We start from the raw sequence: 115,343 nt of genomic DNA, 5'->3' as shown, positions 1-115,343 counted from the left end.
TACATACGTAACAATATTAATTATAGCTTCTTGCAAATTTTTCTTCAACACATTTTTCCAAACAAGCACAAAAAAGACGCCCCTTCAATTGACGTCTTTTTATTCAGCATCGGAAATCACACCGACAATATTTTTTTCTCTGATCGGGCCAAAATGCCGGCTGTCGAAGCTGTATATGCGATTATCTCCCACGACAAAATATTGCCCTTTCGGCACCTTGCTTGTTCCTGTCACATCTTTCAAGGTAAAATCACCTGTTACATGGCTCCCGGCAGAAACAGACTTCAAATGCTTCAAAAATGGTTCCGCAACCCGCTTTCCGTTCACATACAGCTGATCATCTTTATATTTGATTGATTCACCGGGCAACCCGATTACCCGCTTAATCAGCACTTTTTGATCAGGGCCTTTAAAAAGGACAATATCAAAGCGATGGATGGTTTTAAATCGATGAGAAAATTTATTGACTAACAGTTCGTTCCCTTCCTGAAAGGTCGGGTTCATACTGACGCCTTCCACCTTGTAATCAATGAAGACGGCATTTTTAACCTGAATGACGAGAACGACGGACACTACACCGGCAAGAAACCAAAACCGTTTTTTCATGCTACTGTCTCCCTCCATCATGCTCATGCTGACTGGCTCTCACATGCAAATACCGCTCTACCTTTTTTCCGACATACCATAAGACAGTGATCACCAATACAGCAATGACCGTTCGAATCGGCTGTGTAATCAGTGCGTGCAGATCATATCCGATGAAGCTGATCATAAAAATCATGACAAGCTTTCCCGAGGCTGCCGCCAAAATAAACTGCCGCGTTCCGATCCTTGACAAACCCGCAACAACATTCACCGCCGCTGACGGTGTAAACGGAAAACAAAGCAGAAGAAACAAAGGACCAAAGCCGTGTCTTTCCACCCATACCATCAGCTTTCTGACCGACGGATGACTGCGGATAAATCCAAGCAATCTTCTCTGACCGTATTGACGGACGATCAAAAATACAAGAATAGATCCAGCAGTTGATCCCGCCCAAGACAGAATGAACCCTTCCCACAAGCCAAACGAATTCGTATTCGCCACCACAAACACAATCAGCGGCAAAAACGGGAGAAATGCTTCAATTAAAGGCAGCAGCACAGCAATAAGAGGACCGAAAGCCCTATAGCTTTGAAATAATTCAGTTACATGCTCTTGCGTGAAATAAGATAAAAAATGCTCCAACATTTATACTCCTTACCGGGTTTGTCTATCCTTATTCTACACATTATCAGCAGAAAACTAAAAAGTTTTGGTGATTTTTTCTGTCTTGAATCATTTCACCAGCCGATATAGAATATAAACAGAACAAACGTTCCCGAAAGAAGGAGTCAGCATGCCGCATCTGCAGGAGGAAATCTACAATTTAATTGAACGGGCGCTTTTTTTGCCCATGGCTATTACGATTTTTAACCGTGATCTCGCCGGAATTGAGGAGAGCACTTTAAAATTGAAACATCCCTATAAAAAGCTTATCAGCGAATCATTAAAAATAGCACAAAAGGATTTGATCGAGGTCAGAAAAGAGCTGCGAAAAAGAAAAATTGCGATTCACGAGGCGGAGCGCGATGAGGCCTTTACACTTTATGTATTTGTGATCGATCGTTATGAAGAAAAGCACCGCTATTTTAATCCGCGGATCCGAGAGCAGGTCAGTGAATTATTAACATACTACCTATTCGCCCCGGACAGGATCTGAGTCTTTTGAATTATACTGCCCGTTCCATCTTCGGGCGATTCTGTAAAAAATTCAGACAATTCACACTATACAATTAAAATAAATTTATTTATAATTCGTACCACAGCCTTTCACCCCAAAAAATGACATGTGCTGTCATCTCGACGACAACATTTTCAGTACGGTCGGGCTTGTATACCCCACCCTAATTCGAAGGAGGATTTTATGAAACTGATTCACATTCTCGCCGCCTTGCCCTTTATCGGAATCTTACTCGGCACCCCTTTTGCAAATAAAGTGACCCCCTACGTGTTCGGCATGCCGTTTATCCTGGCCTATATTGTGATATGGGCTCTTTTGACCTCTGCGCTGATGGCAATTGTGTATGTCCTCGACAACGAAAATAAAAAGGAGGAAGCAGAATGAACGCAGCGCTCATCATCATTTTCGGCGTCCTGCTCTTAAGCATTTTTCTCGGCATACGCGCCCAAAAAGGAAAAGACATGAACCTTGAGCAGTGGACCGTTGGAGGCCGCGGCTTCGGAACCGTATTTGTTTTCTTATTAATGGCAGGCGAAATTTACACTACGTTTACGTTTCTCGGCGGCAGCGGCTGGGCTTACGGGAAAGGCGGGCCGGCCTTTTACATCATCGCCTACGGCTGTCTGGCCTATATCCTTTCTTATTGGCTCCTGCCGGCGGTTTGGACATACGCGAAACAGCATAAGCTGATGTCGCAGTCTGATTTTTTCACCAGAAAATATAACAGTCCGCTGCTTGGCGTTCTCGTCTCATTGGTAGGTATCGCCGCTCTTATTCCATATCTTGTGCTGCAGCTGAAAGGCCTTGGACTGATTGTATCGGAAACGTCATACGGCAAAATCTCTCCGGCCGCCGCCATCTGGATCGGCGCTGTTTCCATCACGGTTTATGTTATGGTTTCCGGCATTCACGGATCCGCTTGGATATCGGTTGTAAAAGACATCATGATTTTGGCTGTCGTTCTGTTTTTAGGTGTGTATTTGCCGATTCATTATTACGGCGGATTCCAAGACATGTTTCAGCAGATTGAAACGGCAAAGCCGGGCTTTCTGACGCTTCCGGAAACGGGGCAAAGTGCGGCGTGGTTCAGCTCCACCGTGCTCTTGACAGCGCTTGGGTTTTACATGTGGCCTCATACGTTTTCCGCTTCGTATTCAGCCGAAAACCCAAAAGTGTTTCGCAAAAATGCCATCATCATGCCTTTATACCAGCTGGTCCTGCTCTTCGTCCTTTTCGTCGGCTTTGCCGCTATTCTGCAAGTTCCGGGGTTGAAAGACGCAGACGGGGATCTATCGCTTTTGAGGCTGTCTCTGCAAACATTTGACCCTTGGTTTGTCGGGATTATCGGTGCTGCCGGATTGCTGACCGCGCTTGTGCCGGGGTCTATGATCTTAATGTCCGCCTCCACGCTGTTTGCAAAAAATGTGTACAAAGTGTTCGCACCCCGCACGACAGAACAGCAAGTCTCAATGCTTGCCAAATGTTTAGTTCCAGTGATCGCGCTGATTTCGGTGTACTTTACCTTCAGGGGAGGAAATACCATCGTTACGCTGCTATTAATGGGCTACAGCCTTGTCACACAATTATTCCCGGCTCTATTGTTCAGTCTGTTCAGGCATAATATGGTGACGAAGCAAGGAGCTTTCTGCGGCATCATTACAGGTGTCGGAGCGGTTTCTTATATTACATTGACGGAAACGACGATTGGCACTTTAATTCCGGCGCTGCCGCAAGCAGCAAAAGACTTGAATGTCGGCATAGTCGCTCTGCTTTTGAACATGACGGTCATGGCGGCAGTAAGCTTGGCGACAAGAAAAACGAAAAGCGCCGCGGCTGATCAAGCGGCATAAATGAAAAAGCAATCTGAAATCAGATTGCTTTTTCTTCTTTAACGTTCGCAGGCGATTAAATCTTTATCGCGGTCTTTATTTTTATTGGCATCATAAAGCGTCTTAGAGACGTAAGGCTTGTACTTCGTTTTTCCGCCTTTATTTTTCACCTTCGACGTGCGGGCCACCCCGCCTTTATATACTTTGTTTAACTCCTTGCAGTTCTTATAAACCTTCACCTTTGTTTTAGCTTCCGCCACATGATCTGCTCCGTATGAAAAACCGAAAACGAGACCGAGTGACAGCAAAACCGCCGCCGTTTTCTTCATGACGATATACCCATCTCCCATCCAATATTTAGTTGTTTTATAGCTGGATTTATCATAATTCATACAGTCATATTTGACAAGATAAATATAGAAGTAAGTCTGTTTTTTTGTCTTTCAGCAGTCAAACTGCCAAAACATGTTTTTCTCTATATGCTGCGGGGGTACACGTACGAATATACACCAAACAGAAAAGGAGCGTTGATGATGTCTGATTCAAACCTTAGCAATCCTTTAACAGCATTTTTTCACGATGAATTCCCTGAACAATATCAAGAACCGCCCGGCCTGCAAAAGAACATGAAGCCGGTGCCGGATTGCGGGGAAAAAAGCTATAAAGGAGCGGATAAACTGATTGGCCGAAAAGCGCTCGTCACCGGCGGCGATTCCGGTATTGGCCGCGCTGCCGCAATTGCTTACGCCCGGGAAGGCGCCGATGTGGCCATTAACTATTTGCCTGCGGAGCAACCTGATGCCGAACAGGTAAAAGAACTGATAGAAGCAGAAGGACGAAAAGCAGTGCTCATCCCCGGAGACTTGAGCGACGAGTCCTTTTGCCGGGATTTGGTCAAACAGGCCCATCAGGAACTTGGCGGATTGGATGTACTGGCGCTGGTTGCCGGTAAACAGCAAGCGGTCCAAAACATTGAAGACCTGCCCACTGAACAAATCTATAAAACATTTGAAGTGAACGTCTTTTCCCTTTACTGGGTTGTAAAAGCGGCACTTCCGTATTTGCCGGAGGGAGCTTCAATTATCACTACGACCTCAGTTGAAGGCTACAACCCAAGCCCGATGCTGTTAGATTACGCAGCAACGAAAAACGCCATTATCGGTTTTACTGTCGGACTGGGAAAACAGCTGGCTTCCAAAGGCATCAGAGTGAATTCAGTTGCGCCCGGGCCAATTTGGACGCCGCTGCAGATTTCCGGAGGCCAGCCGACGGAAAACATACCGACATTCGGTCAAAGCACACCGCCATCACCGCTAAACCGAGCTGGACAGCCGGCAGAATTAGCAGATGTTTATGTATTTCTAGCTTCAGAGAATTCAAGCTATGTGACCTCTCAGGTATATGGCATCACCGGCGGAATTCCGACGGCCTAAAGCAAAGGAGCTGTCCTGTTCGGTCAGCTCCTTTCTATTTTCTAATATCGCTCCCCGAGCTCTCGCAAAATAAAATCATAAATCATCTTCGTCCGCTCTTCCTTCGGGTACAGCATAAATTCCTGCCGTTTCGGCACGCGGTGTTCGATTCGATCTTGGAATTTGGTTCTGAGCCACGCTGTCCGGTAAACCTGGTTTTCAAACGAATTGCAGGAGATCGGCAGCTCCATCGTTTTGCCGTTCGAAAAGGTCACTTCTGTATCGTCGAATTCAGTCGGTTTGAATTCTTTCACATGCACATGGGAAATCCAGCCGCATTGGGGTCTTGTCGAAGAAAGTGTAGGGAATAAAAAGATTTGGTTCGAAGGGTCCACCATAATCGGCGGTTTGTGGGAAATTTTTGTCACTTCATAAGTTCCCGCTTTTCTTCCCGCATAGCTTGATCCGAAAAACCGGCAGCTTCTGTCGACAATTTGCAGCGGCTTCATGCTGACGTAAAACACGCAGTCTTTTTCAATAATTTTGGAACAGATTTTGCCATCGATTTCTTCTGGCAGCACGGCGATTGTGGCGCCGTTTACTTCATACGATTCTAAGGGTGCGTCTGTTTTTTGACTCATATTATGGCCTCCATCCTTTTTCTGCAAAATTTATACTAATAATCTATCATCTGTTTTTATAAAACGACAGTTTTTTTTACCGAATAAGCTAAAATCATCTTTTAATGATATTTATTAGCTCTAAATTACTAGTAATAAACCGATTTTACATTCATAGGATCGGCTGGTTTACGGCATTTTGCAGGATATGTCGATAGATTGCCAAGTATTAGTTGTCTAAAGATTATAAAAATTTATTGATTTTTTCGATTGTTATCCATATACTATAAAAAAGGCATTGGGGGGATTCTTTATGAAAGAGAAAAAATCGTACACTGAGCTCATGAAGTCCCGCAACACGCAACAAACAAAAGAATTTGATGTCACAATGACGGATGTCTACATTCAAATGGTGCTCGATGAATCCTTGTATAAGCGCCGTCTGACCATGCTGACGGACCAAATCAACAAAGCCTTGGACGAAAAAGATAAAGATGCGTTTTTGACGCTCTCTAAAGAATATGCAACGCTCAAACAGAGCGAATAAGCCAATCCTTAAGGATTGGCTTTTTATTACCCATTCACAATCGTGCCGCCATTGACGTGAATCGTCTGTCCTGTAACATATGAGGAATCATCGCTGGCAAGGTATAAATAGCTTGGCGCCACTTCCACCGGCTGCCCCGGGCGTTCCATTGGCACGTCTGAACCAAACACTTCCACATCCTTTGCCGCAAAGGTGGCTGGGATAAGCGGTGTCCAAATGGGACCCGGCGCTACTGCATTGACCCTAATGCCCTGTTGAACAAGTGACTGGGAAAGGGACCTTGTAAATGTGACGATGGCTCCTTTTGTCGCTGAGTAATCGATCAGCGTTTTACTCCCTTTATAAGCCGTAATTGAAGCGGTATTAATGATGGAGCTGCCTTTTTTTAAATGAGGCAGCACTGCCTTTGTTAAGTAAAACATGGAGAAAATGTTCGTTTGAAAGGTTCTGATCAGCTGATGGCTTGTGATTTTTTCAATGCCTGGCTGGACATGCTGCTCAGCTGCGTTGTTGACCAATATATCAATGGACGGAAACGCTTGGCTTGCCTGCCTGACCACATCATTGCAAAACGCTTCATCTCCGACATCTCCCGCAATCAGCAGGCATGTTCTCCCTTCCCTTTCTACGTACTGCTTTGTTTCCTCGGCGTCCTGATGCTCATTCAAATACACAATGACCACATTAGCCCCTTCTTTTGCGAATAACACCGATACAGCGCGTCCAATTCCGCTGTCTCCTCCAGTAATAATTGCGGTTTTGCCCTCTAATTTTTTCGCTTTCTTCGGCTTATCAAAAACCGGACGGGGATCCATGAGATATTCAAAACCCGGCTGCTGGTTCTGGTGCTGAGGCGGCAATGTTTTCTTTTTTTGATTCGCCAATGAACTCACTCCTTTTCAACCTTATTAGGTTATGAACAATGCCTGCTTCCTATGTATGAAAAGATAGAATATGGAAAAATTAAGGGATAAATCTGATTGGAGGTATAATGGCTTGGCTAATCCATATTTTGCAAAGGAAGCACCTGAAACATACTGGAGAACATCAACCGACCTGCCTTCTTTTCCGGCCCTTGAAGAGGATACCGAATGTGATGTCACCATTATCGGGGGCGGAATTACGGGAATCACAACAGCGTACGAACTCACAAAGAGAGGCTTTCGTGTCGTATTGATTGAAGCAAATCAGATTCTCAATGGCACTACTGCCCATACAACCGCTAAAATCACCGCACAGCATGACATGATTTACGATGAGTTTATCCGCCATTTCGGATTGAATCACGCGAGGCTTTATTATGAAGCAAATCAAAACGCAATTGATTACATAAAAGGAATTGTGGATGAACATCAAATTGATTGCGAATGGATCGAACAAGATGCTTATCTTTACACGGCAGATGAAAATGCTGTGCAAAAAATCCGCACTGAGCACGAGGCATACACAAAGCTTGGCATTGAAAGAGACCTTATCAAGGAACTTCCGATTCCTGTTGGTTCTAAGCTGGCGCTTGTCATGAAGAATCAAGCCCAATTTCATCCGCTGCAATACTTAAAAGCGCTTCTCGGGCAGATTGTTCAAAAAGGCGGACGGGTTTTAGAAAACACAGTTGCGCTTGATATCAAAAAAGGAGAAAGGCCTGAAGTCATCACAAAAAACCGGCACGCCGTTAAGAGCCGCTTTATCATATGCTGCTCCCACTTCCCTTTTTATGATGGCGGCGGATTATATGCAACGAGAATGTACGCTGACAGATCCTATGTCCTTGCCATCAAGCCGAAAATTGAATATCCCGAGGGCATGTATTTGAGTATCGATAAGCCGTCAGTGGCGCTCCGCTATACCATCGCCAATGGAGAAAAACTGATTCTCTTTAGCGGAGAAAGCCATAAAACCGGCCAGGGAAAAGACATGTCGACACATTACGAAACACTGAGAAAAGCGGCAGAAAGCACCATCGGCATCGAAAACATCCCGTATTATTGGTCCACCCAGGACCTTGTGTCAATTGACAAAATTCCGTTTATCGGACCGATGTCGGAAAACGAGGACAATATTCTTGTCGCGACCGGTTTCAAAAAATGGGGCATGACGTCATCAGCTGTCGCGGCCACTCTTTTGTCAGACCTTGTGGAGAAAAAAGACAATCCATACGAAAGCATTTTTACGCCGTCCCGTTTCCATCTAAATCCCGGATTGCAGAAAGTGATTTCCTACAATGCCGATGTCGCCAAGCATTTGATTAAAGGAAAGCTCGAAAAGCCTGATGTCCAATTTGACGAGATTGCGCCAGGAGAAGGGAAAGCTGTCACCATAAACGGCAGGCGAGCGGGGGCTTTTCGGGATGAAACAGGCTGCCTCCATCTCGTCGATACGACGTGCACCCATTTGGGCTGTGAGGTCGAGTGGAACGACGGCGAGCACACGTGGGATTGCCCATGCCACGGATCACGCTTTAAACCAACCGGCGAGGTTGTAGAGGGTCCGGCGATTAAACCTTTAAAACAAATAAACCTTGATTAAACCGTTCATTTTAATGAACGGTTTTTACAAATATTTTTAATTTACAGCTTCATTCGTGCTCCTCTTGACCGATAAAAAAGAAAAAGGCTTAAAAAGCCAAAAACTAAACATTATTTTTCCCAAGGGGGATCACTGGATTGTTATTTAAAAAAGATAGAAAACAAGAAACAGCCTATTTTTCTGATGCAAACGGACAGCAAAAAAACCGCATCCAGCTCACAAACAAACATGCGGATGTCAAAAAACAGCTCAAAATGGTCAGATTAGGAGATGCCGAGCTTTACGTGTTAGAGCAGCTTCAGCCACTCATACAAGACAACATCGTATCCATCGTCGATGCGTTTTATAAAAACCTTGACCACGAAAGCTCACTGATGGATATCATTCATGACCACAGCTCAGTTGACCGCTTAAAACAAACGCTAAAACGGCATATTCAGGAAATGTTTGCAGGCGTGATTGATGATGAATTCATTGAAAAACGAAACCGAATCGCCTCCATTCATTTAAGAATCGGCCTTCTGCCAAAATGGTATATGGGCGCATTCCAAGAATTACTTCTGTCAATGATTGACATTTACGAAGCCTCTATTACAAATCAGCAAGAACTGCTGAAAGCTATTAAAGCGACAACTAAAATCTTGAATCTAGAACAGCAGCTTGTACTTGAAGCGTTTCAAAGCGAATACAGCCAAACCCGTGATGAACAGGAGGAAAAGAAACACCTTCTTCATCAGAAGATTCAAGACACCTCTGGATCGATTGCCAATCTGTTTTCAGAAACGAGCAGATCTGTCCAAGAGCTTGTGGACAAATCTGAAGGCATTTCCGAAGCATCCAAAGCCGGCACAGTGACATCCAGCACAGTTGAAGAAAAGTCAATCGGCGGGAAAAAAGAGCTTGAAATCCAGCAAAAACAGATGAACAAAATTGACACAAGCCTTGTCCAAATCGAAAAAGAGATGGTCAAGCTGGATGAGATCGCACAACAGATTGAAAAAATCTTCGGCATTGTTACAGGTATTGCTGAACAAACAAACCTTCTCTCACTCAATGCTTCTATTGAATCTGCCCGCGCTGGCGAACACGGCAAAGGCTTCGCCGTAGTGGCAAATGAAGTGCGGAAGCTTTCTGAAGACACGAAAAAAACCGTCTCTACCGTGTCTGAGCTTGTAAACAATACGAATATGCAAATCAACATCGTATCTAAACATATCAAAGATGTGAATGGACTAGTCAGCGATAGCAAAGAAAAAATGGCTCAAATTAACCGCTTATTCGATGAAATTGTCCACAGCATGAAAATCAGCAAAGAGCAGTCAGGCAAAATCGACGTCGATTTGCAGGCCTTTCTCGGAGGGCTTCAGGAAGTCAGCCGAGCCGTTTCTCACGTGGCCGCTTCTGTTGATTCGCTTGTCATACTGACAGAAGAATAAACATTAAAAACCGGTCTGCCATGCAGCCGGTTTTTTCATATCTATTATGTTAACCTGTATAAATAAAACGTTGACATAATAATTGTCTGCCTTTATTGTATAACCATATTTTATTATGGTTTGGAGGATTTCATATGCTTAGATTAATAGACATGATGCATATTGCCATTTTTACCGCGCTGATGGCCGTGCTTGGCTTTATGCCCCCTCTCTTCTTATCTTTTACACCCGTTCCGATTACATTACAAACGCTTGGTGTCATGCTGGCAGGCAGCATCCTCAAGCCTAAATCTGCTTTCTTGAGCCAGCTTGTCTTTTTGCTGCTTGTCACGTTCGGAGCGCCGCTTTTGCCGGGCGGACGAGGCGGCTTTGGTGTTTTTTTCGGACCGAGCGCAGGCTTTTTGATCGCCTATCCTTTCGCTTCATGGCTGATCAGTTTAGCCGTTTCCAAATTGCGAAGGGCGACTGTATTGCGGCTCTTTTTCACACATATCCTATTCGGCATCATCTTCATTTATTTGCTCGGTATACCTGTGCAAGCTTTTATGATGCATATTGATTTTTCACAGGCCGCCTTCATGAGTCTTGCATATGTGCCTGGTGATTTGATAAAAGCGGCTGTATCCGCGTTTCTGGCAATTAAAATCACCCAAGCCTTGTCTCTTTCCGATCCGATGTTTACGAAAGGAGGCTGACATTTCATGACAATTACTCATCCCTATTCAGCTATTGCCGAAACATCGCCAGGTCGTGTGGCCATACATACTGAATCAGAGCAAATCACGTACCGGGATTGGGCCCATCTTGTCTCTCAAACCGCAAATTGGCTGCGGTCGCTACCGAAGATACCGAACCGTGTGGCGATTTTGCTCCCAAACAGTCTTGCGTTTTTACAGTTGTTTGCCGGAGCCGCAGCGGCGGGATGCATCGCAATTCCTATCGACATACGCTGGAGCGCGGCAGAATGTAAGGATCGTCTGGCCATAGGCCATGCGGATCTTGTGGTTACTTCAGCCTTTTTCAAAAATAAACTGATAGAAAGCAAAACGCCTGTTGTTTTGCTAGATCACTGTATGGCAGCGATATCAGAAACATCCGCTGTATCCCTGCCTATGATTGACCCTGAACATCCCTTTTACATGGGATTTACGTCAGGTTCGACAGGAAAACCGAAGGCCTTCACACGATCTCACCGCTCATGGATAGAGAGCTTTGCCTGTACGGAAACAGATTTTTCAATTTCAGCAGATGATACGGTATTGATTCCCGGAACGTTAATGTCCTCACACTTCCTATATGGGGCTGTCAGCACTTTGTTTCTCGGAGGAACCGTTTGTTTGCTGAAAAAGTTCTCCCCCGCTCAAACGAAGGAATGGCTGAACCGTGAATCAATCAGCGTTCTCTATACCGTACCGACGATGACAGATGCCCTCACCCGGATTGGGGCCTTTCCAGACTGCCCCGTCAAAATCATTTCATCGGGTGCAGACTGGCCGGCTGAAGCTAAGAAGAAGCTGGCCGATACATGGCCGCAGCTCAAGCTATACGATTTTTACGGCACATCAGAGCTTAGCTTTGTGACATATTCCTCACCTGAAGACAGCAAACGGAAGCCCCATTCAGCCGGCCGCCCGTTTCACAACGTCCAGATTGAAATCCGTAACGCTGCCGGGGAACACTGTCAGCCTGGGGAAATCGGAAAAATATTCGTTAAAAGCCCGATGCGTTTTTCCGGCTATGTCAATGGCAGCGCACCGGATGAATCCGGCTGGATGACAGTTGATGATATGGGCTGTGTCGATGAGGAGGGCTTTCTATACATATCAGGAAGAGAAAACGGGATGATCGTGTACGGAGGATTAAATATTTTCCCAGAAGAAGTTGAACGTGTGCTTCTCTCCTGTCCAGAAGTTGAAAAAGCCGCTGTCGTTGGAATTCCGGACGAGTATTGGGGAGAAATCGCCGCGGCCGTCATTCTCGGAAATACGAATGCCAGAAAGCTGAAAGCCTGCTGCAAACAGAAACTGGCTTCCTATAAAATACCGAAAAAATGGGTGTTTACAGACAGCTTGCCGGAAACGAGCAGCGGAAAAATCGCCCGTTCCAGCGTGAAGAAATGGCTAAAAGAGGGTGCAGTGTAACTTGAATGCGGTTATTGTTAATGCAAAACGAACGATCTTTGGTAAACAGAACGGGCTGCTGAAGCCATTTCTTCCGGAAGATTTGGCAGCCCCCATCATCAGCTGTCTCAGCCGAAAGCTGGAGGATCAAATCGATGAGGTCATTTTCGGGAACGCGACCGGCAGAGGCGGGAACCTCGCCAGGCTGTCAGCACTGCAAGCCGGACTGCCTTTTTCGGTTCCCGGGATGACGATAGACAGACAGTGCGGCTCCGGCCTTGAAGCTGTGCGCTTTGCCTGCACGCTCATTCAAGCGGGAGCCGGTACGATGTATATCGCGGGCGGCTCAGAGAGCAGCAGCCAATCGCCTTTTTCAGAGCGGGCCCGCTTTTCTCCAGAGTCTATCGGCGATCCCGGCATGGGCATCGCGGCAGAATATACGGCGTCACGCTATTCCATCAGCAGAAGCATGCAGGATGAATATGCGCTTCTCAGCCATCAACGCAGCAGAAGCGCGCATGATGAAGGATGTTACCGAGAAGAAATTGTTCCTCTCGGAGAATTGGAGACGGATGAAGCATTTCTGAAAAAGCGGCCGATAGAAGCGATAATCTCCCGTGCGAAACCGGTTTTCGACACCGGCTCCGGAACAGTCACGGCAGCCAACAGCAGCGGCATATCAGACGGAGCGGCCGCTCTCCTTGTAATGGAAGAAGAAAAAGCGGCAGCGCTGGGGCTCAAACCTATGCTCCGGTTTATCGGCAGCGCCGTCAGCGGGATTCACCCAAACTATCCGCCCGCAGCACCGGTTGATGCGATCCGGAAGCTCTTAGCTGCACACAATGTAACACCTGACGATATCGATTTATTTGAAATCAATGAAGCCTTTGCCGTCAAAATTTGTGTCTGCTCGCGAGAACTCGGTATCCCCTTTTCAAAAATCAATGTGCGCGGCGGCGCGTTAGCTTTGGGTCATCCGTATGGCGCATCGGGTGCAGCTCTGGTCACAAGATTGTTTTATGAGGCGCAAAGACGGACAGACTGTCAATATGCCGTTGCGGCCATCGGAAGCGGCGGCGGAATCGGACTGGCTTTATTATTTGAAATTCTTCCCTAGGCTTTTTCATAGGATGCGTTGCTTTGATTTAGTATAATAGCGGTATGACCAAAGTCAGGAAGGGGATTATATGACAGCCGTTTGTTTAGTAAGACACGGAGAAACCGATTGGAACCGGCAGCAAAAATGCCAAGGCAAAACTGATATCCCGCTAAACGCGACAGGTGAACGCCAAGCAAGAGAAACCGGAAAATACGTAAAGGATTTTTCTTGGGATGTCATTGTAACGAGCCCGCTGAAAAGAGCGAAAAGAACTGCGGAAATCATTAATGAATTTCTGCATCTTCCGATTGTCGAAATGGATGATTTTAAGGAACGCGATTACGGCGATGCGGAGGGCATGCTGCTGGAAGAACGGACAAAGCGCTATCCGGATAAAGTCTATCCGAATATGGAAACGCTGGAAGAGCTCACTGACAGGCTGATGGGCGGTTTGGTAAAAGTGAATCAGGCGTATCCAAACCAGAAGGTGCTGCTCGTCGCGCACGGCGCAGCCATTCACGCACTGCTGACGGAAATCTCCGGCGGTGATCCAGAGCTTCAAAGCACACGCCTTGTCAACGCCTGTCTCAGCAACATTGAATTTGCAGAAGAGAAATGGCGGATTAAAGACTATAATATCAACAGCCACTTATCCGGCTTTATCAAATAAGAAAAGACAGGCGTCCGCCTGTCTTTTCTTTTATTTTTTATTAGCTGGCATCTCTTTCTGAAGCTCATTCAAAATGGCGTCCGCCCCGTCCACACTGCGGCGCAGAGACCATGCTGCGCGGTCCACGCGGTACACGTGTCCGTTTTTCACTGCCTTCAGCTTCTTCCAAAGCACATTCTCTTCGATGGGGCGTTTGCCGTCCGCATTGATATCATCTGTTTTTCCTGTCATCAGGATGATCACATCCGGATCGGTTTTCAACAGCTTCTCCAGCGTCATTTTCACGTTCACTGAGTCGCCGCCATTGCTTAATTCGCTGTTGCTTGACGTGCTGATCGCATATCGGTAGCCAACCTGTGTTAAAAGTCTTGATGTGAAGAAATTCTCATCTCTGGCCATAATCGTGTCATTTGTGCTTCCGATCAAAAGTACGGATTGGCTGTTCGCGCTGATTTTCTGCTTTGTCTCGCTCATCTTTTCTTCATGCGCCGTCAGCTTTTTCTCCATTTCCTTCTCCTTGCCGACTGCTTTTGCAATCGTAAGTGAAGCGTCAATTGTATCCTGGTAATCAGCATTTAAATTATGGAGCGCGATCGTCGGCGCGATTTTTTTCAGCTGATCGTACACCTTCTTATGACGGGTTGTGTCAGCAATAATGAAATCGGGTTTTAATGAAGCGATTTTTTCCATGTTTGGCTGTGAGCGGGTGCCGACAGATGTGTAGCCGTCCATTTTCTTCAGCACATCTTTGTTGATCAGCTGCTTTGCTTTATTGTCATCGGCAACCCCGACAGGCGTAATGCCGAGATCAAGCAGCGTGTCGATAAAACCAAGCTCAAGAACAACAACCCGCTTCGGATTCTCAGGCACATTTGTCTTCCCTAAATCATGTGTGATTGCGACTTTATTTTCTTTGCTGTTTTGACTGCCGCTCGAAGAGGAGCACGCAGCCGTTAAGACAGAAAGAAGTAAAACTGTAAGAATAATCAGTGTTTTTTTCATACGTTCCAGTCTCTCCTGTATATAGTTTCTGCGATAAAGATGTCCAAGAAATAGTATAACACGGAATGATAATCATTATCACAAATTATTTTTCAAAAGTTCAGCTTATAAGAAAAACTCGTTTCTCACATAATGAAGTGGATGGATCAAAACAAATGAAAGCGTAACATGATGTACACAAAAAGGCTTGCAGAAAACCCAGCCTTCTCTGCAAGCCGAACCTGTTAAAGCTTTACAAGCACTCTTCCTTGAATGCGATTTTGCAAAATATCTTTTAACGCTGCCGGCGCTTCTGCCAATGATACTTCTCTGTCCACGACAGCCTCCAGCTGATCAGGCTTGAGATCAGAAGACATGCGGTCCCAAACGGCTGCCCTGACCTCCATCGGACAGTACACTGAATCAATTCCGAGCAGGCTGACCCCGCGAAGAATAAATGGATACACCGTTGCGGGAACCTCTCCCCCGCCCGTTAAGCCGCTCACCGCGACAGCTCCGCCATATTGAATGTTGCTTAACAGCGAGGCAAGCTGTTTTCCGCCGACAGGATCGACCGCTCCCTGCCATAGCTGCTTGGACAGCGCCTTAAGCGTTCCGTCATAGACATCTTCCCTGCTGATCACTTCGCTTGCACCGAGACGCTTCAAATAATCAGCCGCCTCCCGGTTTCCGGTGCTTGCCGCCACTTCATAGCCCCGCTTGTTCAGCATCGACACCGCAATTCCGCCGACACCGCCGGTTGCTCCTGTGACAAGCACGCTCCCTTTTTCCGGAGACAGGCCGTTCTGTTCAAGCCGATGCACCGATAACGCCGCGGTAAATCCAGCTGTTCCGTACATCATCGCTTCTTTTAATGAAAGATTCTCCGGCAAAGGCACCAGCCAGTCACCAGGGACTGAAGCATATTCACTTAATCCGCCATCGCGGGAGACACCGAGCTCATAGCTTGTCGCAATCACCTCATCCCCTTCGGTAAAGCGCGGATCATTGGAAGAGACGACCGTACCCGCAGCATCAATGCCCAAAATAAGCGGATACTCTCTGACGACATTGCCGCCTGCTTTTCCAGCCAGACCATCTTTATAATTGATACCGGAATAAGCAATTTTAATGAGGACACCGTCTTTCGGCAAATCCTCTGTTGACATGGTTTTCACATGGACTGAAACATCATCGGCATTTTTCTCTGCCCGCAATGCTTGAAATAACGTTGACATTCGGCACACTCCTTTTCATTTCTATCGTAACCGAAGAACGTCCAAAAAACCAAATCATCAAGCTCCCATTTTTCACTTAGCCGGCACATTGAGATGATAGTGAACAAATGCTGTTTCCTCTTTGTAACCGCTTTGCTCATACAAACTTCTTGCCGTCCGATTGTGGTGTTCCGTTTTAAGCGATAAACAGCTTGCCCCATTTTCTGCAGCAAAATCCTTTGCGGCAGACAGCAGCCGTCCGCCGGCTCCCTTTGTTCGCGCATGAGGTGCAACAAATAAGTCATTTAATATGTAGATTCTTTTCATTGACACAGAAGAAAACGTTGGGTAGAGCTGGGTAAAACCTATGAATTCTCCACTTTCTTCCGCGATCAAAATAATAGACTCGTCATGTTCCAGACGCGCTTTCAAAAAAGCCTTTGCCCCCTCCAGATCAGACGCCTGCTTATAAAATCCCCGGTACTGGTTAAACAGCGGCGCGATGGACGCTGCATCTGATGTGTTTGCTTGGCGAATGTTCATTGTATTTCCTCCCTCTCTATAATCGTTTCATTTTATATTCAATAGAATTTTCTGTAAAGTTCATTTTCAGAATACTTTTATCAGCATGCATTGAAAAAATATCACAATAGTATTCGTTAAACCCACGGAAACATATGCAGGCCATTTGAAGTGTTTTTTTCGACACGAGTTTGCCGGGGCGCAGGAGCATTTAACCTGAAAAAGTCTGGAGACTCAGCGTAATGAACATTTACACATGCCTATTTTCGTTCTTTTCTGTATGAAAATAGTTATTTCGAGTCTCTACAGAAATAGCGAGAGATGATATACCTAAATAGAAATAAAATCATCGCGAAAAAATAGGTCTACTAAAATATTATTCCATCTATTACAATAAATTTACAGAATAGTCCCTCAAATGAGGCTAATCTGAATATTTTTTAAAAGGGAGAGGGTAAAGAGTGAGAAGCAAAAAATTGTGGGTCAGCTTGTTGTTTGCGTTAACGTTAATCTTTACGATGGCATTCAGCAACATGTCTGCGCAGGCTGTCGGAAAAAGCGGTACAGAAAAAAAGTACATTGTCGGATTTAAACAGACAATGAGTGCTATGAGTTCCGCAAAGAAAAAGGATGTTATTTCTGAAAAAGGCGGCAATGTCCAAAAGCAATTTAAATATGTTAACGCAGCCGCAGCAACATTGGATGAAAAAGCTGTAAAAGAACTAAAACAAGATCCGAGCGTTGCATATGTGGAAGAAGATCATATTGCACATGAATATGCGCAGTCTGTTCCTTACGGCATTTCTCAAATTAAAGCGCCGGCTCTTCACTCTCAAGGCTACACAGGCTCTAACGTAAAAGTCGCTGTTATCGACAGCGGAATTGATTCTTCTCATCCTGACTTAAACGTCAAAGGCGGAGCAAGCTTCGTACCTTCTGAAACAAACCCATACCAGGACGGCAGTTCTCACGGCACACATGTAGCCGGTACGATTGCCGCTCTTAATAACACAATCGGTGTTCTGGGCGTAGCGCCAAACGCATCGTTATATGCAGTAAAAGTTCTTAACTCATCAGGAAGCGGCCAATACAGCTGGATTATTAACGGCATTGAGTGGGCCATTTCCAACAATATGGACGTGATCAACATGAGCCTTGGCGGACCTTCTGGTTCTACAGCGCTAAAAACAGTCGTTGATAAAGCCGTTGCCAGCGGTATCGTCGTTGCGGTTGCAGCCGGAAACGAAGGCACAAACGGAAGCTCAAGCACAGTCGGCTATCCTGCGAAATATCCTTCTACCATCGCGGTAGGTGCGGTAGACAGCAGCAACCAAAGAGCTTCATTCTCAAGCGTAGGTTCTGAGCTTGATGTGATGGCTCCTGGCGTATCCATCCAAAGCACACTTCCTGGAGGCAAATACGGTTCTTACAATGGAACGTCTATGGCGACTCCGCACGTAGCCGGAGCAGCAGCGTTAATTCTTTCTAAGCACCCAAATTGGACAAACACGCAGGTCCGTGATCGTTTAGAAAGCACTGCAACAAACCTTGGAAACTCTTTCTACTATGGAAAAGGCTTAATCAATGTACAAGCAGCAGCACAATAATAATAAAAAGAAGCAGGTTCCATACCTGCTTCTTTTTATTGATCAGCGTCCTGTTCTGAGGCAGGATGCTCTGATGCATTCTCTTGTTCGGCGTGTTGAATCCGTTCCATAATGGAAGGGTGGCTGCCTCTGAAAATCTTTACAAGCACGGGAGGATCAACCTGACTCAGTCCCGTCACAGCCAAATCCTGAAACGTTTTGACAGCGGCTTCTCTATTCTCCGTCAGCTCAATCCCATATTGGTCAGCCTGATTCTCCTCATAGCGCGAGACAGCATTAGAAAAAGGCGTAACCGCAAAGCTCAAAATGGAAAACAAAAGCATTAGCAGCGGCAGTGCTGCAAGATCATGCCGTCCCTCCAAATGAAACATGCGGCGGGTAAAGCGAACCGTCCGCTTGAAAAGCTTATCAACGATATAAAATCCGGCTAGCGACACGAGCAAATAGCCAGCCAGCCCGATATAAACATGCTTCATGACATAATGGCCCATTTCGTGGCCCATAATAAAGAGAATTTCTGAATCGTCAAGTTTGTTCAGCGTCGTATCCCACAATACAATCCGTTTGTTAGCCCCAATTCCAGTGACATAGGCATTAAGCGCATTTGTTTTTTCAGACATGTTCACTTCATACACATGGTCTGCCGGAATATTAGCTTCTTCTGCCAGCTCTAAAATTTTGGTTTCAAGCTCTTTGTTTTTTAACGGATAGAAATCATTGTATAAAGGATCGATAATGACCGGCTGAATAAAAAACAGAAACAGCGAAAATGGCACTGTTAACAGCCAGGCGTATAACCACCATTTTTTTTCATGTCTTTTGATCAGCCAATAAAACACGAGAACGCAAAGCGTAAAGATCGGGAAGCTGATCCAAAAGCTGATAACCTGATCCTTAGCCCAGCTCGCTGCTGTCTGTGTGGAAATGTTGTAGTCAAGCGATACTTGATAGCCTATCCAATCTAAAGGCAGCGTCACCAACGCTGTGATCAGCGAAAGCACAAACACAAAACCACTGATCTGCAAAAACCGAAAAGGCACGGCTGCTTCCATCCACTTCTTGATTTTCTTTGACGCGCCGCTGACAAGCAATACAAAGAACAAGAACCAATCAAGAGGAATCCCGATAAAAAATAAAAAATTCTTTACATTCGAATACTGCTCGGCCACTGCCAATTCAGACGGCTTCATGAAAGAAGCCGGGTCAGCCTGCGTCCCTTTCACAGCCTCCGGTACTGCGGAATCACCGGACAGAAAAAAATACCAATAAAAAAACAGCCCGTACAGCACGTAAGCAAGCCCTGCTGCCGCAATCCACTTGCGCATAACACCTCACTCCTCACATCAACCCGTTACTTCTATTGTAATCATAAATTGAAATTCTTAGAACCAAGCTATGTGTCCGTACTTTTCCTTCCTTTTAGGCATGGAAACCCGGATCACTGGGAAAACTAACAATGTTTGGAGTGATGCAAATGAAAAAAATAGTGGCAGCCATCGTGGTAATCGGTCTCGTGTTTATTGCATTTTTCTATCTTTACAGCCGGTCAGGTGATGTGTATCAATCGGTAGACGCGGATTTGATCACACTGTCTTCAAGCGGCCGGGAAGATATCAAGATTGAAAAAAGGCAGCATGTCAAAGATATGCTGGACATTATGAATCAGGGAAAACAGCTGAAAACAGAAAAAACAGCAGCTCCTGATTACGAAGGGACAATCAAGTTCCATAAAGACCGGTACGACTCATTCAGACTGTGGATTGACGGGAGCCGGCAAGCCGTTTTTTTGAAGGACGGCACATATTACAAATTAAGCAAAAATGATACAAAGGCGCTGCTAAACATTATTAAAAAAGAAGCAAAGGATTGAAAATGAAAAAGCGAAGCTCGCCGCTTCGCTTTTTTCGTATTATTGAGGCAAAATATCTCTCAGCGCCCGTCTGAGCAGCTTCCCCGTCGCATTTTTCGGAATGTCGTCAAGAAACGTAATCTCGGCAGGCCGTTTGTATTTCACCAGATGTTTTTCACAGTGCTCCATGACATCCGCTTCTGTTACGCCAGAGTGTTTCGGCACAACATATCCCTTTACCGCTTCCCCGCTTTGAGGGTCCGGCACGCCGATGACAACCGCCTCTTTGACATCCGGGTGGCTGTACAGCACCTCCTCCACCTCACGTGGATACACATTGTATCCTCCTACAATAATCATGTCTTTTTTCCGGTCAACAATGTAAAAATAACCGTCCTCATCCCGTCTTGCCAAGTCCCCAGTATAAAGCCACCCATCTTTTAATGCATGCTTTGTTTCCATCGGCATTTTATAATAGCCTTTCATCACATTGGGGCCTTTTACGATCAATTCGCCGACCTTGTGAGCAGGAAGCTCGCGTCCGAGCGGATCTACGACCTTGTTTTCGACATGTAATATACTTGTCCCGATCGAGCCCGGCTTTCTGCCCCTGTCAAATGGGTTAAAGCACGTCACGGGTGATGCTTCTGAAAGCCCGTAGCCTTCCAAAATGGTCACGCCGAATTTTTCTTCAAATGCCGTCAGCAGTGCGACTGGCATGGCCGCACCTCCAGAAATGCACAGACGGATGGAAGAAAAGTCATCTTTTCTCCCCTTTTCATGCTGAAACAAGTAATTATACATCGTCGGCACGCCGGCAAAAATGGTGGCCTGCTTTTCTTTAACAAGCTTAAAAACAGATGCCGGACTGAATTGAGGTTCAATCAAGATCGTTGCGCCGCTCATCAGAGGGGCATTCATGCAGACGGTTAAACAAAACACGTGAAACATGGGAAGAGCGCAGACCACATTGTCCGTCTCATCCATTCCCAAATAGCCGGCGACATCGTTGGCATTGCTGTACAAATTCTGATGGGTCAGCATGGCGCCTTTCGGTTTTCCGGTCGTTCCTGACGTATATAGGATGACCGCGGTATCATCAGGGACAAGCTCCGGGCTTTGTTTAGAGACAGATGCCGGACGCAGCATTTTTGCAAACGTTGTCATTTTCATTTTGACCTCTGGATCGGAAGCTTCAGGCTCGGCGTCTCCCGTCGGACACAAAATGACGAGTTCAACCTTTGGCAGTGATTCATGCATGCTTTCATAAAGCGGCAAAAGCTGATCAGCGCCTACGATCGCCTTTACATCCCCGTTTGTCAGCATATAACCTATTTCTGTCGGCGTATACATCGGATTGATAGGCACGGCCACAACCCCAGCCTTTAACGCACCAAAAAACGCGATGATAAAATCAGGCGAATTGCCAAGCAGCAAAGCAAGATGGTCCCCTTTCTCCATACCGGCTTCCTGAAGGCTGTCCGCAAATCGCTGAATGTGTGCATTCAGCTCCTGATACGTCATCATGTGATCCTTAAACCTGCATGCGGTGCTGTCGGGCTTCTCAGATGCTGTCTCTTCCAATTTCGAAACGAGATTCATTCTCCCACCCCTTAAAGTGAATGAATAGTCATTCATTATTGAAGATAAGCTTTCTCATTCATTATAGGGAAACAGAAAAAAACACTCAAGAGCAAAAAGCCCCGAGTGTCAGTACTGTTATAGTTTCTTTAATGCTTCGGCAATCGGTGTATCTCCTTCTGTCAGGTCAAAGGCCCGATTTTCCGTATTGGTTTCATCCAAAGAGGCAATGACCGTTTTCGCAACGTCCTCACGGGAAATGAATCCCCGCTCCAAATCGGCGGCTGCTGAAACAGTTCCCGTCCCAGGCTCATTGCGAAGGCCTCCCGGGCGGATAATCGTATAGGTTAAACCGCTTGCTTCCAAAATTTTATCAGCATAATGCTTGGCCACATAATATGGTTTAAGCGACTCATTCCAATTTTCACGGTTGTGAGCTTGCAGGGCGCTGACCATAATAAACCGTTTGATTCCTGCGATGTCCGCGGCTTCAATGGCTTTTGCCGCTCCATCTAGATCAACCAGCAGCGTTTTATCATAACCTGTGCTGCCGCCGGAACCCGCTGTGAAAATCATCGCGTCGCAGCCTTTTGCCGCGGCGGCGATTTCTTTCGGGCTGCCTTCAAGATTGGCAAGCACGGCTTCTGCACCGGCAGCTTCGAGAGGCGCTTTCTGTTCTTCTTTTCTGACCATCGCTCTGACGGAATGATCAGGATTGTCTTGGAATAAAGAAACAAGTTTTTGTCCGATTTGTCCGTTCGCTCCGATTAAAAACACCTTCATGTGAATCCCTCCTGTCTCCATTATTTCAAAAACACAGCCGCTCATTCAAACAATGTGTTTTGCCTTAATAAATCAGATCAAGGAAATCCTCTTTCGTAATGTTCCCAAAGTAATGCTTGAGATTTACACCTTCCAGCACATCAGCGATGACGCTGCGTTCGTATTGTTTTCCGACCAGCAGGTTTTCAACTTCAGATACATCGCCGGCACCGAAGAAATCTCCGAAGATTTTGCAGTCCTCAATTTTGCCTTTCTTGACTTCCAAGCGCAGATCAATCGACCCAATCGGGTAACGTTTCGAATGATTGAGGTTAAACTTCGGTGAGCGGCCGTAGTTCCAATCCCAATTCTGATAGCGCTCTTTCGAAATTTGATGAATGACCTCCCAATCTTTCTCCGTCAGCTTATACTCTGGAACATTTTGAATGTCATTTGTGTTAAAGATATGGCGAAGCAAATGGCTGCGGAATTCTTCCGTCGTCATTTTATCATCGAGAAATTCACTGATGTTAGCCACGCGGCTTCTGATCGACTTGATGCCCTTTGATTCAATTTTATCCTTTTTCACCTTTAGTGCTGACACAACATGATCAATGGCAGAATCAAACATGAGGGTGCCATGGCTGAAAATGCGCCCTTTTGTCGCAAACTGGGCGTTTCCGGATATTTTCCGGCCACCCGCTACAATATCGTTGCGGCCGCTTAACTCCGCTTCAACGCCAAGCTGGCGTAATGCCTGAATTACAGGTTCAGTGAACTTTTTAAAATTATGAAAGCTGTCTCCCTCATCCTTTGTGATAAAGCTGAAGTTCAAGTTCCCCAGATCATGATATACAGCGCCTCCGCCTGATAAACGGCGGACGACGATAATCCCGTTTTCCTCTACATATTTTGTATTAATTTCTTCTATTGTATTTTGGTTTTTCCCAATAATAATAGACGGTTGATTCACATAAAAGAGCAAATACGGCTGATTAGGATCTAAATGCTTTACACAGTACTCCTCGATAGCAAGATTGATCCGCGGATCATTAATATGTTGATTGTCTATAAATAACATGGTGTTCCCCCTTTATCCTTCCCACACAAAACCTGATGCCGCAATATTCACTTCGCCGTTAAAAACGGTTTTCGCTTCTTTGCGAAGATGGTCATGCACGCCGAAATGCGGCAAATGCGTCAGCATCAGCTCTCCCGCTCCCGCTTCTTTGGCAATTCGCCCGGCCTCCAAGCTGTTCATATGCCCTGCGCTTGTCCCATCTTGATCGGCATAAAAATTGCATTCTGAGATTAGCAAATCGGCATTTTCCGAAAACGGAATAAATGAATCCTGATAGCTCGAATCAGCGGTATATACGACAGTGTGGCTGCCGTCGGTAATTCTCATAGCATAGCACGTCACCGGGTGAATCGTTTTTAAAAAGGTAATTGTAAACGGACCGATAGTCAGCGGCTGATCCGGCTGATAGGCAATCCCTTTCGTATGTGTTTTATATGTAAGCTTTTGAAACTGTTCTATATCAGCATCATGCCCGTAAATCGGAAGCGTATCGTCTCCTTTGCCGAGAAATGAACCGACTTGTTTGGCAAACTGGAGCGGCCCGATGTCAGCAATATGGTCATGATGATAATGAGACAGAATGACCGCATCCAGCTTTTCCGCCGGTACATATGCGAGCAGCTTAGATAATACGGCACTGCCGCAGTCGACAAGCAAAGAATAATCACCCGATTGAAACAAATAGCCTGACGTCGCTTCATTTGCGGCTGGAAAACCGCCATAGCATCCGATAACTGTAACTTTCATAATGTCCTCCTATCTTTTCAAAAAAGTTGATCCCCTTCAATATACCCATTTTTCTTAAAAAAAGCATGTTTTAAACATTGTATCAAAACAGTTATTGATTTTTAAAATCTGTTATATTACAATAAAATGACTACAAATGGAAAAGAGGGATTGGTTATGCTGGGAAAAATCACAGAATTTTTTAGAAACCTGCCTTCGAAAAAGTGCGCGGAATGCGGAAAAAAGATTGAAGAGCAACATGAGTGTTATGGTAATATCTGCAATGACTGTATAAAAGTAAACGATTTGTAATGAGCGAAAATCCCGCGCCTTACGCGCGGGATTTTCTTATTTTTTCTCGTGTTTCTTCATTTGAAATGATAGTCAGGTTAGGTCAAAGTTCACCAGTTTTTAGATAATTCTGGTGATTTTCATAATACCATTGAATATTCTTTATTTTCGAAATATAATTTACTATAGACGAATTCATTTCTTATCTATTATAATTTGATCTAATAGTGAGATTAAATATATGTCTATTCATGATATATGTTGATACTTTGTTTTTCGGGAGGTAATCTATGAAAAGAATTAGGTTTGGATTAGCCACACAAATATTCGTTGGACTTATTTTAGGTGTCATTGTTGGCGTTATTTGGTATGGTAACCCAGCATTGCCAACTTACCTGCAGCCAATCGGGGATCTCTTTTTACGCTTAATCAAAATGATAGTGATTCCTATTGTTGTCTCAAGCTTAATCATCGGTGTAGCCGGTGCAGGAAATGGAAAGCAAGTCGGTAAATTAGGCTTCAGAACGATTCTGTACTTCGAGATCATCACAACATTTGCCATTATTCTCGGACTAGCCCTTGCAAACATCTTCCATCCGGGTACAGGAGTTAATATACACGAAGCTCAAAAATCGGACATCAGTCAATATGTTGAAACCGAAAAAGAACAAAGCAATAAATCAGTGGCGGAAACGTTCCTGCACATTGTGCCGACAAACTTCTTCCAGTCCTTGGTTGAAGGGGATCTTCTTGCCATCATCTGCTTTACAGTGCTATTTGCATTGGGAATTTCCGCGATCGGTGAAAGAGGCAAGCCTGTATTAGCCTTTTTCGAAGGCGTCTCCCATGCCATGTTCCACGTTGTAAACCTTGTGATGAAAGTAGCGCCATTTGGCGTTTTCGCGCTAATCGGAGTGACTGTGTCTAAATTCGGGATCGGTTCTCTTCTCTCTCTCGGAAAGCTCGTTGGATTGGTGTATGTCGCGCTTGCTTTCTTCTTAATTGTCATATTTGGAATTGTCGGAAAAATCGCCGGCATCAGCATCTTTAAATTCCTTGCATACATGAAGGATGAAATCTTACTGGCGTTCAGTACGTCCAGTTCTGAAACAGTTCTTCCGCGCATCATGGAAAAAATGGAGAAAATCGGCTGTCCGAAAGGCATTGTTTCATTTGTGATTCCGATCGGATATACGTTTAACTTAGACGGTTCTGTTCTCTATCAATCTATTGCCGCGCTGTTTTTGGCGCAGGTATACGGCATTGACTTGACGATTTGGCACCAAATTACGCTTGTGCTCGTCCTAATGGTGACATCTAAAGGGATGGCCGCTGTTCCAGGAACTTCTTTTGTTGTCCTGCTTGCAACCCTTGGCACCATCGGCGTTCCGGCTGAAGGACTTGCCTTTATTGCCGGCGTAGACCGTATCATGGATATGGCACGTACAGTTGTCAACCTGACTGGAAACGCGCTTGCGGCCGTTGTGATGTCCAAGTGGGAAGGCAAATTTAATCCTGCAAAAGCAGCAACTGTTATGTCCCAATCGAAACCAAATCAAAACGCAACCATTTCCGGTTAATAAAAAGCCAGCGGGGTTCTTGCCCCGCTGGCTTTTTTAGTCTTTCACAAGCTCAAACAACTCTGTAATCAAAACCGTATCTTCATTCAGCTCCAGGTCACCATTTTGGATCAGCTCCTCCCATGCGGTCCGATGGTCTTCCTGAAATTCCTCAATTCGCTCGCCATTGCCCTCTCCTTTGACTAACCTTATATCAGGCGCTCCAAAGGTCGTTTCAAACACATCTGTCACTTTTATATTGCATCTCGGTTTGTCATGCTTATCATAAACGGTAACAAGCTGCCCCGCTGTTTGATACACTTCACTCAATTCATCTTTTGAATATAAAGATTTCGGTGCGCACGTGGCTGTTTTTTCCCCCGCGAGGATTTGCTGAATCAGCTGTTCCCCTAAGCCGTCATCCCCCTCCCAGCCGAATGTGCTTTTCAGCTCATAAATTTTCATTTTAACTCCCCCCTATACCATTGGTGACTGTATATAATAGTACAGAAGCTTAGCCGTATGGCGAAGAGAGGATTTATGGGTGCGTTCAAACGCATGCGACGCGTCAATTCCCGGCCCGATGAGGCCATGCACAATATCATGCCCGGATTTGATTGCTGCCGATGCATCCGACCCATAGTACGGATAAATATCAAGCTTATAGTCGATATGATACTTCTCAGCTAAATGGACTAAATGCTTTCTGAGCTGATAATGATACGGCCCGCTCGCATCCTTTACACAGATTGATACTGAATATTCATCCGTCGCCTGCCCATCACCGATAGCCCCCATGTCAACCGCCAAATATTCGACCGTTTCAGGAGGAATATTCGAATTTCCGCCGTATCCGATCTCTTCATTATTGGAAATGAGAAAATGAGTTGTATACGGCAGTTCAATGTCTTCTGTTTGAATTTGATGGATTAAGCGGAGCAATAAAGCGACGCTTGCTTTGTCATCCAAATGGCGCGATTTAATAAATCCGCTTGATGTGATCTCGACGCGGGGATCAAACGACACAAAGTCACCGACGCCAATGCCGAGCTCCTCCGTATCTTTCCGGCAGTGAACAGGCTCATCAAGGCGGATCTCCATATTTTCTTGATTCCGTTCAGCTTTTCCCGCGTCCTTGTACACATGAACAGACGTTTGATGCATTAAAATGGTGCCTGTATACGTCTTCCCAGAGGCGGTTTCAATTTGGCAATACTCGCCCTCAATCGAGTTGTAGCGGAAGCCGCCGATCAAATCGATTTTCAGCCGGCCGTCAGCTTTAATTTCTTTTACCATAGCGCCGAGGGTGTCTACGTGCGCCGTCAGCATGCGGTGCCGGGATGTATCATGTCCGGGAAGCGTTGCAATTAAGCCGCCCTTATGATTCCGAACCGTTTCTACCTTCCATTCTTTTAAAAGGCTTTCAATATAGTTGATCACCTCATATGTATTTCCTGTCGGGCTTGGAATCGATACAAGCTCTTTAATGAGCTCCATCGTTTTACGTACGGACGTCACAGGACATTCCTCCTTTTATTTTTCTATTTAAAATATACTCTTTTCTCGAGGAACTCGTCCAATCTTTTCCTATCAATCTCTCATATGCTGTAGAGAGCATGGGAAGAGGAGGGGTATCTATGTGCTGTCGTCATTCACATGAACGGAAACATCATTGTCACGATTGGTTTGATGATTTTTGGTTCTTTGACGAGTGGTTCGATGAAGATTTCCACGACCATTGCGAGAAAAAGAAAGAACGCCATGACCCTTGCGAGAAAAAGAAGAAAAAGAAACACCATTGTTTCTCTTGTAAAAAACACAGACACTCTTGCTGTCATTGGTAAAGACTGAGTCAGACATATTCTGATAACCCATGCTTAATGAATATTTTCATTCACATGTTTCCAAGCGGGCTGTGCTGCTGCTTGGACCTTTTATTGAAACAGCCCTTTTGCTTTTACAATCCAATAAACTGATACGGCCGCTAGCAGAACAACAATGATCTCAACAGCAGCAGCCTGTTCTATTATTCTTTTTTGGTATAAAACCGCCGGCACATTAAAGAGCGCATGTAAAAGAATTGAATACAGCAAAAACAGCAGCCGGCGGCTTTTAACCGCATACAGGACAACTAGCGACAAGCCGATCTGGACAGCAATCGCACTCATTCTTTCTATTCCGCCCAGCAGCCATTCATACGAAGGAGTATGCAGCAGCTGCTCCCGAATGGGCAAAAGCGCCTGTTTCATGTCATCATTAATCAAAAGCTGTTCAAATGTTCCGCTATTAATCGCAAACGCATATACAATAAGCGAGATAGAGGACAAGCCTGTAATCATGACAGCCTCAAGCCCTCCATGGCCCGTTCCGAACGCCAACCCGTCCGACCAGGCTTGATGGCGCTTCAAAAAAAATCTCATCATGATATACCTTCCGCACTCCTCAAAAATCCCGGCCATCAAGCAGCCGTAAATGCCATACCACAATGGATTTCGCATGGCTTCTTTCGTCATTTCATTCATTTGAAGTACATAAACATGAACGCCGCCCTCCAACAGCTGGGCAAAGACAAAAAATGTGAGAGCGCCAATAAAAAATACTTTAAGCGCAGCGCCATACTTTCGCTTAAACCATACAATCAGCCCGATCGGCAACAAAAACGCAATAGCCCCTGATATCGCCATAAAGACTATTGCTCCTTGACTGACCATCTTTCAGCCTCCTTTTCTATTTCATAGATTCTCTATTTCATCATTTCTCTTTTTTTATGAAAAAACCTTCTTTTTAGTACCAGATACTAATATCTAGTGTTATAATCTGACCATAAGGAGTGATTCATATGTCAAAAGCAAAAATCACGGCTATCGGGACCTATGCGCCGAGCAGACGCTTAACCAATGCCGATTTAGAAAAAATCGTTGATACATCTGATGAATGGATCGTTCAGCGCACAGGCATGAAAGAACGCCGGATAGCTGATGAACACCAATTCACCTCTGATTTATGCATCGAAGCAGTGAAGGATCTTAAGAGCCGTTATGAAGGGACACTTGATGACGTGGATATGATCCTTGTCGCCACAACAACATCCGATTACGCCTTTCCAAGTACGGCATGCCGTGTGCAGGACTATTTCGGCTGGGAAAACACCGGCGCGCTGGATATTAATGCGACGTGCGCCGGACTGACATACGGCCTTCATTTGGCAAACGGATTGATCACATCCGGGCTTCACCGAAAAATTCTCGTCATCGCCGGAGAGACACTCTCAAAAGTAACGGATTATACTGATCGAACGACATGCGTTCTGTTTGGCGACGCTGCGGGTGCGCTGTTAGTGGAACGAGATGAAGAGATACCTGGATTCCTTGCGTTTGTCCAAGGAACAAGCGGAAACGGCGGAGATATTCTGTACCGTGCCGGACTTCGTAATGAACTAAACGGAGTGCAGCTTGCCGGTTCCGGTAAAATGGTCCAAAACGGACGCGAAGTGTATAAATGGGCAGCGAGAACCATCCCCCGCGAATTTGAACGCCTTTTACAGCAGGCAGGATTGACAAGTGGCGAGCTCGATTGGTTTGTCCCTCACAGCGCGAACTTGCGCATGATCGAATCGATTTGTGAAAAAACACCGTTCCCGATTGAAAAAACGCTCACCAGTGTCGAATACTACGGAAACACGTCCTCTGTTTCGATTGTATTGGCCCTGGATCTTGCAGTGAAAGCCGGGAAGCTGAAAAAAGATCAAACTGTGATGCTTTTTGGATTTGGCGGCGGTTTAACCTATACAGGATTGCTTATCAAATGGGGTATGTAATAAAAAAAGAACTTGTTTCCAAGGAAACAAGTTCTTTTTCATTATGAAGCCGGCTGTTCTTCTGAAGTTTCTTCCTTCCGGCTTAAAATCGTAAAGTAAGTGATCGTCAGCGCGATCATGACGAGGGCAATGCCGATGAGTACACCGGCCATTTGCCACATGTAGCCAAAATCACCGTTTGAAATGACCGCTCTGAATCCGTTAATGCTGTAGGTCATCGGCAATGCGCCGTGGATGACTTGATAGAAATTCGGAAGCAATTCAAGCGGGAAGGTTCCTCCGCTCGCTCCCAGCTGCAGCACTAAAATAATGACTGCGATAAATCGTCCCGGGTTGCCCATCGTTGTCGCCAAAAATTGAATCAGCGCCAGGAAAGCGAGACTCGTAATCATCGTAAACACGTAAAATCTCCACGCGCTCTCAACCTCGAGACCAAGTCCCAGAAGCAGAACCGTCACCACAATCAGCGACTGAATGATTCCAACGAGCATCATGACATTGAATTTGCTGAAGAACCACTCAAAGCCGTTTCTAGGACGTCCTGACGCTTCCTTCAGCGGGAAGACTACCGTCAGCATGATGCCGCCGACATACAAGCCCATTGACAGAATATAAGGTGTCAGCCCTGTACCGTAGTTAGGCACCGAATGAATGGCGTCATCATTGGTTTTAACCGGATCGGCAATCATGCCGTATGTTTGATCGTCAGCATCGACATCTCCTGTTTGATCAGCTGCACCTTTTAGCTTACTGGACAGCTGTCCTGTGCCGTCCAATAGCTTGCCTAAGCCTGTATCAAGTGATTCAGATCCGTCTGCAAGTTTTGATGATCCGTTTTGGACTTGTTTAGAACCATCTAACAGCTTCAGCAAGCCGCCGGATACTTTGCTGCTGCCTGTTACCAATTGCTCTGAGCCCGCTTTTGCTTTGGCAAACTGCTTATTATATTCATCAATTCCGGCTGTCAGTTTATTTTGGTTTTCTGTCAGGTTCTGTGAGCCGTTGTATATCTTTTCGGCTCCAGCCGTTAATTTGTCAATTGCATCTTGAACCGATTTTGTGCCGTTGTAAAGTTCCGAAGTAGCTGCCGGCAGAGCCTTTACCTGTGCAACCTGAGCTTTCACTTCTTCCAGAGAGCTTTTTATCTCTGAAATGTCAGGCAGTTGATCAGCTGTAGGAAGCTGGCCTACTATTTGATCAAAATCAGGCACATCAACTTGCGGAAGCTGCTTTTCAGCAGAAGCGATCAGCTGGCTTTTTTGCTCCGCTGTTAAGAAATCACTCGAGTTGATGAGATTTTTAAATGCCTGATCTCGGTTTTTCAAGCTGTTTTCAAAGTCAGTCAGCTGCTTTTGGAATTCCTTCATCGCAGTCTCTGACTTTTCCAGATTGTTCACAGCTGTTTCAAGCTGTGTTAAATCAAGCGCATTAATGAGCTTTTCCGCTTTTGCTGCTTTCTCGGCTCCTGCTTGTGCTTTACTGTTGAGCTGATCCAGCCCGTTTGTAATTTTAGGCAAGCCCTGCTGCGTTTTTTGCAGGCCGGCGAGAAGCTCATTCAGCTTGCCTGTCAGCTGCCCTGAACCTGCAGCAAGCTTACTTGAATTATCATAAATTTGGTTACTGCTGGCCTGGAATTTTCCGAGCGAGCTGTCAAGCGATTGGATGCCGCTTGTCACCTGTGCCGCTCCATCTGCAAGCTGCGCCGTTTTGTCACTGATGGTGGCTGTGCTTTCCTTCAGCTTATCCAGATTTTCTTTCAGCTGGGTGCTTCCGTTTTTCGCATCCTTTGTGCCGTCATCAATTTTTTTCGCGCCGCTGCTCGCGTCGCTCAAACCTTTTGCGATATCCTTAAACTTATCAAAAATAACTTTCGTATATTGCTCGGTCACTTCTTTAGAAACAGAGGCTTTGAGTTTATCAATCGCTTTTTCACCGATCGTTGCCCCCACATAGTTGGAACCAGCATTTGTATGGTATTTCAAATCCAATTTTTTCGGATTTTTGTCCAGCACAGTGCTGGCATTCTTTGAAAAATCCTCAGGAATCTCGACAACCAAATAATATTTTTGATTTAATAAGTCCTTTAACGATTGGTCGAGATCACTGGAAAAATGCCAATCAAAGTTTTTATTATCCTTTAATTCTTTAACCAGATCATCACCGATTTGAAGTTTTTCTCCTTCATACGTTGCCCCTTTGTCTTGGTTGACAACAACGACCGGCAGCTGGTCAACTGTACCATACGGATCCCAATAAGCCTTTAAGAACACGCCGCTGTAAATAAGCGGGACAAACAAAATGGCAATGATGGGAATTAATAATTTTTTACTCGTTACGATGTCTTTCCACTGACTTCGTATTGTGTTCATCCTGATGCCTCCATTCTAAAACTGACTCACCATGAAAAATGGTCATTTTCTTGCAAAAACAAAGGATTATCTAGTTGGCTGACAATCCTTTGACTACATACAATTCAAGCAGTTCCGCAATCGTCTCTTTATCGAGCGGGGGATGCTGTTTTTCCCAATCAAAAATGAGCGCAATATAAAGCTTCAGCATCACAAAAGCTGTCAGTTCAGGGTCGCACGGCTTGATTGCACCGCTTTCGATCCCGTCTTCAATCTTATTATTGATATAAGACAGAATGCCTTGCTCCATTTTTTGGATCACATCCTGAACTGCCATTGTACCAATCTCGGCATTTTCTTGGAAAATTTTAATCGTCAGCTGATGTGTTTTCCTGAATTCCAGGATGGCAAACAGCGCCCTGTGCACATTTTCGTGGAACGGGAGGTTCGGCTCCATCGCTTCGTCTGCTTTTTGTTTCATTTCCTTCAATAATGTAGTGAAAATCTCGTCAAACAGCTCTTCTTTGTTTTTGAAAAAAGTATAGATGGTTCCCTTCCCCACGTTCGCAAGCTTTGCCACAAGATCCATTGTCGTCGCTTTATATCCGAACTGTGTGAAAGACTTTGTGGCCGCCTCCAAAATCAGCTTTTTTCGATCTATTGACATTATATTCACCTCAAAACTGACCATTTGAACATTTCAGTCATTAAGTACATATGCAAATGTATCACAACCAACTGCTCAAATCAATCATTTTTTTTCACAATATTGCCATCGCACAACAAAAAAACCTCCGCTATGACGGAGGTTTTTAGCTGAATAAATAGGTAAGCGCGTCAGACACGGCAGCTTTCCCCTGATCGATGCAATCGGGAATTCCGACACCTTCAAAAGAAGCGCCTGTCATATAGACACCCGGATACGCGGAAGCCAGTGCTTCGCGCAGCTCTTTGACGCGCTGCTTATGGCCGACATGGTACTGCGGCATGCTCTCATGCCAGCGGGTGACACATGTCATTTCCGGCTCCCCGTTTATGTTCATGACTTTCTTTAAGTCTTCTAACACAATGTTGATAATGTCGTTATCTGAGAGATCGACAATGGATTCGTCTCCGGCTTTTCCGACATATGCCCGAAGCAGCGTTTTGCCTTCCGGCGCTGCGTGCGGCCATTTTTTGTTCGTCCACGTACAAGCTGTGATTGCGAAATCACTGTTTCTTGAGATAACAAAGCCCGTGCCCTCATGTTCCATTTGGACGGCGCCTTCTGGGAATCCCAGGGCGACATTTGCCACTGATGTGGAGTGCATATTTTTCAAATGGGAAATGGCCGGAAGCTCAGAAAGCATTCCTGCAGCCGCTTTATGCGGAGCGGTCACTATTACTGAATCAGCATCAAGTGTGACGCCGTTATCCAGCTCAAGGGAATAGCCAGTATCGCTCCGGCTGATCTTGGTCACTTTTGTGCCTTTGTATACCTTCGTCAGCTTTAATTGCTTTTCAATCTCTTCTACAAGGGTCTGCAAACCGGTTGACAGAGTTTGAAACTGCCCTTGCTTTTTTGCCGTCAGCTGTTGGCCGGAGCCTTGAGGTCTTGTTTTTTTCATGCCGAGAATCAGGCTTCGGTGCTTTTGTTCTGTCTGGTAAAATTGCGGGAATGTCGACATCAGGCTGAGCTTGTCAATGTCGCCCGCGTAAATGCCTGACAGGAGCGGCTCGATTAAATTCTCAACCACTTCATCTCCGACACGTCTGCGGAAAAATTCTCCCAATGACTGGTCGTCTTTTGATTTGCTTGCAGGCAGAATGAAATCCATAGCGGCTCTCGCCTTACCGGACAAGGAAAACAGACCCGTAGAAACAAACGGCGCAATTTTTGTCGGTATCCCCATCACGGCGCCCTTTGGCATTGGATGCAGGGTCCCGTTTACCAGCACATAGGATTGTCCTGTCGCATTGTTGACAAGCAGATGCTCAAGTCCTAAGTCTTTGACGAGCTGCGGAGCGCTTTTCTTCCGTTCCAGAAATGAATCCGGCCCTCTTTCGATGATATAACCGTCTTTCTTGATTGTCTGGATTTTTCCTCCGACTCTCGGACTTGCCTCAATAAGCGTCAGCTCAAGCGGCAGATTTTTTTCTTTGATTTCTTTTTCCATATAGAAGGCGGCGGCTAAACCGGTAATGCCGCCGCCGATGATGACTACATTTTTTTTGCCGTCACTCATATTCATCGCCTTCTTTAACGTCCTATTTTTTTTAATACAACTGTTGCTAATGCATCAATAAATTCCGGCTTGGCATTCGGCATTTCCGGGCGGTAGTAGCTTGCGCCGATATCGTCAGTGACCACTTTGCATTCATAATCATTATCATAAAGCACTTCTAAATGGTCCGCGACAAATCCGACAGGGACGTATACAAATGCCTGATAGCCTTTTTGTTCGAATAAATCACGTGTTAAATCCTGTACATCAGGACCAAGCCAAGGATCAGGCGTGTTCCCTTCGCTTTGCCAGCCGACAGCATATTCAGAAACGCCTGCGCCTTCAGCAATCAATTTCGCAGATTCATGAAGCTGATCCGGATACGGGTCTCCAAATTCTTTGATTTTTTCCGGCAGACTGTGTGCGGATACGATAAGCATCGCGTTTTCTCTTTCATTCTCAGACATTGACGCATATGTGTCCTTCACTCGGTCAACCCAATATTTCACGAACTTTGGTTCATCGTACCAGCTTTCAACAGACGTAATCGTTAAGCCGCCTAGTTCCTCAGCCTCTTCTTTGGCACGTTTGTTGTAGGACTGCACGCTGAACGTGGAGAAATGCGGTGCCAGCACAATGCTGACCGCTTCTGTAATGCCGTCCTTATGCATCTCTGCCACAGCGTCTTCAATAAACGGCTCAATATGCTTCAGACCGATATATGCTTTAAATGCAATCTCGTCCTGAATCTCATTTAGGTGCTGTTCAAGCTTGTGCGCTTGCTCTTCTGTGATTCTCGCAAGAGGTGAAATGCCGCCAATTGCTTCATATCTGTCTTTCAAATCTTGAAGCATTTCAGGCTCAGGCTTTCTGCCTCTTCTGATATGTGTATAATAACGTTCGATATCTTCTTCTTTATAAGGCGTGCCGTACGCCATCACGAGAAGCCCCATTTTCTTTCTACTCACTGTTTACACCCTCTTTAATGATCTGATACAAACATTTTGACAGGATATCACCATGATACCAAAAGATATGCTTAGGAATATTGACCCATTTTCTTGTTTTGTGAATATTTATGGACAAATGCTGTCAGTTTTTTCAAAACCTCAGGACTGACGTCAGGAAATACCCCGTGTCCAAGGTTAAAAATGAAGTTGTCCGATTTCATGCCTTGATCAAGTATTTCAGTCGTTTTCTTCTCAATGACTTCCCAAGGCGCAAGCAAAATAGATGGATCCAGGTTGCCTTGCACTGTTTTGGTAATGCCTTTTGATCTGGCTTCATCAATGCTGAGTCTCCAATCAAGCCCGACAACATCGAGAGGAAGGTCATGCCAATCATTTGCCAGATGGCTTGCGCCGACGCCAAACATGATCAGCGGCACATTCTCCTGTGCAAGCTCTGAAAAGATTCGGTTCATCACCGGTTTGATATATGTTCTGTAATCTGCTTGGTTCAGCGCGCCGACCCACGAATCAAAGATTTGAATCGCTTTTGCGCCTGCCTTAATCTGCGCTTTCACATACATGATGATCATGTCGGCAAGCTTGGACATCAGCAGATTCCATGCATCCGGCATGCTGTACATGAAAGCTTTTGTTTTATTGTAGTTTTTCGACGGGCCGCCTTCGATCATGTAGCTTGCCAGCGTAAAAGGCGCACCTGAGAAACCGATGAGCGGGACGTTCAGCTGCTCATTGACAAGCAGTTTAATCGTCTCAAGCACGTAGGGCACGTCCTGTTCCGGATCAATCTGGCCGAGTTTTTCAATGTCCGCCATAGACCGGATCGGCTGATCAATCACAGGTCCGATCCCGTTTTTAATTTCAACATCGACACCGATTGCCGGAAGCGGAGTCATGATATCTTTATATAGGATTGCAGCATCGACTCCGTATTGCTCAACCGGCAGTCTTGTGACATACGCACAAAGTTCGGGCTGATGCGTGATCTCAAACAATCCGTATTTTTCCTTCAGCTTACGGTATTCCGGCTGTGAGCGCCCTGCTTGTCTCATATACCATACAGGCGTGTGATCCGCTTTCTCTCCCCGTGCAGCTTTTAAGAACGTCTCGTTAAACGTTTCTCGTTTACTCATCTGATTTCCACCTTTCATACTGCAACCATACGTTCGTATTTCTTGACTTATTACACTATACCTTGTTTTAGGCAAATGGTATAGAAATGAAGCTCAAAGTTCAAAAAATCGCCGAATTCCATTATGAGGAAAACAACTTAGGCTGAACGTAATCGGTTCCTTCCCCTTCTCTTTTTGTCTGTGTATTATAAGGCACGACTTTATAAGAAGCGCCTGAAAACAAGTTGGCATAAGGGATTTCATAGCTTCCCTTTCCTTCGACTGAATCAAGAAGTGTCTCCTTGCCGTCCTTGTTTACATAAATTCTGTATACAGCCCGGTCATCCTCTTGAGCGTTCCAATTTAATTCAATGGTAAAGAGCCCCGCAGCTTTAAATGTGTAATCCGCTTTCAGCGTTTTGACCGGATCCAGCTCAATCGGGCTTTCCAGTTCTTTGACGTTTTTAGGCTTCGTAAACACATCACCGGTTTCTCCAGCCTGTGTCAAAATATCCTTAAACAGTCTTGTTGAATACGCGCTTCCGCCTTTTAAGTAATGGCTTTGATCTGTTTTGTCATAGCCCATCCAGACAGCCCCGGTGATTTTTGGCGTATAGCCTGCAAACCAGGCGTCCTTTGTCGCTCCGGAAACGCCTGTATAAGTCGTAGAACCGGTTTTCCCAGCCAAATCGCCGTGATAGGTGCCGGACGTTGCCGTTCCCTTTTTGACCACCTGCTGCAGCATTCTCGTCATATTCCAGGACGTCTGCTTGCTGAATACCCGATTTCCTTCTTCCTTATGATCGGCTATTGCTTCTCCGTCTTCATCTATTATGCTGGAAATAAAGTACGGCTCAGTATACAATCCATTCGCGGCGAACGTATGAAACGCGCCGGCAAGCTGAAGGGGGGAAACACCTTTTTCCAGGCCGCCGAGAGCGAGCGCAAGGCCTTCGTCAGGGATATCAATGCCGTTTGCTTTCAAATATGATTTTCCTGTTTCGACGCCAATCTCATTCAGCGTCCATACAGCCGGCGCGTTTTTGCTGTACGTAATGGCGTCAGACATGGTCACTTCGCCCTCATACCGGCTGTCATAGTTTTTTGGAGTATAATCTCCGTAGGATTGCAGCTCATCCTTTAATAGAGAATATGGTTTGAATTTCTTTTCCTGCATCGCCGGTCCGTATACGGCAAGCGGCTTAAATGTGGAACCCGGCTGGCGGACAGCCGTGACGCGGTTATATCCTTTGGCTGTGTAATCTCTTCCACCGATCGCCGCTTCCACACCGCCTGTCTTATTATTGATAAAGACCGCGCTTCCTTCAGCATGCTGATCTGTTCCCGGATAATAGCTTCCCTGCTTCATCACTTGATAAGCCGTCTTTTGCAGCTTCGAATCGAGCGGCACCTTGATCGTGTATCCGCCTTGAAGCAGCTGCTCTCCGGAAATTGAATACTTATCCTCGGCCTCTTTAATCACAAGGTCGATATAGCTGTCAAACCATGGTGTTTCCGACTGTTTCTTCACGTTCAGCCCGAGCGTCCTTCCCTGCGCGCTGACAGCCTCTTTCGCACTGATGTAGCCTTGGTCATTCATCATGCCAAGAATCGTATCACGCCGCTCCTTGCTTTTATCAGGGTGCAAAACAGGAGAATACATGGAAGGCGCCTTCGGAATAGCAGCCAATACCGCGCCTTCGGAAACGGTTAAGTCTTTTACTTCTTTATTAAAGTAATAATGGGATGCGGCTTGGATGCCGTAGACCCCATGTCCGAAGTAAAGCTGGTTCAAATACATTTCCAGCAGCTTGTCCTTGCTGTAATCCCGTTCAAGGTTGATCGCAATAATGACTTCTTTCGTTTTTCTTAAAAACGTTTTGTCGTGTGTCAGAAAAATATTTTTGGCAAGCTGCTGGGTGATCGTGCTTCCGCCCTCCACCTTTCCGCCAGCTAAAATATCGCGGTACACCGCCCTTCCGACAGATTTTGTATCAATGCCGTGATGCTCATAGAACCTTTTATCCTCAACAGCGATAAACGCTTCTCTAACCTGCTTCGGAATCTCATTGATCGAGACTGGCTCGCGATTTTCTGTATACAGGCTCGCAACCTCATCCCCGTTTTGATCAACGATTTTTGAAGAGGCATGAAGGATCAGTTTTTTTTCATCTATCACATAATGGCCGAGAAAAATAATTGAAATATATCCTATTAAAGCGAGAAAAGCAGTTAGCACTAAAATAATAATAGGTATAAAAAGTTTCTTTTTCTTTATCTTAAACATGAACTCACCTCGCCTTTCTAAAGGTAGTATGGGAAAAATTGTTTTGAATTATGTTCGAAGCACTCGCCAATAGAAACTTATACCATTGTTTTGATATACTAGCAAGCAGGAGGTGGCTGATATGAAGGTTTATATTACATATGGAACAGCCGATTTTTTAAAAACGATCGTAGAGAAGCATCCCTCAGAACATATCCTTTTGATGCAGGGGCAGGAAAACGCGATTTTAATCCACGAAACCAGCGGAGAGACGGTTTTCCAGGCACCACATGCTTATGAAGTCATTGATCAAGCCGGAGAGATGAAGCATCCCGGTTTTGCAGTGTTGAACAATATTGCTGTCACTCAGGAAGGCCGTCCGCTGTTTGAAAACAGATTTAAAAACAGAGCGGGAAAAGTCGAAAATGAGCCTGGTTTTGAAGCGATTCGTGTGCTCCGTCCTCTTGACAGTGACACCTATGTCATTCTGACCTTGTGGGAAACTGAAAGAGCCTTTCAAGACTGGCAGCAATCAGCGTCATACAAAGAAGCCCATAAAAAACGAGGCACGTCTGCCGGAATTGACACAACGTCGATCTTCTCCCGTCCTTCTTACGTCACCACGTTTTTCGCTGTCGAATAGCTGCCGGCATGTCCGGCAGCTTATTTATTTGGAGGCATGCAAAATGAAGCATACTTGCCAAGGCTGCGGGTTTAAGGGATTGACGGAACCGCCATATGATCATGAAATCTGCCCGTGCTGCGATTTCCAGTTCGGATTTGATGATTACGAGATGCATCGCCAGGATGGTTCATATTTAGATCCTTCGGAAAACCTCGTCCCTATAGAAAACACATGCTTGCTGACAGTGCTGTTATTTTTTTCTCCTGATTGCTATGCGGCACATCTTCCATTATAACCCTTCCTTCTGTCCCGGCACCTTCCGCCCGCCTATGAATAATCTGTAGGAAGCGGAAGGAGTGATCAATGATGGAAGCCGGGATTTTGCCTATCCATATTCTGTACGTGTTATTTATCGGGGCGATTATCCTATTTATGCTGCTGCGGAAAGACACAACCTTTATCTCCTTATTTGGTATTTTCACCCTATCGTTATGGGCGAGTCATTCACTTGCAGCTTCTGTCAGCAGTTTATTCCGCAGCTTTATCTACGCGGCGGGCGAGCTGCTGCCTACAATTTTCATCATTTGTTTTATCGTTTCGATGAGTGATTTGTTAACTAAAACAGGGATAAATGAAGCAATGATTTCTCCCTTTGCAAGCCTTATGAAAGGTCCTGTGACTGCCTATTGGCTGATTGGCGGCCTGATGTTTGCCATTTCTCTCTTCTTCTGGCCTTCACCTGGTGTCGCTTTGATCGGCGCCGTGCTGCTTCCGGCAGCTGCCCGCGCCGGTTTTCCGCCTATTGCCGCCGCCATGGCCATGAGCTTATTTGGACATGGTTTCGCCCTGTCAGGAGACTTTGTCATTCAGGCTGCGCCAAAGCTGACAGCCGATGCGGCCGGTATTCCAGTCGGCGATGTCATTTCGGCCAGCATTCCTCTTGTGCTGATTATGGGCGCGACCACAACAGCCGCCGCCTTTCTCATGATTCAGCGCGAGCGCAAAAAACAGCTGGCTCCAGCTTCTTTTCCCCCCTTACATGCTGGTGAGCAAGACACCTCGCTGTACTTGCCGAAACGTCTGCGGTCCATACTGGCTTTGTTGATTTTGCTTATCTTTCTTGCGGATATCGCCTGCATGCTGTTGTTTAACCTGCAGGGAAATGATGCGACCGCGTTAATTGGCGGGTCTGCGATCAGTATCCTTCTGACCGTTCATTTTCTCGTGTATAAACACAAAGGACTTGAAAAAATCACTGGTTATTTTATTGATGGATTCCAATTCGGCTTTAAGGTTTTCGGACCCGTCATCCCGATTGCCGCTTTCTTTTATCTTGGCGACTCAGGCTATGAAAGTATCATGGGCGCTTCACTCCCTGAAGGTTCTCACGGAATTGTCAATGACCTTGGCATTGCATTATCCCATATGATGCCTATGTCAAAGGAGTTTGCCGCGGTGGCTTTAACTGCCGCCGGAGCCATAACCGGCCTCGACGGATCAGGTTTTTCAGGCATTTCCCTCGCCGGCTCTATCGCCAAGCTCTTTTCGTCAGCTCTTCATACTGACCCCGCCGTTCTGACCGCGCTCGGACAAATATCTGCCATCTGGGTAGGCGGCGGAACACTGGTTCCATGGGCGCTGATTCCCGCCGCTGCCATTTGCAAGGTTGATCCTTTTGAATTAGCCAGAAAAAACTTCATCCCCGTCGCAATTGGCCTTTCAGTCACAACCATCGCAGCCATGTTTTTCATGTAAATCACGATGAGTTGAAATATTCAGACTTTTTATATACAATATGGAAAACCATAGAAAAGGGGGAAGCGGCTTTGTCCATATCCACACTCCAGAAAGAGATAAACAAACAGCTCGACAGCTGTTTTGAAGAAATGGTCGAGATCAGGCGCCATTTTCACATGTATCCCGAGCTCTCGTACCAAGAAGAAAAAACTGCCGCGTTTATTGCTTCCTATTATGAATCGTTAGGCGTTCCGATCCGCACGAACGTCGGCGGCAAAGGGGTTTTAGCATATATAGAAGGAAGCGAACCCGGCCCTGCCGTCGCTTTGCGGGCCGACTTTGACGCTCTCCCCATTCAAGATGAAAAAGATGTTCCTTATGCCTCCAAAGTGCCCGGTGTCATGCATGCATGCGGCCATGACGGCCATACGGCAGCTCTTCTCGCAGTGGGGAAGGTCCTTCACCAAAACAGACATGAGCTGAAGGGAACATTTGTAATGATCCACCAGCATGCGGAAGAGTATTATCCGGGAGGCGCAAAGCCAATGATTGATGATGGCTGTCTTGAAAACGCGGATGTGATATTCGGCACGCACCTTTGGGCAACCGAGCCGACTGGAACCATTCTCTGCCGATCTGGCGCCGTAATGGCGGCGGCGGACCGATTCACGATCAAAATCCTCGGGAAGGGCGGCCACGGCGCCCACCCGCATGATACTAAAGACGCCGTCCTGATCGGCTCGCAAATCGTTTCCTCTTTGCAGCATATTGTCAGCCGCAAAGTCAATCCGATTCATTCCGCCGTCATCTCGACAGGCTCTTTCATCGCAGACAATCCGTTTAATGTCATCGCAGACCAAGCAGTACTCACCGGCACAGCACGTTCTTTTGACGAAAATGTCCAGAGCATTCTGGAAAAAGAAATCGAAGCCGTTGTAAAAGGAGTGTGCAGCATGCACGGCGCATCCTACGAGTACGACTATGAACGGGGCTATCCGGCAGTTGTGAACCATCCTGCAGAAACGAACCATTTGGTGAGCATCGCAAAGAATACGGAGGGCGTTCAGCAGGTCATTGACGGCGAACCGCAAATGGGCGGCGAGGATTTTGCTTACTACTTACAAAACGTCAAAGGCACCTTTTTCTTTACAGGTGCCGCTCCTGAACAACCGGAGCGAGTCTATTCCCACCACCATCCTAAATTTGATATCAATGAAAAAGCGATGCTGACAGCGGCAAAAGTGCTTGCGGGCGCCGCGATCACCTATCATACGCTATAAAAAACAGCCGGAGTGTTTATTCTCCGGCTGTTTCCTTTCCTATTCTCAAATGAAAAACGTGCCTCGCCGTCTCGCCAAGCTGAGCGAGCAGCTTATAATTAGCAATGCCGCCGACTGCGGCTCCTACTCCCGGCAACAGCTGAAACAGCTTCATGACGTCGATATAATCGCGATATTCCTGCTGGAACACTCTCCAGTCGATGCTCTTTTTCTCCGTCTCCCAATTGTCAATGACAGAAAAAAGCGATTTACGGCCATCATCACTTGAAAACGCAAGCTGAAATACAAGCAGTAAAAACATTCTTTCTTCTGAATCCTTCACATCAAAGCCATAAATTGAGGATAAGGTAAATAAACATTTCATCTTAATCGAAAGCAGCAGCGGGAAATCGGCAATGCCTAAAAATATGCCGCCCGCTCCGGTGCCGACTCCCTCAGCAGCCGCCACCTTCTGATAAGATGCAATCGTTTTTTTCGCCAGTTCGTTTTTTTCACTGAGCGAAAGTGCGCTTGTATCCTTCTTATAGGTAATGATATTGGAGCCCGCCATCGTCGCTTCCACCATCTTTTTCACACTTTCGGTGACGACCGAATGGATTTTTTCAGGAATCCGCTCATTCACCTTCGTTTGCACACGCTTCGAAAAGCGTTCAAACATGGAATCTTTTCGCAAAAAATGCATTTTCCATTGAAGGGCTTCCTGCATCAGCAGCTGATTGTCTGTCATTTGACCTACCCCTTTTCAGCTCACAGCTTGCCATGTTTTTTCAGTCTGGTTGTCATATAAGACGGCAGAACAGCAAAAATCAAAACGGCAGAACCGAGCAGCGCGTACAGAAGACCTGTCATGCCGGCAGCATAGGCAGATGCAGCAGACATCAGCAGCGCTTGAACGCTAAGTGCAGTTTTTAATAAAGAGAAATAGCTTTTCAGCTTCATTTCTTTTTTGACAGGGTAAAGCTCTTGAAGCGCCAGGTGATCAAAGTGCCCAAACAGCGGCAGAAGCTGAATCCCCGTAATGAAAATGGTAAACACAGTCAAAACCCCTGCAATGAGCGGGCTTGCCGACACATACATAATAATCAGCGCGAAAATAATCGTTAATCTGACGAGAATGCCTAAATAATCACTTGAACGCAAAAAGGCGCGAGTGAACATGTAGGCAAACGTTTTCCGCTGCTCAAACGGCACAAGCCGCAGCAAAAAGTCGAGATACGCCCTGCGTTTCGCTTGCTTTCGTAAATGGGGCACATCAGTGAACAGGTTGGCAATCCGATAGAAACGCTGCTTTCGTCTCAATTCGGACTCAATATGGCTTTCCCATTTAAATGTTTTCCGCTTTGCTGAGGAAGACATATACAGATAAAAAGCAGCCATAATGGCATAGACAACAAGCGCATACATATAAACAGATTGCAAAACAAAATAGAGAACGAGCGTATTCGCCACGAAGCGAATGATAAGATCCATCCGTTTCATGCTTCGGTCATTCTGAAAGGTCGTGCGCCATTCCAGCACCTGATTCCACGCTTTCAAAAGCAAAAGCTGGATGAAGACCGCCGCATACGATATGAGCGAAGCCCCCGGTGAGACAGCGAAATACAGCGGCATTGCGACAAGACTCAGTGCAATCAGCGGAAACAGCTGAGACACAAAGCTGTAGACAAACGCCTGCTTCAAGTAAGGCTCCATTTTTGCCTCAAGCGGCAATAAGAAAACAAGGTCAGCCTCCTTCAAAAGCGTCCGCACATAAGAGCTTGTCAGCACGAGCGAAAACAGTACGGCCATCACCCAAAAGGACGGAAAATGAGCGGGAATGTCCCGTATCCATTTGCTGTACCAGCTTGCAGCGCCCGCGAGAAAAAAGATCAAAACAATGACGAGGTGATCGTTGAGCATGTATTTCATGTAAGTTCTTGTTTCTTTGATATGCTCCTGCAGCCGCGACTGCCAAATATCAAGCATATTATTCATGGCCAGCGTCTTCCTTTGTAAGCTCAAGATACAAATCGTCCAGCGCCGCGTCTTTCATTCCAAACTGCTCTCTGAGCTCGGACAGCGTGCCGCGCGCCCGCACCTCGCCGTTATGTAAAATAATAAACGAATCACAATAGCGTTCTGCCGTTGCCAAAATATGCGTTGACATCAGCACGCTCGCCCCGCCCTTTTTCGCTTCATTCATTCGCTCAAGCAGCGCGTTAATCGCAAGCGGATCAAGCCCCAGAAAAGGCTCATCAATAATATAGAGCGAGGGCTCAGCCAAAAACGCGCACATGATCATCACCTTCTGTTTCATTCCTTTAGAAAAATGAGCCGGGAACCACTTCAGCCTCTTTTCCATTCGGAATTCCTTTAACAGCGGCGGCAGCCTTTTCTCCATCGTTTCTTTTGACAGGCCGTATGCCATGGCTGTTAATTCAAGATGCTCCATCAGTGTCAGCTCTTCATATAAAACAGGCGTTTCAGGTATATAGGTGAATTGTGAACGGTAGCCTTCCGGATCCTCAGCAAAGGTTTTTCCATTTAATTCGATCGATCCTTTATGCGGGTCCATCAGCCCGATGATATGTCTGATTGTTGTACTTTTACCAGCACCATTCAGCCCGATTAAGCCGACAATTTGATTCGGTTCAAGGGTGAATGACACGTTTTTCAAAACCGGATTTCTTGTATACCCGCCGGTTACATCATTTACTGATAGCAGAGACATAGTTTCTCCCCTTATATTGTTTTTCTTCATAGTACCAAAAACGAAGCCTGATTTGAAACAATTCCCTTTTAACAAATAATCAATTTGCTGTCATAAAGAAACAGGGTTCTGGACATGATAATAGTCGTAGAGGAAAAGCATATCAACTGAAAAATGAGGTGTTTGTCAAAGACGTCTTAGATACAGTTGGATAGAAAATCAACATGTCCAATGCTGAAACCATTTCTCTTCACTGAATTGATGAATTCTTCATCTATGAAGCAAATTGTCAAATGAGGTGTTTATCGCAGGAATCGTTAGGCATTAAACAAGTCTTCATTTTATTAACAAATGAGGTGCTTACCAAAGGCATATCACATTTTCTTCATATAAGCTCTTCCTCTGCATTCAGGGTGAACGCTCGCCGTTCATCCTGTTTTCTATTTCCTGCATTTCTGTGGTACGATGAGTGTATACATACTAAACAATTTCATAAGGAGGAACCCCTCATGCATTGTGCAGAGAATTGTATCTTTTGTAAAATTATCGCCGGCGACATCCCGTCAGCAAAAGTGTATGAAGATGAACATGTGCTGGCCTTCCTTGATATCAGCCAAGTGACAAAGGGTCATACGCTTGTCATTCCGAAAACGCATATCGAAAATGTGTATGAATTTACGGATGAATTAGCAAAACAATATTTTCACGCCGTTCCGAAAATCGCCCGCGCCATCCGGGATGAATTTGAACCGATCGGCTTAAATACGCTGAACAATAACGGCGAAAAAGCAGGACAATCCGTTTTTCATTACCATATGCATATCATCCCGCGCTACGGAAAAGGAGACGGATTCGGAGCGGTTTGGAAAACGCATGCTGACGATTACAAACCGGAGGATCTGCAGAAGATTTCTTCCTCTATCGCAAAACGCCTGACCTCATCATAAGATGAGGTTTTTTGTTTGTGAACATTTCACAAACATTCGTCAATTTCTTTTGATTATTCTAATTTTTTTATCAAAAAACTGAATTTTTGTGATAGGATAATTGTATTATTTTATACATAATCGTGGAAAACAGGGAGAGATCATGATGGAACGTACAACGAATTTTAACGCAGGTCCTGCAGCGCTGCCATTGGAAGTTCTGCAAAAGGCACAGAAAGAATTTATTGATTTTAACGAATCCGGCATGTCTGTTATGGAGCTTTCTCACCGCAGCAAAGAATATGAAGCGGTGCACCAAAAAGCGAAAAGCCTTTTAATTGAACTGATGGGCATCCCGGAAGATTACGAAATTTTGTTTCTTCAAGGCGGGGCAAGCCTCCAATTCTCCATGCTTCCGATGAACTTTTTAACACCTGAAAAAACCGCGCATTTTGTGATGACAGGAGCTTGGTCTGAAAAAGCCCTCGCTGAAGCAAAGCTGTTCGGGAACACCTCTGTGACAGCCACTAGTGAAGCGGATCATTACAGCTACATTCCGGAGGTTGACCTTACGAAGGCAAAAGACGGCGCGTATTTGCATATCACGTCCAACAATACGATTTTCGGCACACAGTGGCAGGAGTTTCCGAATTCCCCTATTCCGCTCGTCGCTGACATGTCCAGCGATATTTTAAGCAGAAAAATCGATGTGTCCAAGTTTGACGTGATCTACGGAGGCGCTCAAAAGAACCTCGGCCCTTCCGGTGTAACAGTAGTTATCATGAAAAAAACGTGGCTGCAAAATGAAAATGCGAACGTTCCAAAAATCCTGAAATATTCAACGCATGTCAAAGCGGATTCACTCTACAACACGCCGCCGACATTTGCGATTTATATGCTGAGCCTTGTTCTTGAATGGCTGAAGGAAAACGGCGGTGTTGAAGCTGCCGAACAGCGCAATGAACAAAAAGCGCAGGTTCTCTACAGCTGTATCGATGAAAGCAGCGGATTCTATAAAGGACATGCCAGAACCGACAGCCGCTCCCGCATGAATGTGACCTTCACGCTTCGTGATGACGAATTAACAAAAGCATTCGTTCAAGAAGCAAAAGAAGCCAAAATGGTCGGCCTTGGCGGACACCGCTCAGTGGGTGGCTGCCGCGCTTCTATTTATAACGCAGTGTCTCTCGAAGACTGTGAAAAATTAGCTGCGTTCATGGTGAAATTCCAGCAGAAAAATGAGTAAAAAGTCTGGCTATGCAAACCGTTCGTTTGGTATACTGTTTGCATATCACATTCTTTAAGCCTTCGCAATAAATGATGAGCATATTATTGGAGGGCAAGAAGCTTAGCAGAGGAGAGCATAGATATGAAAACAAAAGAGTTAGTTATTATGGCTCTGTTTGCCGCAATCGGCGCAGCGCTCCATTCCATTATTCCGCCCTTTTTAGGCGGCATGAAACCAGATATGATGCTAATCATGATGTTCATGGGCATCCTCCTGTTCCCAAGAGTGCAAAATGTACTCGTCATCGGAATTGTGACCGGAATTATTTCCGCGCTTACAACCGCATTTCCGGCGGGACAGATTCCCAACATCATTGATAAACCCGTGTCAGCGTTTCTGTTCTTCTTCCTGTTCCTCATGTTCAGAAAGAGCCGGAAAACAAGCGCAGCCGCTGTACTGACAGCGATCGGGACTATTATATCGGGGATTGTCTTTTTATCATCAGCTTTATTGATCGTCGGTTTGCCTGGCGGTTTCGCCGCATTGTTCGCAGCTGTTGTTCTGCCTGCCGCTGTACTGAATACAATCGCAATGATCATTATTTTTCCGATTGTGCAAACCATTTTAAGGCGTTCGAGCATTATGGAAGCTGTTAAATAATTACCATCCAAAACCTCTTCCGCTTCCGGGAGAGGTTTTTTCGGACAGAGAGCCCGCAGCATGTCTGCATGTTTTAAGCGAAGAGTTTTGTGAAAAAGATAAGACATAGTGTAAAGGCAGTTCCGGTTGAACAAACAAACGCTTTCTGCCGGATAACCTTCTTGGGCGGATAAGAAGCAGCCTGGCTGAGAAGTCTGATATAGTAAACAGCCCCTGAAGCGAAGGCGAGGGTGATACAGGACAATACAATCATAAAGACAGACAACCTTCTCCCTCCTTTTCACTTAAAAAATATGCTAAAATAAAGCAAGCTATGTATAGAAGTTCAGGGCTTTCAACAAAAATTGAAACATGCTGAATGAATCCTATTTTCAAGAAAAAGACGGGGTGATTGTAATGGCAAGCGGACGTTCTCTATTAACAGGACTATTCGTAGGCGGCATCATCGGAGGAGCAGCGGTTCTTCTTACCGCACCTTCCTCAGGAAAGCAGCTGCGTGAAAAAATGAAAACCAATTATGATTCTTTCGAAGAAACGATCAAACGCTTAAAATCAGACGGGCTTGCGTTAAAAGACCAGCTGATCAAAGCGGCCAAAGAAAGCACAGATGTGATTAAAGACGTGAGCGGCGAGCTCCAAACGTCAATTAAAAAATGGCGGGAAGAGATCAAGCCTCATCAGCAGGATTTGCAAAAAGAAATTGCTGATATTGAAGAGAAAATCAGACAGCTGGAGAAAACCTTACAAAACTAATATCCTATTCTAAACAAAAAAATGCGGCCCCAATGGGAACCCGCATTTTTTGTTGCCGAAAAAGCCTCTCACCGCAACGGATTTTGAATTTATTAAAAAATTCTTACACTTTCATCTTTATTAATCTTTATTTTATTGGCATAATAGAGAAAAAGAAAAAGAGAAGCAGGTGACGTAATGAATCGAGTGGAACCGCCTTATGATGTGAAAGAGGCTCTTGTCTTCACCCAGAAAATGGCTCAGCTTAGCAAGGCTCTTTGGAAATCGATAGAGAAGGATTGGCAGCAATGGCTCAAACCGTATGACTTGAATATTAATGAACATCATATTTTATGGATTGCGTATCAGCTGAATGGAGCATCCATTTCTGAGATCGCGAAATTCGGGGTCATGCATGTATCAACGGCATTCAACTTTTCAAAAAAGCTGGAAGAACGGGGATATTTAAGGTTCTCCAAACGGCTGAATGATAAACGGAACACATACGTCCAATTAACCGAGGAAGGCACTGAGGTTTTCTGGAGCTTGCTTGAGGAATTTGATCCGACTCGCAATGCGGTTTTTAAAGGGTCACAGCCTCTGTATCATTTATTCGGAAAATTCCCTGAAGTGGCAGAAATGATGTGTATGATACGCCATATATATGGCGATGATTTTATGGAAATTTTTGAAACGTCTCTGACCAATATTGACAATGACTTTGAAAGCGTAAACGGAAAACTGAAGAAAAAAGCTAAGGACAGTGCGGCGGATGAACTGGCAGAAGAGCTAGAACCTGTAAACAGTTAATCAAAGTGCTTCATAATGTCGATAAAGACTTCCATCAGCTCTTGATAAAGCCCCTGTTCATACAGGGCAAAAATCGTTTCATGAACATCTAATTTTTCATTCAGCTGTCCGGCAAAAAGCGCAAGGAGCTTATCGAAGGTTACAAATCCTTGCGCTTTTTGTGCTGCCAGCTCTTCTGACAATTCAACGCATATCCTCATAACCTCTTCCCCTTCTTCCTTGCTCAGCCCTTTATCAATGAGAAGCGCATAGAAAGGGTACCTGTCCATATCTACTGTTTTCACTAATAATTGTATGTAATATTCCAATCGCTCAATGCGATGATCCATCGAATCCATCCACACCACTTCTTTCTATCTTTAATCTTATTTTAGCTGATAATTGACTGAGAAGAAAGTTCTAAACCCATATTTCGCAGTTTGTTTGCCCGCTTCAAAAAAATACCTGCCTTATGATATTTTTTTCTCAAAAAAGCATTGATTTTTTCTCTTGGGAGGAGTAAATTATTTTGAGATTCTATTCAAGATGTATGGAAGGATGACTTTGATGAATTGCTGGAAGACCATAAATCTCATGAAGGATTATGGCGCCATTCGCATAATATTAACTGCTGTATGTTTTATGATTTCGGTTTTTATATCTACTTTTTTAGCATTTGAGCTGCTGCGGCCTGGCACAAGCTTAAGCGATGAATATGTACCTTTATTCGGCGGTTTGCTCGTCGTTATTTTATTTGTACATAAAGTCATTCATGTCCTGCCAATCATCTGCAAAAAAAGAAAAATAGAAAAAAAGTTTTACATCTTGCGTATGCGCACATGGAAACGAATACCAAAAACAACAATGCTGATTTCACTCGTAAGCCCGTTCTTGCTGATTACGCCTGTATTATTTTACGCCGCGCTGGCATTTCCAAATCACGCTCATTATTTCTGCATGATTTCAGGCATTCATGCAGGCTACTGTCTTCCTGACTTTTTGCTGGCTCTCAAGCTGATACAAGCGCCAAAAGCCTGTTTTATTGATCAGGAAGCGGACGGCTTGGATATTCTTGTTGAAAAGTAGCACAACCTTGGCGCTATTGGCGATTTTTCAATTTGCATTCTATCTTTTTTAATAAATATTTGGTAATGTAATATGGGACAGTTCAGAGAGAGGGGGAATCTCCCATCATTTTATTCTATTTTATCGTGGCTGCCGTGTTTATTTTATATTTTATAAACAGGCTCACCAATACATTATGCCTTGTCAGAGAGATTCCTGAAGAGCGGCAGGATAAGGTATTTCGATTTATTAATGTTTCTATATTAATTTTACTGATCTCTTCGTTTGTGGAGATCTCCTTTACAGTGTAAATACGAAAGAAAGCATAGCTGCGATTTAGCAGCTATGCTTTTTATTTTGATTAGCACAGCCAAGAAGCGCCGATGATAATCAATAAAATAAATAACACAACCAATAAAGCGAATCCGCCTGCAAATACCTCACCCATCTTAAAAAGCACCTCCTGTAAAAAGCTTTATTTACCAATTACATCTTATGCAATTCATGATTGAAACGATTAGGCGCTAGTGAAAATAAAGGATCGCTTATCTTGCAAGCGATCCCCGGGCTGCTTAGTAGATGTAAGCTGCACCTACGATGATAAGCAAAATGAACAGTACTACGAGCAACGCGAATCCGTTAGAGTATCCTCCGCTCATGTTACATACCTCCTTTTCTTGATCAATATATAAGTATGTCATCAGCAAAAATTTGACTAGACGAATGCCCTTTATTTAAAATCTTTTTACAGAAAGCCACAATATGTTATGATACGCATAGGTAATTTAATTTGGAATGATTAGGAGTGTTTGAAAACTATGAAGAAAATCGCAATAGCAGCTATCACTGCAACAAGCATCCTCGCTCTCAGTGCTTGCAGCAGCGGCGACAAAGAAGTGATCGCAAAAACAGACGCAGGCGATGTAACAAAAGGCGAGCTTTACACAAACATGAAGAAAACAGCCGGCGCGAGCGTCCTGACACAGCTCGTGCAAGAAAAAGTATTAGACAAAAAATACAAAGTGACGGATAAAGAAATTGACAACAAGCTGAAAGAATACAAATCACAGCTTGGTGATCAATATTCAGCCCTCGAAAAGCAATATGGAAAGGATTACCTGAAAGAGCAAGTGAAATATGAATTGCTCACACAAAAAGCGGCTAAAGATAACATTAAAGTTACAGATGCTGATACTAAAGAGTACTGGGAAGGCTTAAAAGGCAAAATCCGCGCAAGCCACATCCTTGTCGCTGATAAAAAGACTGCTGATGAAATAGAGAAAAAGCTGAAAAAAGGCGAGAAATTTGAGGACCTTGCGAAAGAATACTCTACAGATGCACGTTCAGCATCACAAGGCGGGGACCTTGGCTGGTTCGCCAAAGATGGTATGGTTGCTGATTTCAGTAAAGCTGCATTCAACTTAAAAACAGGTGAAGTCAGTGATCCTGTCAAAACACAATACGGCTACCACATCATTAAAAAGACAGAAGAACGCGGCAAATATGATGATATGAAAAAAGAACTGAAATCCGACGCGCTTGAACAAAAACTAGGTGACAATGCAGCTGTTCAGGAAGCTGTTCAAAAAGTCATGAAAAAAGCTGACATCGACGTAAAAGATAAAGACCTGAAAGACACGTTTAATACGGAAAGCAGCAACTCTTCTTCCTCTTCAAACGGTTCTAAATAATAAAAAAACTGTGCAGGCTCATTGAGCCGCACAGTTTTTTTTATGCGATGGAATGGTTTTGATTTTCTTCATCATGCTGTTGAGAACTGCGGCGTTCTCTCTCCTTTTCCATCCTCTCTATATAAATCTGCCCTTCTTTTTCAATAAACGATTGATCTACTTTTTCTTCCTCTTTGGCTGCCGCCACAAGTTTATATGCACTGAAAATGATGCCTACAATACAAAGATACACCCACCATGGAAAAAACAACACGGGCTCCTCCCCCTTTTTGCATAGATTCTTTATTGTTAACCATATGCGGGAATGAGACGAGTTATGAGCGTCAAAAGCGCATAAAAAAGGACTGACCTGAATGATCAGCGTCAGTCCTTTTTTGATTATTTGTGAAAAGTCGGTTTATAAAAGGAACGGTTTTCCAGCGCAAATACACGTTCAGTATATTCGCCCGGCTTCACGCGCTCAAGCGCTCTGTCCATCATGTTCATTTTGGCATCCAGATTATCGATATAGTGTAAAATTTCCGCTTCCTTCACCATCGGCGGTTTCGGGCTTCCCCATTCTGCTTTGCCGTGGTGACTCAAAATCAAGTGCTGAAGAATTAACACCTCTTCACAATCGATTTGAAGCTCCTCAGCCGCTTTTGACAGCTCCGTCACCATAATCGAAATATGGCCGAGCAAATTGCCTTCGACCGTATACGAAGTGGAAACAGGGCCAGACAGCTCTTTCACTTTTCCAAGGTCATGCAGGATAACACCGGCATACAGCAGATCGCGGTCAAGAGACGGATATAAATCCGCAATGGATTTTGCCAGATTCAGCATCGAAACGACATGGTACGCTAAGCCTGAGACAAACTCATGGTGGTTTTTCGTAGCCGCCGGATAATCCATAAATTCAGCTTCGTGTTTTTTGACTAAAAACCTTGTGATCCGCTGGATATACGGGTTTTTCATTTCAAATATATATTGAGTGATGGTATCCATCATTTCATTTTTCGGAATCGGCGCGGTTTCTAAAAAATCATCAATATTGACGTTTTCATGCTCGCTTACTGGTCTGATATTTCTCAGCTTCAGCTGGGTGCGCCCGCGATAATGGTGAACATCCCCCACGACTTTCACAATCGTCTGCGGCGCATAGGTCACTTCATCACTTTGCTTGGCATCCCACAGCTTTGCTTCAATATCACCTGACTGGTCTTGCAGCATCAGTGTTAAAAACGGTTTCCCATTGCTGGCAATCCCTTTCGTCGAGGATTTAATCAATAGATATTGGTCCACCTGTTCGCCAACTTCATGTAGCATAATCCCTTTAGCCATTCTATTAAAGCTCCCTCCGTATCTTACATAATACCAGTATATCACATACCGATTTACAGCTATAGAACCTCTTTTATGACACCAAATGGATGACTTGGCTGCTTTGAAATGCATCTTTGACATGGTCATGGCATGTAAAATACAAAATCTGTCTTCCGCCTTCAGATAAATCATAAAGAACGTCTAATACACGTTTCAGCCTTTCCTGATCAAAATGAACAAAGCTGTCGTCAAGCTGGAACGGAAGCCCTGCCCCATCCTGGCGCGTAACAGCCAAGGCAAACCGGATCGCTGTATACAGCTGCTCGCACGTCCCTTGTGACAGCTCTTCCGCATGATAGACAGTTCCGTCATCACGCATAACGATAATGGAGTCATCCGTTTCAGAAAAATAAATCGCCTTGTAGTTTCCGTCAGTCAGCGGGCGGAAAAATTCTCCGGCTGTCTCCAGAAGGCGCGGAAGCTCGACTTTTTTATGACGTTCCAATTTATTTGTGATTACCTGTTTAATCATTTGGATCGAGGCCCATTTTTTAGCTGACTCTTTCACACGCTCTTTTTGCATTTCGATTTGCAGCTTGAGGTCCGAGACCAAACCTGAAGCCTCTAATTGTTCCTGTTTGACAAAGTGCAATGCGATTTGACTGCGAAGCTGCCGGATCTCCTCAGTCAGCCGCTCTTTTCTATCATTCTCACTGAATTGCTTGTTTTCCAATTCAGAAAGCGTATTGGAATCCGCCAGTTCAAGCTCCTCCGGATGCCCGCCTTGAAGCTGTGCGTTTATGCGATGCAGCTTGCTCTCTGTCTCCTTCAATTGCCTGCTGATGTCTGCGATGGTGCAATACTCATTTCTGTCTTTTGCACCCGCCGCAGCAAATAACTGTTCGATCTGCGCTTGGAAATACTTTATTTCTTGTTCCAGCTCCAGCATCTGTTCCTTTGTATAATGAATATCTGTTTCAATTCCCTTTTTTTGCTTCTCAATTTCTTTTTCACGTTCAACGTTTTTTTGCAAGGTGTGAAGGGCGTCCGAAATAGAGATGTTCTGACTATGATTCTCAGACATGAGCATGCTGACTCGTTCTTCGAATGTGCGCCGGTGTTTTTTCAGCCGCCCTGCTTCAATTGTCAGCTCATGTTTTTTCTTCACTTCTTTTTTGACATCCTTCATTAAGCTGTATGCATCAAGCAAAAAAGACGGATCTTCCTTAAACCCAAGCTCATTCATAAAACGCTCGGCTTGAGTAAAGGACGGGGCCATATCGGCCTCCCACTGTTCAAACTGCTGGATGACCCTTTCATACGCCGCCTCCTTTTGCTGGAGCACTGCACGCTGTGTGATGAGATGCTGTTTATTGCGGTCATCCTCCCATAACGCTTCTCGAAGCGCTTCAGCTTCTGCCGGCGAAATGTCCGTCATCGGCTGTCTCATCTCCCGGCTGTTTCGAGAAGGCGGTGTTTTTTTTCCTGATGCAAGCCCATACACAATAAGTGCAGCGCCGATACTTATGGCGGGAATCCATTGCTGCAGCAGCAGAAAGAGGACAATGAACAACATACCAGCTGCAATGACCGTCTTTTTCTGTTTCGCCTGCTGCCGTTCAAAAAAGTTCAGCTGTTCTCTCAGCTCCGCTTGTTCCTGATATTGCCCCTGTGCTTCATCATATGCTTTAAGAGCGGCTTCTTTATCTTTTCTCTGACTGTTTTCAAGGATGGCGGACGAAGCGGCTTGGACGGCCTTTTCTGCGGCTTCCAGCTCCTGCCGGGCAAGTTCAAACGTCTCATCAAGCTGCCGTTTTCGATCTCTTGCTTGTACGTATTGCTGCACCGCCTGCTGAAGCTGCCATTCATAGTCATATGACGTGTTCATCGTCAGGAGCTCATTTTCATCCGTTTTATTGAGCTGTTCCAGCCCTGCCGCTGCCTGTGCAGACGACTGGCGCAGCTGTGCCTGAATCGCGGCGAGCTGTTCACCGCAGGACTGGTACATATGAAACGCTGCCGAAAGCTCTTGTATGAGCGTTTCCTTCGCCAACAGTTCTTTATCTGGGGTAAGCCTTTGCCTTTGTTTGTCCAGCTCCGCCATTTTCACCCGAAGCGCCTCCAGCTGTGCGGATTTCGGGTGAAGATGAGATTCATATTTTTCCAGCTGATGAAGTCCGTCAGCTGGAAATTGTCCCGCCTGTTCCGGATATTGTGCCATCTCCTGTTCAAGTGCCGCTTTTTCATGCAGCAGCGGATTCAGCTCAATGGCTCCCTCAATCGTTCGGATATATCCTGCGGTCTCTTTCAATTCAGTTTCTGCTTCTGCAAGACGGGCTTCAAGCGTTCTTTTTTCCTCGAGAATCTGGTGATAGCCCGCTTCTTCTGCTTCAGCCTGTTTTAGCTTTATTGCCAGCTGCTTAAGCGTTTCCAGCTCCTGATTCAATTGGGGATTTCGCCCGTTTGGTTTATAGAGCCTTTCGCTTTCCTTCGTCAGCCGCGAATCAAGCTTAGAAACTGCCTCAGCGCCAAACAAGCTGGAAAACAGCAGAAACTCCCCAATCTTGTCCCGATTAAAGGCGTGAATTTCCTGCAGCCCGAATACGTCAAAAGAATAGATGGCTTTATACAGCGACCTGTCCGTTCCATGGAACAGCTGCTTTAAAACATCTCCCTGCATCACTTCGCCCTTTTCTGTGTACACTCTCAGCTTTTCGGCAGTCCCTTTCGTGCGTTCGATCTTCATGACCCCGTACTCAGGATGTTCAGCTTCAAGAATACCGCCGTAAACACCGCCTGTTTTCGGTTCATATTTTTTCGTTTTCGGAAAACCGAACAGCATGCTTTCAATAAATGACATCATCGTCGTTTTTCCTGCCTCATTTAATCCGTAGATTACTTGGACAGGCGAGGCGGAAAAGTGAAAGGCCTGATTGGAAAATTTCCCGTAATTATATATATGTAAAGATTTAATTCGCAAAGCCTTCACCGCCTCATGTTTCAAGCACCTTAAGCTGCCGTTTCAGTAACATCTGTGCCTGCGCTTTTATTTCCTGTAATTCCTCTTGGCTAAACCGGTCCGCGTGCCTTCTATACACAGGATGCCGCTCAAGCCCTTCCAGCACCTCTGTCAGATCGCCGCGCTCAATGTCTGCAAATAAACCGCCAAAAAAAGGATCAAGGTTTGTAACGTTTGCTTCATTTTCTGTCTCATCATCCAATGCAAGCGGCCAAACGAAATGTTCCTCCTCCGCTTCTTGCTCCCGAAAGGCTTCAAGAAGCTCATCCAAAGTGCCTTTCGGCGCCTTCAGCAGCCATTCCGGAGCCGTTCCTTGTAATACGAGTCTTATACAAACAGGGCTCTCCTTTATCCGCAGCTTCGAAAACGTGTCCTCAATCATTTGGAAAAGGGCGGTCATATTCTTTGCCTCCGTCACATCAACAGCCGCTTTTTCCCACAGAACATCATGCGCTTTCTGAAATTCATAAGAGATGTCTCCATTTGTCACTCGAACGAGATAATAGCCTTTTTCTCCCGTCTCCTTCATATGGCGCGCTTGCGTGTTTCCCGGATAAATGACTGCCGGGTGCTCAGCAGAAAGAACCTGGCGTTTATGTATATGGCCAAGCGCCCAATAATCCATCCCGCTTTTCACAAGATCGTCATGTGTGAACGGGCAATACGGATCGTGTCCTTCAGATCCTGATAGCGTGCCGTGCAGCATACCGATATGAAACGGCGCGTCTGTTGTTTTCCGGTAATGGGCGGCTGGGTTTTCCGTTACGGCTCTGGCCTGATAACTGAAGCCGTAAATGCTTGCCGCGCGTCTCTCTTCCTTATAAAATGATTTTTCTTCAGGAAAAGCGGACGAAAAAATGTGAACATTCTCAGGCCATTCAATCGGCGTCCACTCCCCGCCCAGATGATCGTGGTTTCCAAAGATTACATAAACTGAAATCCCGCACTCTCTCAGTCTTTCAAACTGCTTTTTTAAAAAGAGCTGGGCCTTTAAGCTTCGATTGGCTTCGTCAAACAGATCCCCCGCAAGCAAAATGAAATCAATGTTTTCTCTTATTGCTGCATCTATCATGTGTCTCACGCTTGCAAACGTGCTTTCTTTAATCCGGGCAAAAATCGGTTCCGGCAGATGCGATATCCCGTAAAACGGGCTGTCGAGATGCAGATCTGCCGCATGAATAAAGGTTAGATCAGTCAACATTCTGCTCCTTTCAAGAATGAAGTACCCTTATTTTAGCACCGAATTCTTGCGAATGCACGTTCTGTGTATAAAGAAACAGCCTGAGGATTCCCAGGCTGTTTTCAATCAGTTTTTCGCCAAACGAAGCGCTTGTTTGATCGCTTTGAACGCGCTTGAATTTCCGTAAATTAACACGCCGCCTTTGTAAATTCTGGCGCCGATGACGGCCAGTATGACAATGGTGAGCAGTGTGATTCCGATTCCTGTGGCCGCCTGCCAGAACGGAATATCAAGCATGCCGACACGCAAGAACATAATCATTGGTGTAAAGAATGGAATAAACGAGGTTACCGTAATAAATCCTGCATCAGGTGCATTCAAGCCGAACATCGCGATCATAAAACCAGCGACAACCAAAAGCGTCATCGGCGTGATCGTTTGCTGCACGTCCTCTATTCTTGAGACGACACTGCCGAGAAACGCGGCGAGTGTCGCGTATAAAAAGTAACCGAGCAAAAAGAAAATAACAGCATAAACGACAGTTGTTGCTGAGACATCGGTCAAATTGAAGAATCCGCCGACAGATGAAGCTGTTTCGCCCGTTTTGTTCAGCTTAAGCGACAGAGCGCCGGCTGTTATGATGACAGCAAGCTGCGTGATCCCGACAAGCCCGATGCCAACCAGCTTTGCAAACATCTGCTGGATCGGCGGCATGCTTGAGATCAGAATTTCCATGACGCGCGAAGATTTTTCGGTTGCGACCTCCATCGCAATCATGCTGGCATACATAATGACTGAGAAATAAATGACAAATAGCATAATGTAAACAAGCCCTACCGTCTGTCCAAGCTCTTCCTCAGACTTCGCTCCCTCTTTCAGCGCCTTTTGCCCGACAGTAACGGGCGCGTAAAGACTGCTGATCGTTTCCTGCGAAACACCAAGCTCGGCCGTTCCGACAGCCGTTTTGGTTTGCGTCAGGGCCTGCTGCAGCGTTTGGTACGTGCTGTCATCAGAAATCGTTAACGCTTTATATGTACCTGAAATGGTTCCTTTTCCATCTCGTTTGATGATGAGCATGCCATCGAGCGTTTCATCTTTGACTTGCTTTGTGACCTCATCCTCCGATTGCTTCGACTGCTTTACATCAAGCTCGCCGTCAGTATCCACCGCTTTCAGCTGCTTCGAGAATATCGGATACAGTTCGTTTGTTTCATCAACAACGGCGATTTTTTCTTTCGCATCATCACCTTGAAACAGAGAAATGATCGACTCCAGATTCGTAACGACTAATACAAGCAGTACCGTGATGGCTGTCGAGATCATAAAGGATTTTGCCATAATTTTATTTTTGTATGTATGAGAGAGCATGATCCAAAATTTATTCATAGACGGCCCCCACCTTTTCTATAAAAATATCATGCAGTGACGGCTCTTCAAGCTCAAACTTTCTGATAAACCCTTTTCCTTGGAGCATGGCAAATATCTCCTGAGAAATGTCTTCATTAGCGATCTGCAGCTTGACGCCGCCGGCCGTTTCCTTCCATTTGAGAATGCCTTCATGAGACTGTAAAAACCGCAGGTCGTCATCAGAATGGATGGTGACATTCTTTTTGCCGAAGGAACGTTTTATTTCCTTCAGCCTGCCTTGCACAACCGGCTTTCCTTTCTGCAATATGCAAAGGTGTTCACAAAGCTCCTCCACATGCTCCATCCGATGGCTTGAAAATAAAATAGAAACGCCGCTGTTTTTCAGAGAGACCACAGCCTCTTTTAACAGCTCAACATTGACAGGGTCGAGCCCGCTGAATGGTTCATCTAGGATCAGCAGCTCCGGCTTATGCAAAACAGCCGAAATGAATTGGATTTTCTGCTGGTTTCCCTTCGAAAGCTCTTCCACCTTCTTATTCTCGTAATCTGTAATGTTGAAGCGTTCAAGCCATGTACCGAGCTCTTTTTGAGCCTCCCGCTTCTCCATCCCTTTTAATCTGGCAAGATAGACAAGCTGATCCTTTACCTTCATTTTCGGATAAAGGCCCCGTTCTTCCGGCAAATAACCGATTTTGTTGCTGATACTGTAATTCACAGGCTGGCCCTTCCAGCTGATTGAGCCCTCCGTAATGCTTAATAAGCCTAGGATCATGCGAAACGTTGTCGTTTTTCCCGCTCCGTTTGCGCCTAATAGACCGAACATTTGCTGCTCGGGAATGTCTAAGTCCAATCCGTCAACGGCTTTATCGTCTCCAAATGTCTTTGTTACGTGATCAATCTTAAGCACCGAATCTCCTCCTTCCCTGACCCATTATATACTAATTTTGGATGGATCATAATAAAGGATTTTGATTTTCTTTTTAGAATATAAATGAAGAAAGACTGATAAACCTTGAAAATGGAGGAGAAATCTGATGGCTGATTATTTCCTTACAGCTTTTGATCCTTCGGGGAAACCACTGGTAAACGAGCGATTCGAGGCGGAAACTGAGGAAGCGGCAAAAGAGCATGGGGAAGCTCTGTTACAAGCAAAAGAGCTCCACAGTCATACCCATCGTTTAGTCAATGGAGCCGGAAAGCTGATTTTGTTTCACAGATGATCAGCTTTCCGGCAGATCTGTTACGCTTGAAACTTCGGCTCTCGTTTTTCTAAAAAGGCACGGATTCCTTCTTGATGATCCTTCGTCTTTCTCATTTTCTCTTGGGCGCTGCGCTCAAGAGAAAGCACCTTTTTCAGTTCTTCAAGCTGGAGGCTTTGAAAGATGCCTTTCGTTTCGATCATCGCCAAAAGAGGCGAGGCCAAAAGGGTTTCGATAAAGGGTCTTGCGCCTTCTGCAGGATCTCCGGCAAATGTCCCATCCAGAAGGCCCATATCAGCGGCTTCCGCGGAGGATAGTTTTTTCCCGCTCCAAATCAGCTTTTTCGCCTTCGCTTCCCCTATTCTTTTCTTCAGCAAATAATGCCCTCCGCCGTCTGGAACAAGCCCAATGCCGATAAAGTTCATTGCGAGAACGGCGTTTTTTTCCGCGAGCACAATGTCAGCGCAAAGCGCCAAACTCAGGCCCAATCCCGCGGCGGCGCCGTGAATAGCAGCAATTGTCACTTTCTTCATCTGATATAACGCCAGAGTGACAGCCTCAATCGTATCCATCAGCCGCTTAAATTGATCAGGGTCATGCTCTGACGTCATCATCCGGATATCCCCGCCGGCCGAAAAGCCTTTCCCGGTTCCTCTCAGGAGAACGATGAGCGCCTCGCTTGCAGCCGCCTTTTCAACCGCTTCCTTCAGTTCAGACAGCATCTGTTCATTCAGGGCGTGATGGGCATCGGGACGATTCAGGATAATCTCCGCAACAGCTCCATGACATTCATATTGAATAAACTCCATATAATACACCTCCATGTATGCGCTTGCTTTTTTCTTTCTCCTATACATTCCCCGCCACCCTCACATAAACCTTTTTATTTTTCAAGGTCAATAGATACTGAAAAATGCATATTGTTTGAATGGGAACATAAAGTTTTATATAGTGAAAAAGAAGGGATATTAGGATGAGAAAGGAGGAAAGGAAACATGGATAAATGGCTGATTAGTTTTCTGTTAAGTTTATTTATGGTGTACTTTCCGCCTTCGGATGTGGTTCTGCCTTCCCAGCTTGAAGCAAGCACTGACAGCTATGTACCCATGTCCTCCTATCCGCAGGAAACACAATCGGCCAAAACGCCGTCGCCCGGCAGCCTGTACCCGGCAGAGCTGAACAAAGAGTACAGTCCGCTGGCGCAGTCTGTCAGGCAGCTGTCTGTCAAGCCCCTTGACGAACCGCTGATGAACAGGCTGGAAAAGGTTTGTGCCGTGCCTGTCAAATACCAGTCTAATTACCTCCGAATCTAAATCTCCAACTTTATTTGCAACTCACCCCGCTTGGCCAACACTACATTCGGAGGGATTTCATTGAATATTAAAGAAAACGATCTGCCGGGCATCGGCAAAAAATTTGAAATTGAAACGAGAAGTCACGAAAAAATGACGATTATCATTCATGATGACGGAAGAAGAGAAATTTACAGGTTTAATGACCGGGACCCGGATGAGCTTCTTTCCAACATCTCATTGGATGATTCTGAAGCAAGGCAAATAGCCGCTATTCTAGGAGGCATGGTCTATAAACCGCAAGCGCTGGAGTCCATCGAAATGGCTTTCAGCGACCTCATCATTGAATGGTTTAAGGTTGAAAAAGGCGCCAAATCGATCGGGAGCACGCTCGGGGAGCTTGATGTCCGCCAAAACTACGATGTCACTGTAATCGCCATCATCAAACACAGTCAGGAAAAGCTTCTAAATCCCGGAGCTGATTCGGTTATTGAAGAAAATGACACACTTGTCCTCTCAGGTGAGAGAAAGCATCTGAAGAAACTGATTCACGATTTCCTTTCTGGAGAGGGCGTGTAGCCGCCGATGGATCATCTTGTATTTGAAGTCGGAACTGCGCTTGTGCTTGTGGCGTTTGCCAGTGTGATCGCCAATAAAATTAAGTTTTCGATTATTCCGTTTCTGATTGTGCTGGGAATGCTGGTTGGGCCGCACGCGCCGAAAATGGGGATTATTGACCTTACATTTATAGAAAGCAGTGAAATCATCGAGTTCTTCGGGCGGATGGGCGTACTGTTCCTCCTCTTCTATCTCGGACTCGAATTCTCCGTCGGAAAGTTAATCAAATCCGGAAAATCAATCGCGGTCGGCGGAACGATTTATATCTTGATTAACTTCAGCCTCGGAATGCTTTACGGGTTTATCACAGGTTTTTCCTTTCTGGAAGTCCTCGTCCTCGCAGGCGTCATCACCATCTCGTCAAGTGCGATTGTCGCAAAAGTCCTTGTTGATTTAAAAAGAACGGCCAATCCGGAAACCGAGCTGATTCTCGGCATTATTATGTTCGAAGATATTTTCCTTGCCGTATATTTGTCCGTTGTTTCCGGCCTTGTGCTGGGTGATGCGACATCCGCAGGGAGTGCGCTCTTGTCCATTTTGATCGCCTTCGGCTATATGCTGCTGTTTTTTATCGCAGCCAGAAAACTTCCGCCGCTGTTGAATAAACTGTTAGACATTCGCTCAAATGAAGTGTTTATTATCGTCATTTTCGCAGCGCTCTTTTTTATCGCCGGGTTTTCAGAGACAATCCATGTAGCGGAAGCAATCGGCGCGCTGCTGCTCGGTTTGGTCTTTTCAGAAACAGCACATTCCGATAGGATTGAACACCTTGTCGTTCCGTTTCGTGACTTCTTCGGTGCCATGTTCTTTTTCAGCTTCGGCCTCAGCATCGATCCATTTTCGCTTGGTGAAGCGGTTTGGCTTGCGTTGGGAGCGGTGATGTTGACCATTTTCGGAAACTTTATCGCCGGAATGGTTGCCGGACGGCGCGCAGGGCTCTCCCATAAGGCTTCATCGAATATCGGGCTGACGATCGTCTCTCGGGGAGAGTTTTCGATTATCGTTGCAAACCTCGGGATCGCCGGCGGACTGTCCGCCACATTAAAGCCGTTTGCCGCATTATATGTCCTCATTCTGGCGATTTTGGGACCGCTTTTAACAAAGGAATCAAAACGAATTTATCGCTTGCTGAATAAGGTTTTCAAATGGAAGCCTAATGTTCAGCCAGCAAAAAAACAAGGATAAAAAAAGCAGCACTGTGATCAGTGCTGCTTTGTCGTTTTCTCAAAAATCTGCTCTAAATATTTGATTTTTTCGTCCGTGTAGTGCTCGAAGCGCTCATTATACGATTTTGGATCTTTCGGATTGGCAAAGTGAGTGATTTTCCCTGTATCCCGGTCAATAAATTTACTTGCCGCGCCGCAGCCGATGCCGATAATCGTCTGAACCTCTTCCATAATCATAATGTTATAGATGCTTTCTTGTCCCGGCAAAGAGTATCCGACGTTTTCAAGGTTTCCAAGGATGTTTTTCTGGCGGTATAAATAGTAAGGCACGTACCCATGCTCCCTCGTCCAAACTACCGCGTCATCCATCATTTGAGAAACCTCTTCCCTGCCGGCGACTTTGTACTTATGTTTGTTTCTCGTCATTTCTGACGCCCGTTTAAAGGAAAGGGTATGAACCGTAAGTGATTCCGGCATCAGCTTTTCCGTTTCTGAAAGACTGTGTCTGAATTCCTTCACGCCTTCCCTGGGCAAACCGATAATCAGGTCCATGTTGATATTATTCATGCCGTGCCGGCGTGACAAATGATATTTCTCAATGGTCTCTTCAACTGTATGATGCCGCCCGATCGCCTTTAGGGTTTCGTTTTCGTAGGATTGCGGATTAATGCTGATCCGGTCAATATCATATTTGTTTAAAACGGCGAGTTTTTCTTCTGTAATCGTGTCAGGACGGCCGGCTTCTACCGTGATTTCGCGAATATTTTTCACATCCGGGAAGGAGCGGACCATTTCTTCATACAGCAGATCCATTTCCTCCGCTGTAATGCTTGTCGGCGTCCCGCCGCCAAAGTAAATGGTTGTAACCTTAACATCATGCGCCTTCAGCCATTCGCCGATTTTCTGCATTTCGTAATGCAGCCCCCATAAAAATGAACCGACTCTGCCCGCCTGTCCTTGGATCGCGTACGCGGGGAATGTGCAATACGCGCATTTTGTCGGACAGAACGGAATGCCGATATAAATGCTGACTTCATCTTTTACTCGATACAGATCCGGCACTGCCGCCAGCTGCCGGTCCACAATTTCCTGCATTAACTCGATTTTCTCATCATGAATTAAATAGTCTTTTTTCAATTCTGCGTGTGCTTGCTCCCTCGGCATTCCGCTTTGCAGCTTTTTATGAAGCAGCTTTGTCGGCCGAATCCCTGTAAGGATTCCCCATTTTTGCGTGATGCCCGTATGCGCCTGAAGAAGATTGAGATATACATAAGAAATCGTGTTTTTCACTTGCTTAAACGCTTCTTTTTCATTCATGCCGGGAGAAAAAGATTTTGTATGCTGTTCCTTTATGCACGTTTCCTTCACTTCTCCCGATACCGTCACATGCTCATCCGTTTGTAAGCAGTCTAAAGAAATGACAACATCTGCAGGCTCATCTCCGCCGTATACAAGTTCGCACTCTTCATAAAACAAATTTGCAATATTTTGAAGAGGCCGATGCAGGCGGTCATCATGTATGCCTTCTATTTTAATTTGCAACTTCATCACCTAATTTATCAGATTCAAAACTTTCTTTAGTGTACAGAAATAAACCGCTAAAATCAATCGGCAAAAAAGCCGCCGCGCCTGCCAGGGCGCGAGCGGCTTTTTTACACACGTTTCATGTGGAACTTATCAAGAAATCCTTTTCGCTGCTGCATTCGGAAATATTCCTTCATCATATAAGCGACACCTTGCTCGTCATTGGACCTTGTGACCCAATCGGCTTTTCTTTTAATCTCTGGAGCGGCGTTCCCCATCGCTACCCCAAGGCCGGCTAGTTCAATCATTGGGAGATCATCAAATTGATGGCCGATGACCACGACATCATCCATGGTCAGCCCAAGATCTGAAGCGACGAGCGCCAGCCCCGCTTCCTTCGAGACACCTTTCGGGACGATATTCAGCTTCTCATCGTTTACGCGAATTACGTCAACCGCAGGAAAGGCTTTCGTAATCGTTTCTGTAATGTCATCCTGAATGTCGTGCTCTGTATACACTTCAATGACAGGCGCGCTCACCGGTTCATCCATGAGAAGGTCGCTTAATGATTCAACAAATTGGACTGGATAAAAGATCGGATCGGACGGATGAATGAGCGCTTTTCCCAGTAAATTGGAATTTACCTTTTGCTTGTTTCCAATGGAATACTTCTCGTGAAGAAGCCGAATGTTACATTGGTAGCTCTCCAGCACTTGCACAATATTAAAGGTGTGATCGTCAGAAATTCTTCTTTCAAAAAACGGGGCGTCTATTTTCTCAGCGATATATGACCCGCTATGGGTGATCAGCTTGGCATCAAGCTTCAGCGATTTTGCTATTTTCTGAGCTGAACGAAAATGGCGATTGGTCACGAGTGTGACGTAAATCCCTTTTTTCTTCACATATTCAATCGCGTCTTTTGTTGCCTGATGAATTTTCCCGTTCGACCGAAGCAGCGCTCCATCTATATTTAAGGCAAGCAATTGTTTTGACACAGAGATGTCCCCCTCCTTGATGACTGTACTTGTGTATAGGATATGACCCTGTCTCTGTGTTTAGAACAACCTTTTCAGAAAAGCAAAAAAAGCCTGGCTCAGCAGGCTTTATGTTTGGCATGTTGATAGGATACGATCGAAGCAGCCATTCTCCCTAATATCGTTGTTTCGATTTACGAAAAATCATGTATCAGGAACCCCTTGTTTGACCGTTGATGCGCTCCGAACACTTACTCTCTGTTGCTTATCCCCTCTATATAACGGCATGATATGCGACCGTATCCATTTGAAATCAGGTAAGTGTAGGCGCTTTCAATGAGTATTATCTCAGTTTTTCTTGCTGATGACAAGGGTTTTTTTAACTAAAAAAAGCAACCGAATTATGTATCCGAGGTAGGACCGGTTGTTAATTTCTGGATTTTAAAGCTTGATTCAGAACATATATTCTCATATAATATATATTAAAATGAAAAAGCGGTGATCAGATGGCTGATTTAAAAGATATATACAATGACGAACTGATATCTCGATTGATACACCATATAAAGGCGTCTTGTCCTGATTTTAACCAAGACCGCTTCGAGGAACAATTGCTGCTGGAAGATTGGCCTGAACTCGCTTTAAAAGAGCGGATGCGCCGCATTACAGCATCCTTATACGAAGCACTGCCAAAACAGTACAGTGAAGCGCTTGCGATTTTACGGGATACAGCTCCTCATTTTAAAGGACTCAGCGGAATTCTATTCCCTGATTATGTCGAACTGTACGGGTTAGCATACTGGGAAGAATCAATAAAAGCATTGGAATATTTCACGCAATATTCTACTTCAGAATTTGCTGTGAGGCCTTTTTTACTTTTAGATCAAGAAAAAATGATTGCACAATTGCTTGCTTGGGCAGAGCATGAAAATGAACACGTGAGAAGACTGGCGAGTGAAGGAAGCAGGCCCCGTCTGCCATGGGGAAAATCGATACCCGCTTTAAAATCCGACCCTTCCCCCATCCTGCCGATCCTTGAAAAGCTGATGCAGGACGAGTCCTTGTATGTAAGGAAAAGCGTGGCCAACAACCTTAATGATATTTCAAAAACGCATCCTCAATTGCTGAAAAAGGTTGCAGATCAATGGTACGGAACCCATCCCCACACCGATTGGGTCATCAAACACGCCTATCGGACTTTATTAAAACAAGGTGATAAACAAGCTTTAGCGCTTTTTGGTTATGGAAATGCTGATTCGATACATTTATATGATTTCACGTGTCAACCAAGCCGTATACCGATTGGCGAAAGCATTGAATTTTCTTTTTATATCCATTCAGACACGGAACAAAAAGTTAGAATTGAGTATGCCATTGATTTCGTGAAAGCGAGAGGCCAGCGCCATCGAAAAGTATTTAAAATAACAGAAACAAATATACGAAAAAATGAAACCAAGTCATACAAAAAAAATCACTCCTTTAAGAACCTAACAACCAGAAAACATTACAAAGGAATTCACACATTATCTGTGATCATCAATGGAGAGGCAAAAGATTCACTGGATTTCGAAGTTTGCTGAGTGAATAAAAAATCCCTTCTTTTCCAAGAAGGGATTTTGCGATTAGCCTTCGACACTGCCGTAAAGCTCTTCTAAAGGCTTCATAATGATTTTGTTTAATTCTCCGATCAGCATGCTCATGCGCTGCTCCGCTTCCATCAGCTGAGAAATGGTTTCGTGCTGCTGTACAAGTGCTACGGTTTTTTGAGCCTGCATCACTTCATCCTGTGTAATTTCTTCTCCTGCCATTTGTTTTTGCTGGAGTTGCAGCTGCACATCACGGAAGTTTTCAAACATGCGCTTCGCTGATTCATCCGCGTTCACTTCATCGTAAAGGTTTTTTAAACGAGAGAACTCTTCGCTCCCGCGTAATGCATGTTCCAGATCATATGCTACATCATAAAAATTAACAGCCATTATAAATAGCTCCTTTCATCATTGCCGTTTGACATACCACTCCACTATAACAAACTATGGAGCTCCTTTCATTAATCCAAAACCATTTTCTCTTAAAAAAGGATTACAAACAGCGCTTGAATGGCACCTATGATTCCCCCGAGAAGTCCTCCCAAATAGGTAATCATTTTAAATTCTTTTTTTGAAATGGACAAAACCATTTCTTCAAGACGCTGCACTGGGAATTGATCCACCTGCTCCTTAACGATTTCCTCAAGGCGCATCCGTTTTAAGACACTTTCAAGATTGACCGAGATCCCTTCAAGCAATTTGTCTAACAGTGCCGGCAGCATTTGCTGAGTCAGCTCAGATTCATAACGGACGGTAAGCGCGCCAATGGTATTGTCGAAGAAAGGAGCAGTCGAAAATGTTTGCAGCACGCTTCGTTTCAGGCTGAAAATGAGCGCTTTTGCATTCCATTTTTCGTCCGCTTCATTAAACGTATACTCCCTCAGCTTGCCCCATTCGTTTTTCAAGAGATCCGAAAGCAATTGATTTGTTTCCTCATTCCGCAAAAACTTCAACAACTCCGGCAGCACACGGTCCGCAAGGCTTGAATTGCCTAGAAACATCTGCACCATGCTTCCAAGCATGCCGCGTTCTTTTAAGAAGTCATCAATCATATTGCCGAGACGGATTTTTCCTTCATCACTTTCAAAATAACTGACACTGCGTGACAATATATATCCTGAGATCATCGGGATCTTTGCCTCAAGCTTTTCCTGCACTTCCAAAGGCAGCAGCTCTTTTAGCGATTGGTGCTCATATTGGCGGAAAAGCTGGTTTAGTTTATGATCCGTCCAATTGCTGATCCATGCGTCTGCCGCTTCTTCAGGACGCTTCATCCCCGCTTTTTCCAGCGCTTCTTTTACTGTCATTTCAGAAAGTGACAGTTTTTGAATCAGCTGTTCCCCGATTTGAAGGGCCTGTGTTTTGGCTGTATCAGAGACGAGCCGCTTTTTAATGCCTTCAGGTGTTAAGAGATGATTGACGACCATAAGTCCCATTTGTTTTGCCAGTTCATCCCGTCTTCTCGGAATCAGCCCGGGCGTAAAAGGGACGCGTTTTCCAAACAAATAGTACGCCCTATATGGCCTAAAGAGCATTTGAATTGCTAAATGATTGGTCACCGCGCCAATGACGGCGCCGATCACGATCATAAAAATAAAGGTTCCTGCAATACCCATTCCTATTCATCTTCCTCCATCTGTGCTCCAACTTTTTTTATCTAGATTATGTACCTATTCGTATTATAGAGGCTGATGCAATCACTTAGCAAACGAGGAGACAAATTCCTGTTTTCAGAAAATCAGCTTGTTCATTTGGAATAGGGCAAGGTGAAGAATCGTATTCTGTAAAGTAGAATACCGTCAGCTGCGTTCGTCTTACATGTATTTAGCGTAAAGCTTCCGACACCCGCCGGCAGCTTTTGAATAAAAGGGGGAGTCTCACCATGATAACACTCGGTTTTATGTCCTTGTCCCGTCAGCATGAAGCGGACTATTCCACAGAATTGGCCAAAAGAGCACCCGAATTTGGCATACGCTTCGTCCGATTTACACCATTTGATATTTTACCTGACACCTTGCGTGTCAAAGCATCGGCCTATCACTCGGCCAGCAGCACATGGAACGAAACGGAAATGGCGATTCCAGATTATATTTACGACCGCTGTTTTTACGGCAAGGATTCACAATCCCAAAAAGCAAAGCCGATCGTTGAGTGGCTCAAAAATTATCCGGAAACGGAATTCATCGGGCGGGGTCTTCCCGATAAATGGACCGTCCTTCATGACTTGCAGCAGCACCCTGTAATCAATCCTTATATTCCGGAAACGATGAAAGTGAGCCGCTATGACCAAATCCACTCCTTTTTATCCAAAGAAAAAGCCTGCATCTTAAAACCGGCATTCGGCGCAGGAGGCAGAGGTGTAATTCTTTTGGAGCTGGGTAAGAAAAACATAACTGCTACTTATCACATCGGAAAGGATAAGCAGACAAAAACGTTTTCCAACCAGGCTTCTTTTAAGACATGGTGCAAAAAAGTGCTTCAGCATCAATATTTGCTTCAGCCTTATTTAAATATTCAAGATAAGGAACAATACCCATGCGATATCCGCCTGTTCATGGAAAAAAACGAATCAGGTGAATGGAATACAGTCGGAAAGGCAGTGAGACGCGGATACAAACACGGGCTGCTGGCCAATTTGTCAGGCGGATCTGCTGTGCAGACATTCGATTCATGGTTTGAAGATATACCGAAAAAACAGCAAGTGGTCTTGCTTGATGACGTGTTCTCGATTACCCAGTCGGTTCCGTACTACCTTGACGAGCGCTATGGGCCGCTGTTTGAACTCGGCCTCGATATATGCCTTGCGAAGGACGGGAGAATATGGATCATGGATATCAATTCCAAACCGGGCAGGAAATCAATCGTGCGTGTCGCTCCCGAGCAAAAAGAACAGCTGTACACTTGTCCCCTAAAACGATGCCAATATCTGTTTTCTGAGCAAAGCCAGAAAGGAGCTATTCCGCGTGAATCGTAAACGGTTTTTGATCGGTATAGACAAAACCAGTGAAAATACCATGTTTCTGCCCGCTTCGCTGAAGCGGCCCGGACTTTTGCATGCCGCGTTCGGGACGAAGGTGGTCAGATGCCACGTTTCTTACAGGCGGCACCTGGAGCAAACCGTGCTTCTTTCTGAAAATCTGTTTCATGAGCTTTTGCTTCCCCACCGAAGCAGGGCTGATATTCTGATTCATGATCATACGGTGCACATCGGGCCGTTAATTGGCATCTTTACGGCGGGATTCACCGCATCTCTAGAGCGCCCTTTTAAGGATCGCTCCCTCTTTTTTTCTAAGCTCGTCACATTACACGAGCAATCCGGAGGCTACTGCTTCGTTTTTGGCGCGCACCAAATCAATTGGGAGGAAGGAACGATTGAAGGGCTCCTTTACAGGGAAAACGGCTGGGAGAAAAAAATCGTTCCATTGCCGAACGTCGTTTATGACCGTTTGCCGAACCGAAAAATCGAAGGTTCACTTCTTTTGCAGCATACAAAAAAGAGATTGATCGATGAATATCAAATCCCGTGGTTTAATAAAACGTTTTTCAATAAATGGAACGTTCATCAATTGCTCGAAAAAGATCCGCGAACAGCTCCTTTTTTACCGAAATCTGAGCTGACACCAACTGAGGAGCGGATTGATGAGCTCTGTGATGCATACAAAAAAGTCTATATCAAACCAGCGAACGGAGCACTCGGCACTGGCATTTATCAGCTGACAAAAACAGACGATGGCCTGACGGTGAAGCATACGAATGACGCCAAAACGTTTTCTTCAATCGAATATGCCGATGCCGCCGCATTTCTGGCAGAATTTCAAAAGCAGCACGACCCGTCTGATTTTCTCATTCAGCAAGGCGTCGATCTCATCGAATTTCAAGGTAAGCCAGCAGATTTCCGTGTCCATACCAATAAAAACAGAAAAGGGAAATGGACAGTGACAGCAATAGCCGTAAAAATTTCTGGAGAAAACAGCATTACAACACATCTTTCTAACGGAGGAGCTGTAAAAACACTTGCAGAAGTATACGAAGATCCTGCAGAAAGAAATGAGGTCATTAAAAAACTTTCTGCTGCAGCGCTGACGGCAAGCCATGTGCTTCACGATCATATCGAAGGGTTTATCGGGGAGATTGGTTTTGATTTTGGCATTGATCAGAACGGGAAGGTATGGATGTTTGAAGCCAATTCACGGCCGGGCCGCAGTATTTTTTCTCATCCGAATTTGCACCATGTGGATTCTCTGACAAAACGAAGAAGCTTTGAATACGCGTCATATTTATCTGAGAAGGCAATTACATCCCCTGAAGCTCTGTGGCCTTCGTAGCCTGTCCGCTTTTTTTAATAAAGCGGGCTTATCTTTATCCAAAGCTGGGACAAACTGCATGATCAAGAGTCCTTCAATGAAGCCTCTGCAACAGTGATACAATGAACATCATTCGTTCTATTCAGGTTAATGAATACCAAATATAAGGAGCGTGTCCGTCATGATTTCTCATTTCAGCTGGAAACCTTTGTTCCAAAAAGAAAAGCTGCCCGGATGGAGCATTTCATTTTATTATGAAGGAACCCATTATGAAGGCATTTATCATAAGAGCGGTGAGATTGAATGGGGAGATGTGTTTCCCGCCCGTGCTGACCAGCCTGCTCTTACAAACGAGATACATGAACTGATGCTTTTTCATATTTATGACTAGCTTAGCCTGAACGGCTAAGCTTTTTTATGCCTTCTCAAGATTTACCACTCCATTTTCCGCATGAGTTTCCGGCGATTTTAACATAATACGTAGTACAAGCCGGCAAAGCATTGGGTTACGCCGAGACGGCAGTGACACCCGAGACGGGTCCGCAGACTGGTGCAACTCCAGTTAACCCAACCATACTAAATAAAAAAGGAGATTTTACACATGGCTAACCAAAACTCTTCAAATGACTTACTAGTACCTGGCGCAGCTCAGGCTATCGATCAAATGAAACTTGAAATCGCTTCTGAATTCGGCGTTAACCTTGGAGCGGATACAACTTCCCGCGCTAACGGTTCTGTCGGAGGAGAAATCACAAAACGTTTAGTATCTTTTGCTCAGCAGCAAATGGGCGGCAGAGTACAATAACAATTCAATATATGGCTATAGAGAGAGCGCGGTTTCCGCGCTCTCTTGATATTTGTCACCCTTTTTCCCGTTCCACATATCCTAGGAAAAAGGGAGGGAATACGGATGGCATTCATCACTTTTTTGAATTGGGAGCTGGTTCAGTTTGTAAGTATATCCATGATTCATGAATATGTTTCCCATCATTCTGTTTGCTTGTACAGGTATTCTTTCCTGCGCTGTTCAAACTGAGAGCATCCTCTTATAATGAAGGGCGAGGAGGTATTTTGATGAAAATCGCTTTATTTGGAGCCAGCGGCCGTGTCGGACAAGCCTTTATCAAACAAGCTGCCGCAGATGGACAATTTGACGTTTACGCTCTGGTCAGATCGCAACATACAGAGCTTCCCCTTCCAAAAGACCGAATCGTCATGGGAAACGCGCGCAGCCGGGAAGATGTGAAAAAAGTGATGAAGGATGCGGAAATCGTGATCAGCTGTCTTGGCACAGATGGTGATGATACCCTTTCAGCAGCTATGACACACATTATCGGCATTATGCGAAAACAGCATATCAAACGGCTGATTACAATCGGCACCGCAGGCATTCTTGATTCACGATATGAACCGGGAAAATTCCGGTTTGAAACAAATGAATCAAAACGAAGGCAGACCCGCGCAGCCAAAGAGCACGCAAAAGTATACGAAATGCTAAAAGATTCCTCTCTAGACTGGACAATCATCTGCCCCACTTACCTTCCGGACGGAACAGCAGCCGGCGTATATCGGGCTGAGCGTGACGTTTTGCCAGAAGGCGGTAAAAGCATTACGGTCGGTGATACTGCTGATTTTCTCTATCGTGAGCTTATTACAGGAGAGTATATCGGATACCGAGTCGGACTGGCTTATTAACTACATAAACTAAAAACCCAAAACACGATTGTTTTGGGTTTTTGAGCGTTATGCAATGGAATGTTTCTGGCCCTTTTGCAGCTTATACATTTGATAATATTGGCCTTTAACGGCCATCAATTCCTCATGGTTCCCTCTCTCAACAATTTCTCCTTTATCAAGGACCAAAATCTGATCCGCGTTTCTGATTGTTGAAAGCCGGTGGGCGATGACGAAGGTAGTACGCCCTTGTTTAACAACATCAAGCGCCTTCTGGATCACAGCCTCTGTCTCAGTATCAATATGCGCCGTTGCTTCATCTAAAATCAAAATGGCGGGATCAAACGCCAAAGCTCTTGCGAAAGAAATTAACTGCCGCTCTCCAGAGGACAGCGTGTTGCCTTTTTCAATCACTGGTTCATTGATGCCTTTCGGAAGCTTTTTCAGAAGCGGCTCGGCACCGACTTGACGCAGTGCTTTTTTCATATCTTCTTCGGTCATTCTTTCGTCATCCAGACTTACGTTAGATCCGATTGTGCCCGAGAATAAGTACGGGTCCTGAAGCACAATGCCCATATGGGATCTAAGCTCCTGTCTTGACATGTTGTAAATGCTTTTCCCGTCGATCAGCACATCCCCTTTTTGCGCGTCATAAAAACGAAACAGGAGATTCAAAATTGAGCTTTTTCCTGATCCGGTATGACCGACGAGCGCTACAGTTTCGCCTTTTTGCGCGGTAAAGGAAATATGTTTTAATACCTCTTCACCATCTTGATATGCAAATGACACATCGCGAAATTCCACCCTCCCCAGCGCTCGCTCCTTCGCCGGTTCACCCGCTTCTTCTGTATTTTTTTCGTCAAGCAATTCAAAAACACGTCCGGCAGAAACCCGTGCAAGCTCCAGTTTTGAAAACTGATTGACGATGCCTGTAATCGGCTGAAATAACCGGTTTAAATAATCGACAAACGCATAAAGCACACCGATAGAAACAATCCCGGCCGCATTCAGGCTTGCACCGCCAAAATGCCAGATCAGACTGACAAACGCAAGGTTGCGGATGACATTAACAAGGTTATGGGACATTAACGAGTTTAAATTCAGCATCCTGTTTTGAAAATAAAAATGAGATTCGTTTAATTCTTCAAATTCCCTCATCGTTTCTTTTTGATGACGGAAAGCCTGAATAATCGGCATGCCTTGAATGGACTCATTCATTTTTGCGTTAATGTCACTGTTGATCGAGCGGATTTTCCGATTGTAATATGACGCGTATTTTCGGTATATGACTGACCACAGCCAGATCATCGGCACGATTGCCAGACACACAAACGCGAGCTTAACATCCAGCAAAAACAATGCTGTGAATATCCCGAGCATATAGATTCCGCTTGTCACAAAGGTCGACAGCACTGTGACATATAAATCCCTGATGGCCTCCGTATCGTTGGTAATCCTCGCAACCACTTTTCCGGCCGGAAGATTGTCAAAATAGCGGATCGGCATTTTCTGAATGTGAGAAAACACGTCCTCTCTCATCTTTTGAACAATCCGATTAGCGCTCATCTGCAGCAAATAATGCTGTCCGTATTGAAAGAATACAGAAAAGACAAGCAGCCCCCCATACAGGCAAATTAGAAACACCATTCCCTTTATTTCCGGCTGATAGAACCCGAAAAGCTCCTGCTTTGTCAGCTTTTCGGCAGCATATGTCCGGCTCTTGTCTCCGTTTGTGATCGTCAGCTTTCCGTCAGAAACCGTTCTGTTCCCGTCAAAGCTGACAGCCTGATCAACAAAATAGAATGCCGTTCCCACTTGATAAATATGCGCTTCTTTTTCTTTTGAAACAGGCCCCTGCATACGGTCCTCTCTCACATATGAGGCGCCGTGAAACTGAACGGCGTTTTTATCTTTTCCCGCAGCTTCATACCATGCTTTCTCAATGCCGAGGATATGGTCATCAATCATTTTTTTGCCGATAAACGGTCCAGTCAGTTCTGCTCCGACGGCAACCGTAAGCAATAGGACGGCTGTGATCAGCATTTTTCGATAAAGGAGTGCGTATCTCCATAGCGTTTTTCCTGTTTTCACGCCCCTGCTCCCCCTTCATTCGCAGTGAACAGCTGCTGTCTTTCATATTGTTCCCGATACCATCCATTATTGGCCAGCAGTTCTTGATGCGTGCCTCTCTCAGCAATAACGCCGCCATCCATCACTAGAATCAGGTCAGCATGCTCTACCGCGGATAGACGGTGCGTCAAAATAAATGTCGTTTTCCCTTTTCGGTTTTCTCTGATGTTCCTGATAATGGCCGCCTCTGTTTTGGCATCTACAGCGGAAAGCGAATCATCCAGGATCAAAATCTCCGGATTCGCCATGAGGGCTCTGGCAATCGAAATTCTTTGTTTCTGCCCGCCTGACAGCGCCACGCCTTTTTCGCCGACCATTGTCTCAAGGCCGGACGGAAGCATGTGTAAATCCTTTTCGAAGTGTGCTTCGGCGATGGCTTGCCGAACCTCTTCATCACTTGCATCCTGTTTTCCATATAAAATATTTTCTTTTACTGTCCGCGAAAACAGCAAATGATCCTGCGGCACATATCCGATCCACCCGCGGAGCCGGTCAAGAGGGATCTGCTCAATCGGCACGTCTGAGAATGTGATGCTTCCTTCACCGGCAGGATACTGGCGCAAAAGCTGCTTAATAATCGTCGTTTTTCCACTTCCGGTTTTACCGGCGATCCCGACAGTCTGCCCTTTTCGCACTGTAAATGAAACATCCTGAATATTGGCGCTTGCTGAGCTGGGATATGTAAAGCCGACATGGCTGAATATGATATCTCCAGGCTCTTTCAATGCAGCGGGCTGCTTTGGATCGGTTACGTCCGGCTCATAAGAAAGGGTTTCATTTACCCTGTCTAGTGACGCATTGCCTCGCTGCATCACATTGATGAGTTCACCGATTGCAAACATCGGCCAAATCATCATGCCGAGATAAACATTAAAGGAAACAAGCTCGCCAAGCGTCAGCTCGTTCCGGAACACAAGAAACGCTCCGTAGCCGAGCCCGATCAGATAGCTGGCGCCGACGAGCAGCTTTACCGTCGGCTCAAACAGGGAATCAATAAAAGCCACTTTCATATTTTTCTGATACACATCGGCGGTCATTTCATGAAACCGGCGGACATCATTTGTTTCCTGTACATACGCGCGAATCACCCGCACGCCTGAAACGGATTCAAGCACCTTGTCATTCAGCGCCCCGAATGCATTTTGGGCTTCCGTAAACCGCTCATGAATTTTACTTCCGTATAGACTGATGGCAATCGCCATAATAGGAAGCGGAATAATGGCGGCAAAGGTCAGCTTCCAGCTGATCAAAGATCCCATTGTCAAAAAGATCGTCAACATAAACATCGTAGAGTCGACTAATGTTAAGATGCCAAACCCCGTCGTTAAACTGACAGCCTGAAGATCATTCGTCCCCCGCGCCATTAAATCACCTGTCCGGTTTTTTTCATAAAACGGCGGCGACATAGTCAGCAGATGTCCCATCAGCTTCGTACGGAGAATTTTCTCCATCAGATTCGCTCCTCCGAACAGCTGATGCATCCAAAAATAAGACATGATATACACAGCGGCCGTCAGCACAAAAAAGATACCGATATAAAACAGCATCCCTTCCGCAGTAAACGCCCCTGATTTCATATCATCTATGGCGTTCCCCAAAAGCTTAGGCGGAAACATTTCAATGACATTAACCCCTAATAAAAGCACAATCGCAATCGTATAGCGCAGCCAGTAGGCTTTAAAAAACCAGCCTAGCTTTTTCAATACTGAAAACATTTATCTCCGCCTCCTCATCAGCCGCCTTCTATTTTCTCCTTGCAGCTTTTTTCACTCAGTTTGCTATGAGCTGTCCTCGTCTCTGGATTTGTCTTCACATCCCATACACCTGTCTTTCCGTAAGATTTGTATATAAAAAAGGCATGAAGCGTCAGCTCCATGCCTTTTTTAACCAATATAAATGCACAGCGCTTTTCAGCGCGCGGCCAGGCCTAAAAAACCATTCAATCAATCAGGACACAGGGTTTGCCGCGCCAATATGAAACTGTTTTGTAAAGACACAAATTCTTTGGCATAGCAAACCCTCCTTCCATTCCGTTTTCATCTTTTTTCCATCATATAAACAAAACCTTTTTTTGTCAATCACTACTTGAATAGGAAAAGGTTAATAGTTCTCGAATCCGGGTATTGTGCTGTAAGACGTTTTTGAAAGGGTGAGAATGATGTTTCATGCTGACCGTATCATCGTTGCGTTTGACGGAAGTGAAAATAGTAAGAAAGCGCTGCAGACAGCCATCGATCTTGCTAAAACCGTAAATGCCGCCATTACCGTCGCCCATTCACATGATATGAAGGACAATCAGACCGTCATCGACCCGCCGAGGCCCGCATCCGGGGCAAGCTATATTGGCGGAGGCATGGCAAGTGTTCCTGAGCCGCTTATTTCAGACGTTGCACCGCCAGAGCCCATGATCTATGAAGACCGTACAGAAGAAGTCATCGCCGAAGCCAGAATGATGCTGAATAATCAGCAGGCAGATGGAGATATCGATATATTAGAAGGCGATCCGGCTGAATCCATTATCGAGCATGCAAACCGCATGTCTGCCGATATGATCGTAACCGGAAGCAGAGACCAAAACAAGCTGAAAAAGCTATTATTCGGAAGTGTAAGCGAAAAGCTTTCAGCAAAATCGGATATACCCGTTCTGATCGTGAAGTGAGCATGCTCTGTGCTCACTTTTTTATATTCATAATTGTGAAAAAACATAGATTTTCATTTTTTTCTGTTATAATGCTTTCGTGCCCAAAAGCACAAAAGCGTTAAAGATACATATGGGGTGTTATTTTGGATTCTCAAAAAAAGCTGACGTTTCCGTTAGCCGTCAGTTTATTTATATTCATGTTAGGCATCATTATTTCTTGCTTATTCTTTCTTCATACAGAACCGCATATCCCGCTGTTTCTATGTGTTGTCATGCTTTCAGCAGCTGGTTTATGGTTCGGTTTTTCCTGGAAGAGCCTAGAAACAGGGATTGTAGAGGGGTTCAAAAACGGCGTACAGCCGATTATTGTTCTGGCCCTGATCGGGATCTTAATCGGAGCTTGGATGTACAGCGGCGCAATACCGTCCGTGACCGTTTACGCCCTGTCCTTTATTGAGCCAAGCCATCTTCTGTTGACAGCTCTGTTTTCATGCATGATCATCAGCACACTTGTCGGCTCAAGCCTGACAACTGTAAGCACGATCGGGGTAGCGCTGATCGGCGTGGCAAGCGCGGCCGGCGTTCCGCTTGAATGGACGGCAGGCGCAGTCATATGCGGCGCTTGTTTCGGCGATAAAATATCGCCGATGTCGGACACAACCAATTTTGCCGCAGGCATAGGTGAAATACCGATCTTTGAACACATTCGCCATATGATGGGCACGACTATTCCGGCCTTGCTCATCACCGTCGTTCTGTTTTACTTTCTCGGTTTATCCGTGTCAGCAGAGGCTGCTTCAACCGATGATATTCACCGTGTCATAACCGGAATCAAGGATGCGGCAAACGTGACACCGTGGGCCCTTCTTTCCCCGCTTTTAGTCGTTTTGCTTGCGATTAAGCGGGTGTCTGTGATCCCCGTTCTGACTGTCGGAATTATTTCCGCGGGAATATTGACTGCTATATTTGTACCCGACAGCAGCCTTCAGGCGTTTATGACCGCTTTACAAAATGGCACATCGTTCGAAACAGATAATGAGGCCGCCGCTAAAATTATCAACAGAGGCGGACTGCAATCTATGATGGGCTCAGTCTCTCTCATTATGATTGCTTTTGCACTCGGCGGATTAATGGAGAAAATCGGATTGATTTCTGCCCTATTGGAAGGCGTCATGAAGGGCATCCGCTCAAAAGGCCGCCTTATTGCGGCAACTGTCGGCTCAAGCATCGGTGTCAATCTGGCAACCGGTGAACAGTATTTATCGATATTAATACCGGGACAATCATTTAAATCCTTATACGACAAGCAAAATATCCAGCGGAAATTTCTGACCAGATCATTAGAGGACGGCGGGACATTAATTAATCCGTTGATCCCTTGGGGCGTCAGCGGCGCTTTTATGGCGAGCGCTCTCGGGGTTCCCGTCATTGACTATATCCCGTTTACTTTTTTCCTCTATATATCACCGATGATCTCCATTTTAATTGGATTTGTTAAAAAATAAAAAGAGTCCGCTTGCAAGCGGACTCTTTTTTATGCTTTATTATGAGATGCTTGCTGCCTGCTGAATGCTTTCTTGAAAAGCTGCCTGAAGCTGTTTTGTCACCGGCCCGGGTTTACCGCTTCCGACCGATTCTCCATCAAGGGTCACGACAGGAATAATTTCTGCCGTCGTTGACGAAATAAAGATCTCTTCCGCCTGTCTCAGTTCTTCCTCACTGACAGGCTTCTCTTCAAGCTTGATCCCATTCCTTTCAATCAGTCCTAAAATATTCATTCGTGTAATTCCATTGAGAATGAGCCGATTAGCCGGATGTGTTCGCACCGTTCCGTTGATAACAGCATAAACGTTAGAGGATGTACCTTCCGTCACAATGCCTTCTCTTAACAAGATAGCCTCAAACGCTCCCGCTTCAGAGGCTTTTTGCTTCGTCATGACATTATACAGTAAATTCAGACTTTTGATGTCGCATCTCAGCCAGCGAAGGTCTTCATCTGTAATAGCCGCCACGCCGAATGCCTGCTCCTGCTCCGGCTTTTTCACAGCAAACGTATAAGCAGTAGTCTGCGGCTCAAGCCCGGCTTCATACTGGTGTTTTCGCGGCGCCACACCCCGTGTTGTCTGAATGTACACCGCTCCCTCACCGACCGCATTCTCCTGTACAAGCTTTTGGAGGTCCCATTCAAGGTCTTCTATACTAAAGGGCAGTGACATTCCGATTTCAGCCGCACTTCTGAAAAAACGCTCCGCATGCTCGCGCAAACCGAACAATACCCCTTTGTACACTCTGATAACCTCATAGATACCGTCACCAAACTGATATCCGCGATCCTCCAAATCGATCGACGCTTCGCTGCGTTCGATCAGCTGGCCGTTGACTAAAACCTTCATAAAAACACTCCCTTTTTCGAGATGTCCCTGATGTTTTTCTGGCTGTCATTGTCACTTATTCTACCATATCGGACCGGAAGGAGATTATTTTTTCCTTAAAATCTGATATTTCGACAAGTTTTTTATGTTCTTTCCAGTTTTATTCCTGTATACTTGACTGGTAATACATATGTTGTAAACATATGGCATCTTCATAAACTGCCTGCTGTACAGCGATATGTAGAGATTTTATGCCAATGGAGAGATTGTTATGCGACAAACGAGAGGAGACGCGTCTCCTTCTGCAGTTTCGCTTGCTTTTAAATTTGCAAGTTTAGCAGTTTTATGTGTGCTGCTTTTGCTTATGGTGATTTTAGGTTATTCCAACAGCTCATCGAAAGCAAAAGAAGTCACGATCACAACAAACGGGCAGCTTCGAGACGAGAAGGAAAGCCTTAAGCTGAAAAACGACTCCCCCGATCTGCTGATGAAACATCTGCAGACAGAACGGAACATGGGAGATAAGACGGTTTACTTAACCTTCGATGACGGCCCGTCAGCCTACACAAACCGCCTGCTCGACGTACTGAAACGCGCTGATGTAAAAGCGACATTCTTCATGCTGTCACCGCGGATGAACGAATTCAAGCAAGCTTTGAAAAGGGCAGAAAAGGAAGGCCACGCTCTCGGCTTACACGGCGTCACTCACAATAACAAATTGTTCTATCAAACACCGACGTCCCCGTTAAAAGAAATGCAGGAGGCGCGTGACACGCTGCAAGACATTACAGGATATAAAACAGATCTTGTCAGAACGCCATACGGGAGCAAGCCGTCATTGACCCCCTCACAAATCCGCAATCTTGAAAAAGACGGTTTTGTATACTGGGATTGGACGATTGACAGCATGGACTGGAAATACCGGAATTCAAAATATGTGACGGCAGTATTACAGCAGCTCGAAAATATGGAACACAGCCATTCAAACCGGCCGTATGTGATTCTCATGCATGATCTACCCGCTACCGTAAACGCGCTGCCCGCATTAATCAATAAACTAAAAGAAAAGGGCTATTCCTTCGGAGTGTTAGAGGACACAATGGTTCCTGTTCATGAATAAAAAAGTGAGGCGCTTACGTGCGGCCTCACTTTTTTATTCCTAAGCTCCGGGCAAACTCCCCAATTTTTTGATGGATAACCAGATCAAACAAGCAGTCGCAATACGTCGGCTCAAGGTTAATGATGACTTTCTTCATGCCGGGAATGCGGCTTGCATCCTCAGGCACAAATCTGGCGGGAGCCACTTCCAGAGACGTGCCGATAACCAATAAAAGATCAGCTTGATCCAGCTTTTCATAAAGGGTGTCAAAGTGTAAGACGGCATCGCCAAAGAGAACAACATCGGTTTTTAATACCGTCCCGCAACGGTCACCATTTTTTCCGGACGCCGTACACTCCGGCACCTCCCGCTCCAGCAAATGCGGGAGGTCATATCGGGCGCCGCACGCCGGACAAGCTGCTGTTTGGATAGAGCCGTGCAGTTCGTACACATGTCTGCTCCCGGCTTTTTTATGAAGACCGTCAATGTTTTGCGTGAAAATATCGACCTGCTTTCCCTGTTTCTCCAGCTCAGCTAAAAGCAAGTGTCCTTCATTCGGTTCAAAGCTGCCGCTCATTTTCATTTGGAACAATTCTTTAAATTTGGGCCAGAACAGACGCGGATGGCTTAAAAAATAATCAAGGCTCATCGCTTCCATTCTTGAGGCATCCTCCGTCCAAATACCTCCGGCTGAACGAAAGTCCGGAATGCCTGATTCTGTGCTCATTCCCGCTCCAGTTAGCACGACAATTCGCTGCGCTTCATTTAGAATATCGCTGAATGATTCCAACTCAACACCGCCTTTTTTCTCTTATTTTACCACGAAAAAGACTCCGCCTCTGTTAGACGATAGTCCTTCCCTCTCAAACCCGCTCCTTTTCCTCTTTATTGAGATTGACTTGAAATGGGTCGTTTTCGTGCTTTTGCTTTACAACAACCATTTGGCCGGGATATGCAAACTGGACACCTTCTGCACCGAGAATGTCAATGATTTTATAGTTGATGTCCTCTCTAATATTGAGATTTTCAGCCCAAACTGTTGTTTTTGTATAGAAGTTGAAAAATAAATTGTAATAGCTGTCGGCAAACGTATCAAAGTTGACCATGATCGTTTCATTATCAACGCCCTCATGCTCCAAGAGCATGGTTCTGAGAGAATGAATGGATCGTTCAAGGTTCTCAATTGGCGTAGCGTAGGACACATGAATGGAAAACGTAATCTGGCGTTTGGTCATTCTTGTCCAGTTCGTGATCGCTTCCATCGACAGCGTAGAGTTCGGCACCGTTACAAGCGCCCCCTGCGCTGTCCTGAATCTCGTGCTTCTGAAGGTAATATCCTCGACTGAGCCGGTTACCGCCGACGTCTCCACCCAATCGCCGATGGTAAACGGCTTTTCAGTAATAATAATGATACCGCCGAAGAAGTTGCTGATGGTATCCTTCGCTGCAAGCGCAAAAGCCAGTCCGCCAAGGCCAAGACCCGCTACAAATCCGTTGACATCATAATTGAATTCCTGAGCGATCACACTGACACTGAGCGCAATGATCACAAAACGGAGCAATTTGGATAAAAACGGCGCCAGAATATCATCCATGTCCAGCTCAAAGCGCTGATTCACCTTATGGAAAATAAACGAAGACGTTGCGGTCAAATTACAGAGTCCCCAGCACAAAAGCGCTACAATCAGCGAGCGGTATATTTTGCTGATGAGAGGCATTTGCGCGTCTAAAAACGGTGAATACCGGATTGCTAAAAACAGTCCCAAGGCAACAAAAAACCATCTGGCCGGCTTGTCAAACGCTAAAACCACCTGTTTGAAAATTTCTGTTTTCGGCCGGTTTGTCAAATTAAAAAGCAACTGAAAGAAATATCTTGTAAACAGTTTTCTAAGTATAAGAAACACCAGCAAAATCGCCAAGCTGATGCCGATTTGTATAATTTTATCAAGCGTGAAATATTGCTGCAGATAATCTAGCATGACAGTCTCCCTTCTATCTAATCGAATGTAATACTAAAAGATTCGTTCAGGTGCTCTTCTAAATGTCTTTTGGCAGCACAAAACCCCGGCGTTTCGCCGGGGCCATTTTTCAATTCATTTATTCAGCCAGATTCAATAGGGACAGTCACTTACTTTTTTTCGTTTGTGTCTGATCAAGGAGAGTTGCTTTTTGCATTTCAGCATCCGTTTCGGCTTTAATTCTTTCCTCCACTCTGATTCTCCCTTTACCCATGATCTCGCCTCCTTTTTTGCTATTATAAAGGAACAGAATGTTTTGTGAACATGTCGAAAGACCTAATTTCTTGACGAAATATGTTCTGGTGCGCTGAGTGTCTTTTTTTAGTTATACGCATTCCCCAGTCCGTACGATTCCATGTGGCAGAAAAAATTCACCTGTTTGTATCGCGGCGCATATATGGATTTGATACAATAACAGAAATGCCCATACGAGGAGCTGACTGAGCTTGTACATCATTGCCCATCGCGGAGCATCCGGCTACGCTCCGGAAAATACGCTGGCCGCTTTTGAAATGGCGGCGAAAATGAATGCAGATATGATCGAACTGGATGTCCAGCTTACAAAAGACAGAAAGATTGTTGTGATACACGATGACAGGGTTGACCGAACAACAAACGGATCGGGCTTTGTTAAGGATTTTACATTGGAGGAATTACAGAAACTTGATGCCGGAAGCTGGTACGGCCCCGCTTTTCAGGGAGAGTGTATTCCAACCTTGGAAGCGGTGCTTAAGCGATACCACAAAAAAATCGGTTTTTTAATTGAATTAAAAGGCCATCCATCTCAAGTCGGAATTGAAGAAGAAGTGGGACAGCTGTTAGGGAAATTTTCTTTTTCTATCAACAATATTGTCCAATCCTTTCAGTTTCGCTCCGTCCAGAGGTTTCACGAGCTTTATCCATCGATTCCGACAGCCGTCATTACAAGGCCCAATTTTGGCATGCTGTCCAGAAATCAGCTGAAAGCCTGTCAATCTATCGCAAACTATGTCAATATCAAATACACTCGGCTCAACCGGCCGATGATCGCAGCCGCCCATAAAAACGGCTTAAAAGTTTTGGCATGGACTGTCAAGAATCAAAAGACAGCAGCAAAATTACAAGCTATGGGCGTGGACGGCATCGTAACAGACTACCCGGATTTCATCATAAAGGATGGCAAACATGAAAGGATATAGCGCGGTTTTTTTCGGAGGCGCGCTTGGCGCCTGTCTCCGATACGGATTAAACATATGGATACACACCGATCAGTTTCCGGCAGCAACCTGGCTGGAAAACGCGGCAGGCAGCCTTCTATTAGGGATTCTGACCGGATTTTTTATGATCAGGGCAAAAAAGCCTCTGCTTTCAGCTTTTTTAGGCACCGGCTTTTGCGGCGGCTTTACAACAATGTCCACATTTTCAAAAGAAACAATGATGCTTATGCAAGCACAATCCTCACTGGCTGTTTTATATATGACAGTCTCATTGATATCAGGAATCGGTCTTGCGCTGATTGGCGTTTTAGCGGGACAGCGCATAGCAGGCATCCAGCGAAGAAAGGAGCAGCCTGAATGATGACACTAGCGTGTATCTTCATAGCAGGCGGACTTGGCGCGATGCTGCGCTTCTGGCTTGGCAATGTCATAACAGCCAAAGCCAAAGGCCTCAGCCTGCCCATTGGGATATTAACAGTCAATATACTCGGAGCTCTCGGACTCGGGATATTTACAGGGCTGCACGTTACAAATGCTTCGGCCTCCCTCATCATCAGCACGGGATTTTTCGGCGCCTTTACGACCTTTTCCACCTTCAGCGTTGAAAGTGTTCAGCTCCTGCTGGACAAACACGTAATGAAATGCATCCTTTACATCGCCCTGACGCTTTGCGGGTCGCTTTTGGCGTTTTGGTGCGGCTGGACAATCGCAACGTAAAAAAACCTTGAGCTTATTTCTCGCTCAAGGTTGCGCTGTTCAGCATGACAGGCTCGGGCATCGGCAGCGTGTGGTGCGCCGTAATTCCTGCTGTACTGCCGTCTTCTTTTATATCGATTTGCTTGATTAGTCGGCCATCCATCTTCAGTACCGTTATCGCATATGAACCGATGCGAATCGATTCACCAGCTTCAATATCGATGTTTTCTTTCAATATCAGCCCGCCGATCGTGTCGACGTCTTCTTGAATCGACGCGCCGAGAAGGCTGTTGACCTGATCGATCCGAACCTTTCCATCCATCACATAATGGCGGTCGCCAAGCTTTTGGATCAACGGCTGTTCATCTTCATCAAATTCATCTCTGATCTCGCCGACAATTTCCTCAAGAATATCCTCTGTCGTCACAAGTCCAGAGGTTCCTCCGTATTCATCAGACAATATGGCCATATGAATGCGTTCGCGCTGCATTTTGATCAGCAAATCATGGACCGGGATGGTTTCCATCACTTCGATTACCGGCCGGACATACGGGTGGATCGTCATCTTCATTCGTTCCTCTTCTGTCATAAACAGCAAATCTGAAAACAGATGCTTCGTATTGACCAGACCGATGACACTGTCTTTGTCCCCGTCTGTGACAGGCCAGCGCGTGTATTTTTCCTTCAGCATGACTTCAAGCATCTCCGCCATCGTCATCTCTGTTGACACAGCGGCCATTTCCTTCCGCGGTATCATAATTTCTTTGGCGATTCGATTATCAAATTCAAAAATCTTATTCACATATTTATATTCAGACGGATTAATCTCTCCGTTTTTTAAACTCTCAGACATCAGCATTCTGAGTTCTTCCTCAGAATGGGACCCGCCATGTTCTGACGCAGGCTTCAAACCGAACATGCCGCATAAAAGCCGCGCCGATCCATTGAGGATCCAAATAAATGGAAACAGGAGCAAATAGAATAAACGCAAAGGACCAGCTATTAGCAAGGTCAGCTGTTCTGCCTTTTGAATCGCGACCGTTTTCGGGGCCAGCTCGCCTACAACAACGTGCAGGAACGTGATCAAGCCGTACGCGACCGCAAAAGAGACCGCATGAGAAACCGATTCCGGCAGGCCGAGCAGTTCAAACAAAGGATGCAGCAGCCGTTCAAATGCCGGTTCCCCCAGCACGCCAAGCCCGATTGATGTCAATGTAATGCCCAGCTGGGATGCAGATAAATATTCATCCAAATCTGTAATGACACGCTTTGCGAGTATCGCCCGTTTGTTTCCTTCTGTTATAAGCTGATCAATTCTCGATCTCCTTACTCTAACAATTGCAAACTCGCTTGCAACGAAAAAAGCGGTTAAAGCAATGAGCACGCCAATTAAAATCAGACTGTCAATATCGTCCATTTAACCTTATCCCCTCATCAAAGGATAAGGAGTCACCTCCTGATATCATCATTTTTCCTTAACATTGAGGTACGCGGTGTATTGTTGCCTAAGCTGAGGGCCCCATCATACCACCTCCAAGTCAAAGTTCGATTATAAATTGTATATTTTATTGTAACACAACTCATTCCAAAAATTGATTTTTGATTTTTAATTTTTAGACTTTTATCACGGAGCGAATGGATTGGAAAAGGAGAGGTGAATATAAAAAAAGAAAACAGCATTCTAGCCGTTTTCTTTTTCTTTGCTTTCCTAAGCAAAATCTTTATATAAGGATACGAAAATATCCCTTGAATTTTTAATCTGCTCGATCGGCACACTGAAGGATAAACGGAAATGCCCCTTCATTCCAAAACCGCTGCTCGGCACGATTAATAATTTGTATTTTTGGGCGGCGTGCACGCAAAAAGCGACTTCATCTTCTATTGGCGATTTCGGAAAAACGAAGAAGCCCCCCTTCGGCATTTCAAATTCAAAACCGGCTTCCTTTAAAATGCCGACCATTAAATTCCTGCGCTCTTTATAAGCGCTTGCGTCTACTCTTAAATCATTCATTCTTGCCACAGCCCGCTGCATCATGACAGGCGCATTCACAAATCCAAGCGTTCGATTACAATACACAAAAGCGTTGATTAAAAGGCCGGCATCCGGCATCTTGCCGTCCAACCCGATATACCCGATCCGCTCCCCGGCTATCCCGAGATCCTTACTGAATGAACTCGCCAAAATCACCCGATGATATGATTGAAACGGATTTGCCAATTCCTCATCATAGATTAATTGACTGTACGGTTCATCAAACAGCACATAAATCGTCTGACCGCTCTTCTCTTCTACTTCTTTTAATAAAGCCCCTAAATCATCGATATTTTTCTGGCTGAGAACAGTGCCTGTCGGGTTATGAGGTGTATTGAGGATCAGCCCTTTCGTGTTTGGAGTGATCGATTGCCTTACCGCTTCAATATCAATCTCGAACCGGGACGTCAACGGGCAGCTGACAGCCTTGCCCCCGTAGTTCTCAATATACAATTTATACTCGGCAAAATAAGGTGCGAGAATGATAACCTCTTCACCCGGGTTTATGATACTTTTTAACGCGACATTCAAGGCACCGCCAGCACCCACTGTCATGACGATGCGTTCCGCCGAGAACTCCGCTTCAAAACGGGTCGCCAGAAATTGCGCGACTTTTTCTCTCGCTGCAGGAAGTCCTTGGTTTTGTATGTATCCGTGATGACCTTTTTCAGCTTCCTCTATTAACGCTCTCTTAAAAGCTTCAGGCGGTTCCACAATCGGGTTGCCTAGTGAAAAATCAAACACCTGGTCATCTCCGAACTCTTTCTTTAGCCTTGCGCCTTCATCAAACAGCTTGCGGATCCATGATCCTTTATGTAAGTTTTCTTCAATTTCCCGCGCTAATCCTGCCAATGTCATCTGTCCCTTCCGCATATAAAATTTGAAAATTCTTTCTTTCTATGTTACTTGAATCAGTTTGCGAATTCCACACCTTCCAATTTTCGTATAAAAAACAATAAACTTGTGCAAGACACCGTTCATATATTAAACTATTCTCATAACTATAACGTGATGGTTGGGAGGGATTTAGATGGGGCTGAGACTTATCGCATCAGTGAACTAGCGGCACTTGCCGGAGTAACGAAACGGACAGTTGACTATTATACGAATCTCGGTCTGCTTACGCCGGCCAGATCCTGTTCGAATTACCGTTACTACGACAAATATGCACTCAAACGGCTTATATTTATTGTAGATTGCAAGAAGCAGCGATTGGCCCTGTCCGATATTAAAGATCGACTGGAGAACCAGTTTCCCTCTTCAGCTGAAAATCATGATGAAATTGGAAATCTGGCATTAGAAATTGACCATATGAATCAAAACATCTCCGGAATCTTGCATCGGTTTGAACGGCTTGAGCCCGAGGATCGTGACAAGCTGAAAAGCAAGCTCACACCTGAAAAGCTCGCCGTGCTCCAATCATTTATGCTGCTGTTAAGTTAAAACTATTTTATTTAACAGGAGGTGTTACCTTCATTCTCATTGCTAGAGTGAAGGTTCTAATTGGACATAGTGAATTTGATTTTAGTCGCTGTTTTAATCGCCCTGACGGCATTTTTCGTAGCATCTGAGTTTGCCATTATCAGAATCAGAGGCTCACGGATCGATCAGCTGATTGCGGAAGGAAATAAAGCAGCAATAGCCGTAAAAAAAGTGACCACGCATCTTGATGAATATTTATCTGCGTGCCAGCTCGGAATTACATTGACTTCCATCGGATTAGGGGTTTTAGGTGAATCAACGATTGAAAGGCTGCTTCACCCGCTTTTCGTACAATTGAACGTTCCAGGTTCCATTTCACATGTGATATCGTTTATTTTTGCGTATGCTATTATCACGTTCCTGCACGTCGTTGTCGGAGAACTTGCACCTAAGACATTCGCTATCCAAAAGGCGGAATCCGTGTCTATGCTGTTTGCGAAACCGCTGATTTGGTTTTACCGCATCATGTTCCCGTTCATCTGGCTTTTGAACAATTCCGCACGGTTATTGACAAAAGCATTTGGCCTGGAGAGCGTTTCAGAAAACGAACTCGCTCACTCTGAAGAAGAGCTGCGAATCATTCTTTCTGAAAGCTATAAAAGCGGTGAAATTAACCAGTCAGAGTTTAAATATGTGAATAAAATCTTTGAATTTGACGACAGGCTCGCGAAAGAAATTATGATTCCGCGGACCGAAATTGTCAGCCTTCCGCATGATATCAAAATTTCTGAAATGATGGAGATCATTCAGATTGAAAAATATACCCGCTACCCTGTGGAAGAGGGCGATAAGGATAATATTATCGGGGTTATTAATATTAAAGAAGTGCTGACCGCCTGCATCAGCGGCGAGGTATCAGTTGATTCCACGATTTCACAATTCGTCAACCCGATCATTCATGTCATTGAATCTGCGCCGATCCAAGATCTTCTTGTCAAAATGCAAAAAGACAGGGTCCACATGGCCATCCTGTCTGATGAATACGGCGGTACTGCCGGGCTTGTGACGGTTGAAGACATTATTGAAGAGATCGTTGGCGAAATTCGCGATGAGTTTGACATTGATGAAATTAACGAAATCCGCAAAATCGCTGAAGGCCATTATATTCTTGACGGAAAAGTGTTAATCGACCAAGTCAACGACCTGCTCGGCATTCACTTAGAGAACGAAGAAGTCGATACAATCGGCGGCTGGTTCCTTACCCAAAAATACGATGTGGAAAAAAACGATTCTATCATCGAAGAAGGCTGCGAATTCATCATTAACGAAATCGACGGCCACCATGTCGCTTATATTGAAGTGAAAAAACTTCAAGAAGAAGAACTTCTGGAAGCTGCTGAACAGCAGGAAGCATAATAAAAAAGCACCTTTTACAAGGTGCTTTTTTATTTTCTTTGAAGGAAACTTTGTACAGTACGTGCCTTATAGCTGTTCTAGTTTATCCTCTAATTCTTTAATCCGCTCATTCAAAGCCTCTGTCATGGCTGCAAGTCTTTCCTTAGACGGCAGGTGGGCAAAATCAGCCTGGTGAAGCGGCTCACCGATAATCAGCCTCATTTTTCCTTTTTTGAACAATTCCTTTCCGCTTGAAGGGCCCTGATATGCAGCAGGAACGAGCGGCGCTTTCCCCATTTGCGCAATCGTTACCGCGCCTCTTTTCAAAGGCACGTCCTCAGAGGTTCTTGTTCCGCTTGGGAAGATACCGACGATCTCGCCTTCTTTCAGCAGCTTAATCGGTGTTTTAATACTGCTTGGCCCGGGATTTTCCCGATCAACCGGAAAGGCATGAATTTTCTTCAGAAACGAACCGATCCATTTATTTTGAAAAAGCTCTTTTTTCGCCATGTAGTGTATTTGATAAGGAAGAATCCCGACTCCGAGTGTGATCACATCAACCCAGCCGGAGTGTGTACACGCGATGACAAAACCTGAATCGGCCGGAAGGTTTTCTTTGTTATACACCTTCACTCCTCCGCGAAGAGAAAGAAGAACTTTTAAAGCATTTGCACAAAACTTATACATATCGCACTTCCTTTGTCGTAATCAATGATTCTTTCTGTTATCTATTATAACAATATTTTTTATTACCTGGTACTAATTTTTAAGAATTCTCCAGTTAAAACGCCAAAAAGCTGAGGATTCGTCCTCAGCTTTGTTATATTTCCTCTCTGGTCGGCGGTGCCATAAACTCCGGCCCGACCGGGTCTGATATCGTATGTTCCAAGATGTTGTTGATGTCTCTTTGATCTTCGCTGCTCAGCGTCCAGCCTGTTATCTCAGATACAGCCTCAACCTGCTCAGGCTTTCTTGCCCCCCAAAGAGCAATATCCGCTCCCGGCTGATCTAAAATCCATCTGACGGCCAAGTGAATCACTGATTTTCCATATCGCGTCTTCGCCAGCTCATCCAATTGATTGACAGCAGAAAGGTACTCTTTAAAGCGGGGCTTCTGAAATTTCGGATCGTGATTTCTCAGGTCATCGCCCTCAAAAGTATAAGTTTCGGTCATTTTACCTGTTAACAGTCCTCTGCATAAACTGCCGTATAATAAAGTTGTGATCTGTTTATCTTTCGCATACGGAAGAACATTCTCTTCGATTTCTCTTTCAAACAGATTATATGGAGGCTGAATCGTATGAAGCGGTGCTGCCGCTCGAAATGTATCCATTTGCTCAACTGAAAAATTGCTGACGCCAATCGCCCGGATTTTTCCGGCGTCATATAATTCCTTCATAACTTCAGCTGTTTCTTCAATTGGCACAAGCGGGTCGGGCCAATGCACCTGATAAAGATCAATATAATCCGTTTGAAGCCTTTTCAACGAATCCTCAACTTCCTCTATGATCCTCGCTCTGTTCGCATGGCGGAAAAGCTGGTTGTTCTTCCAGTCAAGGGCCGTTTTCGTTGCGAGAATCACCCGATCTCTGTTGCCGTGCTCCTTGATCGCCTTCCCGACGATTTCTTCGGACTGTCCGAAGCCGTAAGCCGGCGCGGTGTCAATCAGTGTGATCCCTTGATCAAGAGCGGCGCGGATTGTTTTGATGGATGTTTTTTCGTCAGTGCCGCCCCACATGCTTCCGCCAATCGCCCATGTGCCGAGGCCTATTCTGGAGGCTTTGATTCCCGTATCTGCAATACTGGTATATTCCATTGTGCCACTCCTTCACTTTTTCACTATCTTTTCCCAGTTGAGAAAAATGTTAAACATTTCTCAACACTATCTTTTAAGGCTATTTTTGGGTACTATATAGAAATGGTGTTTGATTAGGTATAAAAAAGCCGTTTGTACGTAATGTGCAACTTTAAACCTTTCTTATGCGTGTATAACATAGAGGGGAGAAAAGGCAGTGACGATCGATGAAATTTACCAATTGTACATGAATGATGTTTACAGGTTCCTGCTCTCCATGACAAAAGACAAGCATCTTGCCGAAGACTTGCTGCAGGAAACCTTTATGCGGGCATACATACACATTCACTCCTATGATCACAGCAAAGTAAAGCCCTGGCTTTTTCAAGTGGCGCGAAACGCCTTCATTGATTACGTCAGAAAGCATAAGAAAGAAGTAACGATTTCCGATGACATAATCGGAAGCCTCTTTCAGAATGCTGTTCAAAGCCCTGCCCATCAGGTAGAGATAAAGGAAGTGCTGACTGGTTATATGTCCGAGCTCCCTGATAATTATCGGGAGGCCTTAACGCTATATTATTTAAAAGAGCTAAATTACAAAGAAGCATCCCATATTATGAATATTTCAGAGGCTAATTTTAAAAGTGTTTTATTTCGTGCCAGACAGCGGCTGAAAGCACTTTATAATAGAGGTGTTAATGATGAATGAAGAATTTAAAAAGCGTTTTGATCAATATAAAAACGGAGAAATGAGCGACCAGGAAATGACTGCATTTGAGGAAGAACTTGAAAAGCTTGAAGTGTATCAGGAACTGATTGACAGTGAGCTGGAGGACGATCACGATTGGGATGTCGGCATCAGTCCTGAAAAACAAAAAGCGATTTTAGCTTACGGCAAACGTAAGTCTTATTTGCGAATTTCGGTGCTTGCCGTCATTTCGACATTAATGATTTTGCCGTTTTGCACGCTGGGAAGCTACCTCTATTACGGAATGGGAGGAAAACACAGCACCGGCAATGAATTTATGGAAACCGCCGCAGTCACTGTAGCCCTGACCATGCCGAATGTTCTTGTTAATACATCCGAACTGAAAAGCCAAGTGAAGCTGTTTGGTATGAATACGGAATTCCCGCTGCAAAAGCAGATCGGCACGAAGACGGCTGCCGTAGGGAATGAACGGGTTGAAATGTTTTATAACAAAGTAAAAGCGCCATCCGTTAACTACTATGACTTAGAAGCACATAAAACCGGACATTACTTTATACACCCATCAAATGCATCAGAACAGACAACCGCAAAAGCAGAAAAAACATTAAAGTCATTGCCTGAAGGAACGGTATCCGAGGTTTACCTTTCATATGACCGCGCATACCCGACGAAAGAAGTGTATAACAAGTTTAAAGGCTATGATGTCAGCTTTTTGTGGAATGCAATCGAAACAGAGAAAAACACAAATGAGCCAGCCTACACAGAACCACTTGGCTACCCTGGCAAGGATTCAAAATTCTTGGCTGCGCTTAATTCAAAAGGCAAGTCAAATGGCGATCAGTTTATCAACGCCTTGACATTCATATCCAAGCACGAAAAATGGGCGCAGGTCATTTCAAAACGAAAAGACCTGCATGTTGATAAGCGATTGGATTATGTAGAGAAAAACGGTGTTAATGTATATGGTTCGGTCGTTACAGGACCAACCAAGGAAATCCAGCGCATGCTGAAAAACAAATCTGTAAAATCAGCAAGTGTCGGCGAGGTGGAATTATGGAACTGGTAAGAATTTTTAAAGAACACAATGTATTCGGCTGGATCTCTGTCGGGACAGCGGTTCTGTCCCTGCTCTTGCTGAATTTGGCGATTATCAGCAACGTCACATTTTATTCCTATCAAATGCTTCCGTTCGCCATGGCTGCTGTTCCGTTTGGCGTTATTGAACTCTTCATCAAGAGAGGACGCACAGGTCCCGGCCTGCTTGGCGTCATACTGAATCTCTTTGTGATTATTTGTGTGTATACCATTGTATCTGTTGATACCAATTTACAGTTTGGCTTTTAAAAAAGACGCCTGAAAAGGCGTCTTTTTTCATTACACCGGTTTTCGGAACAAATAGCTTTCTATAGCAAAACCCATTTTTTCTGTATAAAATCGATGTGCGTCTTTACGCTGAAGGCCAGATGAAAGACTGACAAAACCAAGTCCGGCTTTTCTCGCCCATTCTGCGGCATAATCCAAAAGCATTTTGCCGTATCCCTTTGATCGGCTAGGTGCCGTTGTCACTAGATCCGCAACCCACAAGTGCTCTCCTTTATGAATGGAAACCCTCGGCTGAGCGCCGCACAGCGCTCTGATTGCTGTATCTTCATATAAGGCAAACAACATATACGATTCTTTCTGCACACAGGCTTCAAGCCTTTGCAGATATGTCTCGATATCTAGCTCTGTTCTCAATTCACCCATGACCGGATACGATTCAGCCCATTCTTCTTTCGTGGTTAATTGTTTGATATGAATCATCTTCTCAATCCCCTTTCCTTTCGTTACAATGATCATAGCTAATAAATGGCATTTACCAAAGCCAATATCAGAAAAAATGACCCTGCCAGATAAAAAGGAGACACGAGATGGATGTCACGCCGTTTCTTGATAAAAAGAGCAAAACACCGCTGTATGAGCAGCTCTATAGCTTTTTCAAACAAGAGATTTCACATGCGAGAATCACAAAGGGAACAAAACTTCCTTCAAAACGCAGGCTCTCCAGCTTGCTCGATGTCAGCACGGCAACAATAGAACGAGCTTACGAGCAATTAACTGCCGAAGGCTATGTCAAAAGCAAGCCGAAAATCGGCTGGTTCGCGGCGGAAGTAGAACCAGACTTTCCGTCAGCTCCTGACCATATTCAGCAGTCTGTACAGCCTGACCCACCTAAAAAGAACGCACCTGCTATTGACTTTCATCAAGGCAATGTTTATCCCGCCCTCTTTCCCTTTAACGCATGGAGAAAAAGCATAGTAAAAAGTCTGGATCGCTATTCCGATTCGTTTCACACCTCTGGCGACCCTCAAGGAGAATACGAACTCAGGCACATGATTGCCCAGTTCGTCAGGCTGTCTCGGGGAGTAAATTGCGAGCCCGGCCAGATTATCATTGGCGCAGGAACCACCGTGCTCCTGCAAATTCTTTGCCTTATGCTAAAACCAGGTACAAAAATCGGGTTTGAAGAACCGGGCTTTCACCGTTCAAGAAGGATGTTTGAAGCACATCGCATGAATGTCATTCCGATTTGTACTGATGCAGAAGGCGTCCTGCCGGATGAGCTCTACCGCCAGAATCCGTATCTTATGTATACCACTCCTTCACATCAGTTTCCGCTTGGGACCATCATGACGATAACCCGCAGACAGGAGCTGCTTGCATGGGCAGCAGAATCAAATTCATTATAGAGGATGATTATGATGGGGAATTTCGCTACAGCGGCCATCCTATTCCGTCTTTACAAGGCCTTGATCCAAATGGCAGAGTCATATATCTTGGTACTTTCTCAAAGTCACTTCTGCCTTCCTTGCGGCTTAGCTTCATGATTGTGCCCCCTGAACTCATGAAATCGATCAAAAACAACAATCAGTTAATGAAGCAAACCGTCTCTGCCCACTTGCAATTCGCACTGGCAGACTTCATCAAAACCGGAGAGTGGCAAAAACACATAAATAGAATGAGAAGCTTATACCGAAAAAAACACGCTATCCTGTTAGAAGCCATCCGCTCTGAACTAGGAAACACCGTTGAGATTCTCGGTAAGAATTCGAGGCTTCACATCCTGCTGCGCCTTTTGTTTCCAGCAAGTGAGGAAGAAGCAATACAAGCAGCCGCAGATCACGATGTAATCATCTATCCCGTGTCTCCCTCATATAAAGAACAGACGCCTTTTGCTTCTGTCTTAATCGGTTATGGCGGTTTGTCAGAAGAGGATATCAGGCTCGGCATCCAAAAACTGAAAACGGCATGGGTGCCGTTGATAACATCTTATTAAATAAAAAACAGGCCCCGGGAACGGAGCATGTTTTTTAAAATGATAAAATTCCGATTAAATTTAAGAAAACGATAATAATGGCCAGCGGCACGATAAAACGAAGCAGATAAAACCATGTATAAAAGAATGCTTTACCTGCATTCGATCCGTTTCTCATTTCTGCCAAGAGCTCATGTTTCGGAATTTTGAGCGGAATAAATAGAGAAATTAAAAGAGCGCCTAATGGCATCAAAACATTGCTGACGGTAAAATCAGCCATATCAAAAAACGTTTTTCCGAATATGTGCACATCACTCAATACACCATAAGACAAGCAGCATGGGATTCCGACCAAAAAGATCAAAAGCCCGCTCGTCCATGACAGTTTTTTTCTCTTCCTTTCGTTTCCTTTTCCGATTGTGGCGACAATAATTTCAACCATCGAAAACGCTGAAGTTAGGGCCGCAAATAAAAACGCAATGAGAAAGCCGATAAAAAACAACGTGCCGAACGGAAGCTGTTCAAAAACGGCCGGAAGCACCGTAAACAGCAGTGTCGGACCTTCATTTGGCTGAAAGCCGAATGAAAAAACCGCCGGAAAAATGGCCAAACCCGCCAAGAGTGTCACAATAATATTCATCGCGACAATAGAAGCTGCCGAGCGCGGAACGTTTTGTGTTTTTGGCAGATAGGAGCTGTAAGTCACCATTACCGAAACCCCGAGTGTTAACGTAAAGAACGCTTGTCCCAGCGCGAATAATATCGATTCCGGAGTCAGATCTTCGAAATGAGGCACAAGCAAAAATTTCATGCCTTCCATTGCCCCAGGAAGCGTGAGGGACCGAAGAACGAGCAGAATAAACAATAAAAACAAAATCGGCATCATTACCGCGCTTACCCGTTCAATCCCTTTTTGAACCCCTCTGGCAACTACTAATACAGTCAGCACCATAAAAACAAACTGAGCCGCCAGTGTTTGGACCGGATTTTGAATAATAGAAGCAAAAAGAGCGCCATATTGCGTCTGGGTAAGCCCCGACAGTGAACCTGACGCTGTTTTCACGATATACAGCAAAATCCACCCTCCAATTACACTGTAAAACGACAGGACTAAGAAACACGCGGCTACGCCGACCCAACCTGTAAGAAACCAAGCGGATCGCGGCGCTTCTTTTTTATATGCATCAATGGCATTCGTCTGGTTCCGTCTTCCAAAAATGAATTCCCCCACTAAAAGCGGATAGCCTAAAAGGATGGTAAATAACACAAAGATAAGAAAAAAGGCGCCTCCTCCATTGGTCCCCGCTACATAAGGGAACTTCCAAATCGCGCCCAAGCCGATGGCCGAGCCGGCGGCTGCCATGACGAAACCGATTTTCGAAGCCCATTGGACTGGTTTTTGTTCAGACAATAAACGTCACTTCCTTTCCAGCCTATATTATCTCTTATTTTTGTCTTCATTTCTATATATTCATGATCAAGAATATAAAAGAGAGCGGCCTGAATGGCCGCTCTCTTCATCGAAAGGTTATTGATTTAATTTTGAATGCTTTCTTGAGTACAAGAAATAGATCACTAAGCCGATTAGCAGCCAGACAAAGAAACGGACAATCGTCACCCAGCCAAGATTTAAAATTAAGAACAGGCAGAACAGGATCGCCAGGCCTGGGATAACTGGGACCCCCGGGCATTTAAAGGCTCTCGGAAGATCCGGCTGTTTCTTTCTCAACACGATAACGGCGACAGAAATCAGCACAAACGCTGACAGCGTTCCGATGTTCACAAGCTTAGCAAGTTCATCTAATGGGACAAGTGAGCCGAGAAGCGCCGACAGCGTTCCGAAAAACCAAGTGGCGACATAAGGTGTTTTGTGCTTCGGATGCACCTTAGAAAGTGAACCCGGCACCAGTCCATCACGCGACATGGCAAACATGACGCGTGTCTGTCCGTAAAGCATGACGAGCATAACTGTTGTCATTCCCAAAACGGCGCCAATATCAATGATGCCTGCCACCCAGTTTTGCCCGGCGCTTTGAAGCACGAGAGAAACCGGATGATCCACCCCCGCAAACTGAGCAAACGGGATAACCCCTGTCATGATTGCTGATACGATGACATATAAAATCGTGCAAGCCAATAAAGAAAAAATAATGCCTTTAGGCAGATCCTTCGCAGGATTTTTTGTCTCTTCAGCAGCAGAGGATACAGCGTCAAATCCGATAAAAGCAAAGAACACGAGCGCCGCTGCGCTGAATACGCCGCCAAAGCCCATCGGCATAAACGGCTGCCAATTGTGCGGCTTTACGTAAACGGCTGCCACCGCGATAAATAGCAGAACAACCAGCACTTTTAAGATAACCATGATGTTGTTGACTCTTTTTGATTCTTTAATGCCTAAATAAAGCAAAAACGTTATCGCCATGACAATGACAAATGCAGGAAGATTAAAAATGGTGAATGTACCTTTCACCGCCCCAGGTGCCGCTGTTAACGCAACAGGAAGATGAATGCCGAGCCCTGATAAAAATGATTGGAAATAACCAGACCAGCCGACTGACACCGCGCTTACCGCCAGCATGTATTCTAAAATTAAATCCCATCCGATAATGAAAGCCAGAAGCTCTCCCAATGTCGCATAAGTGAATGTATATACTGAACCTGAAACAGGCACACTTGAAGCAAATTCTGCGTAAGACAAGGCAGCGAATAAACAAGCCAGCGCGGCCACAACAAATGAAATGGTCAATCCCGGACCAGCCGTGACTGCACCTGTTCCTGTCAGTACAAAAATCCCTGTGCCAATAATGGCTCCGATTCCAAGCAACGTTAAGTCGAATGCCCCTAGTTCTCTTTTTAAAGATTTTTCACCGCTCGTCGCAGCGAGTAAATCTTGAATGCTTTTCTTCCTAAATACGCTCCCTTTCATTCCCCTTCAACTCCTAGAATCTATTTATTTATATTTTATTTGAATTTTCTGAATTCAATAGCGACAATGGTCATTTTTCTTTTTTCTGCTCTATTTGTACCGGTAGCGAATCATTCCTTTCTCCTACTCAATATTATATATAAAATCACAAAAAAGAAAACAAAATTTTTAGAAAAGTCGATAATTTTTTTATTTTAAAATATCTTCCAGCATAAAAAAACCAGCCATCGCTGGTTTTTTCGTTCATTAAGTTGAAACAAAACGGCCGCCATTTACGTGAACGGTCTGCCCTGTCATATAGGAAGCCTCGTCAGACGCCAGCAGGACATAGGCGCCCGCATGCTCAACCGGCTGTCCCGCTCTTCCCATTGGGGTATCCAAGCCATGCTGCTTCACTTTTTCCTCAGGGAATGTTGCCGGAATAAGCGGTGTCCAAATCGGGCCAGGCGCCACCGCATTCACTCTGATGCCTTTATCCGCAAGGGACATCGCCATGGATCGCGTAAAGGAAACAATCGCACCCTTTGTGCTGGAATAATCAATTAACGCCGTATCCCCTTCATAAGCGGTAATCGATGTTGTATTAATAATGGCACTCCCCTCTGTCAGGTGGGGCAACGCTTTCTTCGTCATATGAAACATGGAAAAAATGTTTGTGCGAAATGTTTTTTCCAGCTGTTCTGTTGAGATATTGAGAATACTGTCCTGCGGATGCTGTTCAGCGGCATTGTTCACCAAGATATCAAGTTTGCCAAAATTGTCAACTGTTTGCTGCACAGCTTGTGCACAATGGTTCTCATCCCCGACATCTCCCGGAATCAGCAGGCAGCGGACATTTTCCTTTTCGATTCGTTTACGCGTTTCCTCTGCGTCCGAATGCTCATCTAAGTAAAGAATGGCCACATCTGCCCCTTCCTTAGCAAACGCAATCGCTGCGGCTCTTCCAATTCCGCTGTCGCCACCCGTAACGATCGCGGCTTTTCCTTTCAGTTTTCCGCTTCCTTGATAATCCCCGTCCTCAGACAGAGGCAGCGGATTCATTTCTGATTCAATGCCCGGCTGTCTGTCCTGATGCTGCGGCTCTTGCCCTTCTGTTTGTCTGTCCATTGGGTTCATATTCATCATCACTCCTAGACATGTGGTTGATATTGAACGTTACCACGCCATAGAAGCGAATAAACGACAAAGTGTGTTATGAAAGAACTTCTTCAGGAATGGCACCTGTATATTTCGCTGATGGACGGAAAATCATATTGTTTTCTGCCTGTTCCAGCACATGGGCGCACCATCCTACCATTCGGCTTGCTGAAAAGGTCGGTGTAAACAATTCATCGTCAAAATCGATCGCCTTCATGACAGCCGCCGCATAAAATTCAACATTTGTATACAGCTTGCGTCCCGGTTTGTAGATTTCAAGCAAACGAATTGCTTCTGCTTCTACATGCAGTGCAAGATCAAGATCACGGTCATTGCCGGCCACCTCTTCTGCTTTCTGCCTCAAGGCTTCAGCCCGCGGATCCTTCGTCTTATACACCCTGTGGCCGAATCCCATCAGGCGTTCTCCTTTTTCGAGTTTATCTTTCAAATATGCTTCAGCCTTATCTTTTTCTCCAATATCTTCAAGCATTTTTGTCACCGCAGAAGGAGCGCCTCCGTGCAGCGGGCCTTTCATCGTGCCCAGAGCGGCAGTAACGGCTGACACTAAATCACTTTCTGTAGATAATGTGACCCGTGCCGAAAAAGTGGAGGCGTTCATACCGTGCTCCATGGCAAGAATCATATAAGTTTCAAGCGCTTTCTTCTTCGCCTCTGAAGGCTGTTCACCTGTGAGCATATAATAGTAGTTTTCGACATGTCCGTACTGGGAAGATGGCGAAATGGCTTGTTCACCGCGCGCCCATCTTTTTCTGTACGCGATAATGGAAGGCGTGATTGCAATCATCCGAATCGCTTCTTCTGTTTTCGGATAGAACGTGTAAGCATTTTCCCCCAATGCTGAAACAACCGTTCTCAGCACCGACATGTCGTCCATGTTGTTTGGCAATGACTGAATCAAACGCTCAATGTGTTCCGGCAGATGCCGTTCTGCAGCGAGCTTCCCTTCAAACGTCCATAATTCTTCAGATGAAGGCAGTTTTCCAAATAAGATCAAATAAGCGGCTTCTTCAAAGCTGTGATTCAGCGCGATGTCTTTTGCATGATGGCCTCTGTAAATCAGACGGCCCTTTTCGCCGTCAATATGGCTGATGGCTGTTTCTACACAAGTAATTCCCTTTAATCCGTAATGTACCATTTGTATTCCCCCTATCCTTTTCTGTTATTATAGTAAATATAATATTTAAAAAATATTGAATATTTTAAAGGGAATTAATTAAAATTATTAATCAGAGGGAGAATCGAAATGGATTTCAAATGGCTTCACACCTTTGTGACCGCTGCAAAATATGAAAACTTCCGAAAAACAGCGGAAACGCTTTTTTTATCTCAGCCTACTGTGACCGTGCATATTAAGCAATTGGAAAAAGAAATCAGCTGCAAGCTGTTCGAGCGGAAAGGCAGGCAGATTCAGCTGACTGATGAAGGCAGGGCTTATTTGCCGTATGCGCTCAGGCTTCTTGACGATTACGAAAACAGCATGGCAGAGCTTCACAGAGTGAGACAAGGCTACTCTCAAACCTTACAGCTCGCGGTTTCCCCGCTAATCGCAGATACTGTACTTCCTTCCGTCATGAAACGATACACAGCAATAAATACAGAAACGGAAATGGCAGTAACGATTTTTGAATCGGCGGAAATCGCCTCGCTGATTAAAGCCGGGGAAGCGGATATCGGACTGAGCTGTTTAAAGGTACAGTCCTCCTCTTTAACCTGTCACTGCTTATATAAAGATCCTGTTGTCCTTGTCGCTCCGCCCGATCAGCGTCTCATAGAAAACAAAGAAATTGATGCCAAAGAGGTGCTGGAGCAATACCTGCTTTTGACCCACAATCATCCTGATTACTGGGACGACTTGCTCCGTCAAGTCAGAGTGACATTTCCATTTGTGAGAACAATGAAGGTCACTCAAACACATATAACGAAACGGTTTATCAAGGAAGGGCTGGGCGTTTCATTTTTGCCTTTATCTACAGTAAAGCGTGAATTAGCAGAGAAACAGATGATCAGGATCCCTTATCAGTCTGTACAGCTGCCCTATGCCGGCGCTTACGCAATTGCCCTTTATGAAAATAAGAAAGAAAAGAAATTTTTGGATTTTTTATCACATTTTCATTTTTAGGAGCAACCAAAACGGATGTGCTCCGTCTAATGAAAAAAACCCGTTCCAATGAACGGGTTTCCTTCTCATATTAGAATCTTTTCGCACCGAGGTAACGAGGCTTCCAGTAGCTGTTGTTCAGGCTGCTGATTTGCACGCCGTCAGATCCCGCATGAACGAAACTGTTGTTTCCGACATAAATCCCCATGTGAGAAGGGCCGGATTTATATGTTGTGAAGAAGACAAAATCACCGACAGACGGGCTGGAAATGCTCTTCATAGAACTCCAGTAACCAGCAGTGCTTGTTCTGCCCGCACTTGTTTGTTTATTCAGTACATACCAGATGAATCCGCTGCAGTCAAAGCCGGAAGTTGTCGTTCCGCCCCATTTGTACGGCGTTCCGATTAACGCTTTTGCATCAGAAACAAGCTTGCTCACATTAAGTGATGTAGCAGATGTTTTGCTGCTTGAAGACGATGAAGGTCTGGAAGAAACCGTTTTGGAGCTTGTGCTTGTTCCTTTTACTTTCAACACTTGGTTGACATAGATGACATCTGATTTTAAACCGTTTAAGCTTTTTAATTTGCTGACTGTCGTGCCGTATTTGCTCGCAATTTTAGAAAGGCTGTCTCCGCTCTTCACTTTATAAGTAGAAGCTGAAGACGTTGATACCTTTGATGAGCTAGAGCTTGTTGAGCTTGTTGACCCTTTCAGTTTCAGAACTTGTCCAATGCGGATCAAATCTGATTTTAAGCCATTCAGCTTTTTCAGTTCACTAACTGTCGTGCCGTATTGTTTTGCGATTTTAGACAGGCTGTCCCCGCTCTTTACTTTGTATGTAGAAGAGGATGAAGAACTGCTGCTTTTTGAGCTTGCAGATTTGCCGTTAATCGATAAAGTTTGCCCCACAAAAATGATGTCAGAACGAAGATGGTTTTCCGATTTAATTTTGCCGATTGTTGTGTGGTATTTTCTTGAAAGATCCCATAACGTGTCGCCTTTTTTCACCTTGATGCTTTGTGCAGATGCCGCTCCTGCAAATAATGTCGAACCTAAAACAACTGCTGTCGTAGCTGTAATGATTTGCTTTTTCATATTTTCCTCCCCAAATAGTAAATCTATCTATATGTCTCTCTTTTTTTAAATTAATCTTATTGTTTTCTATTATAAGGATAGATTCCCAACAGAAACAGTCTTGACTTCATGTGACAAATTTCTTAATTATTCGTTCTTAAAAAAAGTTTTTAAGGGTATTAAATATTTCATTTTCGTTTCAAAGGTGACAAAAAACACGTGCTTTTGTCATGTTTTATGGGAGGTTTTTCAACATAAAGGGAATAAACGGAAAACCTTCGGGGGTTAACTCATTTATCGGAAGAACGTGCGAAAAAGAATAGTCGAGGAAGCTGCGGTGATCCGCAGTTTTTTTATTTAAACAAACATATCATGCACGGGCTCAAGAGGCAAAGATTTTTCTAAAAAATGAATGCTTTCCATCAAATAAGGCAAGATAACGAAACAGCCGTATGTAACAACATTCCCCTAACATGTTAAACAGACTACATAAAGGAGGCATGCAAAATGAATTTGTTTCAAAATATGAAAACAAAACTTTTGCCTATCGCCGCTGTTACTGTCCTTACAGCAGGAATCTTTGCCGGAGCCGAGCTGCAGCCTACCAAAAAGGCAGGCGCTACAAAACAAGACAAGACCGAAATCAAAAATGTCATTGTGATGATCGGCGACGGCATGGGGACACCTTACATAAACGCCTATCGTTCCATGAAAAATAACGGAGAAACACCGAATAACCCGACATTAACTGAATTTGACCCGAACCTGACAGGCATGATGATGACGCACCCGGATGACCCTGATCATAATATTACAGATTCAGCAGCCGCTGGAACAGCATTAGCGACAGGCGTCAAGACATATAACAATGCAATTGGCGTCGATAAGAACAGAAAAAAAGTAAAATCGGTACTGGAAGAGGCCAAACAGCAAGGCAAATCAACAGGGCTTGTCGCAACATCCGAAATTAACCATGCCACTCCAGCCGCTTACGGCGCCCACAATGAATCACGGAAAAACATGGACCAAATCGCCAACAGCTATATCGATGACAAAATAAAAGGCAAACAAAAAATAGACGTTTTGCTTGGGGGCGGTAAATCGTATTTTAACCGCAAGGACAGAAATGTAACAAAGGAATTCAAACAAGCCGGCTACAGCTATGTAACAACGAAACAGGCACTGAAGAAAAATAACGATCAGCAGGTGCTTGGGCTTTTCGCAGACGGAGGGCTGGCTAAAGCGCTCGACCGAGACAGCAAAACACCATCTCTCAAAGACATGACGGTTTCGGCCATTGACCGCCTGAATCAAAATAAAAAAGGTTTTTTCTTGATGGTGGAGGGCAGCCAAATAGACTGGGCGGCCCACGATAATGATACAATAGGGGCCATGAGCGAAGTTAAAGATTTTGAACAGGCCTACAAAGCCGCGATTGATTTTGCGAAGAAAGATAAACATACGCTTGTCATTGCAAATGCTGACCATACAACCGGCGGATTCACCATTGGCGCAAACGGCGAAAAAAATTGGCACCCGGAGCCGATTCTCGCAGCAAAAAAAACACCTGAATTCATGGCCAAGAAAATCAGTGAAGGCAAACCGGTCAAAGATGTGCTCACACGGTATACAGATCTGACATTTACATCCGAAGAAATCAAAAGTGTTCAAACCGCCGGGCAAGCTGACAAAAGCAAAGGCGCCTACAAAGCCATCATCAAGATTTTCAACACACGATCTAACAGCGGCTGGACAAGTACCGATCATACCGGTGAAGAAGTGCCGTTATACGCGTATGGCCCCGGAAAAGAGAAATTTCGCGGACTGATTAACAATACCGATCATGCACACATCATCTTTAAGATTTTAAAAACTGGAAAATAAGAAGGATGCAGAACGCTGCATCCTCTTTTTTATAGATATCTGCGGTGAACACCATTTCCATCGTACGAAAACATAACTTCTTTATCCTCAAGCACAGACTCGATGTGCACGCTTCTCCCCCAAAGCTGGAATAAATAAGGAAGCACTTTCTCTAAATATTTCAAATCCAGCTCTATGCCTTCATACCAATGCTTAATATAGAGCTCGTTATTTTTCATATAGTCGCCGTCGTTTACCGTCAAATACGGAAATCCCCCGTTTACCCGCATGCTCACGAGCTGGTCGCGCACCGACTTCCATTCTTTATCGACGATTTTATAATCTCTGCCCTGCTTTTGAAACAAATAAAGATCCTCGCGCATGACTAAGTCTTTTGTTAAATAATTGCGGATGAACGAAATATCGGATTCAATTTCCCTGACCTCAAACATCTTCTCCCGGCCCGAATCAGGCTGAACGCCCATTTTCTTCATTTCTTCCGTCGGATTGTTGTACCGCTCTTCAATGTCTTCAAATATTTTCAGCCCTAAATAATAAGGGTTGATGCCTGTTTTAGACGGCTGAACGACACCTGCATTCAGCTTGGCGAACTCTATCGCTTCATCAGAGGTTAAATCAAGCTCACGTATAATTCGCTGGTGCCAATACGAAGCCCAGCCCTCATTCATAATCTTTGTTTCAAGCTGGGGCCAAAAATACAGCATTTCCTCTCTCATCATCGTTAAAATATCACGCTGCCATGGCTCCAGCTCCCGGGAATGCTCCTCAATAAAAAGCAGAATATCTTTTTCCGGACGCGGCGGGAAAGGTTTTTTCGATTTTTTCACTTGTTTTTTCGGTTTCTTCTCATCCAAAGACCATAGATCATCGTACGGCGTCGCTCCTTCTTCCATTTCCTCTTCCTCATCATCCACACTCCATAAGAGCTTCGGACGGACCAAGGACGGATCGATATGCTCCTGAATCGACAGAATGGCATCTAAAAAAGCCTCTACTTCCTTTATCCCGTGAACCTGTTCATAGTGCTTGATCCGTTCGGCCGTTGCCGCCATGCTTTCCACCATATCGCGCTTCGTGTTTTGGAATCGGCAGTTGTTTTTGAAGAAATCACAATGGGCGAGAACGTGAGCGACAATCAATTTATTTTGGATGAGTGCGTTGCTGTCCAGCAAAAAAGCGTAGCATGGATCTGAGTTAATAACCAGCTCATAAATCTTGCTTAATCCAAGATCATAATGCAGCTTCATTTTGTGAAACTGCTTGCCGAAGCTCCAGTGGCTGAATCTTGTCGGCATCCCGTACGCTCCGAATGTATAGATAATTTCAGCCGGGCAGATTTCATATCTCATCGGGTAGAAATCAAGGCCGAAGCCTTTTGCAATTTCGGTAATTTCCTCAATTGCCCGCTGTAATTCCTTCTTCTCCTCCGCGTTCAACCGAATCCCCCCTACTTGGACTTATCCTTATCTATAATGTATGAACCCGCTTGACAAAAGATGATAGCCTCACTTGAGCAGCAAAAAAATTCCCCGGCACATTTAGCCGTTTACCAATTAAATTAATGGGTAAAAACACACCATATTACGAAAAAAGGAGCGATACCAATTGAATGTAGCAGACATGTTTTCCTCTTATCTCAGTAGACTGCCAAATGTAATCATTGCTTTACTCGTCTTATTAATCGGATGGGCTATCGCTAAAATCATTGAAAAAGCGGTGTACAAAGGGCTCAAAAAAACAAAATTTGACGATAAACTTTTTGCTGGGAAAAAGCCATCACGCTATTCCTCGGAAAAAGTCATAAGCAAGGTTGTTTATTTTATCGCATTGATTATCGTCTTTATTTTATTCTTTAACATTTTGCACCTGACAACAGTGGCATCACCGTTTGTCAGCATGCTTTCCGCCATTACAGCCGCTATCCCAAGTGTGCTGAAGGCCGGACTCATTCTGCTGTTAGGATGGGCTGCTGCCTCTGTATTAAGCTTCCTTGTCAAAAAAATCGGGATGAAGCTGAACACGAGTGACAAACTGCGCAAGTGGAATTTGGTGTCTGAAGGAAAAGATATTCATCAGGCAGTCAATGCCGCTTCAAAAATTGTCTTTTATCTCGTGCTGCTTGTGTTTCTGCCAGGGGTCTTATCTTCTTTGAAAATTAGCGGCATTTCAGGGCCGTTTACAAACATGATGGAAAGCGTGCTCGCTTTTCTGCCGAAATTATTTGCCGCCGCGCTTATCGTTTTAATCGGCTGGCTTGTGGCTCGCCTCGTACGTGACATTATTACGAATTTCCTTGCAAGCATCGGCACGGAACGATTCGCCGCACGTATGGGTTTATCTATTTACTTAAAAGATACAAGCCTTTCAGCAGTTATCGGAACAATCGCCTATGTGCTGATTTTAATACCGGTTGTCATTTCAGCGCTTGACCAGCTTGATGTCGCCGGCATTTCGAAACCGGCTGTCTCCATGCTGAATACCATTTTAAACATGCTTCCGAATATCATCATTGCCATCGTGCTAGTTTTAGCGGGTCTGTGGGCAGGAAAATGGATAAACACCATGGTGTCCGGGCTGCTCCACCGCGCAGGCTTTGATTCTGCTTTAGGGAAAATGGGCATGGGAGCCGGAACGCCCGCCAAGCTGTCCTTGTCTCAAGTTGTCGGTATGATTGCCCAAATCATCGTCATCCTGCTGTTTACAGCCGAGGCGCTGCAAATTGTTCAGCTTCACTTCCTCGTAGAGATTGCGACCGGCATCATCGCGTATCTGCCGAATGTCCTTGTCGCTGTATTCATTCTCGGCATCGGCCTTTATGCGGGGGAATTGGTGCGAAAAGTGCTCGCAAGCATCATCAAAGGCCAGGAATTCAAGTCTTTAGCCGCCATTGCTAAATATACGGTTATCGCACTTGCGTTCTTTATGGCCCTAGACCAGCTTGGTGTCGCTGCCACAATCGTTAATTCCGCATTCATCATTGTGCTAAGCGGCTTCGCACTTGCTTTCGGTTTATCCTTCGGTCTTGGCGGAAAAGATTTTGCATCACGTTATCTGTCTAGATTTGAACGCAAAATGCAAAACACCGAAAGTGATAAAAACCGTAAAAACCAAAACCCGCCGAATAACATGTAAACAAAAAACGTGCACCCTGCAGGGTGCACGTTTTTTCAACTAATTCCTTTTTTTTCATTTTTCAATCGATTATGATATGATATAGAAAATGTCTTATTTTGAGGTCTTATTATGAAGTTAACAAATTACACAGATTATTCATTAAGAGTATTGATTTTTCTGGCTGCAGTACGTCCCGGAGAACTTTCAAACATAAAACAGATTGCCGAAACGTATTCTATTTCCAAAAATCATCTCATGAAAGTCATATACAGGCTTGGCCAGCTCGGCTATATAGAAACGATCCGCGGACGAGGCGGCGGTATACGCTTAGGCAAGGCCCCTGAAGACATCAACATCGGTGAGGTTGTCAGAAAAACGGAAGACGATTTTAATATTGTTGAATGTTTTGACGCGAACAAGAATCTCTGTGTTATTTCTCCAGTGTGCGGCTTAAAACATGTGCTTAATGAAGCGCTTATGGCCTATCTTGCAGTTTTGGACAACTACACACTGCGCGACCTTGTCAAAAACAAAGAAGACATCATGAAGCTTTTAAGAATGAAGGAATAGATAAGATTCCTTCTTTTTTATGCCCTTTTTCCCCATTTTTGTTAAGATAATATGGCGGTTTTAAAAAAAAGGCAAAACGATGGAGCAAACGTGCCGATATAAAAAAGAAACAGCAAATTCAAAATCATTGGGGGAAAAAGGAGAGCTCAGATGAAAAAGAAATTAGCAGCAGGGCTGACAGCATCTGCGATTGTCAGTACAACTTTAGCAGTGACACCAGCTGATGCAGCAACGATTAAGGTCAAAAGCGGAGATTCTTTATGGAAACTGGCACAAACCTATAACACAAGTGTGGCGGCCCTCACATCCGCCAACCATCTGTCATCTACTGTTCTGTCGATCGGCCAGACGCTGACCATTCCGGGCAGCAATTCCGGCACTTCATCTACTTCAAGCTCAACAACGAAGAAGAGCGGAAGTTCTGTTTACACAGTCAAAAGCGGCGATTCGCTTTGGCTGATCGCAAATGAGTTTAAAATGACGGTGCAGGAACTAAAAAAAGTAAACGGACTAAGCAGCAACATGATTCGTGCGGGACAGAAATTAAAGGTGTCCGGTACAGTTTCCTCAAGTTCCAGCTCTAGTCCAAGCACTAGTTCCAGTAAAAAAAGCAGTTCCAATAAGAGCTCAAGCTCTTCATCTTCTGCCGGAACCTATAAAGTGCAGCTTGGAGATTCACTTTGGAAAATTGCAAACAAGGTCAGTATGTCTGTCGCTGAATTGAAGGTCTTGAACAACTTAAAATCAGACACCATTTATGTGAATCAAGTGTTAAAAACAAAATCAACTGGTTCTGATACGTCTTCCAAAGACACTCAATCTCATTCGGACAAACCTTCACCAACAACGACATACAAGGTGAAAAGCGGCGATTCGCTTTGGAAAATTGCAAACAGCTATAACCTGACCGTACAGCAAATCCGAAACAGCAACAATTTGAAATCAGACATGCTGTACGTCGGACAAGTGCTGAAGCTGACAGGCAAAGCATCTTCAGGCTCTTCTTCATCATCGTCTTCTTCGTCAAATGCGAGCTCTGGCACGACGACTACATATACGGTGAAAAGCGGCGATTCCTTGTGGGTGATTGCTCAAAAGTATAATGTGACAGCTCAGCAGATTCGGGAGAAAAACAATTTAAAAACGGATGTCTTACGGATTGGCCAAAAGCTGGTCATTGCCGGAAAAGCTTTATCTTCAGGCTCTTCTTCATCCGGTTCTACAAGCACGTCCAGCTCACCTAGCGCTAAAATTAACAAAATGATCGCAGCCGCTAAGGAGCAGCTTGGAGTTCCGTATCGCTGGGGTGGAACGACTCCGAACGGATTTGACTGCAGCGGTTTTATGTACTATGCACTGAACAAAGTCACATCCGTATCAAGACTAACAGCCGCCGGATATTGGAACACAATGAAATCGGTCAGCCAGCCAGCTGTCGGTGACTTCGTTTTCTTTACAACCTATAAAGCAGGCCCTTCCCACGTCGGAATTTATCTTGGAAACGGGCAATTCATTAATGCCAATGATTCCGGCGTTGTGATTTCCAATATGAACAACTCTTACTGGAAACAGCGCTATCTCGGTGCAAAACGTTATTTCTAAAAACAGAAACTGTATGGCCTTTGCGGCTGTACAGTTTTTTTGTTTAGAGCCTAAAGACGTTGATGCTGATCATATGCTTTGTCACCGGATGAAAATAGACTTCGGCCCGAACAGAAAAGATATTGTCATTCTGTCTGACGGTCACCCGAAAGACATCTTTCGTCTGCTCATCATTTACCTCGGTACGCCCCATATAAGCGTAATCAGAAAATGCAGCGCCCTTATATTCATCCTGAATTTTGCTCCAGGCGAGCTGTTCCCACTTTTGAACGGACTCATTTGTGTCCGCTGAATGCCCTTTTGCAGCCATTGATACAATGATCATGCCGCAAAAAAGAAGCGCAATGGTATACGGCATTGATTTCATGTGTTTTTAGTCTCCTGTAACCAGAATATGTTCCCTCATATGATTTCCAAAAGCGATGGCTTCATTCAGGCATTTTGATTTTATGTCTCCCTCATATTGCTATCCTTGTACTTGTGCAGACGCCAAGTTTTGCCCCGACAATAATATAGGATGCAGCATAAACTAATCACGAACTTCTTCACACAGGAAAGGAGAAGCGATTCATGGATTATGCCGATTACGATAAAGCACTGTATTACACACATCGTTCCCAATGGGATAATTTATTGATTTTAATGGTGCGTACAGAGGATGATTTGTTATCAAAACGCATCGAGCATTTTCTGCATGCGTATCATTTTGAACAGGATTACGCCGTTCTTGAAAAGATGCTGTATTCTCTTCTCCGTTATATTGATCATGCTACAGAGCTGACGTATGAAGACCAATTAGCCCTGCTCACATAAACAAATCCCGGCGTTTAGACGCCGGGATTTCCTGCTTTCGTGAACATGCTGAGTTCTTCGACAAGCTCTTTTATTATAGGACGGCAGCACTTTCAACATCAGTGTGCTCCGGATCAAGCACAGGCTGCTTCGGAATGACATTCCTGCATCACAGTTCTCATATTGTTCAGCGTGCTAATGCGCCTTTACCGCCGCCCGCCGCTGACAATAACGCCACGGGCTTATATTTGAATTGTTCGCTGTTAGAAAATCCAGCGCATTTTTTAAAGCGCCGCTCATGCCGCTGTGATATCAGGAGATCATAAGACAATCGCATCCGCTCTCGTGACACGCCGCTTAAGCTCCTGCACCTGCAAACTCCGCTTCCCCATTAAAAATCGGCAATATAAACTCGCTTAGATCAATCAAATCTGTCTGATACAGCGCTGAAAATATAGGATGCGTTTCCATGTTTTCTGGAGGCGCCGTTTATGACTAACATATTCACTTCCTGATCTCTCCATTCAGGTTATATTTCACTGCGAAAAGCGCTGCTTGCGTACGGTCGGCCACTTCAAGTTTTGCCAAAAGATTAGACACGTGAGTTTTCACTGTTTTTTCTGAAACAAATAAAGCTGCCGCGATCTCTTTATTGCTTTTCCCGTTGGCAATTTCATTCAGAACGTCCTTTTCCCTGCGTGTTAATTGATAAAATTTTTCTTTTTCCGGATCGTGCTGATTTCTCATATGTGTCAGCACATGGGGCATAATAGCTGACGACAGCATGTATTCGCCGGCATGCACTTGCCTTAGTGTTTTTACCAATTCCTCGGGCTGCATATCCTTTAATTGATACGCCTTCGCTCCCGCCTGAAGCGCGGGAATGACGTGCTCCTGATCGGAGTAGCTCGTCAGCACAATGATATTGATTCCCGGAAATCGCTGTACTGCTTTTCTTATGGCTTGAATGCCGTCCATTTCTGGCATAGACAGATCCATCAGCACAAGATCAGGCTTTGTCTCTTCAATGACACGGAGTGCTTCTGTTCCTGTTGCGGCCTCTCCGGCAACTTCAATATCATCTTGGGTAGCAAAGAAAAAACGAAGCCCCTTTCTGACAACATGATGATCATCCGCAATAACAATTTTCATTGCATTGTCCTCCCATTCTGATTAGTCAGCGGAAGCCTGACGGACAGCTTTGTCCCCGCTCCAAGCTCTGACTCGATCAAAAACTCGGCGCCGGCTGTTTCCGCCCGTTCTTTCATACCCTTGATGCCGAGTGAAGGCAGCCCGTCATGCGCTTCATAGCGAAACCCTGCCCCATGATCGATGATATCCAGTTCCGCATGGCGCGAAGAAGCAGTCAAGCTGACATACGCCGTATCCGTTCCGGCATGTTTTTTGGTGTTATTTAAAGCTTCTTGTACGACGCGCCACAGCATATGCTCCTGTTCATCTGTAAGAAGCGGACAGCCTTTTTGTGTAAAAATAACATTCAAGCCGATGAGCGCGCCATAGCTTTTAATGGCTTCAGACAGCCCTTTTTCCAATCCTCCCGGCCGAAGCTGCCAAATTAACGCCTTCATTTCTGCGAGCGCATCCTGTGATAGGTTTTGGATGAAATCAATCATCTGCTGCAAATTCTCATCTTTTGTTAATGTCTTTGCGGCTCTGGCTGTTAAACTGACGGAAAACAACATTTGATTGACAGAATCGTGAAGCTCTTGGGCCAGGCGGTTGCGCTCCATTAAAAGAGCATTTTTTTGTTTATATTCAGAAAACTTCATACGCTGGATCGCCGTTCCGATCTGAAAGGCGACAGACTCGAGTAAATGCAGCTCTTCCTCATCAAACATGGTTTTTCCGGCCGCCGCAACATTTAACAATCCGAATCTCCTGTCCCCGTCTTCTAAAGGCACAGTTGCATGATGTGTAATCCCCTCTGTGTCAAAGCAGTGCCGTTCCTTAGCTGATTCTATGCGCTTGCAGTTCATGATATTAGCTGCCCTTCTAAGCCCTCCGTTATTAAACTTTGTCAGACAGTAGCACTCCCCTTCGCACATCAGCACTTTTTCCTTGCGGATTAAAGCCGGAGGCAGGTAAGCGTCCGCCGCTAACGTATAGGAACCGTCTTCTTCGATCAGAAAAATCCATCCGGATTGAAGGTTCGTCAGACTCAGCAATTCTTTTAAAACCTCATCCAGTGTTGCTTTGATATCGTGTCCTTGATTTAAGATTTCCGCAATTGTTTTCAGCGTTTTTAATTTCTCCATCCTCGTTTTGCTCACGTTCCTCACTCCGGCAAATGATCTTGTTATTTCAGATTATACCAGTTTTTTGTATTTCACAGCTTTGCTTGAGGACTGATATTCTTTCAGACTTTTGGATGAGAAAAAGAAAAAAGCCGGATCATTTACAATGATCCGGCTTATGCTCGAACTATTTGGCTGTAGCCTCTACAATGTCGTCTACCGTCTTCATCACATCATCAGAAAGCGCGGCAAGACGCTTTTCACTGTCTTCTAAAGAGGTTCCTTTTACAGCGAAATAGAATTTGACCTTCGGTTCAGTTCCGGAAGGACGGAGGCAGAACCAAGATCCGTCTTCCAGGAAGTATTTCAGTACATTTGATTTGGGCAGGTCGATCGCTTCTTCTTTGTTTTCCTTCAGAAGCGTCCGTTTGCTTACAGCGTAATCTTCAGCTGTCACAACCTGTTTGCCGGCCATTTTTTGCGGCGGGGATTGTCTGAAGGAAGCAAGGATCGCTTCGATCTGTTCTGCCCCCTGTTTTCCTTTCAGCGTCAAGGACTTCAGCCCTTCACGATAAAATCCGTATTCGTTAAAGAGCTTGATGAGCGCTTCATATAAGGACATTCCTTGTTTTTTATAGAAAGCGCAAACTTCAACGGCCAAAAGCGCCGCCTGAATAGCGTCCTTATCTCGGGCAAAATCCCCGATTAAATAACCGTAGCTTTCTTCATAACCGAATTGGAAGGTGTACTGGCCTGTTGCCTCGTATTCCTTAATCTTTTCGCCGATAAACTTAAAGCCTGTCAGCGTATCAATCGTATCAAGACCGAATGAAGAAGCGACCGCACGTCCGATTTCACTTGTGACAATTGTTTTGAGAACAACGCCGTTTTCAGGCAGGATGCCTTGTTTTTTCTTTTCAGAAAGCAAGTAATGAAGCAGCAGCGCACCGGTTTGGTTTCCTGTCAGCACTGTGTATTTGCCTTGATCGTTTTTCACCGCGATGCCGAGGCGGTCAGCATCAGGGTCTGTGGCGATGAGAATATCTGCGTTCTGCTCCTCCCCATATTTCATGGCATATTCGAAGGCTGCATGCTCTTCCGGGTTGGGAGAGGTAACAGTAGAGAAGTCTGGATCTGGCATTTCCTGTTCTTTAACAACCGTTACATTTTTGTAGCCGAGTGCTTCTAGACCGCGTCTGACCGGCTTATTCGCGGTTCCATGCAGCGGCGTGAACACAACATTCACATCTACTTCTTTCGACAATTCAGGGTGAACGGAAATAGACGTCAGTTTTTCTGTATAGACTTTATCAATGTCTTCACCGATGATCTTGATTAAGCCCTTTTCTCTTAAGGCGCTTTCATCGTCGACAGTGATCGTCAGCTCATTTTCAATCGCGTTTACCTGATTAATAACGATGTCCGCTTCCTTCGGAGGCAGCTGGCCGCCGTCATTCCCGTATACTTTGTAGCCGTTATATTCTGGCGGATTATGGCTTGCTGTCACCACAATCCCGCCATAGGC

At 45.0% G+C, this 115,343-nt stretch carries 117 protein-coding genes and 4 pseudogenes; 58 read left to right on the top strand and 63 right to left on the bottom strand.

Features of this window, described 5'->3' with window-relative positions; genetic code table 11:
* Positions 1–99 precede the first annotated feature (99 nt).
* Positions 100–606: a signal peptidase I gene (gene lepB, locus V756_RS0100605; protein ID WP_024712935.1), complete on the bottom strand. Its 507-nt coding sequence runs from the start codon at positions 604–606 to the stop codon at positions 100–102.
* A 1-nt stretch (position 607) separates the two neighbouring features.
* On the bottom strand, positions 608–1,231 hold the full coding sequence (locus tag V756_RS0100600; protein ID WP_081719735.1) for a TVP38/TMEM64 family protein: 624 nt from the start codon (positions 1,229–1,231) through the stop codon (positions 608–610).
* 148 nt (positions 1,232–1,379) lie between these two features.
* Between V756_RS0100600 and V756_RS0100595 the strand changes: the two genes are divergently transcribed.
* From V756_RS0100595 to V756_RS0100585, 3 genes are all read left to right on the top strand, one after another.
* Positions 1,380–1,742, top strand: coding sequence for a YhjD family protein (locus V756_RS0100595; RefSeq protein ID WP_024712933.1), 363 nt, complete (start codon positions 1,380–1,382; stop codon positions 1,740–1,742).
* 204 nt (positions 1,743–1,946) lie between these two features.
* Positions 1,947–2,147 (top strand): DUF3311 domain-containing protein, encoded by a 201-nt coding sequence (locus tag V756_RS0100590; RefSeq protein WP_024712932.1) that lies wholly within the window; start codon positions 1,947–1,949, stop codon positions 2,145–2,147.
* The gene (locus tag V756_RS0100585) at positions 2,144–3,613 is read left to right on the top strand and encodes a sodium:solute symporter family protein (protein ID WP_024712931.1); all 1,470 of its coding nucleotides are present in this window, start codon (positions 2,144–2,146) and stop codon (positions 3,611–3,613) included. Before V756_RS0100590 ends, V756_RS0100585 begins: the two co-directional genes overlap by 4 nt.
* A 38-nt stretch (positions 3,614–3,651) precedes the next feature.
* Here the strand turns inward: V756_RS0100585 and V756_RS0100580 are convergent, their stop codons facing one another.
* On the bottom strand, positions 3,652–3,921 hold the full coding sequence (locus tag V756_RS0100580) for an excalibur calcium-binding domain-containing protein (RefSeq protein ID WP_024712930.1): 270 nt from the start codon (positions 3,919–3,921) through the stop codon (positions 3,652–3,654).
* Positions 3,922–4,125: 204 nt separating this feature from the next.
* Between V756_RS0100580 and V756_RS0100575 the strand changes: the two genes are divergently transcribed.
* On the top strand, positions 4,126–5,025 hold the full coding sequence (locus V756_RS0100575; RefSeq protein ID WP_024712929.1) for an SDR family oxidoreductase: 900 nt from the start codon (positions 4,126–4,128) through the stop codon (positions 5,023–5,025).
* A gap of 41 nt (positions 5,026–5,066) precedes the next feature.
* Here V756_RS0100575 and comK read toward each other — a convergent pair whose 3' ends face one another.
* Positions 5,067–5,645, bottom strand: a complete 579-nt coding sequence (gene comK, locus V756_RS0100570) for a competence transcription factor ComK (RefSeq protein ID WP_024712928.1) — start codon at positions 5,643–5,645, stop codon at positions 5,067–5,069.
* Between the two features lie 292 nt (positions 5,646–5,937).
* Here comK and V756_RS0100565 point away from each other — a divergent pair, with 292 nt between their 5' ends.
* Positions 5,938–6,171: an IDEAL domain-containing protein gene (locus V756_RS0100565; RefSeq protein ID WP_024712927.1), complete on the top strand. Its 234-nt coding sequence runs from the start codon at positions 5,938–5,940 to the stop codon at positions 6,169–6,171.
* A gap of 26 nt (positions 6,172–6,197) precedes the next feature.
* On the opposite strand, the gene V756_RS0100560 is transcribed toward V756_RS0100565, so the two are convergent.
* Positions 6,198–7,055 carry an SDR family oxidoreductase gene (locus tag V756_RS0100560; RefSeq protein WP_024712926.1) on the bottom strand — a complete coding sequence of 286 codons (858 nt, stop codon included), beginning with the start codon at positions 7,053–7,055 and terminating at the stop codon, positions 6,198–6,200.
* Positions 7,056–7,167: 112 nt separating this feature from the next.
* Between V756_RS0100560 and V756_RS0100555 the strand changes: the two genes are divergently transcribed.
* The 7 genes and pseudogenes from V756_RS0100555 (at position 7,168) to phoE (ending at position 14,022) form a co-directional block, all read left to right on the top strand.
* Entirely contained in the window at positions 7,168–8,697 is a 1,530-nt protein-coding gene (locus V756_RS0100555; RefSeq protein ID WP_024712925.1) for an FAD-dependent oxidoreductase, read from the top strand.
* A gap of 254 nt (positions 8,698–8,951) precedes the next feature.
* Positions 8,952–9,329 (top strand): annotated as a pseudogene (hemAT, locus tag V756_RS1000000124770) (heme-based aerotactic transducer HemAT); the annotation flags it as partial.
* A 288-nt stretch (positions 9,330–9,617) separates the two neighbouring features.
* On the top strand, positions 9,618–10,133 hold the full coding sequence (locus V756_RS1000000124765; protein WP_376746285.1) for a methyl-accepting chemotaxis protein: 516 nt from the start codon (positions 9,618–9,620) through the stop codon (positions 10,131–10,133).
* A 134-nt stretch (positions 10,134–10,267) separates the two neighbouring features.
* On the top strand, positions 10,268–10,828 hold the full coding sequence (locus V756_RS0100545; RefSeq protein WP_024712923.1) for a biotin transporter BioY: 561 nt from the start codon (positions 10,268–10,270) through the stop codon (positions 10,826–10,828).
* A gap of 6 nt (positions 10,829–10,834) precedes the next feature.
* Positions 10,835–12,274 carry an acyl-CoA synthetase gene (locus tag V756_RS0100540; RefSeq protein ID WP_024712922.1) on the top strand — a complete coding sequence of 480 codons (1,440 nt, stop codon included), beginning with the start codon at positions 10,835–10,837 and terminating at the stop codon, positions 12,272–12,274.
* A 1-nt stretch (position 12,275) separates the two neighbouring features.
* Positions 12,276–13,370 carry an acetyl-CoA C-acyltransferase gene (locus V756_RS0100535; RefSeq protein ID WP_024712921.1) on the top strand — a complete coding sequence of 365 codons (1,095 nt, stop codon included), beginning with the start codon at positions 12,276–12,278 and terminating at the stop codon, positions 13,368–13,370.
* 70 nt (positions 13,371–13,440) lie between these two features.
* Positions 13,441–14,022 (top strand): phosphatase PhoE, encoded by a 582-nt coding sequence (gene phoE, locus V756_RS0100530; protein WP_024712920.1) that lies wholly within the window; start codon positions 13,441–13,443, stop codon positions 14,020–14,022.
* 30 nt (positions 14,023–14,052) lie between these two features.
* On the opposite strand, the gene V756_RS0100525 is transcribed toward phoE, so the two are convergent.
* The 3 genes from V756_RS0100525 to V756_RS0100515 form a co-directional block, all read right to left on the bottom strand.
* Positions 14,053–15,024 carry an ABC transporter substrate-binding protein gene (locus V756_RS0100525; RefSeq protein WP_024712919.1) on the bottom strand — a complete coding sequence of 324 codons (972 nt, stop codon included), beginning with the start codon at positions 15,022–15,024 and terminating at the stop codon, positions 14,053–14,055.
* Positions 15,025–15,248: 224 nt separating this feature from the next.
* Positions 15,249–16,241 (bottom strand): acrylyl-CoA reductase family protein, encoded by a 993-nt coding sequence (locus tag V756_RS0100520; RefSeq protein WP_024712918.1) that lies wholly within the window; start codon positions 16,239–16,241, stop codon positions 15,249–15,251.
* Positions 16,242–16,313: 72 nt separating this feature from the next.
* Positions 16,314–16,763 (bottom strand): GNAT family N-acetyltransferase, encoded by a 450-nt coding sequence (locus V756_RS0100515; RefSeq protein ID WP_024712917.1) that lies wholly within the window; start codon positions 16,761–16,763, stop codon positions 16,314–16,316.
* 440 nt (positions 16,764–17,203) lie between these two features.
* On the opposite strand from V756_RS0100515, the gene V756_RS0100510 reads away from it, so the two are divergent.
* Positions 17,204–18,349, top strand: coding sequence for a S8 family peptidase (locus V756_RS0100510; RefSeq protein ID WP_024712916.1), 1,146 nt, complete (start codon positions 17,204–17,206; stop codon positions 18,347–18,349).
* A 35-nt stretch (positions 18,350–18,384) separates the two neighbouring features.
* On the opposite strand, the gene V756_RS0100505 is transcribed toward V756_RS0100510, so the two are convergent.
* Positions 18,385–19,674 (bottom strand): M48 family metallopeptidase, encoded by a 1,290-nt coding sequence (locus tag V756_RS0100505; protein ID WP_024712915.1) that lies wholly within the window; start codon positions 19,672–19,674, stop codon positions 18,385–18,387.
* 149 nt (positions 19,675–19,823) lie between these two features.
* On the opposite strand from V756_RS0100505, the gene V756_RS0100500 reads away from it, so the two are divergent.
* Positions 19,824–20,219, top strand: a complete 396-nt coding sequence (locus tag V756_RS0100500; RefSeq protein WP_024712914.1) for a YhfM domain-containing protein — start codon at positions 19,824–19,826, stop codon at positions 20,217–20,219.
* Between the two features lie 39 nt (positions 20,220–20,258).
* Here V756_RS0100500 and V756_RS0100495 read toward each other — a convergent pair whose 3' ends face one another.
* The 4 genes from V756_RS0100495 to V756_RS0100480 all read right to left on the bottom strand — a co-directional run bounded on the left by V756_RS0100495 (position 20,259) and on the right by V756_RS0100480 (position 24,369).
* Positions 20,259–21,800, bottom strand: a complete 1,542-nt coding sequence (locus V756_RS0100495) for a fatty acid--CoA ligase family protein (protein WP_024712913.1) — start codon at positions 21,798–21,800, stop codon at positions 20,259–20,261.
* Positions 21,801–21,917: 117 nt separating this feature from the next.
* Positions 21,918–22,562 carry an SDR family oxidoreductase gene (locus V756_RS0100490; RefSeq protein WP_024712912.1) on the bottom strand — a complete coding sequence of 215 codons (645 nt, stop codon included), beginning with the start codon at positions 22,560–22,562 and terminating at the stop codon, positions 21,918–21,920.
* Positions 22,563–22,626: 64 nt separating this feature from the next.
* Positions 22,627–23,622: a lipoate--protein ligase gene (lplA, locus tag V756_RS0100485; protein ID WP_024712911.1), complete on the bottom strand. Its 996-nt coding sequence runs from the start codon at positions 23,620–23,622 to the stop codon at positions 22,627–22,629.
* Between the two features lie 12 nt (positions 23,623–23,634).
* The gene (locus tag V756_RS0100480; RefSeq protein WP_024712910.1) at positions 23,635–24,369 is read right to left on the bottom strand and encodes an MBL fold metallo-hydrolase; all 735 of its coding nucleotides are present in this window, start codon (positions 24,367–24,369) and stop codon (positions 23,635–23,637) included.
* Between the two features lie 156 nt (positions 24,370–24,525).
* On the opposite strand from V756_RS0100480, the gene yhfH reads away from it, so the two are divergent.
* Positions 24,526–24,660 (top strand): protein YhfH, encoded by a 135-nt coding sequence (yhfH, locus tag V756_RS01000000121635; protein ID WP_003244802.1) that lies wholly within the window; start codon positions 24,526–24,528, stop codon positions 24,658–24,660.
* Positions 24,661–24,929: 269 nt separating this feature from the next.
* Positions 24,930–26,219 (top strand): glutamate/proton symporter GltT, encoded by a 1,290-nt coding sequence (gene gltT, locus V756_RS0100470; protein WP_024712909.1) that lies wholly within the window; start codon positions 24,930–24,932, stop codon positions 26,217–26,219.
* Positions 26,220–26,255: 36 nt separating this feature from the next.
* Here the strand turns inward: gltT and V756_RS0100465 are convergent, their stop codons facing one another.
* The 4 genes from V756_RS0100465 to V756_RS0100450 form a co-directional block, all read right to left on the bottom strand.
* A complete protein-coding gene (locus V756_RS0100465; protein ID WP_024712908.1) occupies positions 26,256–26,663 on the bottom strand; it encodes an ASCH domain-containing protein in 408 nt (135 codons plus the stop codon).
* Positions 26,664–26,675: 12 nt separating this feature from the next.
* A complete protein-coding gene (locus tag V756_RS0100460; RefSeq protein ID WP_024712907.1) occupies positions 26,676–27,716 on the bottom strand; it encodes a M42 family metallopeptidase in 1,041 nt (346 codons plus the stop codon).
* Between the two features lie 134 nt (positions 27,717–27,850).
* Positions 27,851–28,036, bottom strand: coding sequence for a hypothetical protein (locus V756_RS1000000124675; protein ID WP_309222365.1), 186 nt, complete (start codon positions 28,034–28,036; stop codon positions 27,851–27,853).
* A gap of 96 nt (positions 28,037–28,132) precedes the next feature.
* Positions 28,133–28,909 (bottom strand): YhfC family intramembrane metalloprotease, encoded by a 777-nt coding sequence (locus V756_RS0100450; RefSeq protein WP_024712905.1) that lies wholly within the window; start codon positions 28,907–28,909, stop codon positions 28,133–28,135.
* Between the two features lie 128 nt (positions 28,910–29,037).
* Between V756_RS0100450 and fabHB the strand changes: the two genes are divergently transcribed.
* Positions 29,038–30,015 carry a beta-ketoacyl-ACP synthase III FabHB gene (gene fabHB, locus V756_RS0100445; protein ID WP_024712904.1) on the top strand — a complete coding sequence of 326 codons (978 nt, stop codon included), beginning with the start codon at positions 29,038–29,040 and terminating at the stop codon, positions 30,013–30,015.
* 41 nt (positions 30,016–30,056) lie between these two features.
* On the opposite strand, the gene V756_RS0100440 is transcribed toward fabHB, so the two are convergent.
* The 6 genes from V756_RS0100440 to V756_RS0100415 form a co-directional block, all read right to left on the bottom strand.
* Positions 30,057–32,384, bottom strand: coding sequence for a YhgE/Pip domain-containing protein (locus tag V756_RS0100440; RefSeq protein ID WP_024712903.1), 2,328 nt, complete (start codon positions 32,382–32,384; stop codon positions 30,057–30,059).
* 70 nt (positions 32,385–32,454) lie between these two features.
* On the bottom strand, positions 32,455–33,030 hold the full coding sequence (locus V756_RS0100435) for a TetR/AcrR family transcriptional regulator (protein WP_024712902.1): 576 nt from the start codon (positions 33,028–33,030) through the stop codon (positions 32,455–32,457).
* Between the two features lie 145 nt (positions 33,031–33,175).
* Entirely contained in the window at positions 33,176–34,588 is a 1,413-nt protein-coding gene (gene hemY / locus V756_RS0100430; protein ID WP_024712901.1) for a protoporphyrinogen oxidase, read from the bottom strand.
* Between the two features lie 14 nt (positions 34,589–34,602).
* Positions 34,603–35,535, bottom strand: coding sequence for a ferrochelatase (hemH, locus tag V756_RS0100425; protein WP_024712900.1), 933 nt, complete (start codon positions 35,533–35,535; stop codon positions 34,603–34,605).
* A gap of 71 nt (positions 35,536–35,606) precedes the next feature.
* Positions 35,607–36,668 carry a uroporphyrinogen decarboxylase gene (gene hemE, locus V756_RS0100420; protein ID WP_024712899.1) on the bottom strand — a complete coding sequence of 354 codons (1,062 nt, stop codon included), beginning with the start codon at positions 36,666–36,668 and terminating at the stop codon, positions 35,607–35,609.
* Between the two features lie 121 nt (positions 36,669–36,789).
* Positions 36,790–38,934, bottom strand: coding sequence for a transglycosylase domain-containing protein (locus tag V756_RS0100415; RefSeq protein ID WP_024712898.1), 2,145 nt, complete (start codon positions 38,932–38,934; stop codon positions 36,790–36,792).
* A 121-nt stretch (positions 38,935–39,055) separates the two neighbouring features.
* On the opposite strand from V756_RS0100415, the gene hmoB reads away from it, so the two are divergent.
* The 4 genes from hmoB to sndC all read left to right on the top strand — a co-directional run bounded on the left by hmoB (position 39,056) and on the right by sndC (position 42,555).
* On the top strand, positions 39,056–39,556 hold the full coding sequence (gene hmoB / locus V756_RS0100410) for a heme-degrading oxygenase HmoB (protein WP_024712897.1): 501 nt from the start codon (positions 39,056–39,058) through the stop codon (positions 39,554–39,556).
* A 43-nt stretch (positions 39,557–39,599) separates the two neighbouring features.
* Positions 39,600–39,833, top strand: a complete 234-nt coding sequence (locus tag V756_RS0100405; RefSeq protein ID WP_024712896.1) for a hypothetical protein — start codon at positions 39,600–39,602, stop codon at positions 39,831–39,833.
* A 68-nt stretch (positions 39,834–39,901) separates the two neighbouring features.
* Positions 39,902–41,293 carry a hypothetical protein gene (locus V756_RS0100400; protein WP_081719734.1) on the top strand — a complete coding sequence of 464 codons (1,392 nt, stop codon included), beginning with the start codon at positions 39,902–39,904 and terminating at the stop codon, positions 41,291–41,293.
* A 71-nt stretch (positions 41,294–41,364) separates the two neighbouring features.
* Positions 41,365–42,555, top strand: coding sequence for an N-acetyl amino acid acetylase SndC (gene sndC / locus V756_RS0100395; protein ID WP_024712894.1), 1,191 nt, complete (start codon positions 41,365–41,367; stop codon positions 42,553–42,555).
* A 16-nt stretch (positions 42,556–42,571) separates the two neighbouring features.
* Here the strand turns inward: sndC and V756_RS0100390 are convergent, their stop codons facing one another.
* Genes V756_RS0100390 through ecsA form a run of 3 tightly spaced genes read right to left on the bottom strand, consistent with a single transcriptional unit; the run spans position 42,572 to position 45,265 of the window.
* On the bottom strand, positions 42,572–43,282 hold the full coding sequence (locus tag V756_RS0100390; protein ID WP_024712893.1) for an EcsC family protein: 711 nt from the start codon (positions 43,280–43,282) through the stop codon (positions 42,572–42,574).
* A 20-nt stretch (positions 43,283–43,302) separates the two neighbouring features.
* A complete protein-coding gene (locus V756_RS0100385) occupies positions 43,303–44,529 on the bottom strand; it encodes an ABC transporter permease (protein ID WP_024712892.1) in 1,227 nt (408 codons plus the stop codon).
* On the bottom strand, positions 44,522–45,265 hold the full coding sequence (gene ecsA, locus V756_RS0100380) for an ABC transporter ATP-binding protein EcsA (protein WP_024712891.1): 744 nt from the start codon (positions 45,263–45,265) through the stop codon (positions 44,522–44,524). Before ecsA ends, V756_RS0100385 begins: the two co-directional genes overlap by 8 nt.
* Before the next feature lie 488 nt (positions 45,266–45,753).
* On the opposite strand from ecsA, the gene V756_RS0100375 reads away from it, so the two are divergent.
* From V756_RS0100375 to trpP, 3 genes are all read left to right on the top strand, one after another.
* Entirely contained in the window at positions 45,754–46,191 is a 438-nt protein-coding gene (locus tag V756_RS0100375; RefSeq protein WP_024712890.1) for an HIT family protein, read from the top strand.
* 145 nt (positions 46,192–46,336) lie between these two features.
* Positions 46,337–47,416, top strand: a complete 1,080-nt coding sequence (serC, locus tag V756_RS0100370; protein ID WP_024712889.1) for a 3-phosphoserine/phosphohydroxythreonine transaminase — start codon at positions 46,337–46,339, stop codon at positions 47,414–47,416.
* 123 nt (positions 47,417–47,539) lie between these two features.
* The gene (gene trpP / locus V756_RS0100365) at positions 47,540–48,058 is read left to right on the top strand and encodes a tryptophan transporter TrpP (RefSeq protein WP_024712888.1); all 519 of its coding nucleotides are present in this window, start codon (positions 47,540–47,542) and stop codon (positions 48,056–48,058) included.
* 73 nt (positions 48,059–48,131) lie between these two features.
* Here the strand turns inward: trpP and yhzF are convergent, their stop codons facing one another.
* Entirely contained in the window at positions 48,132–48,323 is a 192-nt protein-coding gene (gene yhzF / locus V756_RS0100360; RefSeq protein ID WP_024712887.1) for a membrane protein YhzF, read from the bottom strand.
* A gap of 131 nt (positions 48,324–48,454) precedes the next feature.
* On the opposite strand from yhzF, the gene V756_RS0100355 reads away from it, so the two are divergent.
* Complete coding sequence (locus V756_RS0100355; protein WP_024712886.1) at positions 48,455–48,811, top strand: YtxH domain-containing protein; 357 nt, start codon at positions 48,455–48,457, stop codon at positions 48,809–48,811.
* Positions 48,812–48,988: 177 nt separating this feature from the next.
* On the top strand, positions 48,989–49,600 hold the full coding sequence (locus V756_RS0100350) for an HTH-type transcriptional regulator Hpr (RefSeq protein ID WP_024712885.1): 612 nt from the start codon (positions 48,989–48,991) through the stop codon (positions 49,598–49,600).
* On the opposite strand, the gene V756_RS0100345 is transcribed toward V756_RS0100350, so the two are convergent.
* The gene (locus tag V756_RS0100345) at positions 49,597–49,938 is read right to left on the bottom strand and encodes a YhaI family protein (protein ID WP_024712884.1); all 342 of its coding nucleotides are present in this window, start codon (positions 49,936–49,938) and stop codon (positions 49,597–49,599) included. The two genes, V756_RS0100350 and V756_RS0100345, sit on opposite strands and share 4 nt — an antisense overlap.
* 208 nt (positions 49,939–50,146) lie before the next feature.
* Between V756_RS0100345 and V756_RS0100340 the strand changes: the two genes are divergently transcribed.
* Positions 50,147–50,665, top strand: coding sequence for a DUF3267 domain-containing protein (locus tag V756_RS0100340; RefSeq protein ID WP_024712883.1), 519 nt, complete (start codon positions 50,147–50,149; stop codon positions 50,663–50,665).
* 107 nt (positions 50,666–50,772) lie between these two features.
* Positions 50,773–50,955, top strand: a complete 183-nt coding sequence (locus V756_RS1000000123160; RefSeq protein WP_024571667.1) for a hypothetical protein — start codon at positions 50,773–50,775, stop codon at positions 50,953–50,955.
* A 50-nt stretch (positions 50,956–51,005) separates the two neighbouring features.
* Here the strand turns inward: V756_RS1000000123160 and yhzE2 are convergent, their stop codons facing one another.
* Complete coding sequence (gene yhzE2, locus V756_RS01000000121630) at positions 51,006–51,092, bottom strand: sporulation protein YhzE2 (RefSeq protein WP_032681524.1); 87 nt, start codon at positions 51,090–51,092, stop codon at positions 51,006–51,008.
* A 124-nt stretch (positions 51,093–51,216) separates the two neighbouring features.
* Positions 51,217–51,303 (bottom strand): sporulation protein YhzE1, encoded by an 87-nt coding sequence (gene yhzE1, locus V756_RS1000000123155; protein ID WP_003327753.1) that lies wholly within the window; start codon positions 51,301–51,303, stop codon positions 51,217–51,219.
* A 159-nt stretch (positions 51,304–51,462) separates the two neighbouring features.
* Here yhzE1 and prsA point away from each other — a divergent pair, with 159 nt between their 5' ends.
* Positions 51,463–52,335: a peptidylprolyl isomerase PrsA gene (gene prsA / locus V756_RS0100325; RefSeq protein ID WP_024712882.1), complete on the top strand. Its 873-nt coding sequence runs from the start codon at positions 51,463–51,465 to the stop codon at positions 52,333–52,335.
* A 40-nt stretch (positions 52,336–52,375) separates the two neighbouring features.
* Here prsA and yhaL read toward each other — a convergent pair whose 3' ends face one another.
* The 6 genes from yhaL to V756_RS0100295 all read right to left on the bottom strand — a co-directional run bounded on the left by yhaL (position 52,376) and on the right by V756_RS0100295 (position 60,114).
* On the bottom strand, positions 52,376–52,588 hold the full coding sequence (gene yhaL, locus V756_RS0100320; protein ID WP_024712881.1) for a sporulation protein YhaL: 213 nt from the start codon (positions 52,586–52,588) through the stop codon (positions 52,376–52,378).
* 125 nt (positions 52,589–52,713) lie between these two features.
* Positions 52,714–53,658, bottom strand: a complete 945-nt coding sequence (gene yhaM / locus V756_RS0100315; protein WP_024712880.1) for a 3'-5' exoribonuclease YhaM — start codon at positions 53,656–53,658, stop codon at positions 52,714–52,716.
* A 73-nt stretch (positions 53,659–53,731) separates the two neighbouring features.
* Positions 53,732–56,629, bottom strand: coding sequence for an ATP-binding protein (locus V756_RS0100310; protein ID WP_081719738.1), 2,898 nt, complete (start codon positions 56,627–56,629; stop codon positions 53,732–53,734).
* Between the two features lie 4 nt (positions 56,630–56,633).
* Positions 56,634–57,860 (bottom strand): metallophosphoesterase family protein, encoded by a 1,227-nt coding sequence (locus tag V756_RS0100305; protein WP_024712878.1) that lies wholly within the window; start codon positions 57,858–57,860, stop codon positions 56,634–56,636.
* Between the two features lie 105 nt (positions 57,861–57,965).
* The gene (locus V756_RS0100300) at positions 57,966–59,225 is read right to left on the bottom strand and encodes an ABC transporter permease (protein ID WP_024712877.1); all 1,260 of its coding nucleotides are present in this window, start codon (positions 59,223–59,225) and stop codon (positions 57,966–57,968) included.
* Positions 59,218–60,114, bottom strand: a complete 897-nt coding sequence (locus tag V756_RS0100295) for an ABC transporter ATP-binding protein (RefSeq protein WP_024712876.1) — start codon at positions 60,112–60,114, stop codon at positions 59,218–59,220. The genes V756_RS0100300 and V756_RS0100295 overlap by 8 nt, the downstream gene beginning before the upstream one ends.
* A 127-nt stretch (positions 60,115–60,241) precedes the next feature.
* Here V756_RS0100295 and V756_RS0100290 point away from each other — a divergent pair, with 127 nt between their 5' ends.
* Positions 60,242–60,427 carry a YhzD family protein gene (locus tag V756_RS0100290; protein WP_024712875.1) on the top strand — a complete coding sequence of 62 codons (186 nt, stop codon included), beginning with the start codon at positions 60,242–60,244 and terminating at the stop codon, positions 60,425–60,427.
* A gap of 20 nt (positions 60,428–60,447) precedes the next feature.
* Here the strand turns inward: V756_RS0100290 and V756_RS0100285 are convergent, their stop codons facing one another.
* Positions 60,448–61,215, bottom strand: a complete 768-nt coding sequence (locus V756_RS0100285) for an enoyl-CoA hydratase (protein WP_024712874.1) — start codon at positions 61,213–61,215, stop codon at positions 60,448–60,450.
* Positions 61,216–61,379: 164 nt separating this feature from the next.
* On the opposite strand from V756_RS0100285, the pseudogene V756_RS0100280 reads away from it, so the two are divergent.
* From V756_RS0100280 to khtU, 3 genes and pseudogenes are all read left to right on the top strand, one after another.
* Positions 61,380–61,719: pseudogene (locus V756_RS0100280) on the top strand (hypothetical protein).
* Positions 61,720–61,779: 60 nt separating this feature from the next.
* Entirely contained in the window at positions 61,780–62,277 is a 498-nt protein-coding gene (khtT, locus tag V756_RS0100275) for a K(+)/H(+) antiporter subunit KhtT (RefSeq protein ID WP_024712872.1), read from the top strand.
* A gap of 6 nt (positions 62,278–62,283) precedes the next feature.
* Positions 62,284–63,501 carry a K(+)/H(+) antiporter subunit KhtU gene (gene khtU / locus V756_RS0100270; RefSeq protein ID WP_024712871.1) on the top strand — a complete coding sequence of 406 codons (1,218 nt, stop codon included), beginning with the start codon at positions 62,284–62,286 and terminating at the stop codon, positions 63,499–63,501.
* Positions 63,502–63,518: 17 nt separating this feature from the next.
* Here khtU and V756_RS0100265 read toward each other — a convergent pair whose 3' ends face one another.
* Entirely contained in the window at positions 63,519–65,024 is a 1,506-nt protein-coding gene (locus V756_RS0100265) for a coproporphyrinogen III oxidase (RefSeq protein ID WP_024712870.1), read from the bottom strand.
* A gap of 110 nt (positions 65,025–65,134) precedes the next feature.
* On the bottom strand, positions 65,135–66,001 hold the full coding sequence (locus V756_RS0100255; RefSeq protein WP_024712869.1) for a Cof-type HAD-IIB family hydrolase: 867 nt from the start codon (positions 65,999–66,001) through the stop codon (positions 65,135–65,137).
* A gap of 485 nt (positions 66,002–66,486) precedes the next feature.
* On the opposite strand from V756_RS0100255, the gene V756_RS0100250 reads away from it, so the two are divergent.
* Complete coding sequence (locus tag V756_RS0100250) at positions 66,487–67,560, top strand: DNA alkylation repair protein (RefSeq protein ID WP_024712868.1); 1,074 nt, start codon at positions 66,487–66,489, stop codon at positions 67,558–67,560.
* Between the two features lie 42 nt (positions 67,561–67,602).
* Here V756_RS0100250 and V756_RS0100245 read toward each other — a convergent pair whose 3' ends face one another.
* Positions 67,603–67,956, bottom strand: a complete 354-nt coding sequence (locus V756_RS0100245) for a YlbF/YmcA family competence regulator (protein WP_024712867.1) — start codon at positions 67,954–67,956, stop codon at positions 67,603–67,605.
* A gap of 92 nt (positions 67,957–68,048) precedes the next feature.
* Complete coding sequence (locus tag V756_RS0100240; protein WP_024712866.1) at positions 68,049–69,182, bottom strand: DUF445 domain-containing protein; 1,134 nt, start codon at positions 69,180–69,182, stop codon at positions 68,049–68,051.
* 266 nt (positions 69,183–69,448) lie between these two features.
* Here V756_RS0100240 and spaC point away from each other — a divergent pair, with 266 nt between their 5' ends.
* The 6 genes from spaC to V756_RS0100215 all read left to right on the top strand — a co-directional run bounded on the left by spaC (position 69,449) and on the right by V756_RS0100215 (position 73,565).
* A complete protein-coding gene (gene spaC / locus V756_RS0100235; RefSeq protein ID WP_024712865.1) occupies positions 69,449–70,540 on the top strand; it encodes a spore coat associated protein SpaC in 1,092 nt (363 codons plus the stop codon).
* On the top strand, positions 70,530–71,891 hold the full coding sequence (gene yheD, locus V756_RS0100230; RefSeq protein WP_024712864.1) for a spore coat associated protein YheD: 1,362 nt from the start codon (positions 70,530–70,532) through the stop codon (positions 71,889–71,891). The genes spaC and yheD overlap by 11 nt, the downstream gene beginning before the upstream one ends.
* 151 nt (positions 71,892–72,042) lie before the next feature.
* Positions 72,043–72,261, top strand: a complete 219-nt coding sequence (locus tag V756_RS0100225) for a YheE family protein (protein ID WP_081719733.1) — start codon at positions 72,043–72,045, stop codon at positions 72,259–72,261.
* A 210-nt stretch (positions 72,262–72,471) separates the two neighbouring features.
* On the top strand, positions 72,472–72,675 hold the full coding sequence (gene sspB / locus V756_RS0100220; RefSeq protein WP_003233287.1) for a beta type acid-soluble spore protein SspB: 204 nt from the start codon (positions 72,472–72,474) through the stop codon (positions 72,673–72,675).
* Between the two features lie 105 nt (positions 72,676–72,780).
* On the top strand, positions 72,781–72,906 hold the full coding sequence (locus V756_RS1000000123150) for a hypothetical protein (RefSeq protein WP_081719732.1): 126 nt from the start codon (positions 72,781–72,783) through the stop codon (positions 72,904–72,906).
* A 38-nt stretch (positions 72,907–72,944) separates the two neighbouring features.
* Positions 72,945–73,565 (top strand): NAD(P)-dependent oxidoreductase, encoded by a 621-nt coding sequence (locus tag V756_RS0100215; RefSeq protein ID WP_024712862.1) that lies wholly within the window; start codon positions 72,945–72,947, stop codon positions 73,563–73,565.
* Between the two features lie 48 nt (positions 73,566–73,613).
* Here the strand turns inward: V756_RS0100215 and bmrD are convergent, their stop codons facing one another.
* Positions 73,614–75,635 carry a multidrug resistance ABC transporter ATP-binding protein/permease BmrD gene (gene bmrD / locus V756_RS0100210; protein ID WP_024712861.1) on the bottom strand — a complete coding sequence of 674 codons (2,022 nt, stop codon included), beginning with the start codon at positions 75,633–75,635 and terminating at the stop codon, positions 73,614–73,616.
* Entirely contained in the window at positions 75,632–77,389 is a 1,758-nt protein-coding gene (bmrC, locus tag V756_RS0100205; protein WP_024712860.1) for a multidrug ABC transporter ATP-binding protein BmrC, read from the bottom strand. The genes bmrD and bmrC overlap by 4 nt, the downstream gene beginning before the upstream one ends.
* 443 nt (positions 77,390–77,832) lie before the next feature.
* Here bmrC and V756_RS0100195 point away from each other — a divergent pair, with 443 nt between their 5' ends.
* A complete protein-coding gene (locus tag V756_RS0100195) occupies positions 77,833–78,333 on the top strand; it encodes a universal stress protein (RefSeq protein ID WP_024712859.1) in 501 nt (166 codons plus the stop codon).
* A 125-nt stretch (positions 78,334–78,458) separates the two neighbouring features.
* On the top strand, positions 78,459–79,820 hold the full coding sequence (gene nhaC / locus V756_RS0100190) for a Na+/H+ antiporter NhaC (protein WP_024712858.1): 1,362 nt from the start codon (positions 78,459–78,461) through the stop codon (positions 79,818–79,820).
* Between the two features lie 39 nt (positions 79,821–79,859).
* Here the strand turns inward: nhaC and dat are convergent, their stop codons facing one another.
* Positions 79,860–80,708, bottom strand: coding sequence for a D-amino-acid transaminase (dat, locus tag V756_RS0100185; RefSeq protein ID WP_024712857.1), 849 nt, complete (start codon positions 80,706–80,708; stop codon positions 79,860–79,862).
* 250 nt (positions 80,709–80,958) lie between these two features.
* Between dat and V756_RS0100180 the strand changes: the two genes are divergently transcribed.
* Positions 80,959–81,807, top strand: coding sequence for a polysaccharide deacetylase family protein (locus V756_RS0100180; RefSeq protein WP_024712856.1), 849 nt, complete (start codon positions 80,959–80,961; stop codon positions 81,805–81,807).
* Positions 81,808–81,832: 25 nt separating this feature from the next.
* On the opposite strand, the gene srtN is transcribed toward V756_RS0100180, so the two are convergent.
* The 3 genes from srtN to V756_RS01000000121615 all read right to left on the bottom strand — a co-directional run bounded on the left by srtN (position 81,833) and on the right by V756_RS01000000121615 (position 84,018).
* Complete coding sequence (srtN, locus tag V756_RS0100175) at positions 81,833–82,576, bottom strand: sirtuin NAD-dependent deacetylase (RefSeq protein WP_024712855.1); 744 nt, start codon at positions 82,574–82,576, stop codon at positions 81,833–81,835.
* Positions 82,577–82,649: 73 nt separating this feature from the next.
* A complete protein-coding gene (mscY, locus tag V756_RS0100170; RefSeq protein WP_024712854.1) occupies positions 82,650–83,765 on the bottom strand; it encodes a small-conductance mechanosensitive channel protein MscY in 1,116 nt (371 codons plus the stop codon).
* 145 nt (positions 83,766–83,910) lie between these two features.
* Positions 83,911–84,018 (bottom strand): YhdX family protein, encoded by a 108-nt coding sequence (locus V756_RS01000000121615; RefSeq protein ID WP_003224203.1) that lies wholly within the window; start codon positions 84,016–84,018, stop codon positions 83,911–83,913.
* 232 nt (positions 84,019–84,250) lie between these two features.
* On the opposite strand from V756_RS01000000121615, the gene V756_RS0100160 reads away from it, so the two are divergent.
* The 3 genes from V756_RS0100160 to crcB are packed head-to-tail and all read left to right on the top strand — an operon-like array spanning position 84,251 to position 85,717.
* Complete coding sequence (locus V756_RS0100160; protein WP_024712853.1) at positions 84,251–84,982, top strand: glycerophosphodiester phosphodiesterase; 732 nt, start codon at positions 84,251–84,253, stop codon at positions 84,980–84,982.
* Positions 84,969–85,361 (top strand): fluoride efflux transporter FluC, encoded by a 393-nt coding sequence (locus V756_RS0100155; protein ID WP_024712852.1) that lies wholly within the window; start codon positions 84,969–84,971, stop codon positions 85,359–85,361. Before V756_RS0100160 ends, V756_RS0100155 begins: the two co-directional genes overlap by 14 nt.
* A complete protein-coding gene (gene crcB / locus V756_RS0100150; protein ID WP_024712851.1) occupies positions 85,361–85,717 on the top strand; it encodes a fluoride efflux transporter CrcB in 357 nt (118 codons plus the stop codon). Before V756_RS0100155 ends, crcB begins: the two co-directional genes overlap by 1 nt.
* A gap of 13 nt (positions 85,718–85,730) precedes the next feature.
* Here the strand turns inward: crcB and V756_RS0100145 are convergent, their stop codons facing one another.
* Positions 85,731–87,113, bottom strand: a complete 1,383-nt coding sequence (locus V756_RS0100145; RefSeq protein WP_024712850.1) for a hemolysin family protein — start codon at positions 87,111–87,113, stop codon at positions 85,731–85,733.
* Positions 87,114–87,404: 291 nt separating this feature from the next.
* Positions 87,405–88,586: a pyridoxal phosphate-dependent aminotransferase gene (locus V756_RS0100140; protein WP_024712849.1), complete on the bottom strand. Its 1,182-nt coding sequence runs from the start codon at positions 88,584–88,586 to the stop codon at positions 87,405–87,407.
* Between the two features lie 153 nt (positions 88,587–88,739).
* Here V756_RS0100140 and cueR point away from each other — a divergent pair, with 153 nt between their 5' ends.
* Positions 88,740–89,171 (top strand): Cu(I)-responsive transcriptional regulator, encoded by a 432-nt coding sequence (gene cueR, locus V756_RS01000000121610; protein ID WP_032681536.1) that lies wholly within the window; start codon positions 88,740–88,742, stop codon positions 89,169–89,171.
* Positions 89,172–89,231: 60 nt separating this feature from the next.
* Entirely contained in the window at positions 89,232–90,566 is a 1,335-nt protein-coding gene (locus tag V756_RS0100130; RefSeq protein ID WP_024712847.1) for a hemolysin family protein, read from the top strand.
* 66 nt (positions 90,567–90,632) lie between these two features.
* Here the strand turns inward: V756_RS0100130 and V756_RS0100125 are convergent, their stop codons facing one another.
* Together V756_RS0100125 and V756_RS0100120 are read right to left on the bottom strand one after the other, a co-directional pair.
* Positions 90,633–91,232, bottom strand: a complete 600-nt coding sequence (locus tag V756_RS0100125) for a 1-acyl-sn-glycerol-3-phosphate acyltransferase (RefSeq protein WP_024712846.1) — start codon at positions 91,230–91,232, stop codon at positions 90,633–90,635.
* A 133-nt stretch (positions 91,233–91,365) separates the two neighbouring features.
* Positions 91,366–92,361 carry an aldo/keto reductase gene (locus tag V756_RS0100120; protein ID WP_024712845.1) on the bottom strand — a complete coding sequence of 332 codons (996 nt, stop codon included), beginning with the start codon at positions 92,359–92,361 and terminating at the stop codon, positions 91,366–91,368.
* A 196-nt stretch (positions 92,362–92,557) separates the two neighbouring features.
* On the opposite strand from V756_RS0100120, the gene sigM reads away from it, so the two are divergent.
* From sigM to V756_RS0100105, 3 genes are read left to right on the top strand one after another with little or no spacing between them, the layout of a single operon-like run.
* Positions 92,558–93,049, top strand: a complete 492-nt coding sequence (gene sigM, locus V756_RS0100115; protein WP_024712844.1) for an RNA polymerase sigma factor SigM — start codon at positions 92,558–92,560, stop codon at positions 93,047–93,049.
* The gene (locus tag V756_RS0100110) at positions 93,039–94,115 is read left to right on the top strand and encodes an anti-sigma factor (protein ID WP_081719731.1); all 1,077 of its coding nucleotides are present in this window, start codon (positions 93,039–93,041) and stop codon (positions 94,113–94,115) included. Before sigM ends, V756_RS0100110 begins: the two co-directional genes overlap by 11 nt.
* Positions 94,103–94,393, top strand: a complete 291-nt coding sequence (locus V756_RS0100105) for an anti-sigma-M factor (RefSeq protein WP_003224169.1) — start codon at positions 94,103–94,105, stop codon at positions 94,391–94,393. The genes V756_RS0100110 and V756_RS0100105 overlap by 13 nt, the downstream gene beginning before the upstream one ends.
* A 30-nt stretch (positions 94,394–94,423) precedes the next feature.
* On the opposite strand, the gene V756_RS0100100 is transcribed toward V756_RS0100105, so the two are convergent.
* Complete coding sequence (locus V756_RS0100100) at positions 94,424–94,852, bottom strand: GNAT family N-acetyltransferase (protein WP_024712842.1); 429 nt, start codon at positions 94,850–94,852, stop codon at positions 94,424–94,426.
* 107 nt (positions 94,853–94,959) lie between these two features.
* On the opposite strand from V756_RS0100100, the pseudogene pdxR reads away from it, so the two are divergent.
* Positions 94,960–96,365 (top strand): annotated as a pseudogene (gene pdxR, locus V756_RS01000000121605) (MocR-like pyridoxine biosynthesis transcription factor PdxR).
* A gap of 34 nt (positions 96,366–96,399) precedes the next feature.
* On the opposite strand, the gene V756_RS0100090 reads toward pdxR, so the two are convergent.
* From V756_RS0100090 to citA, 4 genes are all read right to left on the bottom strand, one after another.
* On the bottom strand, positions 96,400–97,755 hold the full coding sequence (locus V756_RS0100090) for a sodium-dependent transporter (RefSeq protein ID WP_024712841.1): 1,356 nt from the start codon (positions 97,753–97,755) through the stop codon (positions 96,400–96,402).
* 117 nt (positions 97,756–97,872) lie between these two features.
* Complete coding sequence (gene bcaP, locus V756_RS0100085; RefSeq protein ID WP_024712840.1) at positions 97,873–99,270, bottom strand: branched-chain amino acid transporter BcaP; 1,398 nt, start codon at positions 99,268–99,270, stop codon at positions 97,873–97,875.
* 246 nt (positions 99,271–99,516) lie between these two features.
* Entirely contained in the window at positions 99,517–100,386 is an 870-nt protein-coding gene (locus V756_RS0100080) for an SDR family oxidoreductase (RefSeq protein WP_024712839.1), read from the bottom strand.
* Positions 100,387–100,462: 76 nt separating this feature from the next.
* Positions 100,463–101,563 (bottom strand): citrate synthase CitA, encoded by a 1,101-nt coding sequence (gene citA / locus V756_RS0100075; RefSeq protein ID WP_024712838.1) that lies wholly within the window; start codon positions 101,561–101,563, stop codon positions 100,463–100,465.
* A gap of 108 nt (positions 101,564–101,671) precedes the next feature.
* On the opposite strand from citA, the gene citR reads away from it, so the two are divergent.
* Positions 101,672–102,547 carry a transcriptional regulator CitR gene (citR, locus tag V756_RS0100070; RefSeq protein WP_024712837.1) on the top strand — a complete coding sequence of 292 codons (876 nt, stop codon included), beginning with the start codon at positions 101,672–101,674 and terminating at the stop codon, positions 102,545–102,547.
* A 70-nt stretch (positions 102,548–102,617) separates the two neighbouring features.
* On the opposite strand, the gene lytE is transcribed toward citR, so the two are convergent.
* The gene (gene lytE, locus V756_RS0100065) at positions 102,618–103,622 is read right to left on the bottom strand and encodes a peptidoglycan endopeptidase LytE (protein ID WP_024712836.1); all 1,005 of its coding nucleotides are present in this window, start codon (positions 103,620–103,622) and stop codon (positions 102,618–102,620) included.
* A 486-nt stretch (positions 103,623–104,108) separates the two neighbouring features.
* Between lytE and phoA the strand changes: the two genes are divergently transcribed.
* Positions 104,109–105,485, top strand: coding sequence for an alkaline phosphatase PhoA (gene phoA, locus V756_RS0100060; protein WP_024712835.1), 1,377 nt, complete (start codon positions 104,109–104,111; stop codon positions 105,483–105,485).
* A 29-nt stretch (positions 105,486–105,514) separates the two neighbouring features.
* On the opposite strand, the gene spoVR is transcribed toward phoA, so the two are convergent.
* On the bottom strand, positions 105,515–106,921 hold the full coding sequence (gene spoVR, locus V756_RS0100055; protein ID WP_024712834.1) for a stage V sporulation protein SpoVR: 1,407 nt from the start codon (positions 106,919–106,921) through the stop codon (positions 105,515–105,517).
* Between the two features lie 169 nt (positions 106,922–107,090).
* On the opposite strand from spoVR, the gene V756_RS0100050 reads away from it, so the two are divergent.
* The 3 genes from V756_RS0100050 to lytF all read left to right on the top strand — a co-directional run bounded on the left by V756_RS0100050 (position 107,091) and on the right by lytF (position 110,771).
* Positions 107,091–108,617: a mechanosensitive ion channel gene (locus tag V756_RS0100050; RefSeq protein ID WP_024712833.1), complete on the top strand. Its 1,527-nt coding sequence runs from the start codon at positions 107,091–107,093 to the stop codon at positions 108,615–108,617.
* 111 nt (positions 108,618–108,728) lie between these two features.
* On the top strand, positions 108,729–109,169 hold the full coding sequence (nsrR, locus tag V756_RS0100045) for a nitric oxide-sensing transcriptional repressor NsrR (protein WP_024712832.1): 441 nt from the start codon (positions 108,729–108,731) through the stop codon (positions 109,167–109,169).
* Positions 109,170–109,319: 150 nt separating this feature from the next.
* The gene (gene lytF / locus V756_RS0100040; protein ID WP_024712831.1) at positions 109,320–110,771 is read left to right on the top strand and encodes a peptidoglycan endopeptidase LytF; all 1,452 of its coding nucleotides are present in this window, start codon (positions 109,320–109,322) and stop codon (positions 110,769–110,771) included.
* A gap of 43 nt (positions 110,772–110,814) precedes the next feature.
* Here the strand turns inward: lytF and V756_RS0100035 are convergent, their stop codons facing one another.
* The gene (locus tag V756_RS0100035) at positions 110,815–111,138 is read right to left on the bottom strand and encodes a YqzG/YhdC family protein (protein ID WP_024712830.1); all 324 of its coding nucleotides are present in this window, start codon (positions 111,136–111,138) and stop codon (positions 110,815–110,817) included.
* A 203-nt stretch (positions 111,139–111,341) separates the two neighbouring features.
* Between V756_RS0100035 and V756_RS0100030 the strand changes: the two genes are divergently transcribed.
* Positions 111,342–111,584 carry a YhdB family protein gene (locus tag V756_RS0100030; protein WP_003224139.1) on the top strand — a complete coding sequence of 81 codons (243 nt, stop codon included), beginning with the start codon at positions 111,342–111,344 and terminating at the stop codon, positions 111,582–111,584.
* Positions 111,585–111,598: 14 nt separating this feature from the next.
* Here V756_RS0100030 and V756_RS01000000121600 read toward each other — a convergent pair.
* From V756_RS01000000121600 to V756_RS0100005, 4 genes and pseudogenes are all read right to left on the bottom strand, one after another.
* A pseudogene (locus V756_RS01000000121600) lies at positions 111,599–112,071 on the bottom strand (NADPH-dependent FMN reductase).
* Positions 112,068–112,715 carry a response regulator gene (locus tag V756_RS0100015; RefSeq protein WP_024712829.1) on the bottom strand — a complete coding sequence of 216 codons (648 nt, stop codon included), beginning with the start codon at positions 112,713–112,715 and terminating at the stop codon, positions 112,068–112,070. Before V756_RS0100015 ends, V756_RS01000000121600 begins: the two are co-directional and overlap by 4 nt.
* On the bottom strand, positions 112,712–113,854 hold the full coding sequence (locus V756_RS0100010; protein ID WP_024712828.1) for a GAF domain-containing sensor histidine kinase: 1,143 nt from the start codon (positions 113,852–113,854) through the stop codon (positions 112,712–112,714). Before V756_RS0100010 ends, V756_RS0100015 begins: the two co-directional genes overlap by 4 nt.
* Positions 113,855–114,005: 151 nt before the next feature.
* Positions 114,006–115,343, bottom strand: a 1,338-nt coding sequence (locus tag V756_RS0100005; RefSeq protein ID WP_024712827.1) for a phospho-sugar mutase, incomplete at its 5' end; no start/stop codon positions are given.

The organism is Bacillus tequilensis KCTC 13622 (genome assembly GCF_000507145.1).
GTDB lineage: Bacteria > Bacillota > Bacilli > Bacillales > Bacillaceae > Bacillus > Bacillus tequilensis.
The sequence above is the reverse complement of the archived record's forward strand: the minus strand, read 5'-3'. Positions and strand labels throughout refer to the sequence as shown.

Coding starts and splice junctions, on each gene's coding strand:
- V756_RS0100110 (WP_081719731.1), top strand. CDS start 93,039: ATGATGAATGAAGAATTTAAAAAGCGTTTTGATCAATATAAAAACGGA.
- V756_RS0100590 (WP_024712932.1), top strand. CDS start 1,947: ATGAAACTGATTCACATTCTCGCCGCCTTGCCCTTTATCGGAATCTTA.
- sspB (WP_003233287.1), top strand. CDS start 72,472: ATGGCTAACCAAAACTCTTCAAATGACTTACTAGTACCTGGCGCAGCT.
- V756_RS0100195 (WP_024712859.1), top strand. CDS start 77,833: ATGTTTCATGCTGACCGTATCATCGTTGCGTTTGACGGAAGTGAAAAT.
- V756_RS0100105 (WP_003224169.1), top strand. CDS start 94,103: ATGGAACTGGTAAGAATTTTTAAAGAACACAATGTATTCGGCTGGATC.
- V756_RS0100575 (WP_024712929.1), top strand. CDS start 4,126: ATGTCTGATTCAAACCTTAGCAATCCTTTAACAGCATTTTTTCACGAT.
- V756_RS0100290 (WP_024712875.1), top strand. CDS start 60,242: ATGGCTGATTATTTCCTTACAGCTTTTGATCCTTCGGGGAAACCACTG.
- phoA (WP_024712835.1), top strand. CDS start 104,109: ATGAATTTGTTTCAAAATATGAAAACAAAACTTTTGCCTATCGCCGCT.
- V756_RS0100400 (WP_081719734.1), top strand. CDS start 39,902: ATGATGGAAGCCGGGATTTTGCCTATCCATATTCTGTACGTGTTATTT.
- V756_RS0100340 (WP_024712883.1), top strand. CDS start 50,147: ATGAATTGCTGGAAGACCATAAATCTCATGAAGGATTATGGCGCCATT.
- V756_RS0100600 (WP_081719735.1), bottom strand. CDS start 1,231: ATGTTGGAGCATTTTTTATCTTATTTCACGCAAGAGCATGTAACTGAA.
- V756_RS0100180 (WP_024712856.1), top strand. CDS start 80,959: ATGCGACAAACGAGAGGAGACGCGTCTCCTTCTGCAGTTTCGCTTGCT.
- V756_RS0100100 (WP_024712842.1), bottom strand. CDS start 94,852: ATGATTCATATCAAACAATTAACCACGAAAGAAGAATGGGCTGAATCG.
- cueR (WP_032681536.1), top strand. CDS start 88,740: ATGGTTGGGAGGGATTTAGATGGGGCTGAGACTTATCGCATCAGTGAA.
- V756_RS0100525 (WP_024712919.1), bottom strand. CDS start 15,024: ATGAAAAAAACACTGATTATTCTTACAGTTTTACTTCTTTCTGTCTTA.
- comK (WP_024712928.1), bottom strand. CDS start 5,645: ATGAGTCAAAAAACAGACGCACCCTTAGAATCGTATGAAGTAAACGGC.
- V756_RS0100515 (WP_024712917.1), bottom strand. CDS start 16,763: ATGAACATTCGCCAAGCAAACACATCAGATGCAGCGTCCATCGCGCCG.
- prsA (WP_024712882.1), top strand. CDS start 51,463: ATGAAGAAAATCGCAATAGCAGCTATCACTGCAACAAGCATCCTCGCT.
- V756_RS0100125 (WP_024712846.1), bottom strand. CDS start 91,232: ATGTATAAGTTTTGTGCAAATGCTTTAAAAGTTCTTCTTTCTCTTCGC.
- V756_RS0100585 (WP_024712931.1), top strand. CDS start 2,144: ATGAACGCAGCGCTCATCATCATTTTCGGCGTCCTGCTCTTAAGCATT.
- V756_RS0100245 (WP_024712867.1), bottom strand. CDS start 67,956: ATGGCTGTTAATTTTTATGATGTAGCATATGATCTGGAACATGCATTA.
- V756_RS0100545 (WP_024712923.1), top strand. CDS start 10,268: ATGCTTAGATTAATAGACATGATGCATATTGCCATTTTTACCGCGCTG.
- V756_RS0100300 (WP_024712877.1), bottom strand. CDS start 59,225: ATGAATAAATTTTGGATCATGCTCTCTCATACATACAAAAATAAAATT.
- V756_RS01000000121615 (WP_003224203.1), bottom strand. CDS start 84,018: ATGGGTAAAGGGAGAATCAGAGTGGAGGAAAGAATTAAAGCCGAAACG.
- V756_RS0100285 (WP_024712874.1), bottom strand. CDS start 61,215: ATGGAGTTTATTCAATATGAATGTCATGGAGCTGTTGCGGAGATTATC.
- V756_RS0100375 (WP_024712890.1), top strand. CDS start 45,754: ATGCATTGTGCAGAGAATTGTATCTTTTGTAAAATTATCGCCGGCGAC.
- V756_RS0100215 (WP_024712862.1), top strand. CDS start 72,945: ATGAAAATCGCTTTATTTGGAGCCAGCGGCCGTGTCGGACAAGCCTTT.
- V756_RS0100305 (WP_024712878.1), bottom strand. CDS start 57,860: ATGTTGACTGATCTAACCTTTATTCATGCGGCAGATCTGCATCTCGAC.
- V756_RS0100565 (WP_024712927.1), top strand. CDS start 5,938: ATGAAAGAGAAAAAATCGTACACTGAGCTCATGAAGTCCCGCAACACG.
- V756_RS0100035 (WP_024712830.1), bottom strand. CDS start 111,138: ATGAAATCAATGCCGTATACCATTGCGCTTCTTTTTTGCGGCATGATC.
- V756_RS0100520 (WP_024712918.1), bottom strand. CDS start 16,241: ATGTCAACGTTATTTCAAGCATTGCGGGCAGAGAAAAATGCCGATGAT.
- V756_RS0100435 (WP_024712902.1), bottom strand. CDS start 33,030: ATGTCAATAGATCGAAAAAAGCTGATTTTGGAGGCGGCCACAAAGTCT.
- V756_RS0100120 (WP_024712845.1), bottom strand. CDS start 92,361: ATGGAATATACCAGTATTGCAGATACGGGAATCAAAGCCTCCAGAATA.
- V756_RS1000000123150 (WP_081719732.1), top strand. CDS start 72,781: ATGGCATTCATCACTTTTTTGAATTGGGAGCTGGTTCAGTTTGTAAGT.
- lytF (WP_024712831.1), top strand. CDS start 109,320: ATGAAAAAGAAATTAGCAGCAGGGCTGACAGCATCTGCGATTGTCAGT.
- V756_RS1000000124765 (WP_376746285.1), top strand. CDS start 9,618: ATGAACAAAATTGACACAAGCCTTGTCCAAATCGAAAAAGAGATGGTC.
- lplA (WP_024712911.1), bottom strand. CDS start 23,622: ATGTTATTTATAGACAATCAACATATTAATGATCCGCGGATCAATCTT.
- serC (WP_024712889.1), top strand. CDS start 46,337: ATGGAACGTACAACGAATTTTAACGCAGGTCCTGCAGCGCTGCCATTG.
- khtU (WP_024712871.1), top strand. CDS start 62,284: ATGGATCATCTTGTATTTGAAGTCGGAACTGCGCTTGTGCTTGTGGCG.
- phoE (WP_024712920.1), top strand. CDS start 13,441: ATGACAGCCGTTTGTTTAGTAAGACACGGAGAAACCGATTGGAACCGG.
- V756_RS0100015 (WP_024712829.1), bottom strand. CDS start 112,715: ATGAAAATTGTTATTGCGGATGATCATCATGTTGTCAGAAAGGGGCTT.
- V756_RS0100350 (WP_024712885.1), top strand. CDS start 48,989: ATGAATCGAGTGGAACCGCCTTATGATGTGAAAGAGGCTCTTGTCTTC.
- spaC (WP_024712865.1), top strand. CDS start 69,449: ATGATAACACTCGGTTTTATGTCCTTGTCCCGTCAGCATGAAGCGGAC.
- V756_RS0100495 (WP_024712913.1), bottom strand. CDS start 21,800: ATGAATCTCGTTTCGAAATTGGAAGAGACAGCATCTGAGAAGCCCGAC.
- V756_RS0100155 (WP_024712852.1), top strand. CDS start 84,969: ATGAAAGGATATAGCGCGGTTTTTTTCGGAGGCGCGCTTGGCGCCTGT.
- V756_RS1000000124675 (WP_309222365.1), bottom strand. CDS start 28,036: ATGACAGCAAGAGTGTCTGTGTTTTTTACAAGAGAAACAATGGTGTTT.
- V756_RS0100465 (WP_024712908.1), bottom strand. CDS start 26,663: ATGAAAATTTATGAGCTGAAAAGCACATTCGGCTGGGAGGGGGATGAC.
- nsrR (WP_024712832.1), top strand. CDS start 108,729: ATGAAGTTAACAAATTACACAGATTATTCATTAAGAGTATTGATTTTT.
- V756_RS0100080 (WP_024712839.1), bottom strand. CDS start 100,386: ATGAACCCAATGGACAGACAAACAGAAGGGCAAGAGCCGCAGCATCAG.
- dat (WP_024712857.1), bottom strand. CDS start 80,708: ATGAAGGTTTTAGTCAACGGCCAGCTGATCGAACGCAGCGAAGCGTCG.
- hmoB (WP_024712897.1), top strand. CDS start 39,056: ATGAAGGTTTATATTACATATGGAACAGCCGATTTTTTAAAAACGATC.
- V756_RS0100480 (WP_024712910.1), bottom strand. CDS start 24,369: ATGAAAGTTACAGTTATCGGATGCTATGGCGGTTTTCCAGCCGCAAAT.
- V756_RS0100030 (WP_003224139.1), top strand. CDS start 111,342: ATGGATTATGCCGATTACGATAAAGCACTGTATTACACACATCGTTCC.
- gltT (WP_024712909.1), top strand. CDS start 24,930: ATGAAAAGAATTAGGTTTGGATTAGCCACACAAATATTCGTTGGACTT.
- V756_RS0100580 (WP_024712930.1), bottom strand. CDS start 3,921: ATGAAGAAAACGGCGGCGGTTTTGCTGTCACTCGGTCTCGTTTTCGGT.
- citR (WP_024712837.1), top strand. CDS start 101,672: ATGGATTTCAAATGGCTTCACACCTTTGTGACCGCTGCAAAATATGAA.
- V756_RS0100250 (WP_024712868.1), top strand. CDS start 66,487: ATGGCTGATTTAAAAGATATATACAATGACGAACTGATATCTCGATTG.
- yhfH (WP_003244802.1), top strand. CDS start 24,526: ATGCTGGGAAAAATCACAGAATTTTTTAGAAACCTGCCTTCGAAAAAG.
- V756_RS0100145 (WP_024712850.1), bottom strand. CDS start 87,113: ATGGACGATATTGACAGTCTGATTTTAATTGGCGTGCTCATTGCTTTA.
- hemY (WP_024712901.1), bottom strand. CDS start 34,588: ATGAGTGACGGCAAAAAAAATGTAGTCATCATCGGCGGCGGCATTACC.
- yhaM (WP_024712880.1), bottom strand. CDS start 53,658: ATGGCTAAAGGGATTATGCTACATGAAGTTGGCGAACAGGTGGACCAA.
- V756_RS0100440 (WP_024712903.1), bottom strand. CDS start 32,384: ATGAACACAATACGAAGTCAGTGGAAAGACATCGTAACGAGTAAAAAA.
- V756_RS0100140 (WP_024712849.1), bottom strand. CDS start 88,586: ATGACATTGGCAGGATTAGCGCGGGAAATTGAAGAAAACTTACATAAA.
- V756_RS0100405 (WP_024712896.1), top strand. CDS start 39,600: ATGAAGCATACTTGCCAAGGCTGCGGGTTTAAGGGATTGACGGAACCG.
- ecsA (WP_024712891.1), bottom strand. CDS start 45,265: ATGTCTCTGCTATCAGTAAATGATGTAACCGGCGGGTATACAAGAAAT.
- V756_RS0100390 (WP_024712893.1), bottom strand. CDS start 43,282: ATGACAGACAATCAGCTGCTGATGCAGGAAGCCCTTCAATGGAAAATG.
- V756_RS0100505 (WP_024712915.1), bottom strand. CDS start 19,674: ATGCGCAAGTGGATTGCGGCAGCAGGGCTTGCTTACGTGCTGTACGGG.
- V756_RS0100385 (WP_024712892.1), bottom strand. CDS start 44,529: ATGAATAATATGCTTGATATTTGGCAGTCGCGGCTGCAGGAGCATATC.
- mscY (WP_024712854.1), bottom strand. CDS start 83,765: ATGCTAGATTATCTGCAGCAATATTTCACGCTTGATAAAATTATACAA.
- V756_RS0100415 (WP_024712898.1), bottom strand. CDS start 38,934: ATGTTTAAGATAAAGAAAAAGAAACTTTTTATACCTATTATTATTTTA.
- V756_RS0100500 (WP_024712914.1), top strand. CDS start 19,824: ATGAAAAAAATAGTGGCAGCCATCGTGGTAATCGGTCTCGTGTTTATT.
- trpP (WP_024712888.1), top strand. CDS start 47,540: ATGAAAACAAAAGAGTTAGTTATTATGGCTCTGTTTGCCGCAATCGGC.
- lytE (WP_024712836.1), bottom strand. CDS start 103,622: ATGAAAAAGCAAATCATTACAGCTACGACAGCAGTTGTTTTAGGTTCG.
- bmrC (WP_024712860.1), bottom strand. CDS start 77,389: ATGTTTTCAGTATTGAAAAAGCTAGGCTGGTTTTTTAAAGCCTACTGG.
- V756_RS0100345 (WP_024712884.1), bottom strand. CDS start 49,938: ATGGATTCGATGGATCATCGCATTGAGCGATTGGAATATTACATACAA.
- fabHB (WP_024712904.1), top strand. CDS start 29,038: ATGTCAAAAGCAAAAATCACGGCTATCGGGACCTATGCGCCGAGCAGA.
- V756_RS0100450 (WP_024712905.1), bottom strand. CDS start 28,909: ATGGTCAGTCAAGGAGCAATAGTCTTTATGGCGATATCAGGGGCTATT.
- hemE (WP_024712899.1), bottom strand. CDS start 36,668: ATGAGTAAACGAGAAACGTTTAACGAGACGTTCTTAAAAGCTGCACGG.
- bcaP (WP_024712840.1), bottom strand. CDS start 99,270: ATGAAAGGGAGCGTATTTAGGAAGAAAAGCATTCAAGATTTACTCGCT.
- crcB (WP_024712851.1), top strand. CDS start 85,361: ATGACACTAGCGTGTATCTTCATAGCAGGCGGACTTGGCGCGATGCTG.
- V756_RS0100595 (WP_024712933.1), top strand. CDS start 1,380: ATGCCGCATCTGCAGGAGGAAATCTACAATTTAATTGAACGGGCGCTT.
- V756_RS0100355 (WP_024712886.1), top strand. CDS start 48,455: ATGGCAAGCGGACGTTCTCTATTAACAGGACTATTCGTAGGCGGCATC.
- V756_RS0100540 (WP_024712922.1), top strand. CDS start 10,835: ATGACAATTACTCATCCCTATTCAGCTATTGCCGAAACATCGCCAGGT.
- lepB (WP_024712935.1), bottom strand. CDS start 606: ATGAAAAAACGGTTTTGGTTTCTTGCCGGTGTAGTGTCCGTCGTTCTC.
- V756_RS0100490 (WP_024712912.1), bottom strand. CDS start 22,562: ATGAAGGTGTTTTTAATCGGAGCGAACGGACAAATCGGACAAAAACTT.
- citA (WP_024712838.1), bottom strand. CDS start 101,563: ATGGTACATTACGGATTAAAGGGAATTACTTGTGTAGAAACAGCCATC.
- yhzE1 (WP_003327753.1), bottom strand. CDS start 51,303: ATGAGCGGAGGATACTCTAACGGATTCGCGTTGCTCGTAGTACTGTTC.
- yhzE2 (WP_032681524.1), bottom strand. CDS start 51,092: ATGGGTGAGGTATTTGCAGGCGGATTCGCTTTATTGGTTGTGTTATTT.
- V756_RS0100240 (WP_024712866.1), bottom strand. CDS start 69,182: ATGGGTATTGCAGGAACCTTTATTTTTATGATCGTGATCGGCGCCGTC.